General features: G+C 43.0%; 116 protein-coding genes and 1 CRISPR repeat array. Of the genes, 74 read left to right on the top strand and 42 right to left on the bottom strand.

The genetic code is table 11. The features are described 5' to 3' along the window. Positions 1–217 precede the first annotated feature (217 nt). Positions 218–421, top strand: a complete 204-nt coding sequence (locus tag DXX3274_RS00655; protein ID WP_152495210.1) for a hypothetical protein — start codon at positions 218–220, stop codon at positions 419–421. Between the two features lie 358 nt (positions 422–779). On the opposite strand, the gene DXX3274_RS00650 is transcribed toward DXX3274_RS00655, so the two are convergent. The 8 genes from DXX3274_RS00650 to DXX3274_RS23575 all read right to left on the bottom strand — a co-directional run bounded on the left by DXX3274_RS00650 (position 780) and on the right by DXX3274_RS23575 (position 4,247). Next, complete coding sequence (locus DXX3274_RS00650; protein ID WP_042857989.1) at positions 780–1,142, bottom strand: hypothetical protein; 363 nt, start codon at positions 1,140–1,142, stop codon at positions 780–782. Positions 1,143–1,382: 240 nt separating this feature from the next. Beyond that, positions 1,383–1,907 carry a single-stranded DNA-binding protein SSB1 gene (gene ssb1 / locus DXX3274_RS00645; RefSeq protein WP_042857987.1) on the bottom strand — a complete coding sequence of 175 codons (525 nt, stop codon included), beginning with the start codon at positions 1,905–1,907 and terminating at the stop codon, positions 1,383–1,385. Continuing rightward, positions 1,904–2,287: a hypothetical protein gene (locus DXX3274_RS23580; RefSeq protein WP_152495209.1), complete on the bottom strand. Its 384-nt coding sequence runs from the start codon at positions 2,285–2,287 to the stop codon at positions 1,904–1,906. Before DXX3274_RS23580 ends, ssb1 begins: the two co-directional genes overlap by 4 nt. Before the next feature lie 189 nt (positions 2,288–2,476). Further along, complete coding sequence (locus DXX3274_RS00640; RefSeq protein ID WP_042857986.1) at positions 2,477–2,800, bottom strand: hypothetical protein; 324 nt, start codon at positions 2,798–2,800, stop codon at positions 2,477–2,479. Positions 2,801–2,870: 70 nt separating this feature from the next. Next, positions 2,871–3,104 (bottom strand): hypothetical protein, encoded by a 234-nt coding sequence (locus tag DXX3274_RS00635; RefSeq protein ID WP_238556032.1) that lies wholly within the window; start codon positions 3,102–3,104, stop codon positions 2,871–2,873. A gap of 304 nt (positions 3,105–3,408) precedes the next feature. Continuing rightward, complete coding sequence (locus tag DXX3274_RS00630; RefSeq protein WP_050569774.1) at positions 3,409–3,777, bottom strand: hypothetical protein; 369 nt, start codon at positions 3,775–3,777, stop codon at positions 3,409–3,411. Further along, positions 3,774–3,938 (bottom strand): hypothetical protein, encoded by a 165-nt coding sequence (locus DXX3274_RS23915; protein WP_193747023.1) that lies wholly within the window; start codon positions 3,936–3,938, stop codon positions 3,774–3,776. The genes DXX3274_RS00630 and DXX3274_RS23915 overlap by 4 nt, the downstream gene beginning before the upstream one ends. 36 nt (positions 3,939–3,974) lie before the next feature. Next, positions 3,975–4,247: a hypothetical protein gene (locus tag DXX3274_RS23575; protein ID WP_152495208.1), complete on the bottom strand. Its 273-nt coding sequence runs from the start codon at positions 4,245–4,247 to the stop codon at positions 3,975–3,977. Positions 4,248–4,320: 73 nt separating this feature from the next. Here DXX3274_RS23575 and DXX3274_RS00620 point away from each other — a divergent pair, with 73 nt between their 5' ends. Continuing rightward, positions 4,321–4,515, top strand: a complete 195-nt coding sequence (locus tag DXX3274_RS00620; RefSeq protein ID WP_042857984.1) for a hypothetical protein — start codon at positions 4,321–4,323, stop codon at positions 4,513–4,515. A gap of 239 nt (positions 4,516–4,754) precedes the next feature. On the opposite strand, the gene DXX3274_RS23570 is transcribed toward DXX3274_RS00620, so the two are convergent. From DXX3274_RS23570 to DXX3274_RS00565, 12 genes are all read right to left on the bottom strand, one after another. Further along, on the bottom strand, positions 4,755–4,976 hold the full coding sequence (locus tag DXX3274_RS23570) for a hypothetical protein (protein ID WP_152495207.1): 222 nt from the start codon (positions 4,974–4,976) through the stop codon (positions 4,755–4,757). A gap of 803 nt (positions 4,977–5,779) precedes the next feature. Next, a complete protein-coding gene (locus tag DXX3274_RS00610) occupies positions 5,780–6,013 on the bottom strand; it encodes a hypothetical protein (protein WP_152495206.1) in 234 nt (77 codons plus the stop codon). Positions 6,014–6,043: 30 nt separating this feature from the next. Continuing rightward, the gene (locus DXX3274_RS00605; protein WP_042857981.1) at positions 6,044–6,862 is read right to left on the bottom strand and encodes a hypothetical protein; all 819 of its coding nucleotides are present in this window, start codon (positions 6,860–6,862) and stop codon (positions 6,044–6,046) included. Positions 6,863–7,197: 335 nt separating this feature from the next. After that, positions 7,198–7,638 (bottom strand): hypothetical protein, encoded by a 441-nt coding sequence (locus DXX3274_RS00600; protein ID WP_238556031.1) that lies wholly within the window; start codon positions 7,636–7,638, stop codon positions 7,198–7,200. Then, positions 7,604–7,807, bottom strand: coding sequence for a hypothetical protein (locus DXX3274_RS00595; RefSeq protein WP_152495205.1), 204 nt, complete (start codon positions 7,805–7,807; stop codon positions 7,604–7,606). The genes DXX3274_RS00600 and DXX3274_RS00595 overlap by 35 nt, the downstream gene beginning before the upstream one ends. A 53-nt stretch (positions 7,808–7,860) precedes the next feature. After that, entirely contained in the window at positions 7,861–8,148 is a 288-nt protein-coding gene (locus tag DXX3274_RS22525) for a hypothetical protein (RefSeq protein WP_071603887.1), read from the bottom strand. Positions 8,149–8,793: 645 nt separating this feature from the next. Next, positions 8,794–9,078 (bottom strand): TrfB-related DNA-binding protein, encoded by a 285-nt coding sequence (locus DXX3274_RS00590; protein ID WP_042857978.1) that lies wholly within the window; start codon positions 9,076–9,078, stop codon positions 8,794–8,796. 78 nt (positions 9,079–9,156) lie between these two features. Then, positions 9,157–9,570 (bottom strand): helix-turn-helix transcriptional regulator, encoded by a 414-nt coding sequence (locus DXX3274_RS23910; protein ID WP_050569773.1) that lies wholly within the window; start codon positions 9,568–9,570, stop codon positions 9,157–9,159. Then, complete coding sequence (locus tag DXX3274_RS00580; protein WP_042857976.1) at positions 9,567–9,836, bottom strand: hypothetical protein; 270 nt, start codon at positions 9,834–9,836, stop codon at positions 9,567–9,569. Before DXX3274_RS00580 ends, DXX3274_RS23910 begins: the two co-directional genes overlap by 4 nt. Positions 9,837–9,945: 109 nt before the next feature. Beyond that, positions 9,946–10,743, bottom strand: a complete 798-nt coding sequence (locus DXX3274_RS00575) for an LPD29 domain-containing protein (protein ID WP_042857975.1) — start codon at positions 10,741–10,743, stop codon at positions 9,946–9,948. A 166-nt stretch (positions 10,744–10,909) separates the two neighbouring features. Beyond that, entirely contained in the window at positions 10,910–11,980 is a 1,071-nt protein-coding gene (locus DXX3274_RS00570; protein WP_050569772.1) for a DUF3560 domain-containing protein, read from the bottom strand. A 141-nt stretch (positions 11,981–12,121) separates the two neighbouring features. Continuing rightward, positions 12,122–12,460, bottom strand: coding sequence for a hypothetical protein (locus tag DXX3274_RS00565; protein ID WP_042857973.1), 339 nt, complete (start codon positions 12,458–12,460; stop codon positions 12,122–12,124). Positions 12,461–12,657: 197 nt separating this feature from the next. Here DXX3274_RS00565 and DXX3274_RS00560 point away from each other — a divergent pair, with 197 nt between their 5' ends. The 5 genes from DXX3274_RS00560 to DXX3274_RS23250 all read left to right on the top strand — a co-directional run bounded on the left by DXX3274_RS00560 (position 12,658) and on the right by DXX3274_RS23250 (position 14,921). Then, on the top strand, positions 12,658–13,005 hold the full coding sequence (locus tag DXX3274_RS00560) for a hypothetical protein (protein ID WP_152495204.1): 348 nt from the start codon (positions 12,658–12,660) through the stop codon (positions 13,003–13,005). Then, positions 12,986–13,696, top strand: coding sequence for a StbB family protein (stbB, locus tag DXX3274_RS00555; protein WP_042857971.1), 711 nt, complete (start codon positions 12,986–12,988; stop codon positions 13,694–13,696). Before DXX3274_RS00560 ends, stbB begins: the two co-directional genes overlap by 20 nt. Continuing rightward, positions 13,689–13,856 carry a hypothetical protein gene (locus DXX3274_RS23905; protein ID WP_193747022.1) on the top strand — a complete coding sequence of 56 codons (168 nt, stop codon included), beginning with the start codon at positions 13,689–13,691 and terminating at the stop codon, positions 13,854–13,856. The genes stbB and DXX3274_RS23905 overlap by 8 nt, the downstream gene beginning before the upstream one ends. Before the next feature lie 184 nt (positions 13,857–14,040). Continuing rightward, complete coding sequence (locus tag DXX3274_RS23900; RefSeq protein ID WP_193747021.1) at positions 14,041–14,181, top strand: hypothetical protein; 141 nt, start codon at positions 14,041–14,043, stop codon at positions 14,179–14,181. A 245-nt stretch (positions 14,182–14,426) separates the two neighbouring features. Beyond that, positions 14,427–14,921 (top strand): hypothetical protein, encoded by a 495-nt coding sequence (locus tag DXX3274_RS23250; RefSeq protein ID WP_202960821.1) that lies wholly within the window; start codon positions 14,427–14,429, stop codon positions 14,919–14,921. 505 nt (positions 14,922–15,426) lie between these two features. Here the strand turns inward: DXX3274_RS23250 and DXX3274_RS00545 are convergent. From DXX3274_RS00545 to DXX3274_RS00525, 6 genes are all read right to left on the bottom strand, one after another. Then, entirely contained in the window at positions 15,427–15,954 is a 528-nt protein-coding gene (locus DXX3274_RS00545) for a hypothetical protein (protein ID WP_042857968.1), read from the bottom strand. A 330-nt stretch (positions 15,955–16,284) separates the two neighbouring features. Further along, positions 16,285–16,857 carry a hypothetical protein gene (locus DXX3274_RS23245; RefSeq protein WP_042857967.1) on the bottom strand — a complete coding sequence of 191 codons (573 nt, stop codon included), beginning with the start codon at positions 16,855–16,857 and terminating at the stop codon, positions 16,285–16,287. Between the two features lie 13 nt (positions 16,858–16,870). Beyond that, a complete protein-coding gene (locus DXX3274_RS22360; protein WP_050569770.1) occupies positions 16,871–18,544 on the bottom strand; it encodes a KorB domain-containing protein in 1,674 nt (557 codons plus the stop codon). Between the two features lies 1 nt (position 18,545). Continuing rightward, a complete protein-coding gene (locus DXX3274_RS00530; RefSeq protein ID WP_042857966.1) occupies positions 18,546–19,403 on the bottom strand; it encodes a ParA family protein in 858 nt (285 codons plus the stop codon). 263 nt (positions 19,404–19,666) lie between these two features. Further along, entirely contained in the window at positions 19,667–20,920 is a 1,254-nt protein-coding gene (locus DXX3274_RS23565) for a hypothetical protein (RefSeq protein ID WP_152495203.1), read from the bottom strand. Between the two features lie 331 nt (positions 20,921–21,251). Beyond that, positions 21,252–21,521 (bottom strand): hypothetical protein, encoded by a 270-nt coding sequence (locus tag DXX3274_RS00525; RefSeq protein WP_042857965.1) that lies wholly within the window; start codon positions 21,519–21,521, stop codon positions 21,252–21,254. A gap of 150 nt (positions 21,522–21,671) precedes the next feature. On the opposite strand from DXX3274_RS00525, the gene DXX3274_RS23560 reads away from it, so the two are divergent. The 31 genes from DXX3274_RS23560 (at position 21,672) to DXX3274_RS00380 (ending at position 50,403) form a co-directional block, all read left to right on the top strand. Then, complete coding sequence (locus DXX3274_RS23560; RefSeq protein WP_152495202.1) at positions 21,672–21,986, top strand: hypothetical protein; 315 nt, start codon at positions 21,672–21,674, stop codon at positions 21,984–21,986. Between the two features lie 68 nt (positions 21,987–22,054). Next, positions 22,055–22,387 carry a hypothetical protein gene (locus DXX3274_RS00520; RefSeq protein ID WP_042857964.1) on the top strand — a complete coding sequence of 111 codons (333 nt, stop codon included), beginning with the start codon at positions 22,055–22,057 and terminating at the stop codon, positions 22,385–22,387. Between the two features lie 1,012 nt (positions 22,388–23,399). Beyond that, a complete protein-coding gene (locus DXX3274_RS00510; protein ID WP_042857961.1) occupies positions 23,400–24,251 on the top strand; it encodes a DsbC family protein in 852 nt (283 codons plus the stop codon). Between the two features lie 9 nt (positions 24,252–24,260). Next, positions 24,261–24,623 carry a hypothetical protein gene (locus DXX3274_RS00505; protein WP_042857959.1) on the top strand — a complete coding sequence of 121 codons (363 nt, stop codon included), beginning with the start codon at positions 24,261–24,263 and terminating at the stop codon, positions 24,621–24,623. 16 nt (positions 24,624–24,639) lie between these two features. Beyond that, a complete protein-coding gene (locus DXX3274_RS00500) occupies positions 24,640–24,924 on the top strand; it encodes a hypothetical protein (protein WP_050569768.1) in 285 nt (94 codons plus the stop codon). A 12-nt stretch (positions 24,925–24,936) separates the two neighbouring features. Next, positions 24,937–25,554, top strand: coding sequence for a TraE/TraK family type IV conjugative transfer system protein (locus DXX3274_RS00495; RefSeq protein ID WP_042857958.1), 618 nt, complete (start codon positions 24,937–24,939; stop codon positions 25,552–25,554). Between the two features lie 11 nt (positions 25,555–25,565). Continuing rightward, a complete protein-coding gene (locus DXX3274_RS00490; protein WP_042857957.1) occupies positions 25,566–26,327 on the top strand; it encodes a type-F conjugative transfer system secretin TraK in 762 nt (253 codons plus the stop codon). Position 26,328: 1 nt separating this feature from the next. Then, positions 26,329–27,000: a hypothetical protein gene (locus DXX3274_RS24110; RefSeq protein WP_050569767.1), complete on the top strand. Its 672-nt coding sequence runs from the start codon at positions 26,329–26,331 to the stop codon at positions 26,998–27,000. Beyond that, positions 26,994–27,602: a TraB/VirB10 family protein gene (locus tag DXX3274_RS24105; RefSeq protein ID WP_050569766.1), complete on the top strand. Its 609-nt coding sequence runs from the start codon at positions 26,994–26,996 to the stop codon at positions 27,600–27,602. The genes DXX3274_RS24110 and DXX3274_RS24105 overlap by 7 nt, the downstream gene beginning before the upstream one ends. A 12-nt stretch (positions 27,603–27,614) precedes the next feature. Continuing rightward, positions 27,615–28,124, top strand: a complete 510-nt coding sequence (locus DXX3274_RS00480; RefSeq protein ID WP_042857956.1) for a TraV family lipoprotein — start codon at positions 27,615–27,617, stop codon at positions 28,122–28,124. After that, a complete protein-coding gene (locus DXX3274_RS00475) occupies positions 28,124–30,691 on the top strand; it encodes a TraC family protein (RefSeq protein ID WP_042857954.1) in 2,568 nt (855 codons plus the stop codon). The genes DXX3274_RS00480 and DXX3274_RS00475 overlap by 1 nt, the downstream gene beginning before the upstream one ends. Before the next feature lie 51 nt (positions 30,692–30,742). Next, positions 30,743–32,707, top strand: coding sequence for a conjugal transfer protein TraN (locus tag DXX3274_RS00470; RefSeq protein ID WP_152495201.1), 1,965 nt, complete (start codon positions 30,743–30,745; stop codon positions 32,705–32,707). A gap of 13 nt (positions 32,708–32,720) precedes the next feature. Continuing rightward, a complete protein-coding gene (traN, locus tag DXX3274_RS22515; RefSeq protein WP_193747020.1) occupies positions 32,721–34,322 on the top strand; it encodes a conjugal transfer protein TraN in 1,602 nt (533 codons plus the stop codon). Between the two features lie 114 nt (positions 34,323–34,436). Further along, on the top strand, positions 34,437–36,011 hold the full coding sequence (locus tag DXX3274_RS23235) for a TraU family protein (RefSeq protein WP_238556030.1): 1,575 nt from the start codon (positions 34,437–34,439) through the stop codon (positions 36,009–36,011). Next, a complete protein-coding gene (locus tag DXX3274_RS00455; RefSeq protein WP_238556029.1) occupies positions 35,966–36,733 on the top strand; it encodes a type-F conjugative transfer system pilin assembly protein TrbC in 768 nt (255 codons plus the stop codon). Before DXX3274_RS23235 ends, DXX3274_RS00455 begins: the two co-directional genes overlap by 46 nt. Before the next feature lie 2 nt (positions 36,734–36,735). Continuing rightward, positions 36,736–37,197, top strand: coding sequence for a S26 family signal peptidase (locus tag DXX3274_RS00450; RefSeq protein ID WP_050569762.1), 462 nt, complete (start codon positions 36,736–36,738; stop codon positions 37,195–37,197). 33 nt (positions 37,198–37,230) lie between these two features. Then, complete coding sequence (locus DXX3274_RS00445) at positions 37,231–37,614, top strand: hypothetical protein (protein WP_042857950.1); 384 nt, start codon at positions 37,231–37,233, stop codon at positions 37,612–37,614. A gap of 8 nt (positions 37,615–37,622) precedes the next feature. After that, entirely contained in the window at positions 37,623–38,468 is an 846-nt protein-coding gene (gene traF, locus DXX3274_RS00440) for a conjugal transfer protein TraF (protein ID WP_084478642.1), read from the top strand. A gap of 9 nt (positions 38,469–38,477) precedes the next feature. After that, on the top strand, positions 38,478–39,860 hold the full coding sequence (locus DXX3274_RS00435) for a conjugal transfer protein TraH (RefSeq protein ID WP_050569761.1): 1,383 nt from the start codon (positions 38,478–38,480) through the stop codon (positions 39,858–39,860). After that, positions 39,857–43,864 (top strand): conjugal transfer protein TraG N-terminal domain-containing protein, encoded by a 4,008-nt coding sequence (locus DXX3274_RS00430; protein ID WP_042857949.1) that lies wholly within the window; start codon positions 39,857–39,859, stop codon positions 43,862–43,864. The genes DXX3274_RS00435 and DXX3274_RS00430 overlap by 4 nt, the downstream gene beginning before the upstream one ends. A 612-nt stretch (positions 43,865–44,476) precedes the next feature. Next, entirely contained in the window at positions 44,477–44,773 is a 297-nt protein-coding gene (locus DXX3274_RS23555; protein WP_152495200.1) for a hypothetical protein, read from the top strand. A 10-nt stretch (positions 44,774–44,783) separates the two neighbouring features. Further along, positions 44,784–45,137, top strand: coding sequence for a hypothetical protein (locus DXX3274_RS00420; RefSeq protein WP_042857945.1), 354 nt, complete (start codon positions 44,784–44,786; stop codon positions 45,135–45,137). A 90-nt stretch (positions 45,138–45,227) separates the two neighbouring features. Further along, positions 45,228–45,995, top strand: a complete 768-nt coding sequence (locus DXX3274_RS00415) for a phosphoadenosine phosphosulfate reductase family protein (protein WP_042858007.1) — start codon at positions 45,228–45,230, stop codon at positions 45,993–45,995. A 10-nt stretch (positions 45,996–46,005) separates the two neighbouring features. Continuing rightward, positions 46,006–46,347: a hypothetical protein gene (locus DXX3274_RS22505; protein ID WP_071603884.1), complete on the top strand. Its 342-nt coding sequence runs from the start codon at positions 46,006–46,008 to the stop codon at positions 46,345–46,347. A 52-nt stretch (positions 46,348–46,399) separates the two neighbouring features. After that, positions 46,400–46,993, top strand: coding sequence for a hypothetical protein (locus DXX3274_RS24070; protein ID WP_202960820.1), 594 nt, complete (start codon positions 46,400–46,402; stop codon positions 46,991–46,993). Between the two features lie 29 nt (positions 46,994–47,022). Continuing rightward, on the top strand, positions 47,023–47,622 hold the full coding sequence (locus DXX3274_RS00400; protein ID WP_042857942.1) for a hypothetical protein: 600 nt from the start codon (positions 47,023–47,025) through the stop codon (positions 47,620–47,622). A gap of 76 nt (positions 47,623–47,698) precedes the next feature. Next, positions 47,699–48,133 (top strand): hypothetical protein, encoded by a 435-nt coding sequence (locus DXX3274_RS00395; RefSeq protein ID WP_152495199.1) that lies wholly within the window; start codon positions 47,699–47,701, stop codon positions 48,131–48,133. Then, positions 48,133–48,867 carry a hypothetical protein gene (locus tag DXX3274_RS00390; RefSeq protein ID WP_042857938.1) on the top strand — a complete coding sequence of 245 codons (735 nt, stop codon included), beginning with the start codon at positions 48,133–48,135 and terminating at the stop codon, positions 48,865–48,867. The genes DXX3274_RS00395 and DXX3274_RS00390 overlap by 1 nt, the downstream gene beginning before the upstream one ends. Positions 48,868–49,084: 217 nt before the next feature. Next, positions 49,085–49,609: an adenylosuccinate synthase gene (locus DXX3274_RS23230; RefSeq protein ID WP_152495198.1), complete on the top strand. Its 525-nt coding sequence runs from the start codon at positions 49,085–49,087 to the stop codon at positions 49,607–49,609. A 3-nt stretch (positions 49,610–49,612) separates the two neighbouring features. After that, complete coding sequence (locus tag DXX3274_RS22495) at positions 49,613–49,990, top strand: ASCH domain-containing protein (protein WP_071603882.1); 378 nt, start codon at positions 49,613–49,615, stop codon at positions 49,988–49,990. A gap of 47 nt (positions 49,991–50,037) precedes the next feature. Next, on the top strand, positions 50,038–50,403 hold the full coding sequence (locus tag DXX3274_RS00380; RefSeq protein WP_042857937.1) for a hypothetical protein: 366 nt from the start codon (positions 50,038–50,040) through the stop codon (positions 50,401–50,403). Between the two features lie 36 nt (positions 50,404–50,439). Here the strand turns inward: DXX3274_RS00380 and hha are convergent, their stop codons facing one another. Further along, positions 50,440–50,643, bottom strand: a complete 204-nt coding sequence (gene hha, locus DXX3274_RS00375; RefSeq protein ID WP_042857935.1) for a hemolysin expression modulator Hha — start codon at positions 50,641–50,643, stop codon at positions 50,440–50,442. Between the two features lie 89 nt (positions 50,644–50,732). Between hha and DXX3274_RS23895 the strand changes: the two genes are divergently transcribed. The 10 genes from DXX3274_RS23895 to DXX3274_RS00325 all read left to right on the top strand — a co-directional run bounded on the left by DXX3274_RS23895 (position 50,733) and on the right by DXX3274_RS00325 (position 60,866). Beyond that, positions 50,733–51,044 (top strand): phospholipase D-like domain-containing protein, encoded by a 312-nt coding sequence (locus tag DXX3274_RS23895; protein ID WP_071603881.1) that lies wholly within the window; start codon positions 50,733–50,735, stop codon positions 51,042–51,044. A 10-nt stretch (positions 51,045–51,054) separates the two neighbouring features. Then, complete coding sequence (locus DXX3274_RS00365) at positions 51,055–51,354, top strand: hypothetical protein (RefSeq protein WP_042857932.1); 300 nt, start codon at positions 51,055–51,057, stop codon at positions 51,352–51,354. Further along, the gene (locus DXX3274_RS00360) at positions 51,351–53,546 is read left to right on the top strand and encodes a DNA cytosine methyltransferase (protein ID WP_050569759.1); all 2,196 of its coding nucleotides are present in this window, start codon (positions 51,351–51,353) and stop codon (positions 53,544–53,546) included. Before DXX3274_RS00365 ends, DXX3274_RS00360 begins: the two co-directional genes overlap by 4 nt. 583 nt (positions 53,547–54,129) lie before the next feature. Then, entirely contained in the window at positions 54,130–54,354 is a 225-nt protein-coding gene (locus DXX3274_RS22485; protein ID WP_071603880.1) for a hypothetical protein, read from the top strand. A gap of 59 nt (positions 54,355–54,413) precedes the next feature. After that, positions 54,414–54,698, top strand: a complete 285-nt coding sequence (locus tag DXX3274_RS00345; protein WP_042857930.1) for a hypothetical protein — start codon at positions 54,414–54,416, stop codon at positions 54,696–54,698. A gap of 255 nt (positions 54,699–54,953) precedes the next feature. Then, entirely contained in the window at positions 54,954–56,018 is a 1,065-nt protein-coding gene (locus DXX3274_RS00340; RefSeq protein ID WP_042857929.1) for a DGQHR domain-containing protein, read from the top strand. 40 nt (positions 56,019–56,058) lie between these two features. Then, complete coding sequence (locus tag DXX3274_RS00335; RefSeq protein ID WP_050569758.1) at positions 56,059–58,011, top strand: phosphoadenosine phosphosulfate reductase family protein; 1,953 nt, start codon at positions 56,059–56,061, stop codon at positions 58,009–58,011. A 163-nt stretch (positions 58,012–58,174) separates the two neighbouring features. Beyond that, complete coding sequence (locus tag DXX3274_RS00330) at positions 58,175–58,417, top strand: hypothetical protein (RefSeq protein ID WP_042857927.1); 243 nt, start codon at positions 58,175–58,177, stop codon at positions 58,415–58,417. A gap of 112 nt (positions 58,418–58,529) precedes the next feature. Next, a complete protein-coding gene (locus DXX3274_RS23545) occupies positions 58,530–58,916 on the top strand; it encodes a hypothetical protein (protein WP_152495196.1) in 387 nt (128 codons plus the stop codon). Positions 58,917–59,081: 165 nt separating this feature from the next. After that, positions 59,082–60,866, top strand: a complete 1,785-nt coding sequence (locus tag DXX3274_RS00325) for a PcfJ domain-containing protein (protein ID WP_042857926.1) — start codon at positions 59,082–59,084, stop codon at positions 60,864–60,866. A 175-nt stretch (positions 60,867–61,041) separates the two neighbouring features. Here the strand turns inward: DXX3274_RS00325 and DXX3274_RS22330 are convergent, their stop codons facing one another. From DXX3274_RS22330 to DXX3274_RS22325, 7 genes are all read right to left on the bottom strand, one after another. After that, entirely contained in the window at positions 61,042–61,410 is a 369-nt protein-coding gene (locus DXX3274_RS22330; RefSeq protein ID WP_050569757.1) for a hypothetical protein, read from the bottom strand. A 395-nt stretch (positions 61,411–61,805) separates the two neighbouring features. Continuing rightward, positions 61,806–62,567: a CRISPR direct-repeat array (repeat unit 29 nt; unit sequence CCGATAACCCCCGCTCGCGGGGGAAACAC). Positions 62,568–62,624: 57 nt separating this feature from the next. Beyond that, on the bottom strand, positions 62,625–63,659 hold the full coding sequence (locus tag DXX3274_RS00315) for an RAMP superfamily CRISPR-associated protein (protein WP_152495195.1): 1,035 nt from the start codon (positions 63,657–63,659) through the stop codon (positions 62,625–62,627). A gap of 13 nt (positions 63,660–63,672) precedes the next feature. Then, positions 63,673–64,371: a hypothetical protein gene (locus DXX3274_RS22480; protein ID WP_071603879.1), complete on the bottom strand. Its 699-nt coding sequence runs from the start codon at positions 64,369–64,371 to the stop codon at positions 63,673–63,675. Next, positions 64,365–66,242, bottom strand: coding sequence for a helicase C-terminal domain-containing protein (locus tag DXX3274_RS00310; RefSeq protein WP_042857925.1), 1,878 nt, complete (start codon positions 66,240–66,242; stop codon positions 64,365–64,367). The genes DXX3274_RS22480 and DXX3274_RS00310 overlap by 7 nt, the downstream gene beginning before the upstream one ends. A 4-nt stretch (positions 66,243–66,246) precedes the next feature. Further along, a complete protein-coding gene (locus tag DXX3274_RS00305; protein WP_042857923.1) occupies positions 66,247–66,798 on the bottom strand; it encodes a type I-E CRISPR-associated protein Cas6/Cse3/CasE in 552 nt (183 codons plus the stop codon). A 1-nt stretch (position 66,799) separates the two neighbouring features. Further along, complete coding sequence (locus DXX3274_RS00300) at positions 66,800–67,591, bottom strand: hypothetical protein (protein WP_042857922.1); 792 nt, start codon at positions 67,589–67,591, stop codon at positions 66,800–66,802. Between the two features lie 12 nt (positions 67,592–67,603). Next, positions 67,604–68,137, bottom strand: coding sequence for a helix-turn-helix domain-containing protein (locus DXX3274_RS22325; RefSeq protein ID WP_050569756.1), 534 nt, complete (start codon positions 68,135–68,137; stop codon positions 67,604–67,606). Between the two features lie 431 nt (positions 68,138–68,568). Between DXX3274_RS22325 and DXX3274_RS00290 the strand changes: the two genes are divergently transcribed. The 14 genes from DXX3274_RS00290 to DXX3274_RS00235 all read left to right on the top strand — a co-directional run bounded on the left by DXX3274_RS00290 (position 68,569) and on the right by DXX3274_RS00235 (position 75,132). Beyond that, the gene (locus tag DXX3274_RS00290; protein ID WP_042857920.1) at positions 68,569–69,039 is read left to right on the top strand and encodes a hypothetical protein; all 471 of its coding nucleotides are present in this window, start codon (positions 68,569–68,571) and stop codon (positions 69,037–69,039) included. 18 nt (positions 69,040–69,057) lie between these two features. Next, positions 69,058–69,396, top strand: a complete 339-nt coding sequence (locus DXX3274_RS00285) for a hypothetical protein (protein WP_042857919.1) — start codon at positions 69,058–69,060, stop codon at positions 69,394–69,396. Next, positions 69,393–69,641: a hypothetical protein gene (locus tag DXX3274_RS00280; protein ID WP_042857917.1), complete on the top strand. Its 249-nt coding sequence runs from the start codon at positions 69,393–69,395 to the stop codon at positions 69,639–69,641. Before DXX3274_RS00285 ends, DXX3274_RS00280 begins: the two co-directional genes overlap by 4 nt. A 31-nt stretch (positions 69,642–69,672) precedes the next feature. Continuing rightward, the gene (locus DXX3274_RS00275) at positions 69,673–69,927 is read left to right on the top strand and encodes a hypothetical protein (protein ID WP_042857916.1); all 255 of its coding nucleotides are present in this window, start codon (positions 69,673–69,675) and stop codon (positions 69,925–69,927) included. Between the two features lie 34 nt (positions 69,928–69,961). Next, positions 69,962–70,216 (top strand): hypothetical protein, encoded by a 255-nt coding sequence (locus DXX3274_RS00270; protein ID WP_042857914.1) that lies wholly within the window; start codon positions 69,962–69,964, stop codon positions 70,214–70,216. A gap of 34 nt (positions 70,217–70,250) precedes the next feature. Then, positions 70,251–70,757: a hypothetical protein gene (locus DXX3274_RS22320; protein ID WP_050569755.1), complete on the top strand. Its 507-nt coding sequence runs from the start codon at positions 70,251–70,253 to the stop codon at positions 70,755–70,757. Positions 70,758–70,770: 13 nt separating this feature from the next. After that, positions 70,771–71,070 carry a hypothetical protein gene (locus DXX3274_RS00260; RefSeq protein ID WP_042857913.1) on the top strand — a complete coding sequence of 100 codons (300 nt, stop codon included), beginning with the start codon at positions 70,771–70,773 and terminating at the stop codon, positions 71,068–71,070. Between the two features lie 20 nt (positions 71,071–71,090). Continuing rightward, positions 71,091–71,345 carry a hypothetical protein gene (locus tag DXX3274_RS00255; protein ID WP_042857996.1) on the top strand — a complete coding sequence of 85 codons (255 nt, stop codon included), beginning with the start codon at positions 71,091–71,093 and terminating at the stop codon, positions 71,343–71,345. 80 nt (positions 71,346–71,425) lie between these two features. Beyond that, the gene (locus tag DXX3274_RS00250; RefSeq protein ID WP_042857912.1) at positions 71,426–71,725 is read left to right on the top strand and encodes a hypothetical protein; all 300 of its coding nucleotides are present in this window, start codon (positions 71,426–71,428) and stop codon (positions 71,723–71,725) included. 493 nt (positions 71,726–72,218) lie between these two features. Beyond that, positions 72,219–72,503 carry a hypothetical protein gene (locus DXX3274_RS22470; protein ID WP_238556028.1) on the top strand — a complete coding sequence of 95 codons (285 nt, stop codon included), beginning with the start codon at positions 72,219–72,221 and terminating at the stop codon, positions 72,501–72,503. A gap of 3 nt (positions 72,504–72,506) precedes the next feature. Then, on the top strand, positions 72,507–72,890 hold the full coding sequence (locus DXX3274_RS23540) for a hypothetical protein (protein WP_071603877.1): 384 nt from the start codon (positions 72,507–72,509) through the stop codon (positions 72,888–72,890). Then, positions 72,890–73,135, top strand: coding sequence for a hypothetical protein (locus DXX3274_RS00245; RefSeq protein ID WP_071603876.1), 246 nt, complete (start codon positions 72,890–72,892; stop codon positions 73,133–73,135). Before DXX3274_RS23540 ends, DXX3274_RS00245 begins: the two co-directional genes overlap by 1 nt. Positions 73,136–73,794: 659 nt before the next feature. After that, the gene (locus tag DXX3274_RS00240) at positions 73,795–73,992 is read left to right on the top strand and encodes a hypothetical protein (protein ID WP_042857909.1); all 198 of its coding nucleotides are present in this window, start codon (positions 73,795–73,797) and stop codon (positions 73,990–73,992) included. Positions 73,993–74,448: 456 nt separating this feature from the next. Beyond that, a complete protein-coding gene (locus DXX3274_RS00235; RefSeq protein ID WP_193747019.1) occupies positions 74,449–75,132 on the top strand; it encodes a tyrosine-type recombinase/integrase in 684 nt (227 codons plus the stop codon). A 58-nt stretch (positions 75,133–75,190) separates the two neighbouring features. Here the strand turns inward: DXX3274_RS00235 and DXX3274_RS00230 are convergent, their stop codons facing one another. Next, positions 75,191–75,592 (bottom strand): hypothetical protein, encoded by a 402-nt coding sequence (locus tag DXX3274_RS00230; protein WP_042857908.1) that lies wholly within the window; start codon positions 75,590–75,592, stop codon positions 75,191–75,193. Further along, positions 75,582–76,019 (bottom strand): hypothetical protein, encoded by a 438-nt coding sequence (locus DXX3274_RS00225; RefSeq protein WP_042857907.1) that lies wholly within the window; start codon positions 76,017–76,019, stop codon positions 75,582–75,584. Before DXX3274_RS00225 ends, DXX3274_RS00230 begins: the two co-directional genes overlap by 11 nt. A 109-nt stretch (positions 76,020–76,128) precedes the next feature. Between DXX3274_RS00225 and DXX3274_RS22315 the strand changes: the two genes are divergently transcribed. The 6 genes from DXX3274_RS22315 to DXX3274_RS23535 all read left to right on the top strand — a co-directional run bounded on the left by DXX3274_RS22315 (position 76,129) and on the right by DXX3274_RS23535 (position 78,751). Then, the gene (locus tag DXX3274_RS22315) at positions 76,129–76,833 is read left to right on the top strand and encodes a lytic transglycosylase domain-containing protein (protein ID WP_050569752.1); all 705 of its coding nucleotides are present in this window, start codon (positions 76,129–76,131) and stop codon (positions 76,831–76,833) included. Positions 76,834–76,835: 2 nt separating this feature from the next. Beyond that, on the top strand, positions 76,836–77,153 hold the full coding sequence (locus DXX3274_RS00215) for a hypothetical protein (protein ID WP_042857906.1): 318 nt from the start codon (positions 76,836–76,838) through the stop codon (positions 77,151–77,153). Then, positions 77,153–77,452, top strand: coding sequence for a hypothetical protein (locus DXX3274_RS00210; protein WP_042857905.1), 300 nt, complete (start codon positions 77,153–77,155; stop codon positions 77,450–77,452). Before DXX3274_RS00215 ends, DXX3274_RS00210 begins: the two co-directional genes overlap by 1 nt. Beyond that, positions 77,436–77,957 carry a restriction endonuclease gene (locus DXX3274_RS00205; protein ID WP_042857904.1) on the top strand — a complete coding sequence of 174 codons (522 nt, stop codon included), beginning with the start codon at positions 77,436–77,438 and terminating at the stop codon, positions 77,955–77,957. The genes DXX3274_RS00210 and DXX3274_RS00205 overlap by 17 nt, the downstream gene beginning before the upstream one ends. A gap of 174 nt (positions 77,958–78,131) precedes the next feature. Next, positions 78,132–78,491, top strand: coding sequence for a type II toxin-antitoxin system HigA family antitoxin (locus DXX3274_RS00200; RefSeq protein ID WP_042857903.1), 360 nt, complete (start codon positions 78,132–78,134; stop codon positions 78,489–78,491). Between the two features lie 5 nt (positions 78,492–78,496). Then, positions 78,497–78,751, top strand: a complete 255-nt coding sequence (locus DXX3274_RS23535; protein ID WP_152495194.1) for a hypothetical protein — start codon at positions 78,497–78,499, stop codon at positions 78,749–78,751. Positions 78,752–79,579: 828 nt separating this feature from the next. Here the strand turns inward: DXX3274_RS23535 and dinQ are convergent. Continuing rightward, positions 79,580–79,663 carry a damage-inducible type I toxin DinQ gene (gene dinQ, locus DXX3274_RS23220; protein ID WP_077911453.1) on the bottom strand — a complete coding sequence of 28 codons (84 nt, stop codon included), beginning with the start codon at positions 79,661–79,663 and terminating at the stop codon, positions 79,580–79,582. Positions 79,664–80,286: 623 nt separating this feature from the next. Between dinQ and DXX3274_RS00185 the strand changes: the two genes are divergently transcribed. The 4 genes from DXX3274_RS00185 to DXX3274_RS23890 all read left to right on the top strand — a co-directional run bounded on the left by DXX3274_RS00185 (position 80,287) and on the right by DXX3274_RS23890 (position 81,576). Further along, positions 80,287–80,514 (top strand): type II toxin-antitoxin system Phd/YefM family antitoxin, encoded by a 228-nt coding sequence (locus DXX3274_RS00185; protein ID WP_042857899.1) that lies wholly within the window; start codon positions 80,287–80,289, stop codon positions 80,512–80,514. Continuing rightward, positions 80,514–80,840 carry a type II toxin-antitoxin system RelE/ParE family toxin gene (locus DXX3274_RS00180; protein WP_042857897.1) on the top strand — a complete coding sequence of 109 codons (327 nt, stop codon included), beginning with the start codon at positions 80,514–80,516 and terminating at the stop codon, positions 80,838–80,840. Before DXX3274_RS00185 ends, DXX3274_RS00180 begins: the two co-directional genes overlap by 1 nt. Positions 80,841–81,082: 242 nt before the next feature. Continuing rightward, positions 81,083–81,364: a hypothetical protein gene (locus DXX3274_RS00175; RefSeq protein WP_042857895.1), complete on the top strand. Its 282-nt coding sequence runs from the start codon at positions 81,083–81,085 to the stop codon at positions 81,362–81,364. Between the two features lie 41 nt (positions 81,365–81,405). Continuing rightward, positions 81,406–81,576, top strand: coding sequence for a hypothetical protein (locus DXX3274_RS23890; protein ID WP_193747018.1), 171 nt, complete (start codon positions 81,406–81,408; stop codon positions 81,574–81,576). A gap of 448 nt (positions 81,577–82,024) precedes the next feature. On the opposite strand, the gene DXX3274_RS00170 is transcribed toward DXX3274_RS23890, so the two are convergent. Next, on the bottom strand, positions 82,025–82,900 hold the full coding sequence (locus tag DXX3274_RS00170; protein ID WP_042857893.1) for a hypothetical protein: 876 nt from the start codon (positions 82,898–82,900) through the stop codon (positions 82,025–82,027). 320 nt (positions 82,901–83,220) lie between these two features. On the opposite strand from DXX3274_RS00170, the gene DXX3274_RS23885 reads away from it, so the two are divergent. Together DXX3274_RS23885 and DXX3274_RS00160 are read left to right on the top strand one after the other, a co-directional pair. Further along, positions 83,221–83,322, top strand: coding sequence for a hypothetical protein (locus DXX3274_RS23885; protein ID WP_193747017.1), 102 nt, complete (start codon positions 83,221–83,223; stop codon positions 83,320–83,322). A gap of 465 nt (positions 83,323–83,787) precedes the next feature. Next, positions 83,788–84,021, top strand: a complete 234-nt coding sequence (locus DXX3274_RS00160; protein ID WP_152495191.1) for a hypothetical protein — start codon at positions 83,788–83,790, stop codon at positions 84,019–84,021. Positions 84,022–84,090: 69 nt separating this feature from the next. Here DXX3274_RS00160 and DXX3274_RS00155 read toward each other — a convergent pair whose 3' ends face one another. The 4 genes from DXX3274_RS00155 to DXX3274_RS00140 all read right to left on the bottom strand — a co-directional run bounded on the left by DXX3274_RS00155 (position 84,091) and on the right by DXX3274_RS00140 (position 92,112). After that, positions 84,091–84,537 (bottom strand): hypothetical protein, encoded by a 447-nt coding sequence (locus DXX3274_RS00155; protein ID WP_042857887.1) that lies wholly within the window; start codon positions 84,535–84,537, stop codon positions 84,091–84,093. A gap of 456 nt (positions 84,538–84,993) precedes the next feature. Then, the gene (mobF, locus tag DXX3274_RS00150) at positions 84,994–89,727 is read right to left on the bottom strand and encodes a MobF family relaxase (protein WP_042857885.1); all 4,734 of its coding nucleotides are present in this window, start codon (positions 89,725–89,727) and stop codon (positions 84,994–84,996) included. A gap of 2 nt (positions 89,728–89,729) precedes the next feature. After that, positions 89,730–91,754, bottom strand: a complete 2,025-nt coding sequence (locus DXX3274_RS00145; protein ID WP_050569751.1) for a type IV secretion system DNA-binding domain-containing protein — start codon at positions 91,752–91,754, stop codon at positions 89,730–89,732. Between the two features lie 10 nt (positions 91,755–91,764). Further along, on the bottom strand, positions 91,765–92,112 hold the full coding sequence (locus DXX3274_RS00140) for a hypothetical protein (protein WP_042857884.1): 348 nt from the start codon (positions 92,110–92,112) through the stop codon (positions 91,765–91,767). Between the last annotated feature and the right edge of the window lie 451 nt (positions 92,113–92,563).

Raw genomic sequence — 92,563 nt, 5'->3', positions numbered from 1 at the left:
TGTGTTGCAGACGAAACACGATACCCACGCGGTTACCCCCGTTTCCGCTGTCCGCCCACACCCTTCTTCCAGCAGGGGCAACCTGGCATAGCGCGGGCAGTGGTAAACGACGGGTAACCGCGACGCGCCGCAACCGGCATAGGCTAAGATTTACTGAATCGTCGCAATGCACTATCATAGTTATACAAATTACTATTACCTAGGGATCGCAATCACAGTGAAAATATCTAACGCAGGCGCGCAGTCGAGAGGCAAGATTAGCTTCTCAGTCTGCGTTGAAGTCAAAGCAGAATTTGATGAATTGAAAAAAAAATTGTGGGATAAGGGCATGAGGATAGATGTAAATGACGATGTGGAAAAAATACTAAAGGATGCAATATCTAAAATGAAAAAAACACTAACAGAATCAACTAGCATTTAGTGTTTTACTCATGCGCCTGCAATTGGCAGGCGCATATTTTTAGCTCAAAAGTCTACGGAGTGAGTCACACCAGCGGCTACGGATCACTTTATCGCTAACATCAACACCATCGTCTAAAGAATCATCAATTATTTCATTCATTATTACATCGACGCGGCGTGATATCATTGTAAATCCAGCGTTTCGCAGAGTCTTGACCAAATCATCATACTCAACTAACACATGTCCGAGGTTGTTAGATGCTATGTGGAATGATAGAACGGGCATTTTCATCAGCAATATAAAGCTCTTGTGCTGCTTCCGTATACATATAAGCCAATGTGTTTTCAGTGAGATGAGTCATTTCTATTATCCTTTTTTAACTCTCTAGCCAGTTCTTTATTTCTTTTTTCAGTTTTGAAATATCCCGTTCTTTAAAATAGAACCGAATTGTTCTGTCCACTTCGTATGGCAGATCTTTTTCTATAGTCCTATATAGTTTTATAATAGCGTTGTACTCCCTACCATCCTGATACCCCGTAAGGCAACTTAAAAAAAAAGTTACAATAAAAGATAAAAAGAACTCACCATTAAATTGCAACGGCTTCTGACACCACAAAAGAAACATCAATGTAAAAAAGATATAAGAAGCAAACATGATGAGAAGAAAAATATTCTTAACGACAGATATTTTCTTCACCACTTCCAGGAAGTGTTCGGTGTCAGTATTTAAATTTTTCATTTTCATATCCTTTAATTGATAACATGAATACAGTATAGACATGCTTCAACTTAAAGTCAACTGCAAGTAACCCAATGGTTTACTTTTCCTGTGCGCGTCAGCGCATAAAAATCAACAAGGATGGAGGAAGAGGATTTCAAGTGGCTAACTCAATAAGCGATTGCAATAGGTACTCAAGTAGCCTATTATTAACTCAATAAATCGAATTAACCACTTGATTTACAAAGAAAAACGCACCATTCAGAACGGAATGTCGTCGTCAAAATCCATCGGCGGTTCGTTGCCCGACATTGGGGCGTTTTGCTGCGGACGTGACTGGCCGCCACCGCTGAACTGGTTGGCTTGCTGCGGCTGTTGCGGTTGACCCCAACCACCCGTATTGCCGCCCATGTTGCCACCAGCAGGTGCACCGCCGCCGGTACGTCCGCCCAGCATTTGCATGCTGCCGGAGATATCGACCACCACTTCAGTGGTGTAGCGATCCTGGCCGCCCTGATCCTGCCATTTGCGGGTACGCAACTGACCTTCGATATACACCTGGGAACCTTTGCGCAGGTACTCACCGGCGATTTCCGCCAGTTTTCCGTAGAGGGCGACGCGGTGCCATTCTGTACGCTCTTTCTTCTCTCCAGTCTGCTTGTCGCGCCAACTATCCGACGTGGCCAGAGTCAGGTTAGCAACTGCACCGCCATTCGGCATATAACGGACTTCTGGGTCTTGTCCCAAATTACCGATAAGAATAACTTTGTTAACGCCTCTGCTCATGACTCACCTCTTAATGAATTTATAGTGAATAAAACACTTCTTGTACTAAAGAAATTTATATCCTTCAGTAAAAGAATTAATTTCGCGGCACTTCCGGTATATCTATCCAGTAGTGAAGTTAATTCTGGCGTATATTTAAGCCAGTTTTCAGCACGGGATATTGAAGCCTTCTCTCTCAGAGAGAAGATTTCTTTTAAAGTGGATTTATATAGTCCATTTGCATAATTTCTCTGACTATCTGTCCCAAGTAGTCTATTTTTTTCTTTATGCCAAGATACTTTTAAACAATAAGAAAAATATTGGCTTTTTTTACCGCCAAGAAATTTGGCTCGCATTGCCGCCAAACCCCATGCCCTTAGCATAATTTTTTTATTATTCATATCATGATATCCGTCATGAAGTGTTTTGATAAACTAAGTATATTCTCTTTCTTTAAATTAGTAAACACCGAGTAAACAAAAAAGATACTTTATTTTTATTGGTTAGATTGTTTATGGCATTGATTTTGTGCATGCATAAAACCAGTGGTTTCATTCATGCGCTCGACTGTGCAAGCGCAGGGTATGAGGTCACTGGCATTTCATCATCTGGATAAACTGCGCTGATGATGCTAGCCGCTTCATGCGATTACATGCTGCTGCCAGAGCCTCACCTTGTTCTATGCGATATTCCCCGAGTCCCCGGAGGTAAATCATCAGGCACTGCGAACCGTCCAGGCTGATTGATACATGCTCACCCCAGTATGAAGACCGGGTTTGGCGAGAAATGTCTGCAACGCACTGACCAATTGTGTTAGACATGTCGGTTAAACTGTCGGTTACTTCAAGCTCTCTGAAAATCATTTCAGATTGGTATTTCTGTGTGTCAGCAAGAAAATCGGTTATGTCTTTCATATACACCCCGTTAGTAGTTTCATTCGAGATAGTGCCTGCGCTTATATAAAATAAACGCAGGCTTTTGAATTTATATTTTCTTGGCATGAAAACCATTAATAATAAATTCACCAATCATAAGAGCTAACTCGCCATTAGAAATATCTGCATTAGTGCGGTGGTCCTCGTCACCGGCATCAATTATGCAAGTGGTTTCATTAACATATGAAACACTGGCAGCATAGCCCGCAATTCCTGCAATATCAGAGACAAGATGATGGTTATTAATATTAATATTGCTAATCTCGATAATGATTGATGCCATTTTTGAAACCTCCAATAAGGACTAATTTAATGAAAGTATTATGACATGTCATCGCATGTCAGCAGATGAATAGAGTATAGTCCGAATCCACTCAAAAGTAAATATCAGGTAAACCATTGACTTACTTTTTTATGCGCGTCAGCACATGACTGAAGGCAACCGCGATGGAAGGAAAATGCACATTTTCCGCCTTGCAAAGCCTTTCAGACGCTCAACGACGGAGGCACTTTACGGGTTGATAGCCGCAGTTAGGCGGCTATACAGGGCTATACGCAATGTCATCTTGAGCGATAGGAGATTTGCATCAACGGTTATTTATTTTCCTGTGCAGTGCGTTCAGCCGATCGCGCTCTTCACTGACGGCATTCATCGGCGCAACCCACAACGCGATCGGCTCGCCGTCGCTTGCCTCTTCGATGCACCACAGAAACCAGCCAGTGCCTTCTGGCGACCGCAACCCCCAGTCCGAAAAGTCGCCATTCGGTTGGCACTCAGACTCACACTTGTGCTCCGGCGGGTTCAACCAATTGATCTTGTATGTAAGCCCGTGGGCGCGGAACCAGTTTTCCAGCTCCCCAGGTTCATTCACGTCGGCGGGGTGTTGCGGGTGGAGGAATAGACCGCACTCGTCACGCTCAATTGGTGCGGGCTTGACTCTCATTAAGTCATTCATTGACCTAGCAACTCCCACATGAATGCGCTCGCCTCTTTCAATTCCGCCATTTCAGTGTAATGACGCGCAGCGAGTTCCAAATCTGTCGTCAGTGCTTTTTGCCGATAGTCTTTGGCTTCTTTACTTGCCTGTGCAGCATACATACGAGCCAACTCCTTCATACTCTTACCCTCCCTCATTCAGTGGTTTCATCTATCTTAGTGGTGCCGGTTACAGGCAATAATTACATTATCAGCTATTTCATCTAAGTTACTTCCTGAGTTTTCAATAAGATAACCAAATTCATCATCCCATTTATATAGACTCGCGGAAATTGTTTTGGAATTTATTAATTCAATTTTGATGTAGCCATTTTTTAACTTTATCGTCATCTCTTCTTTATTATCAGATATTCTTTCTGCCGAAACAGAACCGTATTCAACATGAGTTGATATTTTTTTAAAGAGTAATGAGAAAAAATGTTTTTCCACAAAAACTTGTTCCAAGTGGATTTATTTCTAACCGATGCATACAGTATAGTCGTGCTCGTTCAGGAGTCAACCAATGGTAGACTTGAAATTTACTTTTTTTTGCGCTCGTCAGCACATGGAAGGCAACAGCGATGAAAAAGAGGGGAACTGTGGGATGAAAATGATGAGACTTTATTTTCATCCCACAGGAACGCCGAGCGTAAGGGGAGAAATGTACATCTTCCGCCCTGCAAAGCCCGGCAGACTTTCAGCAACATTCACAGCCTGACTATTGCTCCCTGCACCGTATGACGGGCTGGGACGGTATTTTGTTTTACTGGGTGATAGCCACCGCAAGGCGGCTATACAGGGCAATACGCACCGTTATTGCAGTTAATGACCCCACTAAACGTACCAAGTACGTTTAGTGGGGTTGTGCATGCACAAAACGTCATGCGTAAGCCCCCTGCCCCAGACCCAGGTTGTAAGCCGTTACGATTTTTACATACATCGCTGTACTCACGGTGTTTACACCTCTTTGATTTTCTGGTCGGGTCTGAGGGAAATAACCCCATTTTTTCTGGAACCATCGCGATTTAGGTCAAAAGAGTGGTAACCTATTTTCAATAGACCATCTTTATCGGTATCAATTGTGTCAACAATCAATACTGAACCGCTGTAAAGCCTGAAAGGTTCACCAACTCGTAAAGTCGATGCTGGCCTATAAACATGGCTAATAAAAATAAGCATTTCCTACTCCCCTTCTCTGTTCTTACAATTCAAATATTAATGAATTTTGGGCTTAAGCGCAGGGTGACGTCACTGCACCAGATGTTCCAGGTCCGCGCGGAGTAGTTCATATACGAGTTCCGCTCCAAGTGCTCTATGCATACGTGACTCTACGTGCTCAATTCCCTCATCACCATAGATGTACAAGAAGTGGTGCGTGACAATACGCACTATCAGATTACGGATTACGTACCCGTGTTCAAAACCCCTGCCCTTTGGATAGAGGGGCACTAATCTGATAGCATACTCGTCCCACACATATCGCGGTCGAGTCTGTATCGACTCTATAGCAGATATCATCTCTTCGTAGTTGATTACACCGCCGGGGGCAGTCAGCCATTGCCACAGTCGCTCCACCTGTCGGCCCGGATATCCATCAAAAGCGGCGTTCGCTAGCGCTATAGACTCTATGCGTTTCCGCAGATGAGAAACTTTTGTATCCTGATGAAGATCTGAAAAATCGGAGTGACGAATAGTTTTCATAAACCAATCCTGTTTGTTGTTCAGTGGTTGTATCGCCGGGCGACACTCTACGGGGTTTTAGTTGGTAACTGTATTTATCAACCGATGAATGAAGTATAACCGATCCCCGTAAAAAGTAAATATCAGGTATCTCTTTTGGTTACTTTTATTGCTGGTGGTACTAAATGGATGGTGCTTTGTGCATGCACAAAGCGTCAGACGAATAGTTTCATTAATAATAGATATTTCAATTCCAGATTCTAAAAAAAACACTTTGAATTTGATTTTCCATTATATTTTCTCTATTTATCACTGTGGTCGGTAGTGAACAGATTCAATGTGTGCCTTGTTCTTTTCAAGTTCTCTTTAGCTTCAATGAGAACGTTTTCCCATGCTCTCTCAATGTGTTTTTCGATTGATTTTTTTGATAATTCTTTTTCGCATTTTTCTATCAACAGTATTTCACTGTCGATTATCAATTTAAGGTTTTCAACGTAGCTCATTATCTTATCACTCATGTCAGTGGTTTCATTCATGCGCCCGACCGTTGCAGGCGCAGGGTTAAGTCACTGGATGCTGGCTGGTTTGGGATAGCGCCCGCAAAATTCGGCAAACATGAGTTTAACATCATCGATGGTCAGATTTGGCATGAACGTCCATTCGCGGTCAGGTGCGTCGAAATATTGATTTGGAAGTTCAATCTCTTCGCTGCGAAACACACGCCCATCAGGAAGAACGGCATAGAGCTTCTCCACCGGCATGTCGCTTTTGAACTGCCGAACGCCCCGCACATAGCTGTATTTCATGCGAAAGCCACGGCAAAGGGTGTCAGCCTGAACCTCTTTCTCCTTTATGTTCAGGTCGAACGCCCGGTTCATTTCCAGCGCGGCGGCATGGCACTCATCGAGATTGATGACGTTACCCTGGCGATCCAGCGCGTATCCGTCAACATGACCACGGCTCATGTAGTAAAGGCTTCTTTTGCTGCCGAGGCGGGCCAGATTGAGCGTGTTGTATTCGAGGCCGCGAAACTTCAGCGCAGTCATGATGAATTTCAGCAACCCTTTAGCCGCCATGCTCTGGGCACGGTTGCCATCACAGAGCGCTTCGTAGTCATGGATAGCCACGCGCACTTTGAGGTCGGCGGAAATCTGGTGCAGCTTGGCAATCCAACTTTTACGTGTGGTGTCCTGACTCGCCACGCAGACGCCTTCATAAATCGCGTCAACTACGCTGACTATGCTGGTGAAACCAGCTTTGCGCAGCGTTTCCACCAACTCCTCGTGCTCACCAATTACGCCGCCAAAGCTGTTTGCGGCTACATGAGTAGCGCGAGCAATAACGGCGCGTACTGTTTCAACCTCTGCGTCTTTCATTGGTGTCATGATTATTTCCCCTTTGTGTATGGTGATTTCACTCTCAGTCGATGAATACAGTATATTCTTCCTCTCACCAAAAGTACACACAAGGTATCTTTTTAATTTACTTTTTTATACGTCGGAGCCATGACCTCACTACCCGACAGTCCTAACAAGGCGAAGAACACCAAGTCACTAAACGTACTGAATACGTTTAGTGACTTGGTGTTTTGTGCATGCACAAACGTGTATATCAATACTCAATAACTCGTGGGGCGTGGAGCTCTTCCAGGAACTTGCTGAGACGTTGATCATAGATAATTATCCCATGCTTATTTTAATTTCTATTGACGAACGAAAGATTATTCGTCGTCTACGATTGCAATAACAGGAATTATCTCTTGATATACTCTACCCGTTATAATCAAAAAACGACGCCATATTCCGTAAGGTATCGGCCTTTCACCGTTACGGAAAGATCGTATCCTGCGATCAGCATTACCCTTTAATCCAAGCAACTCACCTAACTTTTTGTCGGATTCGTACCCAGGAAATGTATTCTTAAAATGCTCGAACCAAGCATTTACAAGCTCTGGAGAAGGGGGCGTCCAGTCACTCTCCATTTTCAGATGACCATCGCCATACCGGCGGTGATCAAAACCTAAAAATTCAATATGGGGCGCGTCTAAGTTCTTTTTTAATTGTTCTATGGCTTTATTTGTGCTGTCCTGTCGCACAATATCTTTCTGTGTTTTTAAATCAGGCAAGTCAATAGTCATACCCGATGGTGATGATTTTTTCATCACTATCCTCCCCTTCACAAACTTTTTTACGGGTCGTCACTAGCAAGTCATCAAGCATAAGCTCTCCGCTCTCTACTATGCTACCAAACGCCTTTGTACAGAAGATATTTACATCTCCGTGTAGTTCTTTTTGTTTATTCAGATAACTCTGTAACTCTGAGATCTTCATTTGATACCTCTTATACCGCTGGAAATAGTGGGGGTTATCCCCCACTATCAACCTCAGCGCGGTTTCAGTACGATATTTTTTACGTCCGAAACCCTGATATTGACCAAGCTCAGTGTCCCAGTGGCCATCTGCTCCCACACTTTTGTGGAGTGGATGTATTCCATACAGTAATAAAGGTAATCAGGTAACAGAATATCCGTTCTGAAAACCTTCAACCCGATGTGTTCCGGGTTAAACTGCCGAACAGGTTGACCACAGGTATTTAAAGAACCTCGGCGCACCAACCAGAAATCAGCATCTGGAAAGTCCGTCCGAACGATCACTAAATCAGAAAGTTTCATCGTATCCTTATCGGCAGCATGGCCTTCTCGGACGAGTGACCTTCTATTGCCACCGCAAACACATTATAGGCGCATTGCGCCTATAATTCAATAAAAACCTCTCTTTTTGCATGCATAAAACACATCACTGATATGTTATTTTTTTGAAAAAATCTTTTTCGGAATTATCACCAATAATATATAACCTGACGCTATAATTGAAGCACCCAGACACCATTGAATAATGGTATGTATAAGTACATGGTTCTCATCCCCATTAAAATGAATAAGCCTACGCCCGCAAAAATAAGGTATAAATAGATAAACAAAAACAAATAAAGCCAAAAAGAGCTTATTGTTTTTCTTACTGAATAAATTTATTTTCATGTCACCCTCTCATAAGCATCACGATGTATTTCTTTTATTCTTCTCGTAGTAGAGTACAAGCTCTCTGGGGATTATTACTATCAGTATATATGCGAGTAATATAATTAGAAAACCAGTAGCCCATTGTATTAACCCACTTCTTAGATCAATCTCATCATATGAGATGACCTTACGCCCCAAAGATAAGGTATTAATATAATAAAAAACGAAATTATGAACGTTTTTTTAGACTGAGTATTTTTTTATATAGTGCTTTATCTTTAAAGCATTTTAATTTACTCATTTATATTTTAATGCCATTTTCTCCACCTTTTCCGCTTCTTCTCGCGGCAAGAATACACATACGAATTTCATATCCGAGCTGGGTGGAGGTATTACCTCCAGCACTTTTTTCAGTGCTTTGTTCACTGATTGTTTGCTTAGACCCAATTCATGAACTACGTCCACCTGCCTTTCCCCTTTAACTAGCACAGCATGAACAGCCTGAACGGTGCTCATTGAGAAACGTCTTAGTGACGGTACGATGTTATCCCACTCTTCTTGAGTATATCTTGGGTATTTCATGCCTTACTCCAGTAGACAAAGTAAACCTATAGTTGCGTTACAGTTTACATCATTCCGCGATTTTGTGCATGCACAAAATCAATCCGGCTTTTGGGGTAAAAGCCCCTCGACTGACCTGTTTACCTCAATTTTCCATTCCTCTGTAAACTCGTCCACACGCCGAATCAGCTCACTTTCAAGCAACTTAGCTTTCGTCGGCAACACGAGCCGACCAGCAAGATATGTGCCCAAATGGATTGCAGCTTCAGAGGCAAGCTGCGCTTTATTTTTCTCATCAGGTAATTTCGGAACGAGTGTCCAGTTCGGATGCGCGCCTATGAGCAATAGAAAAAGTTGATATTCTGCCACCGATACCCTGTTCTCCCCTTGCTCTTTTTTCTGCCAAGCTGGGAGTGTCATTCCCAGGAAATCAGCCATTTCTTTCTGGGTATACCCCATGTGTATTCTGACTGATTGTGCCAGTGCTCCCCGGTATTCGGGTTTTTGACTCATTTTCCACCCATTTTTTTTAAGAATTGTCTAGTTAGTTTAGGCAATGGAGTATCATTAGCATTTATCTCATCCAAGCCGTTCACTTCGTAAATTTCATTCAGTTCTTCAACTCGAACTTCTTTCTTTCCTGACCTGCGCTCAACACTACTCGGATTAGTTCTTGCTAATACGAGGTAATGCAAACGATATCGCTGACCGTCAGTAAAAACGGTCAACATCTTTCTGACCCGACCGCTCCCACGGGCGAAGAATATTTTTTCTTCCATACCCCCCCCTTTCAAATATGGGCGATGGGCGCGACTTCAGTTGGTGAGGGTTCGATACCCTCACCAACTGATGCCCGACGAAAAGAAAAGCGCCCGGGGGCGCTTCCGATCATTTATTGCTACATTTATCAATTTCGCTTAATTTTTTCCATAAACCTGATTGAAGGCCATGAGAAAAATATTCTAACCCCTGTGCGTATAATGCACCTTTACGAAACTGTTCTATAGTCACACTTAACGGTACTACTGTTTCGCCGCGTTCTTTACGCAGCGCCAAAATAGCCTCCCCAATCAGCTCGTCACTGTATGTACGTTCCGGGAAAAGGAACTTCACTCCACCATATACACGGTTAAAACTGGTTATAGTGGATTCATACATGTCCTGCATACCGTCAAAACTGCCCTCCTTAAAACGGGCCGTGATAGCTTCTACAGCGTCTTTTGTGGGGCCATCCATCCAGTTAATATTGATACAGTTGTAGTCTCGCATGCGGACCGAAAATTTGATCCCCGGAAAATGTTTTTTTAGCAGAATACGGCAATTTTTCGCCGCTAGTTTTGTTGTGTTTCTTTCAGTTTCCACTGTCAGAAGACCGGCGTTTTCGGGATCTATGCGCACACTGGCGTCGTCTGCTTCATGCTGTTTCTTTGCAGCCAGTTTTTCGGCCTCCTGCTCACGGATCAAGCGTTGTACTTCAGCGCGACGGGTGCGTAACTCATCAAGAGTTAACACCTTGGCTGAGCTACGATAAAAACGCATGGATTCAGCAGCAATCGCTTGGGAAATGGTCGGGTGACTCAGACCCAGCAGACTATAGCTGAGTTTGCCATTAATTAGAGAAACTTCATTGATGACATACTCAAGACCAACGGACACAACACACTGCCCAACTGATAACGATTCCATATATTACTCCTGGCCGACCGGCCCACAATGAAAGCACCATTGCTTTCATTGATTACAGTATACATATTATAATATGTATATGCAATGTTCTTACTAGCTGATTTGTCCTTTTTTTCTATCCAAGACTAGGAAAAGAAAAAGCCGCTTAAGCGGCTTTTTCTTTTAATCATTTTATATCAAGAAGTTTACGTTTAACCCATTGGGCGGTAGATAGGGCATTGGGTGTAATTTTTCTTACCCATACACTACTCGTTGCTGTACTCCGCGACGGACTCCATTTAAACGCATGAGCTTTTAAAACTGATCTAATTTCCTCGTCAGGCTTTCCGGGGAACGTAAACAAGATACGATTTTCCTCACTGTCAATTTCCATACTGAAAGTGCCAAACTCTTCTTTACTGTCTTTTTTCTTCTGACTAACCGCTTCGAGAGTTTTAATGCGATGTTTCAGTCGGTTAATTTCTGCATTGTTATTTTGCAAGGCATAGGACGCAAACCCGATCCGCCCACAAAAGTCACCCTTAATAAGTTCCTGGGCATTCTTTTCTGTCTGACCCAGTTTCATGAGTGCAGCTAACTGCGTATCTGGTGTCTTATTTTTGCGAATCGCAGCATTGCAGGCTTTCATAATGATCTGACTCTGAATGCAGCCTTGTAGCTTACGGCGTATTTTGCTCAAGGCTTCAGGGTCATCAGAGGAGATCCCACCATGTCCAACGGCTTTGGCTTTGCTTTCGTAGTGATCTGCTTTACCAGCACAATCAACAAACGCAAAGCGATGTAATTTATCTGCCTTCGCCAAAATGGCGCGGTGGCGGCGTTCGCTGTGATGCCCAATAAGGATAGGCTGACCAAAGGGAATAACATCGAGCATACTTCTGGCTCGGCTCAGTGCGGCATTGCCGGTTTCATGGGCTTTTTCGGCCCGACTTTCGTAACGCTCGCGGCGGGCTTCTTGCCGTTCTTCATAGTGATTCACGTAGTTTTCGCCACGATTCAGCGTAGCAATAAAATCTTGGCGTAATTGCTCAGTAAGATCAACTAGCTCAGCTGTTAACTTTCCAAGATGCGAGTTAACAATTCCGTCCTCAGAAATTGATCCATCATCACTGACGTTATATAACTGCCCACCTTCCGTACAAATTTCTCGACCCTCAATATGCCTGACCTTTACGCCTTTATCTGTAATCAGAATGCTATTATTCTCATCTGACCATACTTTATCTATAACTGCCATTTTATAATCTCCTGGCCGACCGGCCCATAATGAAAGCACTATTGCTTTAATAAAGTCACTATACATATTTTAATATGTAAAATCAAATTTAAAAACACATTTAAATAAAAAAAGCCCTGTAATATCGGGCTTTTTTATTTATCAATATAGAAACGATATTATCAATTCTCTTGCCATTTCTAATACTTCATCGTCTGATATGTATCTAACCTCTTTAATTGACTTTTCAGCCAATTTACTACCGAGAGTTTCTGATATGTCGTAGTGATAAACCCCGCTTGGGTTTGCTGTATTTTCAGCCGATTCTAAATTGTATATTTTATCTATTTCCGCTGATAAATCTAAGAGTCGATTGGTAAACTCAATGTTTCCCCTGTTGCCCTCTAATAAGGCAGTATCAATACTGCCATTATGTTTCGCTAAATAAACTTCCCATCCAGCCTTTATGTACATGGCTGTCATAGCTATTTCGTTTTCCATCTCATACCTCTCTATTTGATTTTACAACGCCATTTTACATACTATAGTATGCATTGGCAATTTTTTTTATTTCACTGATTTTCACTAAATGCCTTGACAATTCCACTAATTTTCATTAAATTTCACTAAACGCCGATTGATTGCACTGTTTTTCACTAAGTTGTATTATGTGGTCGGTTGGCTAAAAATGTGAGGTCATGATGTCTGACTGGAGAAAATCACCGCGTCGAGGTAAAAGCTCGTTCATGCCGTTCTTGCAGGAAATAAAAGAGAGACTTGCAAGAGGGGAAACAAAGAGAATGATCTTCGATAATTACGCTGATGCACTGAGTATCAGTTATACGCAATTTACGCGATATGTAAAAACGTATTGCGAGGAAAAAAAAGGAAATGACTCAATAGAAAAGACAAAAGAAATCAATAGAAAAGTAGAGAGTGTAGAGAAAATCAGGATATCTAATCCTGCTGACCTGAAGGCATTCAGGTCAAAAATTATTAATCTGGAAGAGTTAACTGGAGATAGTGATGAAAGTCGTAATCCTTAACTACTGCGGCACTGTCGGTAAAACGACACTGGCCGCCCATGTCTTTGCTCCTCGAATGATGGCTCCAGTGTACGCTATCGAATCAATTAATGAAACTGCCCAAGGCTTGGGCATCGATGTTGAAAAGATGACTTCGGATAAATTCCGTGGACTACTTCGGAAAATAATGATCGATGATGATGCTATCATCGATGTGGGAGCATCGAATATAGAGATGTTCATGTCTAATATGGTTAAGTTTTCAGACTCCCATGAGGAGTTTGATCTGTTTGTTATCCCTGTTACACCGGGAACGAAAGAACAGAAAGAGTCAATTATCATGCTGGGGACATTATCCAGTATGGGTATACCTCCAGAAAAGATTAAGGTTGTATTTAATCGAGTTAACAGTGATGTTAGCGAAGAATTTGCATACATATTAGGTATGCATAAAAAGGATAAGAGCTTTACCCTTAACACCCAATGCGCCGTATTTGAGAATGAAATATTCGACGCGTTAACGGTTAAGGGGCTGACCGTTGATGCTATTTTGTCCGACTCAACGGACTATAAAGCCTTACTTAAAAATAAGGACGCCCCCAAAAAAGACCGGGAGTATTGGGCTGATATGTATGGCCTAAAATCCCTTGCGAAAGGGGTCAAGAAGAATCTTGATGTTGTTTTTGAAAACCTCGGGGTATCTCATGGATGATATCCCGAGAACGGCAAGGGATGCATTGATAGCTGAGTTACTAGGTGACGTAGGTAAAATTGATGAGCTGATAAAACAGCTCCCAAATGAAATAAATAAATCAACAAAGGAGGTGACTGACTTTTTAGAGAAGGAAAAAAAATCAGAAAAAATTTTTTAAAACTATTGGTTGGGTTGACAATATTGTCAACCATTCTAATGGTTGGAACTTGGATTGGTGTCTACTCAGCAATGAAGGGGATTTTTTTCCCTTCATAAAAGAAGGGGGGGGGTCGCCCCCCCCTCGTTCACATCGATAGCGCTGCCACGTTATCAATGTCCGCACATACCATGAGGAAAATAGCATGAAGCAAGATATTGTCTCATTTGCTAGGCATGTAGTAAAGCGCGTCCGTAAGGGGAAGCGAGTGAAGATCCCTTGTATGAATGGTGCTGAATTAAAAAATTTTTTGATAACTCTTGAAAGAGTTCATGGCTATCAATAACAATTAATCTTACCCTGGTTAATCAGGGTAAGATATTTTGGATGACACAAATTAATGAAATATAAGATACTTGACGTTGACAATAATAAATACTGGAGTCATAAGGAAAACAATAAAATAGAACTTACCGATGATGAGAATTCAGCCTCGGAATTTTTATTCATTGAATTCTGTAATATTTTTTATAATGAAAAAATGGATGGAAGATATTTAAAATTAATTCCGATAAAATAGAGAAACTTCAAATGCCTAAGTTTTACTATCAAATAAAAGGTAATGCAAGATCAGCCTTTACTGATGCGGTAGAATGGGTTTGGCCTCCGATATATAGTGGGTTAGTGGTAGCTCCAGACAGAAAAAGCGCCAAAGTTAATATAGAGGAGGAATATGGTCGTCAATTCCCAACTCGTGTACTAAAGAAAGATATTGAGCAACATCATTATTTGCTACATATCAGAGAAGTTGAATCAGATAACGATTTTATTCTTCGGCGATTCAATAAGACAGTCTGTAAGGAGTGTGGTGGTGTATTTACTCTTATTGATAAATACAATGACCCACATGCAGACTACAAAGGTGGTGACTACTGTTCGGCCAGATGTGCCCAAAATGGCAGGCAGCGAGATATAGTGGAATCCTCAGTCATTACAAAAGGACAGTTGCCAGCCGTCATTTATCAGATAAAACAGAAGTCTCGGTTCTTGAAATTATTACAGTGCCAGATAACATTTCCAGTATAGATAGGACTGCTTACATCACTTGTAGAGAGCATTACTGGATAATGGAGTTAAACTCAGTTACTGACGGATTTAATACAGTAACACCTTCCGGTTTTTAGCATGCTGTTACAGGAAGTAGCTTTACGCGCCTCATAGCCCCTCCCCGCTCCGTTTCTGACATTACGGCAGTAACCACCAAGAGGTCGCATAGCGACCTTTTCTGCATCTGATTTAGATGCCATTTCCCTTATGGTCCTTCTTGTGGCTAGAGGGGCAACCCCTCTGATTAATTTCAAATGTGTCAACCGTTGAAGGCCGACACAAAAATGAAGAGGGTATGTTGTTAATTATTACTTCTATTACTGAAATATCACGCCGTTATAATTAAGCCATTCTAATTTAAACTGGGTGACGAGAAGATCTTTCCCTGGTGAAGCCTATAAAATATAAAGAAAATAATTTAAACTCGAATTTTTTTCATAAGTATTGTTTAGCTTTTTGCCATTGATTTTGTGCATGCACAAAATTACTTTTCTACTGAAATTGTTAGAGTTCTGTCCCGCATGTTTGTGCAACACTTGATAGATAGGTCACCAAATTGGTAACAAGTTATATATAGCCCCTGTCCCCGCTTTATTGATCTCATATTCCCTTTTTTATAACTGATAGGTGTTTCACTATCATCCATTACTCTATGTCGAGTAATGATTAAATCGACATAGATATTCTTCTTATCATCTAAAAAATGATCTACAACATCCTCAGTTATATCAATTAACTCAACATCTAATAGTGTATGCGGTTGCGTCGCCGCCTTCTGTATCCTTTCCGTACCTATTTTTTTTTCGACCTCAATCATCATCTCATCTAGCGCTTCGCAAGGTATGGCTCTTGCCGGTTGAAACGCTGACGTCAATGTGTGTAAAAACACACTGGATGATCTGTCAAAAAGATCAGATATTTGATCAACCACTTGGCCCAGGTAAACCGTTCGGAACTTGCCTTTGAACGAGTTTATCGAGTAAACTTGCTTTCTCCATTTATCACTACTCATGTATAACTCCATTGAATTGATTACGAACAGGCTCTAAAATAATTGGAACCTAATTTTATTTTATTAATTAATAATGAATGAAACAAGATTATGAATAAAAAAAAGAAAGAATAGAAAAATTAAAATACGTTCCATTGCCAGTCATGTGCCATATTGATGATCGACTTTTTATTGCTGAGTTGTTATATGAAATAAATGAGAGATATAGACAAGAGGTAGCTTGGTTATACTCCCACAATTTTATACATCATATGTATAAAGAATCTGATGTAGCCAAGTTACAGAGAATAGGCGTAGCCCGCCGCAAGAGCAACACTTGGCTACGTTCCGTTATTGACGGTATAAAAAGGAATTGTCCTGATTAACTAGTACAACGTTGTTAAGTACCATTTTTGATAAAGATTCTACAACAGGCTCTTTTTTTATTTTTAATATCTTACAAAGATCATTAATGTTGAAATCTCTCTGATATGTTTTCATCAGTGTGAGAATTTTTCCATAGACATCTTTCCCTTTAAATTCAGATAAAAAGCATCGATATGTGTTGGCCTCTCTTAACCAGTCAGGGCCACTGACCCTATATTCACCAGTTAATGGGTAATCGCCACCATATGTATAGGCCCACCATGCCCATCCTTTTTCACTATCCGGGGTATAACCCGAATTGGCAAGGAAGGTCCACATCGTTCTCATTGCCCAGAAGGGGAGCGGGTGTTTCTTCTTACCCCATGCCATTAATGTATTGCCGTAAACAGTATTTTTTGTACTCCTATAGCCGTAACTAAAAGCCAACTCCGCCAATAAATAAGCGGCCTCTTTCCTTTTTACTGCCGAAACATCATTTAAATAGTCAAGAAAAATAAAGACCGTGTTGCCACGGTCTTTAATGAAGATTGGATACATATGTATATATGCTCTAATAATCTAAGGAAATATAACCAGTGGGCTTAAACTCACTAGCCAGCACCTCGTTGACAGACTTCATATCAGCAGGATCAGCTACACACAGAAACCCCTCTTTTGAAGGCTGTTTTAACAAAACAACCAGTTTTTTCCCTTGTGCATCGCCCACAATATATAATTTTCTTTTTTGTGTTTTCACTGTCCTCAGACGATCCAAGTCAAGATCGACTGCGATACGTAAAAACTCAGCAGTTTTTAACTCGTCCTTATCTAAGCTGTCAGCATTGCTATCTATTAGCCCTACCAGCCTATCTAGCCGTTCTAGTGCTGCGATTTGAGCAGCAGCCTCACTTTCATATACATCCTCGTTAGAGAGGATGGCCTCTTCATTTATTCCATGTTCAAATGTGGTCTCGGCTGCTGAGATCCACTGTCCACTTTTTATCTGCATCCAATATATGTATGCAGCACCGTTCTTCAGAAGAACGACCTCTTTTTGTTGTGCATGCACAACATCGTAACGTATCGTGCCAGTGGCCTGTTCGTTACTGCCCGACGTCGTGCCGGTGCCAGTGGCCTGTTCGTTACTGCCCGACGTCGTGCCGGTGCCAGTGGCCTGTTCGTTACTGCCCGACGTCGTGCCGGTGCCAGTGGCCTGTTCGTTACTGCCCGACGTCGTGCCGGTGCCGGTGGCCTGTTCGTTGCTGCCAGGCGTCGTGCCGGTGGCCTGTTCGTTACTGCCCGGCGTCGTGCCGGTGGCCTGTTCGTTGCTGCCCGGCGTCGTGCCGGTGGTCTGTTCGTTGCTGCCCGGCGTCGTGCCGGTGGTCTGTTCGTTGCTGCCAGGCGTCGTGCCGGTGGCCTGTTCGTTACTGCCCGGCGTCGTGCCGGTGGCCTGTTCGTTGCTGCCCGACGTCGTGCCAGTGGCCTGTTCGTTGCTGCCCGACGTCGTGCCAGCTTCAGGAAGTCTCAGGTTATCTAATACCCATTTGGCGCTATGGCGTGTTATTACGCCAGTTTTAACGAATTGCTTACATAATTCAGGATCTTTCTTATCTATTTTCACCAGATAAGAAAGAGTCCAGGGATCAGTTGTTATTTCATTAATATAAACGTCTCTCAGATAATTTGGCATTTCTGCCAACTCAATCACTCTGGAAACCCAAGCGTTGGTTTTTCCAAGTGATTTAGCCAGCTGACTTTGAGTTAATTTTTCTCCTTCAAGTTCAGCTAAATGAATTGATTTTTTCATCCATGCCGCAGTATCTAACAGCGACATATTATCTCTAGCTATATTATTTTTGCCTTTCTCATAATATATTTGACTCATACTACGACGGGAGAACCCCTCATCGACCAGCGCTTTTAACTTAAACGCTGGATTTTCTTTTTTAGCAATGAGAGCTGCACGGAGTCGGCTCTCGCCATGCAGGATTGCATATTTACCATCTTGATTCCGGGGAGCAACCCAGATTGGTTCACGCTGCCCTACTGAATCATGGATGAACTCGTGAGCCCATTGCTCAATGAGTTCCTGATTAAAGGTCTTCCGTGGATTGTCTTCGGAATAGCAATCATCAGGGTCTACCAGTATGACCATACCTGCATTAGCAACACTATTAGCGCTGGCCGAGGCTGCTATCGTTGCCATACTGCCAACGTTAAGTTTTCTGAATTTATCACCAGCCATATTACGCCCCTACTTCCATTAATACATTTTCCAACACCGCCCTAATATTTTTGGCAGCGAGTCTGGAGTTACCATCGTCAAACGACCAGACAGGTTTTCCCATATCAATCGCTTGAGCCAATGGTTCTCTGTCTTGTATATGTGGAGACAATTTAATACCGGACCGCTTCAATTCATCCAGGTAGTATTGATTCCTACTCCTTCTTGAATTGAACTTGTTCGGTACAATTAAATACTTAGGAGTCAACATATTGACTCCTGGGTTTCTCTCATTAATATTAGAAATCAATGAATTACAGATGCCAATGGCATCACTAACAGCTTCAAGTGACAATGCACTCATTTCGGTTACCAAAACCACGTTAGAAGCAGCAAGAAGCCCTGCCTGCTGCCTGTTCCCCGTGACGGGAGGCGTATCGATGATACCTATATCAAACTGGTATTCCTCCATTATTTCCTGAAGGTTGTTTAGGGGATTGACAACAATCCCCGACTCCATTGGAATGGTGTCGATGTCCTTCATTCCATGATCAGCCGGAAGAATGTAAATATTTTTCCAACCAGGAACCTTATAAATAGGCTTCTCTATCCCTTCGTCACGGAAGAGATCTGTTGCCGATGCAAATCCTGGTAGTTCAGGCAAAAGATTACCGAACATCAACTTACTAAGGTGTTTCTCGAAATCGACAATCAACACCTTCAACCCCAGTAGATCGGCCATCCACGCTTCATGAGCGGCCAATGTTGTTTTTCCAACACCACCCTTATCATTGGTGTTGCAGATTATTGGTCTTTTCTTTTTGATAAGCTCGACAATAATTTGAGCTAGGTCGTTCTTCTTGGGTTTACCCATCATCATTCTCCGGTTATGGCATATCACCCTAAAGTGGCCTTCTGTGGCGTAAATGGATATTACACTTAACTGTAATGCATGACAACAAGGAAATACCAAATCTATGAAAATTTGTATAGGAAAACACAAGCACAGGATAAATTTATGCATGCACAAAAAAAACAGCTAACTAACTCAGATACCTCAAGCAAGCTACCAGGCACACTCATTACAACGTACCTCAGTACAACACCAATTTGTGCATGCATAAAATCAAGACTACAACACGACTAAATACCCTCCGGGGGGGCGGATATACAAGAGGAGCGATTGACGCCCTCCCGGCAAAAAAAACGCTGCACTGTTCGCTGAGAAACACGAGCGACGGATGCTACAGCCGCAGTTGTAATAGACATAGCCCGGCGCGTTAGGCTATTTATCGCATTGATTATGGACGCACGTGTTTCATTTCGCCGACGGGTAGCTGTTTCGAATGCCGCGTTTGCCTGGCGCTTCTTTATCTCATCGGATGACAACCCGAGTGACACATTCCATGTCACTGTTGCCCCGGTCAGAAAATCAGGAATAGGAATACCCGCGCTTTTGAAATAGTCGCGCAAAGTTGATTTTTTGTATTTGTATGTGGTTTTCGATGCTGTGGATAAATATCGACTGAGCTCTTTTTCAGTTAGCCCAATATATTCAGCATTTATAGACCGGATCATACTCCACGATTTTTCGATTGACGTGACCCTGCGTAGGGCGACAAACGTTATAAACGCAATACTGTCACGCTGACCGTTAGGAATTGATCCGGTAGACCTTATGTAATTTACAAGGTGGAAATAAATACGCCCCCACCAGGAATTTATTGTATGCCTGGAAGAGGGTGGGAGAGACTCATCAGATTTCGATACTTTATTATTTTCAGAATCATTTGACTTAAATGAAACGACATTAACATTGACGGGAACACTTAATTTCTCAGCTAAATCATAGAAGTCATATTTGACATCATGCAGCCATACTTTTACACGATTACAGCTTCCTGAGTGTTTGGAACCAGGTATACGCAAAAAACGAGATATATCATGTGATGCACCAAAATCTACATGCCATAGTTCATTTCCGATAAGAGCCTGACTCAGCGTTTCGGATATGAGTTTCCATATTCGCTGCTGGCTGGGATAGGCATCAACTACACCGTCATAAACCCAATATAGATGTAGCCCACCAGACCCTGATTCAATAACAGCGCTTGGTAATGGTAGATTTTTTTTTGATATTTGACTGAACACATCGCTAATAACCGATTGGCGTTCAGTGTCATTTAGTATTTTCTGCGTGTCTATCTCAATATAGTTTGCACACAACCCGGCAGTCATGCGGGCATTCCGCCAATCGAAAAACAGGTTGGGTGTATAATACAGATCGGTGTCTGTATTTGCGGCCAGATAGAATTCAGATAGCGTTGATACGGTCCGACGTGGTCGAGTTGGGGAACCTATGGCACTAAACAAGCCACTTCGGTCATCACTCGGCATTCGCCAGAGCCATCGACAGTAACGATCAGGATGCACCCCCCCCAGGGCGTCAAAAAATGCCCCTGGCGATGCCTGGTGATACAAATTACTATCACTTTTCAGTGGGTTAGCAGTGCTTACCATGATCCCGCATACGCAGAAAGTTTGAAAAATGGCATGCACCACTATTGGCTTTTCACCAAATTTGGCTATAATAAAACCGTAGCCCCTATTCTGTGCCGTCGCCAAACAGAGCAGAATTGGAGTTAGTTAAGTTTTATTGTGTCTTGCGCGGTGCAGCCCGCCTATTTCTAGCCCACCGGCGTCAACCGGTGGGCTTAGTTTTTCTATGTCATGCTAAATACTCCAGTCCTGATGGCAGCCGCTTGGCTATGTAAGTCTTAGCTGATTCTTTTGATGCGAATCGCCTGGTTCCGATCCGCGATTTATCGCTGTAGCCGTTAGTAAGCAATTTTGCTTCATCTCCCACTTTAGTGCGGAAATGAATCTCCCACGGCTTTGAGTCTTCTTTCTCTGCTGAAGGAACTATCCGCATTCCTACTACAAACCCTTCTTTCAGCAAAATATTTGCGGTTTGCAGTGACCAGCCAAAATGCTGCATATAGCCTCCAGCTATTATTGCCTGTTGATTTTATATTTTATGGCGTCACTATAACATAGTCAGTAAAAAATACATATTTAAGGATCGCGCTATCGAAAAGGGGGATCTATGACAAGATCGTCTGGTAAGCTCGGGGGTGGCGTTCGAACTATGAACCATGTAACTCTAGAGAATTTTAGCCCCTGCGTCGCTCGTAACATGCGGTTGCTGGCCCGCTCTCGTAATATGGCTCTATATGAGTTACAAAACAACGTCATAGGAGATTTTTTGGCTGAAAATTCAAGTGAAAAAATCGACTATGAAGTGTCATGCTCGACAGAGAAAAACCGTTATAATGCCTTTGTCGATGATCACGTTCTTACGATGATCAGACATCGTAGTAGCATGGATCGTCGAACAAATGCGGATGTTGTTCTGGCGGCTCTCGTGTCGTTCGCTCGGCGCCACGGTTTGGATTCAGATTAAATCTGAGTGAATCCGCTCTATGGAGTACAGATATACGGACATGGGTATGAGTATATGGAGCACATATTATGGGGACGGATAAAAACAAACATCTTAGATCTTTCAGAATTAAGATAGATGGGCCAATCCAGCAGCGTCTGCAACAAGAATTATCTGATGCAGATATGGGTAAGCAAGAGCTGATTGGTCTGGCTTGCGATTGGTTTGTGGAAAAAAGGGTCACAGGTGTGTTGCCTCCCCGTTATTTTGTTAGCCCACATGACAGTCAGTACGAATGTCTGTGGCTGAGAGAAGAAACAGCTAAGAGGCTACACGATATTGCCTCTAGCGACGGAACAAAAGCATCCCGAGTGCTTTACACCGCGCTGGCTCGTTATATAGAGAACCTAGATAAAAAATGATCCAGGATCTCTGATGATCAAAACCCGATCATGTGTATGATCGGGTTTTTTTTATCCCCTCTCGCTAGGTGATATTAAATACTCTAGATTTATAAATCAACATTTGCCATAAAATACTTTACCGGTATACCATTCCATTCATTCTAGTGATGAAAATTGCCATCACTAAAATGTTTCTTCATCTTCTGGCTGCTTCATTTCAATTAACAGCTTCGCTGCCGACACAATCATTCAATGACGGGGTAGTGAGTTCATTATTGTTGACAAGCAGACGGCCCAAAAAATCATTTCGATGAGATGAATAAATACTGACTCAACTGGAGCGCGAAAATGCAAACTAAACGACTGAGGTATTTGGCTCTTACCGCTGCTGCTGTATTCGTACAGTCTGGTTTTGTGCATGCACAAAATACCAGTTCTGATTGATGCGGCTATGCCGCAGGCCGTAGTACAGGCTAAATAGGATCGCTTGGATCTCAAATCGGTTATTACCATCGGGAATGCTAATGCTCCAGATCACTGACCCAGACTGCCCTTATTGCCGGGAATGGCATAAATAGATTAAGGAAGAGAGTTTGGAGCCGATGGAACTCCCAGCTTTATTTTCAAAAAACCAGACGGTTCGATTGATTTATCCCCTCGTTCACATGGTGATCTAAATTTATAAATCAGTATTTGCAATAAAATACTTACCCAGTGTACCATTCATTTCGGTAATACAAATTACTATAACCGGAATGTTTCGTCATGCGGATATTAATCCTTCTTCTTAGTAGCTTCATTTCAATTAACAGCTCCGCTGCCGACACAATCATTCAACGGCGGGGCGGTGAGTTCATTATTGTTGACCAGCAAACGGCCCAACAAATCTTTTCACTGAATAAAGTGGGGATGATTACTATCCCTGCTTTTTCAGATCAGATTCAACAACCCCCTCCCCATTCGATTAAACGGGTCACTACACGGAAATCAAAAGTGATTGACTCAATTTTTATTAGATTGGAGCGCGAAAATGCAAACTAACCTACTGAAGTCTTTGGCGCTTGCCGCTGCTGTATTCGTACAGTCTGGTTTTGTGCATGCACAAAATACCAGTTCTGATACAGCCGCAGTTAGCACAGCTGATGCTGCTGTGCAGCAGGCTCAGGATAAATTTAAGGCCACATTCACCAACATGAACGTGTCGGACTTTCGACCGTCGCCAGTGCCAGGCGTGTACGAGATACACACCAATGGCAACATATTATATTTTGCCCCGCCTTTCGGAGAGAATCCTAAAGGCGTAATCATCTTCGGGGAGATGTACGACGCAAACGGGAATAATTTGACCCAGGCGGCAAAGGTGTCTGCACTAAAAGCTAAGTGGGATCGTTTGGATCTCAAATCGGCTATTACTATCGGTAATGCTAATGCCCCGGAATTCTGGGAAGTTACGGACCCCGACTGCCCTTATTGCCGGGAATGGCATAAATGGATTAAGGAATACGCCAAGCAACACCAGGTTAAACGAAATCTGATCTTCATGCTAAATCCAGGACATCCTGATGCTCCGCCGAAAATTGAGCATATCATTTGCTCTAAAGATAAAGAGTCAGCAATCAATGATATGTATGAGGGGAAAGACGTTAAATTAGTCTCATGCCCCGAGGCAAAAAGCGTTATTGAATATCACCAAAAACTGGTGAGAGAGTTCGGGGCCAATGGAACCCCAAGTTTTATTTTCAAAAATTCAGATGGTGCTCCTGAATTGATCGTGGGTTTTTCCCGCGAGAAAGTAATTGAAAAAATTTCGCTGTTAACAGCAGCAAAGAATGGTTCTGACACCACCGAGTCAAAACCGAAAGAAAAAACCACCAAAAAATAGGATATAAACATGCAACAATCCGTTCAGAACAGAGCGTTTATTTTTCTTTCTGCTATGACAGAAAAAATTTCGCTCCACATTAAATTATTCGCCCTTGCATTATTATCCATGCCCATTGCCGCTATGGCATGGAAATCTCCAACCAGTGGTAGCCTCGGTTATTTCCTCTATAAAGTTGGGGTCGTTGATATGGCTCAGGGTGCTCCTGGTTTTACCGGGGCAGTGCTATTAGCTATTTTGGCTATCGCACGATTGAATACATCCTGGATGCAATCTGGATTGTCATTGCTGGGATCTGCTGGCCTTTTCAACATTGAGGATATCGTAACCTCACTGGGTGCCACTATTGACACGTTAGGTTCATCAATTTAATCACTGGGAGATAGCCGTGGATTATGGTACTGAGTCAGGGGAGTTGTACATATATGCACAACTGCCTATCCAGATATTCTGGTTCGACAGAGACGAATGGAGTTTACTTGCATTCGCCTATATATCTGCAATGAATGTTGGCGGTATCGCATCATTCATTTCAGCATTCGCCGCCGCATCTATGGCTATCTCCTGGAAGAGATCTAAACCTCGTGGTTTTTTCAGTCAGACCTTATATCAATTCGGTCTGAGTTCATTTGACCTATATCCGGTCAATACGACGGATCGGTTTGATGAATAATAAGGCCTTTCTATGACACTTTTTAAAAATAAAAAAACAACGATTGCTCTTAATGATCAGCAAAGGGCAATAGCCGAAAAGAAAAAGGATAGGATTATCCTTTATATCATATTAGGTCTATGCGCCGTGAATTACTATAACAATAGTAAAGCACTGCAAAATAGCAGAATAGTCGTATCTCCGTTCGGTGCGGTTGACAGCGGCGACTACTGGGTTACAGCTGTAACTGCATCGGATGCATATGTTGGGCGAATGGCTCAACTTGTTCTCTCGTATTACAACATTGTCTCTCCATCAACCGTGGAGCGGTCCTATACCTCGTTACTGAGTATGACTCACCCACTACGCGCTGAAGCAATGCGACAAAAACTAGAAGAGAGAAAAAATAAGGTTAAAAACTTTACGACAGTAAGTTTCACTTCTGAAATCGTACCTGATAAGAGTATTTCAATCACCACAAATACTCGGGTCGATTATGACCATGCACGATTACCTGTTTTCAGAGCTGTAATAAACGTTACCAATAAAAAAATAATAGGTTCGATAGTAGAACAGCCTGAATCTTCTGTTTTGGTGATTGATTACGTCATAGAAAATGGGCGATGGTGGCTCATGGATATTAACGGATAATAGGAGTGAGTATGCGTTTTAAAGCGCTGGCTGTAATTATATTCTCTGTATATGTTGGAAATTCATCGGCAGAATCCGTACAGCGGGTTTTACCGGAAACATCAACAACAGTAACCTTATCAAACCGCGATGCCAACCGACTTGTTTGTGAGTCGGGTGAAGCGGTATCTCCCGTCTGGAGCACAGAAAAGCCGGTAGACGTAAAGATTGGAGCCGATCACAAATCGTTCTATGTAAAATTCAAAATCCTCAGAGGGGACTCCGGTACGGTTTATTACTCAGAGCCAACCGAGTTATATTTGACATGCGGAAATTCCACGTTTGAGCTAGTAATAAACCCGAAATATGAGGACCGGAAAAAGGTTCTTCTCGGTTCAGCGACTGCAAATAACATAAAAGAAAACCAGAAAGTGTTTTCTGGTTTGGCCCTTGAAGAAGCGGCATTGCAATTAACAGTAACGGTCTTAAAAGATGCGACCGAATCAGGCCCAGGATTGCCAGACACGTTCGCTCAGAAAAAATTCTCTGACGGTTGGACTCGGTTATCCAGTGTTCCTGTCGAATTTTCGAAGGTGCGCGAAATCAGTGTGGAGGGGGTTGGATTACGCGCTACGCAGTATTCCATACGCGCATTACGCGCTGTAACTCTAGATGAAAAGATGTTCCTCTCAACTTATTTTGGCCGAAATATCTTCGCAATGACTCTGGAGTCTTTGGCCCTTGCCGCCGGAGAAACCTCGGCGTTAGTTGTTATAGAACGAGAAGGGATGTGATATGAAAATCAACGCTAGTATTGATGAATTAAAAAAGTGGTACTACACACGCTCATCCGAACAAAGACACCGAATAGTAAAGTTCGGCGTATTGGCCGCTGCCCTGTTGCTCATTAGTGGGTATTACCACTTTTCTGGACGAGCCGATAAAAAAGAGGCTCGACAACCAGAACCGGTAACAACGAAAGTACAGTCACCCATTGATGACCCGAAATTGTTAAAGGGCGATATCGTAACATCACTCCAGCAGGATCGTGAAAAAATACGCGAGGACGTTCTGACCGATTTATCGACCAGAATTAAAAACGGGGAGCTTTCGTTGACAGCTAAACCCCCAACAGATCTAAGTAATAACGAGGTAAATATTAATTCAAACGCTGGCTCAAACCCTGCGGCCTCAAGTCCTCAAACTATGGGGCTAAATGGGGCCGCTAATGCTAATACAGGATATCCCAAAGAGTTTTCATATCCTGCACCGCTGACATCATCTATTCCTGCTGATGACCGTCAGAGAAATGGAAATGAGAAAAAAGAACTACAACAACCTACGTGGGTTGGGGGCATAAATATGGATACATCAGCAGGTCAACCTAAGCTGGCTGATGATGATAACAAAAAAAAAACCAGCAACAGATCCAACTTCCTCCTGGTTTTACTAAAGCGTACTTGCTAGTCGGCATCAACGCCCTAACAGGGCAATACGGTGCTGACAATCCTCAAACCCTGATGTTTAGGGTTCAGGCCCCCGTACAGTTGCCGAACTTTATCAAAATGAACCTCGCCGGGTGTTTTACAGTGGCAAATGCCACCGGTAATTTATCGATGGAGCGTATTATAGTATTACCTATCTCCATTCACTGCATCACGCGGGATAAGCGATATCTGGTTGAAGGGAACGTAAAAGGATTTGTTTCTGATGCCGATGGTAAGCGGGATATGTCGGCGATGGTCGTTTCTCGTGCAGGCCAGTTACTCGCCTCTGCCGTTTTAGCAAAGACCCTGGAAGGCTTTGCGAATGTGGCGAGCAGCCAGGGCGTATCTCAGAATGTTTCTGCCCTCGGTTCTGTTAATACCATTCCGAACGACAAAATGGCACGGACCGCTACGTTGTCGGGCGTGGGCGGAGGATTGAATGAAGCGGGGAAATATCTACTCGATCTCGCCAAGCAGACCGCACCGGCTCTTGAAACCGGTTCAGGAAAAGAGGTGATGCTGTTCATCCAGGAAACAGCAACACTGACCATCAAAGAATTAAGAATGAATAACAATCAATAACGGGAATCAATCATGAAGAATATTTTTATTTTCGCTATGTGCTTATTTCTTTCCGGGTGCAAAATCCTGCCGTATAAAGACGATTTCTCCTGCAAATTGGAAGACGCATACGGGAAATGTATCAGCTCTGAAAAAGCGTATGAGGAAGCGGTTACAGGCAAAGATTTCGGTCATCAGATTACGACAGCAGGGGTCAAAGACGACCCAAAGGCATCTGCCGCTAAAACAGCGGCTAGTGTACCTTCTTCAGCTGTCGGTTCAGCCTCTTATGGCACATATCGAGAACGAGTATACAGCCAACTATCAAAGCTGATAGAGCAACCGAAAACCCCCGTGATTAAACCGGCTAAGGTTGTCCGTACACTCATACTGGCATATTCACCGTCTATGGACGGCACCACCTCGTATATGCCCCGCTATGCCTACTCAATTCTGGAGGGCAGTCAGTTTGTCCTCTCTGGCTATGAGTTGCGACAGGAAGCAATGACGCCCTCGTTCCTCAATGGCAATGGAGGCAAGTGATGATCACATCGATTACCAATCTTGCTGAAAAACTGCTCCTTCGGGGGCAGTTAACGTCTGATAAGGTGCTGAATATGAGTGACCGAGAGTCATTATCTACATATCTGCCCTATTTGTCTTACGCCGAGGAAACGAAAACAGAAACTGGTGAGTCAGTTAAATCTAAAACTTTTCTGAATATAGATAATACCCTTGGGTGGATCTGGGAATTCACTCCACCCGCCTTCATAGGGAATGACCAGCTAAATAAAATGCACAATATCATTAAGTCACGGTTCCCACGCGGAACCGTGGCGCAGTGGATATTGTTTCCCGACCACAATGTGGAACCATTTCTGAATGATTATGCTGCTTGCAGGAATTTAGGTGACCCGATAAATCGGGCCAACGTGAATAACATGGCGGCATTTTTACGTGATGCTGCTGAAAATGGCATATCCCCAAAAATGAGTGGGATACCGGTCAGAAATTTCCGTTGCTTTTACACACTAAAATGTGAAGAAATCATTAGTGAAGATATTCTTTCTTCACTGGAACAGATTTTTTATACAGCAGGTATGAATCCTCGCAGATGGTGTGCGAACGATCTGCTTCAGTGGTTAAAACCATTTTTAACAGGCACTGAATTTATTGGTGAATATGACCCTGAAAGGCCCATTGCACAACAGGTCATGACAAACACACCTGCATACGAGCGTTCCTGGGGCGGAAATCATCAGTCCCAGTTCGATTTTGATATCACACCCAATGTGCTCTCATATCGGTACGGTACATGTTTATTTCCCAACACGGTGCCGAAAAAAGGCAATAACCCTTTACGGACCAATCAGCTTTTTGGGGGGTATAAAGGGGGGCTTGACGATGCAGGCCAAATCAAACACCCCTTCCTTTACACATTGACCATTATTTACGATGACCTTAAGACCGAAATTGCAAATAAAGCCTCACAGACCATGTTTCAACGCGTGGGCGCTGGACTTGCGTTCAGACTGGCCGAACGTATTAAAGAATTTTCGTCAATGCAACGAGTATTGGCGACAAATGGAAATTTTGCCTATTACATCCCGCAACTGTGGATATTTGGCAAAACTCCGAAAGACGTTCGCGCCGGAGTCTCCGAAGCTCAGGGGCTTTGGAAGGATCATGAGTTTGAGTTAATGCCTGAAACGGTATTATCAAAAATCATGTTTTTAACAGCACTCCCGTTCGGATTTTACAATATCGGTAAAAACCTGACTAAATTAAATCGTTTTTTTTACGCTGACTATGAAAATCTGGCCCGTTTCCTCCCCGTACAAGGGGATTTCAGGGGCGGTGGGCGCCCTGTTCAGACTTATATAGGTCGCAAAGGGCAACTCATTGGAATGGACATGTTCGATCCAAGAGTGAATAGCCACAACTTCTATGTTATTGCTGAAACAGGAGGGGGAAAATCATTTTCACTTAATGACTTACTTGACTCTTATGCCTCTTGCGGGGCGAAAGTTAGAATTACTGATCTCGGTGCATCGTACCAAAAACTCACTTCCATCAGAAAAGGGAAGTACATTGAGTTTTCGTTGCACAATCCAATATGCATGAACCCCCTCGATTTCCATTCCCCGGACAAAGAGGATTTTGAGATGAATATTTCTGCGGCGGTCATTGTGTATTCCGCTGCGGCCTACTCATTTACGGGGAACAGTATCTCTGAGCTTGAGGCAAACTTGCTTGATCAGGCTTGCCATTACGCGCATCAGGTCGGTGATCAACTTCGTGGCACCGATGCTGTAATCGAGTATCTGAGATTAAATCGGTGGGCGATAGGCACTGATATTGGAGCCAAAACCCGTGAGGAAATTGAACTAACTGCCCATAGGCTGGCGTTTTTGCTGAACAACTTCAGTTCTGCTGGTCAGTTTAAAGACTTCTTCGTCGGAAAATCGGAATTTAATATTTCAGACGAAGATTTTGTATGTACCGACCTCGAAAAACTCAAAAGTCAAAAGCAGCTTTTTTTCCCCATGATAATGCAGGTAATGAATTCGGTTACTCAAGACCTGTATCTGAGCGACCGAAGCACTCCCCGCTTTATTCTGTTTGAAGAGGTGGCCTCTATGGTCAAAAAACAGGGGAACATCAGCATGGATGGATTCTCGTCTATGGCAGAAGAAGGGTATCGTCGAGCTCGAAAATATCGAGGTTCCTTTGGAATTGTTTTGCAAAGTCCGCTTGATTTTGAGTTGTTGCCTGGTTTGGGACAAGTCGCCCAGGGTAATGCCCCATTCAAATACTATTTAGAGTCCCCAATGTATGGTGAGGCTGCTACAAAAGGGCTTTTGCCCGGAATCAAGCCTGATACGTTCCCGCTGGAATTATTGTCAACGGTAAAAAATCATAGGCCAAATTATGGGGAGATTTTTATTGATTCCCCTCTCGGAATGGGGGTTGCCCGTCTCTGTGTTGATAAGTGGCGTTACTGGATCAACACGTCTGATGGTAAAGACGTGGCCGCTTACAACCGGCTCGTTGAGTCTGGTGTTGAACCAGTTGACGCGCTTCGCCAATTGTCCGGCGTAGATTTTTGATTACCAGAGGTAGCCATGCATATACGAATAACGATACTAACAGCCGTTTTTATGTCGAGTTTTGTGCATGCACAAACTGACGTTAATCAAGTCGCTAATAGTATTGGTAACTCAGTCTCTGCACAAACGCATGACTCCGGTAACCTGAATGAATCACAGATACGTCCGGCATCGGGCAAACAAGACATGAAGACGTTTGACGGCGCTAAGTCCTTTGACGGGAAAGTCGTTTGTAAAGGATCAAGCGAGTACTTGCGCTTGTTAGTCCAGCCAACTGCTGGGGGTAATGTTACGTTACTCAATATTCAGCAGGACGCCAATCTTGATGGCAAATTGGACATATCTATGTCTCCTGGCTGGACTGTTTCAGCGGTATGTTCAAATGGGTTCATGACGTGTAGTGACCCCAACAACTCAAGCACGTGTCAGTCTTATGCCTGGGTCGCAGATAAAACATCATTTCAGTTGGGGCGGCAGCGTGTTGCCCTCACCGACCTGGGTGGATGTTACTGTATCAATGACCAGTGTGGTAATAATCTTGCCTGGTCAAATATGAATCAAATACTTCAGGACCTGGGCAGCGGTGCATCATCAGCATTGGCCGTTGCAAACCCGTGGTATGTCATGTCTGAAGTCAAGGTTGATGGTGTCATGGCGTCAGTTGTTGGTGGCGAGGGTTCTTCATGTACGGTTGGTGACTCAACCGGTTTTTTGAATACCCCTACAGGCCAGTCAATATCGAATTACGCTCAAGATCCTAACAGTATGGTCGAATCAGGCAAAAGCTACTCGTCATCATCCAGTGCATATCAGGCGATAACAACCGGCAGCTTGAATGCTAAAGAAACGTCCCAGACGCGCTCATGTACCGTTACCAGAAATATCGGTATCGATGAACCAACACTGAGCGACATCATCGCGTTCGATGGCGGCGAAGGGCAGGTCACCCAATGCGGAAGTGATTGTCTGGAGCTGATCCTCGGCAAGCTGGGTGATGACTACTGGCCTGGGTGGAATGGTTGTACCTACTATGAGGTTAACAGTAATTTCATCATTAAACGTCCTGAACGCATTGTCAATGCGACCTTATCTCAAATCGTATTTGATGACTGGCTTCAGCTGTGGGTCGGGCAGAATGTTATCTGGAATGGGCCATATGGCAACTGGACTACTGCTGGAGGAGTGCCTGGGCGCTGTGAATTGTCCACTCAATGGAACTATTCTCCTAACCTGGATTTCAAGCAATTTTTACAGAACCCAGGTGCATTAAGTATAAAGATCAGAGTTGCGGTTGAGGGTGCCGGTGAAGGCTATGGGCGAGTCAGGATCAAGACAGATATGTCTTGCAAGCTGGGCCAAGAGTATATTTCTGATGGCTGTTCGGCTTACGAAAGTGATTCTTCGTGTCATCTTGTTGATGAAGAAATTGACGGTGTGAAGTCGTTTAATAGTGGTATTAATACCGGACTAAAGCCACTAGCTCAGACTCATAGTATAAGTGGTAATTTCTGTTCAATTACTGCAACCCGCGACTGGTTCACCAAAAAAAGAACATATCGCTGTAATACCACGACTGATTTCGATACAAAAAATATTATTGATCGTAAGGCTTATATTGACCAGAACGTTAAACCTGATCATTACAAAGACAAAATGTTTAGCACTGATGGAAAAGTCAGTTATGGAGAAGGTGATCTTTTCTGGCCTGCCATGCCAACAGTCAGCGAATGCGTGAACGTCTGTAAAACCAGAAAGCCTAAAACCACACCGGATATGTCCGCATCTGGTCAGGTTGATAAGGTGAAAAATACCGGTCAGGTTTCCTATAACTATTACTACCATGAGTGTGGTACGTCAAATACGTGTACCCCTGGTGATGGAGAGGAAGTGGTTAAAGCCTGCCAGTGCATTAACGAATTTGCTGAAGCAGCCGCAATAATGCAAATCATGCGGCAGGCGGGGAAAGATCTCATTTGCAGCTCAGGGACTGAACGAAACCCTGATGGTTCTAATTAAAAGGGCATTCATAATGTTAGATATATTACGAAAGTTGACCTCGGTTCTTTTGATTGTCGTTCAGTTTTTTTCTATATTATCAGTAAGTTATTCGCCACCCGCATTATCTGCGGAAAATCTTGTTTGCGGCCAAGATTTAAATAATAACGGTTATGTGGGGGATGAAGGAGAATATAAATCATGTACAGGTAATTCACCGGGACTTTGTCCTATCGGTCGAACTTCCTGCAATACAGTAAATAACGTCTCAGAGATGGACCCACAACTATCTTGCCCAGCCGGTTTTTATTTCCGAAATGGTGCATGTGTGACTGATGCTACATGGGCAGAAGTCTATATTACATATTATGGATTTTGTGACGTCAACTCCTCATGTATGACCGTTAGCAATTATACTGGGGGAAAATATGCATTCTGGACGTCACCTAACGGTGGTCGATATTATGGTGAGTATGGATCTGGCATGTTCAATCCCGGTGAAGAATATAGAGTCTATCGCTTATTAGCCCCTGACAGTGATTCCAAAGCTGTTGACTATAATGATAGTGTCGTTGTGAGGGTAGGACGAAAGGTTATCGATGGGGATCAGAATAATTGTATGATCTGTGAAAGTAATGTGTGGGCTATCGTTGTTCAGACCGGTCCAGCTCAGAGCACAGACACAATAAAAACCTGTTTTGGTGAGTATGTTTTTAATTACTCGATCAACAAGTGCATTAAGCAGACTGTCTCTTATGTCTGCCCTCTGGGAAATGGAAATGCTTGTGTTAATGACGGTGCTGGTTATGCTTGCTCACCGAATAAATGCGTTGATTTGTCGGTAAATCAACCCGTTGATGATGGGAGTATTGACGGTAAAACGCTTGTCAATGACGGAAAGAAGGATGAGAGCGGCGTCTGTCTTGACCAGGTTTATATTTTTTCTGGGAGAGCACAAACTTGCTTACCATCAGGCGTTTCTACAGGATTTCAGAACTGTTGTGCTAATAAAGGATCTACTCTTCAAGACTCTGCCGGTACGTTAACCAGCATGGGCAGTACGATCAGCACGATATCAGACGTGTACTCTGCTGCTAAAAAAGCGTATGACACATATCAATTTTTCTCAACTGCGGGTGCTACTGTAGCCCAGTCGTCAGCTTTCGCTGCCTCCGCTTTTACTGATGCAATGTTAGCCGCATTCAACCCTGCAACAATTGCAATTGCCGTTGCCCTTAAACTCGTCATGGATTACCTCACTCAAGCGTGCCCTCAAGAATCCATCGAAACGGCCATGTTCAGGGATTCAGGGTACTGTCATGCAGTCGGTTCTTATTGCCAAAAGCGCATTCCCTTGATCGGATGTGTCCAGAAAGCCAATTCCTATTGCTGTTTTAATAGTAAGTTGGCCCGAATAATTCACGAACAGGGACGACCCCAATTAAACACATTCAATTCATGGGGCGAACCCACGAATCCTGTTTGTCGTGGATTTACCCCAGAGGAATTTCAGTCAGTTGATTTCTCAAAAATCGACCTAACCGAATATATTGAGGATCTGACAAAAACCGTATCTCAGACTATCAATACGCAGATAAACGACACGATAAACGACTTTTATAATAAAACCAACTAAATCATAGTGATAGTTGATTAGAAGGGGGCCGACTGGCCCCCTTTTTTATTTTCTGTTTAACGTTCTCTCACTTTAATTTATTATACAAATATGTATCACCAAAGGAATGAAATCGTGTTGAGACGTATTGTTCTTAGTATCATGCTCAGTTACGGTGCGGCAGCATTCGCTGCATCTGAGACCATAGGTCAGACATATCAGATAGACGAACCCGATGCACTATCCGAAATCGAAAGCAGGGTTTCAGGCGTTGACTGGGAAAATGAACTGAACAGGGATAGAGACTCCTGGAGCGCCTTTAAAGGCGTTCGTTTACCTGTCAGTAATACGAATATCACGAGGCAGTTCGTACCATTCTATTCAGCTGAATTTGATGTGACGGATGGTAAGGGGAAAATACTCTATCCGAAGGGATACACATTTAATCCATTGTCTCATATCAAACTGCCCCAACGGATTGTTGTTATTTCGCCAGGTCAGGAAGCCTGGGCAAAACATGTCATGAGAGATTCTGACATCGTCATTTACACACATGGCGATGTGATAAAGAAGAGTCAAAAGCTAGGCAGACAAGCGTTTATTTTGGATGCAAAGACGAAAGACCGGTTAGGTCTTCGCTACTCACCATCTATTGTAGAGCAGAAAGGTCAGTCTCTAGAAATAACAGAAATCTCAAGGGATTCTGTCGATAAGTTTTCAGACGAACAGACGTTACTGGACCTGAAACAACTCAGCAAACGGGCATTAAGCAACACATTGGATTTTATTATCCCTCCCGCTTATGCCACTTGCAAATCATCGTTTATCAATCCGATCACGGATATCTCATGGCGCTGTATTTTCCCCATGCGGATCGCTGGCGTTCAGGTCGTTGGTGGTGAAGAAGATGCTTCAAACATAAAATCGCCAATATGCACATGCAAAGCAGCAAGTGGATTTCCCATCATTGGATTAAAAACCTCGTTCTGGGAACCGAAACGTATCATTGATACTGTTTCGGATGCTTATTGCATGATGCCGCTGGGGACGCAATTAACAAAACCAACGCCAGGAACGCTAAACGGTGGCGATACCGAGCATGACACGACCAGACGGGTATTTCAGCAATCCCATTACTACATCTTCCCTGCGTGGAAGATCCTTAACATGTTTTACGACATTCCATGCCTGACCGATGAAGGGTTTGACGTGGCAATGATGAGCGAAATATTGCCCCAATGGAATAACGATGTTCTTTCGTTATTGATTAACCCGGAGGCGATCCTATTCGCCAATCCCATTACGATTGTTGCGTGTTCAGCGGACTCTGTTGCCGCGACCTTCGGGATGCCTCTCAACGCAATGTTTTGGTGCATGGGGAGCTGGGGCAATGTTTACCCACTGTCGGGCAGTATAACCGCCACAGATATCGTCGAGGCTAACGCGGGGATAGCAGCCCGCAGCATCTTTTTTATGGGGAGGATGGGGTTGCTATGGAACACATCCGAAGACGGCTGTTACACACAGCTGGCCCCTATCTGGCGGAAAAACCGCTACAAACTCCAGATGATGCGCCCCTCACGTGACAATGCCTGCATTCCGCTGGGGCGTGAAGGGCTGATGTGGACTGGTGGGAAACACGACCCGCTGAAGGACAACTTCATGTGGATGATGTTCGAGAAAAAAGATTGCTGCATCAGGGCTATATGACTATGAAAAAATTGTATTTTGCGTTCACTTTTTTCTCTTGTTTTGTGCATGCACAAAACATCACGATTTCACCAGAAATGGAGGCTGCGGCGACCGCTGCCGCAAAACAGGCAGAACTCAGTGCCCATTCAGGTGAGGCACAAGCAAAAGCTAACTCTATTTTCCAGATATCAAACTCCAGCGAATTTAAGTCACGCCAAAACGAGTTACGATCTCAAGTATTGCAAACTGCCGGACTCCCTCAGTCTAAAGAGGACGCTGATGATGGTCCAAGGCTCGCCAGTACACAACTGGTCATGTTTGTAAGTAGTAGCATGCCGTTACAAACGTTGCGAGCTTATGCGCGAGATCTGGGGAAAGTGGGGGGAGTTATGGTCTTACGAGGGCCGGTAGGTGGCATTAGTAAGATCGGGGATACTATTTCCCTCACCCGAAAAATTTTATTTGTAAACCCCGAATGCAATAATACCAATTGTAAATCATATGGAGCACAAGTATTAATTGACCCCGTCCTATTCCGTGAATATGGGATTAATAAGGTCCCAGCGCTGATATATCAGCCGGACGTTAATATTAATAGCTATTGTGATGGTACGGAAAAGATGAATAAGGCCACCGATGTTATTTATGGTGACAGTTCCGTAGCTAACATGTTAGACGCCATGAATCGGTTGAATGCGAATCCTATTTATGACTCGCTGATAAAATCAATCCGGGGTTAACTATGCTAGACGATACCAAAAAATACGTTTATTTATCTCTGGCATTGATTTTTTTAGGGCTAACGCCTTTTGTTAGCAAGCAAATAAACATTCCATTAACAGGGAGTGTTGCTCCCTATGTTCTGTGGAAAACAGGTGAGCATAATGTCAGACAAAATGACTATGTACTGTTTATGTTTAGCCATAAATTACTGCCTCGCCCAATGATGTTAACAAAACGCATTGGGTGTATGCCCGGACAACATCTGGTCCGGCGTAATCAACACTTTTTTTGCGATGACGAGCTGATCGCTATTGTCTTTGAATTTGATTCAACCGGTAAAAAATTACCGGTTTTTCAGTACGACGGCATAATTCCTGCCGGAAAAGCCTTTGTTGTCGGTGACAACGAGCAGTCATTTGACAGCCGGTATTGGGGGTTTATCCCCCTTGATAGAGTAGAACGGCTAAGACCTCTTTTTTAATTTTAATTGTGCATGCACAAAAGGATGTTAGACATGAATACATCAACTATTAAAGTTATTCTGTTTTTTGCAGTGATCAATTTAGGTGGCTGTGCAACAGTGTTCTCTGACAACCATTCGGATGTCGTGATCAATAGTATTCCTCCAGGTGCTGAAGTCTTTAGTTATCCTGAAAACAAGCGCCTCGGGGTCACGCCTGTGACCGTAAGAGCATCACCAGACAACCGTTTTTTTATATTGAAGAAAGATCAATATAAAAAAACACCTGTTGCTTTAGGGATTGGCACGAATAAGGTCAGTTACCTGAATGGCGTGTCGATGGTTTTTTTTCCTATCGCAAATACGGTCGATACCCTTACCGACAACAAATACAAGATTAAAGAGACGAGTATCACTGTCACTATGGAAAAACAGTAGGTGAAATCATGAAATATTTAAAGTATGTCCCATTTTTTTTGCTTGGTATAAATATTGCGAATGCCGCCCAACCTACAACAGCATTCCTCTCTAATTCTGTAGAAAAAAAAGATAAGTTCGGATTGTTCTGGTATGACGCCCCGAAAAAAGAGGCGGAAAGCAAAGAAGAAGAAAAATGGGAGAAACCCATTATCCCTGAAGAGAATATTATGTTCTCTATGCATCCCAAAGATCTGGAAAAATTACTGGATCAGACACGAGATTATGCAATATACAAACTCACGCCTGAAGCGACGCTCGACTACTACAAGGTGTTGGACGTCTCGCGCCGGAAAGCGGCGGCGTTCACTTCGCTGACCGGCTATGTCATGCTGGAGAAGCCTGAATTAAATGCGGCACAACAGTTCCCTATCACGAACCCAGGGAACGCAGAACGACTGCGTATATCCGAAAACCTCGTTGTTAAACAATTGCAGGAGCAACGTGAAAATTTTGCCCTGCTATTCTTCACCCAGCCTGGTTGTGGTTACTGTGTTCAACAGAGCCAGATTTTAGAAAATTTCCAGAGGGAAACTGGCTGGTATATCAAAAATGTCAATATCATCGAGCAACCGCAAGCACGGGCAAAATTTAATATTACCGGCACACCTGTAACGGTGATCATTAATAAGAACTCGGCCAATGACCAATGGATGCCGGTCAGTGTCGGTGTAGATAGCTTATCCAACCTTAAATCTAACGTGTACAGAGTGACCCGCTTGTTCAACGGGGAGATCGATGCTCGGCAGTTCTATACGAACGCTGCACAGTCCGGTGGATTTTTCGACCCAATCAGATCCCCACAACAGCAATAAGGCGCAATCATGAAAACCCGTTTATCTCTCCTTCTGGCCGTAGCCTTCTCATCTTTTTCTGCCTATTCCGCTAACTGGGCTGACCGCTGGTTTGACAATGCTGTATATGACACCCCCTCCAGTTTTGACTCCCAAAAGCGGGGATATTACACAATGGGTGGATTTTCCGCCCGTAACAATACGAGCACGGATTACCCGATCACCATATCCCCCCCCAGGCTGAATGTGGGGTGTGGTGGCATTGATGCCTTTCTGGGGGGGTTTTCTTTTCTGGACCCTGATTATTTAGTCGAGAAGGCACAGAGGGCCATGCAAGCAGCGCCTTATGTTGCTTTCGACATGGCCCTTAAAACAATGTGTAAAGAGTGTGCCGACACTCTAGGAAAAATCGAACAAATTACAAATTTCCTGAATGGCATTCAGCTGAACGAATGCGCAATGGCTAAACCTATTGCCACCGCAGCCCTAACGCAAAATGCAGAGGCGTTAAAAGGTCTCTGGACCGAAATGACCGGCACGAAATCGCTGGATGAGGCTAAGGATCGACTTTGGACTGAATCCACCGGGAAAATAAAATCTAATAATGGGAATTTAACGGAAGATCTCAAGAGTCTTATCGACGGATGCCCACAGGAATTTCGGCAACTTATGCAGCACGGTTCTGTTGTCGCCCGAGCTGCCGAAAAAATCGGCATGTCAGAATTTGCTGACACTATTCGTGGATATATGGGCGATGTCTGGATAGAAATGAAAAGCAGCGATAAGGTTCCCGTTGCTGTGTCTATTTCAGCCTGCCCCCAAAACTCCAAGTATTCCTTGGATGATATGCTGAACGGGCGTTCATTCGTGAAAACCATTGATAAACAGTGTATCCCGGCACAGAGCAAGCCTGTTCGGGATATCGTTTATTCTAAAATGGAGAAAATACTGAATAAGATGAAAGCGGCTCAGGAATTGGGCACTGATGAAGTGAAATTTATCAACAGTACCAACATTCCCGTTTACGCTATTTTGAGACAAGCGATTGTCTCTCATCAAGACGTGGTTTACCTGAATGTATTGGCTGAGTTAGTGGGATTAAATTACAGCTATTACATTTTCTCCGACCTGTATCGGAATACTCAGTCATCATTCGACGCGATTAACGAAATGATGACTACGCCGATGAATGACGCAAACAGCGGTGCTAAAAAATGCCGTATGGATTTGTTTGCCCCTGCGATTGATAAATTCACTGACCTGATACATCAATCGCGTGATAACAGCCTGAAAGTTGAAGCGACGTATAACTCTCGACTCCAGTCGTATATGAACAACAGCAACTTCATCGACACCTTCCGACAGGAAGACTTGCGAGATCAGCGGACCAGGGCGGGGAACATTGTTAAATGAAGCGACAGCACATTGTCTGGGCTGCGATCCTCTTATTTTCCCCATTCTATGCATCTGCATACGATGGGGAGTATGTAGTCAGTGGCGGATTCCAGACCATCGTAAATGCATTTACGCGGATAAAATTCGTTTTCAACGACAGTCAGTATGCCACGCTATTAGCTGGCATGGTTTTCATGGGGATGGTGATTGCCGCCCTCCAGAGAATAGGGAGGGCTTTTGTTGACTTTTCAGACTCCGGGCGTGGGCAGATGGGATTCTCATGGATGGTCTATACGGTAATGGGGTCTGTTATGTGGTTTGCATTGATGGTGCCGAAAGGCACCATTCATGTTTATGATAAATCACGTAATCAATATCAACCTGTATCTAATATCCCAGATCTCATCATCCTGACAGCAACAATAACCAACAGTGTCTATCAGGGGTTATATGATGTCGCTTTCACAAACACCGCATCTACAACACGATTTGCTGATGAAGGCATGCCGATAAAGGTTTTGATGGAGGTTATGACTGGATCAGGGGTAGGCGTAGATCCGTATGTCTCTAAGTCTATTTCGGAGATGTGGAAACAGTGTGTTCCGGTTGCAGAAACGAGGGGGTTTGATGTTAACGAACTGAGATATGGTTCAACAACTTTTAATATCCTCTCTACACTGAGTGCGCTACGAAATCCGGCAATATTCACCACCTGGTATGATTCATCTGCACCCTCTGGTAATACCGTTAGTTGCACATCGGCTTATGCAAATCTACAAGCCGCTCTCGGTTCACCAAGCACTTATGATACCCGACTGAAAACTATTTGTAACAAGCTGGGCTATGAATCTTCTAACGGTACATCGTATGCATACTGCAAGGAGAGAATGGAAGAATCCTTACAGTACGTCTATGGCAATACAGCAATATCGTTAACAGATGCGATGACTGGCATTGTGGTGTCTCAAGCGATTGCTGATGCATTGATACAACAGAACCCTGAAGTGGCCGCAACGATGATTTCAAACCGGTCTATCGTTGTTTCCGGGCTGGCTGATGCAAACACCAACCCGGAGTGGCTATCAACCATCATGGCGGGTGTTATAGCCATAATCCTGTCCGTTACGCCTCTTCTTGTCCTGATCATGGTCACGCCCCTAGTATGGAGTTCGTTCAAGTTACTTATGGGGATGTGGATATTCATCACTGCATGGCAAACTGCCGATGCCTTTCTTGTCCAGGCATCAACCGATGAAATTCTTACCGTACTCGGTGAGATAAAGATCATGGGGTTTGGCCTGGATGCGATGCAATTGGCCCCCTCCGCAGCACAGAAAGCGATGAGCGTACTAGCATCTGCCCGAACACAGGCAATCTACGTTGCAACACTCATCTCAGGGCTGTTTGGCGTCACCGCTTATGGCCTGAATTCGTTTGCGTCCCGCTCTATTCAGCAGATGGACGATGCAACTCGCCGCGCTGAAAACGCATATACGCCTGAAGGCCGGGGACAAATGCTGGAACAAATGAAGACCGGGTTAGCGGCACAGAAAACCTACTCTAACGTTGGAGATATTGATCTAATGTCGAGAGGTGCTGCACTTCCTGAATTAACCAGCATTGAATCATCGAATGCTCAAATCAATGGATTCGGTGGAGATCTCGGTCAAACGGCGTCCCGCTCCGCCAGTGTTGCTGCTGGTAATGCGATGGGGGGCGTCATTGGGACAGAAATGGCAGCAGGCGCTGGTCAAACATCTTTTCAAACAGCCGCTGCTCACTCAGCTGTAGAAGCTCAATCAGGTATCGGCCAAAGCCGGGGTATTGCTGCCGGTGCTCAGGGGATGGGCATGAATATTTCTGCACAAGCGGAACTGACCTCTTCTGTTCGAACGGCGGCAGATACTGGCGATGCGAAAGGTATCTTCTCTGCCGGTAGCCACGATTTACACACAGTTGGTCAGCGTCAGGAGAGTATGGCTGAAGTCAGAAATGCTGAAGGCGTGGGTGAGACACAGGGTAAGCGCGACGCATTTGGTGGGTTGCACGGTGTCGAAGCGTCAACTCGCTTTGTGTCTGCAACAGAATCGGAATCTGGTCTTGGCCGAAGTCAGGGAACCAGAGAGGCCGCCGCAACTAACGGTCTTTCAGTTGGGCAACAATCCCGTATTAATACCAGTATCGGCACTCAAGCTGAGTTTGGCCATAACCAGGGTTTGAAAGACTCGGCGGCAACTGCCGGTATGTCGATCAGCGGCGAGGCCAGATACAATACCGATATTGGCACCCAGTCCGAACTGGGACGTAATCGCGGGGTACAGGATGCAGCTGATACTTCGGGTTTGTCCATTATACAGCAATCCCGGACTATCAGTGATGTCGATACTCAATCGGCATTGGGCCGCAGCCAGGGCGAGCAGGACGCTGCACTGGGTAGCGGAATGCTAATCGGTCAACAAGCAAGACTAAACACGGGTGTACAGACAGCAAGTAGTACCGGTGAAAGTAAAGGATTACTCGCTGCTGGTAACAACAGCTTGCAAGACATTGAGGATCGGCAGAATACAATATCAGGCGTCAGAAATTCTGAAGTGCATGGTGAAGCTGTGGGTACGAAAGATGCATTCGGAAGTCATAATAATATACAGGCGGCCTCTCAGACCACAACTCATGAGTCTAAAGCACAGCATCTTGCTGATATGTACCGCCAACGAGATGTAATCAATACGATACAGAACGAAACCGGAAGCACAGAAAACCAGGCCAGAAGCCACCTTTCTGATGCTGAAAGCGCGTCTGTTCAGGCTCAATTGGCTGCTAATGGATATAATGGTGATCGGGTTGTTGATACTGCAACTTATGATGCTAAGCAGCACGTTGCTTCACAAGCTGGAGAAAAACAGGCGTTCAGCGACTTGGGTGTTAATCCGACTGATGTAGCACGATACAGCGGGTTGCGATCCGCTCATGATACCCAGGCATCTAATGAGATATCCCAAAAACTGGCGTCTGAGCTGGGCGGAGAGCGGGCACGAGCCTCAGCAGAAAGTGGAGCTAATCATCATCTCGCAATCACACAGGAAGACGCGACTCGTCTGTCTGAAAGTGGTCTGTTATCACCAGAACAAGCGGCTACCGTCAAGGGCGTATCGCGGGTTGATATGTCTCTCCGGTCTGGCGAGAATGGTCTGTCTGGTACATCTGCCGTCCATTCTGGTCATAGTGCGTCTATCGATAATAGCCGTACAGAAACCAGTCAGAGCACTATTCAAACCGGCGTTGATGCCGGTGATGCAATCAGTCAGCGGAATCAATTGCAAACAGCTGCTGGTGTTCGCCATCTGATTGACCAGAGTGAAATCAGGTCACCGGGTGCATATGTTGACGATTTGGCGATGATGAGTGCTCAATCGCTAACGCCGTTCATGTCCGCAGATCATGGTGCATCAACAAGAACCAATACGTCTATCACTGGTGATGCTGGTATTGGCCTGAAAATTCCGGGCACGACGATTGGTGGAGGCATTACCACTGTTGCCTCGCACGGTTCCGAGTCATCGGATAACGTGAATATCAATGCCAAAGCCGGACAATTCAAAAAAGAGCTGGACCGCTTAACGCGGGAAGGCCGCGTTGAGGCTAGGGGCCGTGGGCTGGAAGGAACTCAGCGGGACGAGTTTGTCAAAGATTACGTTTCGGAGAATTACTCGCGCTTCTATCAAACAGAGTATCGAAACGCCACCCAACAGGCCACTGAAACGGCTCCTACGTCAGTTCGTGAACAGCACGATACGCCTTTGCATGGCAGCACTGTGAGCGGTGGTCGGAAGCCTCTTGAGAACGTTATTAATCGTCATCGAGCGAAAGCTGGCTATGAAGACACGCCTGCCCCCACAAACATGGATAGTGGTATCAATAATACGATGCCTCCGGCCAGTGGGGAGGGGCATTCTACGTCATCAGTACCACCGAGTGGTAAAGTTGAACATCAATCAACATTGCCGCCATCTCATAAGCGTTAATGTAGAATAAAAAAACCGGGTAACCGGTTTTTATTTGCTCGATTACACATAAGTGTTATACTGAAAGCATAACAGGAGGTCGCATATGTTTAAATTCCTAAAAGAAATGGTAAAAGAGACAAAGACCGCTCCAACTCAATCTGTGGGCCGTGACATGACTGATCCCTCCAGGGTCAATGCCTTTAGTCTTGGTAACCCTTTTAGCGCATACAACCACCATAACGGTGGTCATCGCCGCTAAGTAACGAAAAAACGAAAAATACGTGCCAAGTGGTGCGTATTTTTTTTACCACTGGGTGCTAGTAATTTGTATAATTGTGCATGCACAAAAAGAGGTGATATCGGCCATATGGACTTGTATCTTGCACATTTGAAGGAAGAGTGTATACGGAAGAAGGAAGTAATCATTCCTTCGAATACCCTCTTGACATACATCCGAATGATCGAAGCAATGGAGGCAAGAAAACCAGAGAGTATATTTGGGTGGGTTGACCGGGCAACAATAAACAAAAATAATCCGGCATTTTTCCTAGAATCAGGTAATGGAGTAATTTTCTCTGCTGATGCATATATACCTGTCGTGAAATTTATGTCACCAAGATAATATTAAAAATGAAAAGAACTATATTCCTGCTGATTTTATCAGTATCAGCGTATGCTGATAATTCAGTTAAGACATTGAGCAATTTTGGTGGTCTAGACCTTTACTCAAAGGGAGCTATGAATTTATCATCAATGATATTTTCTCAAGATTGCAAAAGACAATTAACAGAGTCGGACATAAGAAAAATAAGTAACACTGAAGGCTTTAATAACCTGAGACTGCAACTAGAAAGCGGTCATTCAGTTGGGTTTAGAGAAGCCCGCTCTCTTTTGGGTGATGATATAAAGAACATATGTGGAAAATGAGGTGTTAGCTATGAGCGAAGATATTGTTAATAAACTGGATAAGTTTACCCAGCAGGCTATTGTTAGCCAGGTTGTTTTTTTTATGGAAAAGGATGTGTTTTATGTGACAGAGTTTGATGTGTTATCAAACGCTATTAATGGATTAAGGAAAAGTTTGGGTATCATTGACCCGGCAATTTCGTCCACACCTCATTACGCAGCATTAAGAGCGCTTAGCGCCCGTAAATACAGCGACATGCCTGACTATGTAAAAAAAGAGATTCCATCTGTCATATGTTCCCTTCTGGGGTTCGATGACAAAGAATTTACATCACTGTTTGATGATGAATATATTGAAAAAATAAAAAACCTCACTAAATCATAATTTACTTTCGCCAACTCCAGGGCAATAACAATAAGAAAGTAATTATCACCAGGGAAAATTAATTCGCTTATTGTGATGAGAGTAATAACCATGACAAATAATCGAGATGACGATATATCATCATTAATCCAGGCTGGAGCACTATTTGTTTCTAATCACTCCGGTGGGAAAGACAGTCAAGCGATGCTGATAAAATTACTGGAGGTTATTCCCGTCAGGCAATTGATTGTCGTGCATGCTGCGCTTGGAGCGATAGCCTGGCCTGGAGCAATGACATTAGCACAGCAACAAGCAACTGATGCAGAACTCCCCTTTATTGTAGCGAGAGCGGCTAAGACGTTGTTTGACATGGTTGAACGGCGTTTTGAGAATCGCCCAGATGTACCAAGCTGGCCGTCGGTTCGTACAAGGCAATGTACCAGTGATCTGAAACGTGGTCCCATTCAGCGTGAGGTTCGGGCATATGCAAAAGCTAATGGTTTCAAAATCATCGTAAACTGCCTTGGGCTGCGAGCACAAGAATCGTCAAGTCGAGCAAAGCGTCAAGTATTCAAACGCAACGATACCGATTCAAACTCAGTTCTGACTTGGTATGAGTGGCTCCCCATTCATGACATGTTGACAGACGAGGTTTTCACAACAATCAGCGATGCGGGTCAACAGCCGCACTACGCCTACAAACTGGGTAACGAAAGGCTGAGTTGTGTTTTTTGCATCATGGCAAGCAAGAATGATCTGATCAATGGTGGCAAACATCACCCCGAATTATTACGTCAGTATGCGGATTTGGAGTTGAAGACTGGCTACACGATGCACATGAACCGCATTCCGATAATGCAGCTGGTTTCAGATAAATGAGGTAAATAATATGTCAGCGTTACAAATAAACGTAGAAGACGAAGATCTGAAATTAATTAAACCGACAAAGAAACATAAAAATGATGGTGTTGTTGAATATCTAACATCAGATGATTGCCGATTTCTCGTTATGCGTGGTGATTACACCGAGGCCGATATCATCCAAGTGGCTGTAAATCAGAATGTTATTGATTCTGATGATGCAAAATATTGGGCAGAAAGTACCAGGTATTACCAGTCTTGGTACAAAACCAGCCCTTTCGGTGGTCAGGAAGGGTATGTAAGTTGGCATCATCCGAGAGATACTCCATGCAGAGGTGCTTATTTCGCATCAACTCTCTGCTGGGATTAAGTGTTGATACATCAAGAAAATCTAACCGTTCTGAACTATTGGGACTAATGCCGTGACTGAATATAGCAAAGAAAAACTGGAAGAATTATTGAGGTGTGCAGAAGGCAACAAACACGTAGATGCAAGTGACGTCGCTACTGTATTGCGCGAACTCATTAAGTATTGTGAGACAGCGGGATGCAAGCCCAAGCCATACGCATATGAGTTTGTAACGAAGAAGGATCAGCGGGTTTTCTTGAGGAGAACTCTGCCACCCGTTGATGTGGTTAAAGTAACCCCCCTATGGCAACAGCCCCCTCTCAACAGCGAGGAAAAGAGTCTGCTGGTATCGCAAAAGGCTCGTATTGAGGAACTGGAGATGCAGCTATTAGCACTGCGTCACGATCCATGTGCCACTGATGTTACTGTTTCACCGCCTACCGCTGAAGCGGAAGCCACGGTGTCTGATGAAATTAGCGTGACGAAGGAGTTGCCAGAGCCGCGTGTCGTAACCGAAATGAACACCACTGAAGTAACCGTCAACTGCCCATATTGTGGAGAGGAAAATGACGGCTTTTGGGGGAATCCGGCTGGTGGATCATTTGAGTGTGATTATTGCTCTAAGACCTATGTTGTTCATAATGACGCAGATATTGAATTTTTTTAAATTTTTACTGAGATTATCAAGGGAATATTATGTCAATATTCAAACTGTCACACCATTATTCATCTTTGAGTTCTTTTTATGGTGTTAAAACTGACTTTGATTTTCATCAGTTGAATTTAGCTTGCGCTTACATTCAACTCATTAGAGATGAATTACCAGATCTGCAAGGAGTTGATGATGTTGTAGGTGAGGATAATGGTTCCGCGTTACTGGAATCAATATATAATATGGAGATAATAAAAGAAGAATGCAACTTTAATGGCGAAGTGGATTTTTATGAAAATTGGAATGAATATTGTGTGGTGAAATTGAAATCACTTGCACTAAATATGCTTGAATATGCGAAGCCAGATGTTTTTAAAATTGTGATTATGAATATGATTGATGAGTGTCATGATTCAATAACAAGATTTAATAAAGATGATTTAGACAATGAAGATCGGGATGTATGGATTCCAGTGATTCAGCAGAATATTATTAGATTAAGTCAAATTGCTGATGGAGAGGCTGTATGTAAATCATGGGGGTGGCAGACGTTAAGTGGAAGCTCGCTTAATGGTCGCGTTTTCGTGAAAGGAAATGGAGAAAAAGATATACCATATAAATTGAGTCACTACTTAGGACGATAAAAATGTAAGATGAATGAAAATAGTAAATAATCTAACCATCATAAAATAAAATTAAGTGTTACTTTGGGATAAAATAATGGATATATATGAAATGATAGAAAATCAAGATAAGATAAGTGACAAGAGTAAAAAAGGACTTGTAATTCATCTTTGCTTGTCTTTGTTTTTCTTCATTCCTGCCATTTATGTTTTTATTACATCTGAAAGCGACATTGTTACGTTCGCAGCCCTCTTGACGTCTCTTGTTATTATTTTATCTTTCTCGATGCGAGGTGATATTTATCCATCTTCGGAGGAGATAATTGGTGTTATAGAAAAAACCGATGATATCGTTATTATTGAGTATATTAAAAAATTGCTCATGAGAGAAGGGATGATATCATATGAAGACCTAAGAAGAATAAATATAATAATGGATAAACGAGAATCCATAGAAAAAGAAAGAATACGAAAAGAGAAAATAATTTCCAAGCTAAATTCTACCCCCGTTAAAATGAGGAATGATGACTAATGAGCATTAGACAGGCCATTATTCAGAATGTTCGGCAGTTTCGTACCGTGCCACAAGGCAGCCTTTTGTGGCTGGACATTCCGGGATCTGACGACTTGATTGAGTGTCGAGAAGTTCGTTGCCTTGATGCCCTGCTGGAAAAACACGGTAAGCCACAGGAGCTGTTGGTTCATCTTGACTCACCACTCGGTGACTTTGAAGACAGTTTTGTTATCGATGTTAGCGACCTAAAAAATCCACCTAATGTAACCCGTAAGAGCAACCTAGCCGCAAAAGCACGAGAGGATGTCATTACACGATTTGGTGCGAAACAAATTAAAAATGTTGAGGCGCTGATAGTGTTTTATGCCGGATATCTGCTGGATAAATTCCGTGTGAGCCATTGCTTTACCGGCCCTACACCATTAGTTAAAACAAGGTGGCATACAAAAAATTCGTGGGGTGGACCTAAAGGTATAACAATTTCACCAGGCTATTTGTATAAATCAGATTTTTTTAGTTTTCGTTTTCGGGAATACCAGCATATCAGTGAATCGCCGGTGATCGGAGATTTTACATCTATGAATAGATTGAATCATGTTAAGGCGCTGGTCGCGCACGAGCTGGCTCACTTCCTGCAACGTCATACGAGTTATGCATCTATTCCGAATTTAGACTATCGTCGCAGCCACGGTGAGGGATGGCAATATCTTTATTCTGTCACCCGCGCTGAACTTAACCGATACGTCAATTAACTAAGGATAAAGAAAAAGGACAAATAACAGTATGAGCTTTAGTCACTCAGAGCTTAATTCTATTGCCCTCAAATGGCTACTCAGATCCCCCAGCGCTAAAGGGCCAAACTGCCAGGTGGCATTTAAGGAGGTATCTGATACTCGCGGGCATGAGCGCTGTGATGCGTGGGGGTGGTCATGGGGTCATCCTCCATGTTCAGTGCTGGTAGAAGTTAAAGTGAGCCGTTCTGACTTTCTTGCCGACCGAAAAAAGCCCCACCGACAGGAAGGCTGCGGTGTCGGCACTTATCGCTATTTCATGTGCCCGGAAGGGTTGATCACTATTGATGATCTTCCTGACCGTTGGGGGCTGTTGTGGGTGAACAGTCGTGGGCACGTAACCGTTATGGCCGGGCATGTAACATGTTGCATGAGCGATGGATATCGTGGGCATGAGTGGGAAACAGTATGGGCATTTGATGCTGACCGTATTACTGAACTAAACATGCTGGCTTGTATGTTTAAATTAACAGGGGATCATGATGCGTTCTTGCAGGAACGCCGTTCTCTTAATCGCATCCTTAAGAAAAGGGAGGAAACAGTATCCAAACTGGAAAAAGAACTCAAGAGCCTTAATATTGAACACATCAATATGTACTGGGAGTTAGAACGATATAGAGAACACTTTGGCATTATCCCTGCGAATGCTAATGACTCATTTCGTTGGGAAAGATTCAAAAGATTAATTCAAGAAGAGGAATGATACTTGAAAGCCATCTCGACTCGTCAGCCCTGGGCTTGGTTAATAGTACATGGATATAAGGATATAGACAACAGAACTTGGCCCACAAAATATCGCGGCTGTGTTTTTATCCATGCATCTAAACGAAAAATATCAGATACAGACTGGAACGTGGCAAGTAAAATAGCAAAAGCTAATAACATACCTCTTCCTGAAAGGGATAGTCCTGAGTATAAATATGGTGGAATCATTGGTGCTGTAAATATGACAGGATGTTGTGAGTCATCTGATTCCCCCTGGTTCTGGGGGCCAATTGGTTTCCAACTGAGTAATGCAAAAGAAATTTCATTCATTCCATTTAAGGGGAGACTAAATTTTTTTGAAACGAATCTTGATCTGTAATAAATTTGTGCATGCACAAAATTCCTCACAACATTAAAGGATGTACCATGAAAGATGAAACCACCCAGTTGAGCGTAACAGATGACCGCATCACTAAAACTCAGTCTTTGATTGATGTTTTAACAATCAACAGTATTAGTAAAGCATTGGTTCTGTTTTTTATTATATGCTTTTTTGTGCCGTTCATGATCATTGGTGGATTCGTATATGCATCTATCATGATGCCAGAACAATCCCCAATGGCATATGATACCATCAGGGTTTTTTTCTCTATGAACGGTCCTGTAGAAGTCCAAAAAATACTGATGGGGTACTGGAGGAGTAGTGTCTTTGCCTCTTTGTTTGTATTTGTTTTGATTCATATTCTTTTACGCATAAGGCTTAAAGCCTATCGTGTAGCGAATAACCTCTGATGAGCTATTAATGAAAAACGGGCAAACGCCCGTTTTTTATCTGATATATGTCCATACTTCCGCAGGAACTTTATCATATAGTCTTTTCATCTTGATTTCTGCTCGCCGATGATCCGCAGCGGAATAAAATGTTTCCAGAGCATCATCGCTTAGTTCGTACTTATTCTTTTCGATCACTTTCTCCAGGGTATCTTCTGTTTGACATTTTCTTAGCCGACGAATCCATTCCTGTTTTGTCATATTTTCACCTAGTGTTTTCTTTTAAAATTGGTAGAATAATTACTATCATTAGTATAGTAACACCAACCATAAACAGAAGAGTAGCAATAATGAAAAAAAATATATTTCTCTCCATTTTATTTGTACCATTACTCTCTATCGCTGAGCCTAAGATATATACAGGGTTCTCTCCTGAAGGGAGCGCTCGCTCACTGGTATTGAGTGTTTTATATTCATCGAACACAAGCATTCAGCTTATGGGATATTCATTCACTGCGCCGGATATAACAAAGGCACTTATCGATGCACATAAGCGCGGCGTCAATGTAAAAGTCGTCCTTGACGATAAAGAAAGCAGCAGCAAATATAGTAGGGCAGCAATAAACACCCTTAGTGCTACGCCATATAAAATGGCTTATTAAGGATAATAATATGTCAGATCTCATATCTGAACTTATGCCCATCCTGAAAAAGCACGGCTATACGGAAGACATAGATCTTGTTTTCTGGTTGGACGTTAAATTAGGTAACGATGAAAGTATATCCGAGGTAAAATGGAGTTCTGAAGTCTTCTTTATTTTCAATCGTGTTTTTTCAGCCAGAAATCTTTCTTCGTTACTTCAAAACAAAATTAAGTCACACATCAATAGGTTGCTTTTACACCATTACCCAATGCCTCAGATTATTGAAATAGTTGAAGGATTGGTTAACTCAATGGAAAACAAGAAATGAGAGAGATAATAGTTGATAATTTTTGCGGTGGGGGCGGAGCTTCTACCGGAATCGAAATGGCAACAGGAAGATGTGTTGATATCGCTATCAATCATTCTCCAGATGCTATTGCCATGCATATGACTAACCACCCAGATACACAACACTATTGTGAATCTGTATTTGATATTGATCCAATGAATGCAACAGCTGGCCGCCAGGTAGGGTTAGCCTGGTTTAGCCCTGATTGTCGCCATTTTTCCAAGGCGAAGGGCAGCAAGCCGGTGAAAAAAGAGATTCGCGGGTTAGCGTGGATTGTCTTGCGCTGGGCACTTGCTGTTCGCCCGCGTGTGATGATGTTAGAGAATGTCGAAGAGTTCAAAACATGGGGGCCGCTGATTACAGGTGCCGATGGCTCGCAGCGGCCAGACCCCGACCGCTCAGGGGAAACGTTCAAAGCGTTTTGCGGTATGTTGTCCGGTGGTGTTCCTGCTGACCATCCAGCATTAACCGAAGTCTGTGAATTTCTGGGCATCGCGCAAGGCAGTGAGCAGGGGCAGAAACTGGTACATGGGCTGGGCTACAACGTTGATTATCGTGAGTTACGGGCTTGTGATTATGGTGCCCCAACGATTCGTAAACGGTTTTTCATGGTGATGCGCTGCGATGGTCTGCAAGTGACATGGCCGGAGGCTACGCACGGCGATCCAAAATCACCAGCGGTACAGGCTGGGAAACTGAAACCGTGGCGCACAGCTGCCGAATGCATAGACTGGTCTATTCCGTGCCCCAGCATCTTCGAGCGTTCCCGCCCGCTGGCAGAAAACACGCTGAAACGTATTGCACGTGGTATTCAGCGGTTTGTGCTGGATAACCCGACGCCATTTATCGTTAAGTGCAACCACACCAGCAACCAGTCGAAATATGACTGTTTCCGGGGGCAGGCGCTTGATGAGCCATTGCAGACGATTACACGTACCCACGGGTTTGCTGTCGTTACTCCACACCTGACAAAATTCCGCACTGGTGCGACAGGACAGGAAGTTACCGAACCTATGCCAACAGTTACCGCTGGAACGTCAGCACGTCCTGGCGGTAATGGTCATGCACTCGGTATGGTCGAAGCAACATTGGCACCGTTTATCGTTGGCGCTGGTGGGCCCAAATATTCAGCGAAACCTCGCAGTGCCGAGCAACCCATGCATACGCTGGTAAATACAAACCATGCTTGTGTTGTTGCCCCCGTCATTGCCCGCATCGGTCAAACCGGTTTTGGCGGTGACCGCATGGCATATGACATTCAAGATCCGCTAACGACGGTAATGAGTAAAGCAGAACACCTGCTGGTGGCCCCTACGTTGATCCAGATGGGGTATGGAGAAAGAGCGGGTCAATCTCCTCGATGCCTCAATATCAAAAAGCCATTAGGCACTGTCACAGCTGGAGGCAACAAATTTGCTGTGGTTGCTCCGATCATCGCCCGACAGTTTGGAGCTAGCGTGGGGCATCGTGCCGATGAACCCAGTGGTACGATCACAGCGGGTGGTGGCGGTAAAAGTCAGCTCGTTGCGGCTTTTCTTGCTAAACATTACGGTGGCAGTTACACAGGTCCAGGAACCGCGATGGGCGAACCTGCTCATACCATAACATCGGTTGACCATCATGCAGCTGTCGCTGCGCATTTGATGGTGAACAATACAGGGCACGCAGGTGGTGCAGCTGATGCACCGGCGCATACAATTACGACAGGCAATCATCACGCCTTGGTGACATCAAACCTGATCAAGTTGCGCGGAAAAAATACGGGGCAGGCAACTGACACACCGCTGCAAACTGTAACCGCCGGTGGCAACCACTTCGGTGAAGTAAGAGCATTCTTGTTGAAATACTACGGCAATGAGAAAGAGGGACTGAACATTCAGGAACCACTGCACACAGTCACCAGTCGTGATCGGTTCGGCTTAGTAACTGTCGAAGGTATTGATTATCAAATAGTCGATATCGGCATGAGGATGTTGCAACCGCACGAACTCTACCCAGCGCAGGGATTCCCCGACTGGTACATCATCGATCAGGATTATCGAGGAGTGAAATACGCGAAGGATAAACAAGTGGCGAGATGTGGCAATGCTGTTCCCCCCCAATTTGCTGAGGCATTAGTTACGGCTAACTGCCCTGAGTTATGTATTAGCAAAGAGCAAATTGTAGCATAACGAAGGGGGGTTACCCCCCCCTTGTATTCAGAAGGAAAAAACGGTTAAGCCCAACTATAGAGAAAAAAATGGGGATCACATAGAAGAATAAAAAGAGCCAAGCCTGAACAATATCGCTGGGGTAGTTTAGTTTTCCTTGAATAAGGAAGAAAATCACAACGGGGATAATGAAACATCTAACATATATGTATGTTAGCGTATTTTTCACTTCTGCTTTCATTCCTTTCAGGTAAGCAATAAGTATAAGCAACCCTATTGAACAACTAAACACGAAGGGGAAGTTTAATATCGCCCCTCCTTTATATAAAAAACCGATCAAATAGTAAGGGATGAATATTAAAGTTATAAAAACCAAAAAGTTTAATGTTTTTCTTCTTAGATCATAACAAATAGTTATTATTACAAATGCCACGGATAACCACTCAAGTATTGGATTTAGATAACTTGTTATGTATTTCATTATCATAATATGCATATTCTTCTCTTTGTGCATGCACAAAACCGATGATACAAAAGTGTATCATCGGTTTTGCGTTGATGATAGAATTCACCTTATCTCTCACCCTAACTAATTGGATTATATATGAAAGATGATTTTGACTATGTAGAGCCAGGTTCTATTGAATGGGAAACCATGTGGAAGGAACTATCACTATTTGAAATAAATGCAGGTGATACTGAATGTGAAGATAAGGATACTGGGGAACGATGGCAATACATGGGAACCAAAGACGATGTACATGTATTCAGACATCGTTTTCACCCTAGGACCAAGAACAGAGAACACATAAAGATAAAAAGAAAATAGTGAAAAACATATCGTAATAAAGTATCCTTAAACGTACCAGATACGATTAAGGATTTCGTATGCGACTATCCAAAAACCAAAGAAACACATTACTCATTCTTTATAGTATTGAGAAGAAAACAAATAAACACCAAGTAATTCCGGTTGTCGATCTGCTTAAAATCATTAATAAGGTTAGAAATAAAGATGTATCCGCTAACCATTTTAGACAATCATGCTTGGTGTTAAGCCAAAATGGATACTTGCACCAACATAGGAATGAAAAATTTAGAATTTCTTACTCCCTGACGCAGAAAGGAAGAGAGAAAGCCAATCTTATATATGAAGAAGCTACACTCGATTGATTTTTTTTCTTCTATAGAATATATTCGCCATGCCACATGATGGCGTGGCGGGGCGATTACGGTGACAGTTATCGACCCCGCCAAACATATTTTTCGCAGCTAATATTTATATCATCATCATATAACATTGTGATAAGTTAAATACAAATCACATTTTCTCTTTATTCATCAAAGAATGTGAAATATCGATTAAAAATGTATTAATTCCATTTTTCCACCGTAATTATAACATCCTTTATTTATTGGAATAACACAATGTCTGACTTTAAACATTTCACCTATCCTTGCTTGCTTGGAAAGCAAGGAAATAGGAGAGTGATAACGATTAGCGTCTCCTTTGACTCACTATCTCGTGTTCTCGCAATGGATCACACTATCCATACGCTTGACCGCTCACAACGAGAACTGAACAAGCGACGAGCCAGTGCTTTTGCTGATTACGTCGTTAATGCGCTATCTGATAATAAAGACTTCATCATCCCTCCGTTAATTGGGAATATCGAAGGGCCCATAAAGGTTACAGAATCAGAAATATACTCCGGTTTTGGCACAGTCGATATTCCAATGAATGCCCGGATTGTGTTGTTTGACGGCCAACATAGAGAGGTCGGCCTGGGTGAAGTTTGTCAGAGGTTATATAACCTAGGATACCAGACAATAACGTTAGAGTTATCTGAAAATCTGCCCCTTGAAATAAGACAGCAGTTTTTCTCTGACATCAATGGTAATGCATCCAAACCCAATCCAGCTATTAATCTGGCTTATGACAGAAGTAATGTTCTCAGCCAACTGGTACGCGATGTAGTAATGAATGACGCTACGCTGAAAAGTAAAACTGATTTTGAGCGAACTAATATCACAGGTAAAAACAGTCCGTTTTGGGTCTCGTTTAAGGCACTGTGTGACGCTTCCGGGAGGTTTATAACGGTCACTGGTGACGAAAATGAACGGGATAAAAAACTCAGTGATCTGAAAAAAATTTGGAGTGCCTGGACCCGGTTCACCGGATTATCCGATGCCGGGGAGCAAAAATATTCCGAGTACGTTCAGGAGTGGCTCACATTCACTGCCGTACTTGTCAATGCATTTGGGTTTGCAGTCCAGGAGCTGTTGGAGTCGATGACGGTATACCAGATCTGCGAGCGAATGGATGAAATGATCAACAGTTCAAGTCGCCGTGAGAGGGATGATTTTTTCTTGTATGAGCACTTTGCTGGACTCTGTGTGAGCCGGGAAACAGGAAAAATAATAGCCAACATTCGAAGTCAGCGAACCGCTGCCACACGGATTGTAGCGGCAATTAAAGCCGGTTCTTACTAAAGATACTCTTTCATGTCTCTTGGTTAATTCTGGATAACAAATGAAGGCGTCAGAGCATATCCACACTGATGACAAATGGAATAATGTACTTGCTGCTTTGGGCGATTTAGAACAGAGTGGTTTGTCTGAGAAGGTTGCATCTTCGCTGGAAGCGATCTATCGAGCGCTTACAACAGGATGGACACTAATGTTGGGGTATTCAAGCGGTAAAGACAGCGAAACGGTGCTGCATCTGTTTCTTATGGCACTAATGCGTGTGATGCGGACTGGTAAAATTACTAGTCGTCACCATTTTATTCTGCATACAAACACACTGATTGAAAACCCTGAAATTCATGCGTTGGCGCGTAAGAAACTTAATGCTCTCCAGGAATTCATTGATCGGCATGGTTTGCCTCTGACCATTGTGATTGCTGAACCGGCGATCACGTCATCCTGGACAGGGCGAATACTCACCGGGCGAGGGCTTCCAACTTTCACCAATAGTAGTGCCCGTCAATGTACGCATGAACTAAAAATAAATGCAGCACACCGGGCAAAAGCCACATTTATGGAAGGGAAACGCCTCAAGGGCCGCATTTGCCTTCTCCTGGGGAGCCGTGACGCAGAAAGCACTACACGGGCGCGCAATATTGCTAAAAAACAAGGAAGTTCCAGTAACGTGATCAAAACGCGTGAAGGGGGCGAACTCTACGCGATCAAAAACTGGAGAGCTGAAGATGTCTGGGAATTCTTGCTCTCCTGTGGCAATAGGGTTGACTACCCATTACCCAGTTACCTGCCGGATAATACAGAAACAGCAGAGATGTACCGGTCTGCAACTGGTGAATGTGTCTGGACCACTCATGACAAAAAACAAAGTGATGCCTGTGGTGCTCGTTTTGGCTGTTGGGCATGTCAGGCTGTTGGTCTGGATAAGTCCATGCAGACAATGCTGAGTTCTGACCCAGAACGATATGGCTATATGGAATATCTGAGTCGCATACAGCGATTTTTGGCAAAGCGCCGATATGCATGGGAAGACCGACATCCTGTAGGCAGGACAATCTATGGCACTGGTTACATCAAGATCCAGCCTGATGTTTACTCCCCCTTGTTTCTTGAACGACTGCTGCATATCTGTTGTAGCGTCGATTTCGTTGAACAGCTACGGGCCGATGTAGTTAAAGACGAATTGTTGAGTGGAAATTTGGAGGATACCGAATACAACCGTCGTATGTCAGAGCCTCAGTTCCGTATTGTGTCGGAGTCCGCACTGATCCACATTGATTTTCTCTGGGCATTCCATCACTTCAACGCCAAACCATTCCGAGCACTGGAGATATTCCATCAAGTGTGGACGCATCACCAACTGGATCTATTAAACGATGAGCTGGGTATGACACCCGTGGCACGAACCCCCATACCTGCGCCTATATGGGTGAAGGTGGGGAAACGGTGGGATAATGGTTCAGGCATCGATGGACTATCCGATCCGTTGGCCGAAATGGTTTATTTTGATGGTAGTGATGACCCACGAGCCGCCAGGCAGATAATGACGCCTGAAGGCGCGAAGCGTGTAGTCAGCTACTGTGAAGATGATGAGCTGACTGTCGATCAGGAGGCTGCGGAATTCATCGTATGGTGTGATTATCCGGTTCTGAGAGACCGGGCCGCGACACAGCTTCTCAAGCCAGGAGGGGCTGCACAGTATTATCTCCGCTTTGGCGTGGTTCAAATTGCTGCGGGGAAAGCGGCAATGTATGACCGGATGATGCAACGGGGACAGCGACTCTATGAGTTGGGTTTATCCGGTAAACAAACTATGGATGAGATAGCCAGGCGTAGAGATTTGCGCGTTATCTCTGATGATAAATTTCGAATGAAAACGAGGAAAACAATACAAGCCAGAATGACGCAAATGCGGTTTTGGTGCGCATTGTATCTAATTCTTTCACAGTACCAAGACACAAGAGGTGATTTTAGGCCAATTCTTGTTACCTCTGCTGCATAGTAACAGGAGGGATGAGCTCAACATTTTTCGATCATTTTGTGCATGCACAAATATCAAATTTATACACATTTGTATAATTGAATGATAAAATCATTGCTCAGAAATATATCTGGACATTATTCTGTTAATTTACAATTAGCATAATTTGATAAGGCGAAATTAAATGAAAGAGCTGGATGTAACAAGTGAAAGGCTTGAGTGTGACATTAAAAAATTAAATGATTTAAAAAACGCCTACCATGAAAAAATAGAAGAGATTAGATCTCTATTTGATAAAGACTTAAGAGAGGCTCATTTTGACGTTATTAAATCAAAAGGAAAATACGAATTAGCATGTATTAAATCTTGGGGGGGGGAGTTTCGACGACACAAGAGAGAACGAATACTGGAGAGAACGCCATCTTAAATGGAAAAATAATACACACCCAAACTTATCTATGCTATTGAAACCACCGTATGAGGATTTTTGCAGTTATTTAATAATCGACTTTGCCCGTGATAATGGACTAACATGTCAGTTGAGCGAGTGGGATGGTAATCAATATCACTTGAAATCTGTATCTCTGCGCTATCCACCGTCAAAGATTTACTTACCAATTGTTTTAAAAGGTATTTCAGTATTTTCAGCAGTGATGAGTGTTGACGATAATGGTTATGCTTGTTTTAACTTGGACTTGGACTTGGCTAGATACATATCACCGGAAATATTTTTAAACAAAACGAATTTTTATGTTAAAAATGTTTCACTGTTAGTTTCCCCTGCAACAGGGAAAAGTAATATTACTATGAATATAGGAGATAAAAATATAACATTAAATTTTACCGATGTGCGCTCTGCATATATTTATGCAATCTCAATAAAGTATCGCACAATTAATTTTTACAAGAGATTATACGCCGCATAATAATATTAATACAAAAACAGATAGTGGGTAGGGGGGTAACGCAGTTTTCTGTGAGAGTCAATCCAATGACTCTTATAAAATAAAAGGGATGTTGTGGAATGAAAACGATGGTCTCATTGCTGAAAATAACGAGTGGAAAACGGATAAACGTTAGCAGGCCATTCTATGAAAAAACTGCACGAGGAACTCAACCCAGCAATGGGGGTGGCCATCATCGACCACCTCCAAGCATTAGGTACGTTGCCCGATTCTGGCTACCTGGCTGGTCAAGCCGTCAGTAGTGCGTTGTTCGACCTCTATGCAGATGACGGTGAGGGATTGGTTATCTACAACGACCTAGATGTGTTTTATCAAGCCTCAATTGCAGATATCGAAGAAGCCAGGGGGGCCAACCGGACTCTTGATACTGTTGGTTTCCAGGACTGTCGAATCCATCAGGACTATGCTCATTTACAATTCTCAGTAACCAAGTCCTACGACATAGTTCGCAGTTACCGTGAGGATCTAGTAAACAAAGTTGCGTATGAACACCTCTATTGCCTCGGCTTCGACTCCCCTCTACAAACCTTGCTCAAAGGATTTGACATCAACTGCACCCAGGTTGGCGTTGACCTAGCCACGGGGCAACTGGGGTGGATACCAGCATTTGCCGATTTTGTTCGCTCGCGTCAGTTGCTGATCAGCAATGTGCAAACTCCACACCATACAGCCCTACGTTGGTTCAAGAAGCGCCATGAGTTGCCGGGAGCTTACGGCCATAACGAGGCCGCGATGGAATTGGTATCGTTGATGAGCTATGCCAAAGGTCTTGACGGCGTTCAACGCCGGATCGAGCGCAGTAATATCCGTTGGCGATTCGGCGAGAAGAATGCTGAGTTGTATTTGAAGTTCCAGCATGAGCTGGCTGGTTATTTCGACCTGGTAAGAGAAGACTCAGGCTTCTATTTCCTTGATGCCAAGCATCAACCCGACCAAGTGCTTATTAACCAGGCCAAGCGCTATCCTACGCGGGCTATTCCTCAGATGTTCAACGAGTTGCGGGCCTATCGCAAAGCCGCGAAAACGGCCAGGGTAACACAGATTTACATGCAAAACAGTCCTGGCGAGAAAGGTTCGGTAGGTCTGCAACTAGCCAGCTTGTACCACTTGAGTGATGCCTACCTTACAGGCAACGTCGATATGGGTAAGCTGGCTGAGGCGCAAAGTTTTGTACGGGGGCACCCGCTGTTAGTCCCTAGCTTTTGGGGGCTGTCAGCCGAATCGCACATTGAAGAAACTGCTGCATGGAAAGCACTTGAACGCCGTTACGGTCGTTGGATTCATGGTTATGTTGAACTAAAAATTATGCGCTCTCGTGGCTATGAAAACATGAGTGCATATGAATGGGAAGTCTATATCAAGGAAGAGCATCTGAAGCATATTCACCCAGAGGCTCTGCTGATTGATCGGACGCGCATTGAACTGACCAGTGGCAATTACCATTGCCGTGAACTGTTGACGCGGGCTGAGTTATTCGAAGAAGGTGAAACCCTGCACCACTGTGTTGGTGGCTATGCCGGAGAGGTACAAGACGGACGATCCCGGATATTTTCGATCCGACACCCTAACAAGCAACTTTGGTCCACGCTGGAGGCTTATCGCTATAGTGATGAAGTTGGCAGCGAGTGGTTCATCAAACAACATTTCAGCTTTTGCAATGGGTCACCACATGAAGACACTAAGCAGATGGAGGACCGGCTGGTGAAACTGTTGAACGCACCGGTGACCATGTCGAACCAGACTAATGCTCCACTTGCACATTGCACTGTAGATATGCGAATACCTACAGCAGCACATCATACGTTTGCGCATCTAAAGTATATTGAACAGCGGCGAATTGGCCCGATGCGCAAGTTGTGGCTTACACTCACAACGCAGCTACTCACGTGGACACGATTTTCCGGGGAATAGTAGTTATCCCCATTTTCCATCATGAGCCGAGCCTGTCGTACTGGCCCCCTCTTAACTAAAGGGGGCCAGTAGACATGGCGGCCTACGGCGGCGATTGTGGTAAACGGGGGTAACTACGGCCAGCCACTATAAATTGATTATCCACAGAAACGGGGGATAAGTGTGTGGATATTGTTTAGAGTCGGGAACCGAAGTGTTGCTCCATAAACGTAGCCACCGACTTCTCGATCATAAGCAAAATATCTTCACTAACACACAGATTAGGATACTGGTTTTTGGGCTTAACCGTGAAAAGCAGCTTTTGACCACGAATCGCAACTTCAGCAAATGGCTTAACCACAGTAGTATCTTCAGCGCGTTTGATATCGCTTAACAGCGTCACTATAAAGTGTTGAGATTCTTTGTGGGTACGGCTAAGCATCCTGCGCACTTCAATAGTGTCAGGAAAAAGTGAGCGATGCTCAAGACTATCGATCACACTCGTGTTATCAAGTATGGTCTGGATAGAGCGCTGACTTTTAGCTTTTGCTTGGCTGTGTAACATATTCCCACCTTAGCCCGGACACCATGTGTCACCTGGCATTGCCCCACCCATGTGAGACCCTTCAAATCAGTTGACGACATCGCCAACTGTTCAATAAAAGTACGCTTTTAATCAAAAAAGGACAACTAAAAGCAAACGCAATAAAGCTGTATTTATGGTTCCCGTGTGTTCCCCAATAGGGGAATGACGGCAAACCATCACAACTTATGCCATGCATATTCCTCAGTATCCTTCTCACCGACAACCCCCACTCACAGGGGAAACATTTGACCGTTCCCGTCGTTTAGAGACAGCAAGAGATGTTTTCCAATAACCCCCTAAATGGGGGAGTTGCCATCCCAATACCCCGCTCAGGGGGAAACACCAACCTAGATACGGTTGATTGATACACTGCCCCCGAAAACCCCATTCGCGGGGGAAACTCGAGATCGAGACCCATTACAAGGCGCACCATCTCCGATAACCCCCGCTCGCGGGGGAAACACCGGACGATGAGAACGCTCTATCGCGCTATCTGTCGATAACCCCGCTCGCGGGGGAAACACCAGACTGCGAGCTGATAGACTGTTGCACGACGCCGATAACCCCCGCTCGCGGGGGAAACACTTAACGCAGAGACGCGAAAGTATTGCATATTCCCGATAACCCCCAACTCGCAGGGGAAAAACTATTCGCCGTCACCCACCGGAAAATAGATCTGCCGATAACCCCCCGCCCGCGGGGGAAACACTGGTGTACTCGCCCTATGTGTTGTGTCGCAGCCCGATAACCCCCTCTAGCGGGGTAAACACTTCTGGGGATGTTGAGCCGTTATGCCGTTGTCCCGATAACCCCCTCTCGCGGGGGAAATACTTGCGGTCGCTGACTCTGGCTAACTCCCACTGCCGATAACCCCCGCTCGCGGGGGAAACACGCCATCGTTCAACGTTGTTCTGTGTCACTGTGCCGATAACCCCCGCTCGCGGGGGAAACACTGGAAACGGGAGGTAACCCCGGCAGCCTTCAACCGATAACCCCCGCTCGCGGGGGAAACACTCATCAGAGTTTTTGCCAAATTTATTTTCTATCCGATAACCCCCGCTCGCGGGGGAAACACATCGTTGTCTGGGATTATATCAGAGCGTTGCACCGATAACCCCCGCTCGCGGGGGAAACACTCTAAATGTAACCTATTGATTTTAAAAAGCCATTCTTGACTGTATTTTTTCACCGACTTAATAGCGCTGGAAATCCAGGTTTTCGGCCCCTTTGAAGCTACTCACCATTTCCGTTAACTCTGCTCCGCTGATACTAACACCTTCAGGGGTGATTGATATCTCTCCAAGGGATATTGGTTCCATATCACCTGGATTCCAGGTTGTTATCTGCCAGTTTGCCTTAACTAATCCGCAGTTATGATTAGCATGCCCTCCCAATCGAGGATTGGATGCAAATCTTATCAGGGTTGCCAGAAATAACCCGACTTCGATATTTGTAGCGCTTTTTATTACCATTCTGTGACTTAATTCTGCGCCTGCCACAAATGCTTCATAGGGGTCTATTGGCCTACGAATACTCTCTCTAGCTTCACTTTTTTCCTCTTTGCGCATTTTTATCTTCGCATCGAGTTCATTTATTTCCTTGCGAATTAATTCACCTCTTTCCTTATCTGCCTCTCTTAATAGTTTCTTCAGTGAAGACTGCTCAGCTTTTATAGCCTGTATATCTATCGATGCCTCCGATTGTTCTTTAATGATATTATCCAACCGTTCGACCTGCTCTGGTTCTAAAATATCAATTAACGATTCATTTCGTTCAAACATAATTGTCCGGGCACCTCCGCCAAACATTCCCCACTGTTCTCCGCTTGTAGGTACTGCATTGCCGATCCCCACCTTACCACTGAGTCCCCAGCGACCAAAGAGGCTAACCATTGGGTTAACCTCTCTGATTTTATACCCAGCATCAATCTCTCCTGATGCGATCTCCTCAACATCTCCGGTAATGTCAACTCCTTGGGCCAGCATAAAGTGATCGGCAAGGTCAAATGGAATATTGCCATTTTTAGCCGTCATGTAATCAACCACAACGAGGTGGGCTGCGTGGCGTAACGCACCACGGATGCTCGTGCCAGGGAAATACGGTTCAGCATTAAAACCACCATTGCGTGGCAATCGATGCCCCATGCTTGTAACTGCACCTTTCATCGTCACTGTTAATGGTTCTAACGTAGTTATTGTTCCATTAAAATTGATAGTTCTAGTTTTCATTTCTTCTCAGCCCTTATAGTAAATCGGTGATTAATTGTGCCCTAACTGGTTCTGGATGAACCACGTTAGTTTTATTTCCATAGTATGGGGGTGTTAATGGTGACTCGCCTTTTAATCCTTTAAACCCTGATAATTCAGGTACTGGGCGATTAGCGAACCCATTATTACTTATACTTAAATCTTCTTTTAGTGGAATTATACTCACATCGGTAAACTGCCCGTTTGCCGCAGTGAAAAAATCATACCCAACACCAACGTGGGTCATTGTTACTAGTTTTAAAACGGCATTTTTATCCCCCATAAAATCAAAGACAAAAAAAGGTGCCGAATACGCTGGTCTTGAGGTTAATCTTTTCTTTGTAGGACCACCAGTTAATAAAACTCGGCTAAACCGCCCTCCTCTGCTATTTGGAATAAACATAGACGAGTTTAATTTTTCATCGTTTAAATTATCACACCTGACACTCGTTGATGCACTAATGCCAACTTCAGCTGTAAAGCCGAAGATTAGTGATGATGCATGAAATACGTTCAACTCCTGGTTGAACGACAGTATCATTTTTAACTTTGATATAATCTCTTCATGTTTAGACGTACTCAAGACTTGAGATAATGATTCGTATAATATCCCGTCAAGAGACGGGGCAAGTCCGCTTATCACAACGGGTGATATTCCTTTCATTATCACTCGGTAAGGATGGAAGTTTAACATACTATATCCTCTATTATTTCTTGCGGTGCAATTATATTACACTCTCTATAAGCGTTCTCGAATCTGACAGGGATTATGTTCACCAAAGCACGATACTTTGATGATATATCTTTTGGCTCGGGGAATCGAGGGTCAAAAATAAAAACTCTTACAAAATCTTTTTCACTTCTAATCCCCCTGCCAATAGCCTGTTTTCCTGTTCTTATTACCTTCTGTAATTGTATTACATATCTTTTTCTCAGGATTGACTGTATGCTTGAATTAATCCCCTGTTGCTTCAGATATTGATGATAACCATTGGCTGCCTCCTGGTTCGGCGGTGCAAATTTCATTCTTGTTATCACCAAATCATGGAAAATCTGTTCCCCATTTGAATTCCGCAGGCTTAATCCAACCGATGCAGTTGCTGAGATTAATACCCCAGGATTCGACTGAAATAAATGGACAACTTCAGAAAGCGGCTGTCCTGTTTTTTGGACATAAACAGGCTTGTCAACATCTATAAGCCTCTTACCTATTTCACGACTTTCATTATGGCTTGCAGTAAGCACAACCACAGGCCCGTCGATTTTTTTAACCTGCTCTTCAACACCACTTAACCATTCACCCGAAATTATTTGTTCCTGGGGATTTTTGAAAATAGCAGGGAATTTTGAACCTGCTATAGTCAGCTTCATTTCACCATAAATTTCCGGGCTAAATATATCTTTTATAGAAATAGCATCATCGTCAAGCCCTAAAGATTTTGTTATCCACTCCATCCCTTTAGCTGGATCATTAGTTACATGAAGTGTGGCTGATGTCATCAGCACGCTTTCCCATGTTGTTATATATTCACCAACATTTCTTCCCACAAATGGGTTGATGTTTATTAAAGCAGCTTCACGCCTGATTTTTGATACACCGATACCAATATTTCCCTGGAATGCTGGGGATGTAATCCAGCTAAACAATGATGACATGAAAGATTCTTTGATCTCTTTATCTTTTATCAGTGAACCTGTTTTTATTAATTCTTGTATAGCATCGTTGTATATTTCAATGGCTTCCCGGCCAGATAAGAAATGAAGATCGCCAGCCACCTTTTTGATTCTTTCTGAAATAATAGATAGACCATTGGTGCCCAGCACACCTATATTTTCACTCAGATAATTAATTACCTCCCTTATGTTTAGTCTTCTATGTTGCCATAATTCCAACATATCAACAAACATATCGGCTTCATCAACAATGAGAAATAGATTTTTTTTGTTATCAAAAACCCCCCCCTTACAAAAATGATCAATAATCACCATAGCATGGGTTGTTATAATAAATCTGGATTGGAGGGCGGTAGCCTGCTTCTCCTTGATACTATCTACTTTATCCCACAATGAATATGTTACCATTTCAGGCTTAACGCCGGTAGGAAGCTCTCCATATTCTTCTTCAAATTCAATGAGCGAACCTTTCCAATGCTCCAGTTTTTTCAAAATAGTCATTTCGTCTAAAAGACTATCAGGATAATTTTGGATAACATCCCTAACCTTTGATGGATCTATATAGTTTGTTTTTCCCATCAGCCGACTGAAGGTGACGTTATTTAATCCCATCAGTTCGCCTAATCTCTCGATGATTGCCCTATCACTTGACATAATCTGGTTCATTAGAGCATGAGTGCTTGTTGCTACTACGAACTTAGCATTAGGATTTTTTTCTACTATTCTTAATGCAGATAATAGATATCCTACTGTTTTGCCCACACCTGTATCTGCACCCAGCAACGCAATCTTGTTCTTTACTCCCAGCCCAATATATACAGCACTGATATAGTCTTGCTGCACCGGGCGTATTGTTAGGTTCAAACTTTTGAAAAGATCATTTATATTCATAAAATTAGTCCATAACACTTAAAAAACCAAATCCAAAAACTCTTTTACGCCCGATACCATAGACTATTGAATTTTCAGCCAACTCTACCGAATTGACCTTGCATCTGCTTTTTACGATTGAGGCCGGGATTAAAATTTTTGTCCCCGGTTTTTTTATTGAATAAATTTCAGATTTAGATACATTCAAAAAATGAACGGAAAATCCAGATCTCTCTATTCTTCCCTGAACGTAATGATCAAGCTCTTCAGGTGTGGGCTGCACTTCCCTTTTTCGTTCACCCTGATTTTCTCGTTTTACCACTGCCATTGTGGAAATAAATTCAAGCTCATCGCCTTCAGATATATTTATACTTTTTTTTACTTCACCGGGTAAAGACAGACTCTGAGCCGTCCTTATCAAAATCAGGGTGTCGTTAGCCGTTCCAGGTGTAGACTTAAATGAATAAGGTGTTTTTATATTTAATTTTTCCTGGATAAAGAAATCTAAGTTTTGGTGAATTCGATATATCTCATTATGCGGCAATCGCAAACGAAGAGCATTATCGTAATAAATCATATCAGACCTTTCTCAATAAATTAAGTAAATTAATCCGTTGGTGAGGATCAGCGGGTAACAATTTCACCAGTGATGTCACGTTGTGTTTTTTAAATTCTGTTGACGCCTCCAGTGGAGTTATTTTACCCGATGCGAGGAGCGATACTGTTCGAATGAAAGCGTCTGTTTCCTTTTTCCCAAACGCTTTCATTTCTTCATGTAGCGCTTTTGCCTTTCCCAAATCTATAACGAATGAAACCTCGTTCTGTGGGGTCATCAATACGTCTTGACAGGCGTATATTGCATTTTCACTATGACTGATACGAATGGATCGAACCAGCTCATAGGTCTTCCTTCCAAAATCTCTGATGTAGATTATTGGATATTCCAGATCTGCTTTAAAAAGATACTCAAGATGCTGGCCGCTTGTTGCGGTAACAACCTTTATCATATCAAAAAATTCTGATGGCAATTTTTCGACAACGCCGGGAGGTGCTAACAAGACTGAACTACATTCATTCACATTGATTAATGCACCAACACCTGACCACATGCCGAATTTCTGTCCGGTATTTGGTTTTTTAGGATTCTCCACCCCCATAATTTCAGGTGCTGAGACAAAGAAACTTTCACAAGCAGTACAGTGCATTACATCCTGTCTGTAGCTATTTTTCGACTCATATCCTAAAAAAGAAAAATCACGTGCTGGTCTTCCACAGCTCGAACATTTCCCTTTTACAGTTTTCGCCGGGGTCATATAGGGTGAAAGTATTTTTGTTAAAGATTTATATACAATATCTACAGGGTGAGACATATTTATTTCCTTCTACGGCCAGAATGGATTAACTAGCCAGCTGGCAATTAATTGACGATCTTTTCTATCTAGCGTTGCCGCTGCGGTAATATCAAACTCCTTATTACTCCCATCCCATACACTATAAAAAAAACGCGCTAAGGTGGCATCACCACTGCTCATATAGGAAAGAGAATTTTCATATCTTTCTTTATTTATTTCTCGTATTGACCAATCCCACAGTTTAAATATTTGTGGGTAATTCGATACTAATAAATAAAATCTGTACTGAGATTCACTCAAGTTCTCAGTTTCCGAGCTTCTCAAGTCAGTGGATTCACGTAATTTATCGTCAAATAAAGGTTCTTCTCCACTCAGCCATGAATAACGCACCCCCAGTGCGTCTGCGAGCTTTTTTACAGCCTGGAACTTAGGAATAACCTTTCCTGTTTCATAGCGTGATAACTGAGTTTTAGCTATCGATGCTTCCTTTGCCAGTTGAGTCTGGCTGAAGCCTTTATTTATTCTGGCCTGAATAAGCCTTTCTTTGAATGATACCTTTTTCATCACACCCCCGTATACTTTGGTGTACTCTAGTGCATTCCTCGTGTTGTGTCCAGCACTTTTCCATAGGTGGGAAAATTACCTTATGGCTTTATGTTTCTGCTATTTAACTCAAACACTTTTTGTGCATGCACAAATTTTTATTACATATACTTCATGCTTCTACAAACCACCCCGGTCTTGTAAACTAGACATATTTGACAGGGTAACCACGGAGTGTATACTAGACAAATATGACTAGTAAAAATAAACCTATCACGCAATTACAAGCTATTGCTAATAGTAAAGGTTGGTCTTTCGAAGAACTAGCTCAACGCTGGGGGGTTTCTCTCCGGCAAATGTCTCGTATAGCTGCGGCGGGAAAACCGCGAGATATAGACGCAGCTAACGGTCTTCCAATGAAATCTAAATATTAGAGCAGGAATAAATGCGATATGAAAAAACTACCAGAGATACTATTGACTGCAAGCGCCATTTTGCTTTTCTTTTTTCTTTTGCCGGGTCTGGCTGCTGGCACTGGGTCAGCACTTGTTATTTATATTGACGGCCTTCGTGAATTGCCACCTTTAGCCCTTAAAGTTGCCAGTGCAGATATAGGAATGCTTTTTTTTTCTTACTTACTCTGCCTGGGCTTAAAGTTTGATAAAGAATTTATTCGAGACCCTCTCAAATTAACAATTATTGGTATTGTTCTTATCCCCTTACAAATAGGAGCTGTTTCTCTTTTTAGTGAACCGTCTGAATTTAGGCCAGCTGACTTAATCAGCCATTTAAAGTTATATATGGAATCAATGATAAAGCTATTTATAGAGGTCGTACCACTTTTGCTTTGTTCACTCTCGGTCATCATCCTGGCATGGAATTTAACGATATTAATAAAAAAAACACTGCTAAAATCAGCATAATCCAATGAGGAAAAGCAAATGAACAATCATCATACCATAATTAAACATTTTAAAATGCATCACTCAAAATTAGGTGATGCACTCTTCCCGGAAGAGACTTTTTTTGAAGTGGAAGCAAGGCATTTCGTTTCAGAATTATTATCAAAACACGATGGTAATATCGAGTCAGCCCAGCAGTTCCTTTTATTGCTGGAGACATTTACACCGGAAATAGTACAAGATTCGATTGATAACCCCTCGTGGTCAACTGAAAAGACGGTCAGCCGTTGGGAAAACATGACAAAAGGTATGATAAAACAGCGTGTGATGCAGTTCTTCTCAACTGAGTTTAAGGATATCGACGGTAAAATAAAATGAAAAAACCAAATAAAAAAGCAGTAAAGAAAACCATGCTGGATTTATTTAAGATTCTCATTTTTCTTTTCATTACTTTTGTCCTTTTCCTTGTTTCTTATCTGTACAAGGATACTAATTTATATAAAATCCTTCCTATAGCAATACCCGGTTATATATTTATTTTTATTATATTCTTCATGTATGATCGCAACCCTGATAAAGTAGAAAAAGAAGAAGAAAAATCAAAAAAAAACACTTCTAACTGAATTCGTCAATGCATATTAGAGGAAGGAAAAAATGCAAAAACCAAACAAAAAAGCAGTAAAGAAAACCATGCTGGATTTATTTTATATTCTTATTATCATTTTCACTTTTTTTGCTATTGCGCTTGTTTGTTTTATGTACGGTGATATTATTTTATATAAAATAGCTCCTATAGTAATTCCTATTTTTGTCTTTGTTGTTTTTATAAATTTTCTGTATGAGCGCAACCTTAAGGAAGTAAAAGAAGAAGAAGCAGAAGAAGAAATCAAAAACAAAAAACGCTTCTAACCGAATTCGACAATGCATATCAGAGGAAGAAAAAATGCAAAAACTAAATAAAAACGCAGTAAAGAAAACAATGCTGGATTTATTTAAGATTCTCATTTTTCTTTTCATCACTCTTGTTCTTTTGCTTGTTTCTTATATATACAGAGATACTATTTTATATACTATATACCCTATAGCAATCCCTATTATTATCTTGGTCATAATTACAATGTTTCTGTATAAGAATAACCTTGAGAAAATAATAAAAGAAGAAAAAACAAAAGAAATCAAAAACAAAAAACGCTTCTAACCGAATTCGCCAATGCATATTAGAGGAAGAAAAAATGCAAAAACCAAACACCGAAGCGGTAAAAAAAACACGGGCAGGTTTATTTACGACCATCATAAATTTTTTGATTATTTTGGGTGCGGTTTCAGTTATAAATGGTGTTGTTCGTATTGTCTGGCATGATAGCTTAATCAGCATCATGCTTACCACCTTTATCCCTACTTTTATCGCTATTTATATCGCTGTTTACATGTATAAGGAAAACCTTAGAAATATAATGAAAGAAGGAAAAATTGAAGATAAAAAAACCTCTCCCCCACCTCCAACCAATGAATCTCAAAAGGTAAATGCTGAGTGGGTAAAGAATGCTTACCCTTTACAACAAATTGAGATCAGGCTTCAGGGAACACGTCATAGTTCTCGTGATGCTATTATTGCTCAGCTTGAAGCGGTAACTATGCGCCTTAAAAATGGAGAGACTAACGGTATGGTGGAGGATGACGACTTCGGCTATTCATTCACCGTCACCAATTCTCCTAATGGGCCGTCTTTTTTCGAATAATAGAGAGGTAACTATGTTAACTGAAGATGAATGTTGTGAACTGGCGTGGAATGAAGTAAAGCGACGTATAGGGGAATCTCGCTGGACTGATCTAGGTCCAGGTGAAGAGTTGAAGTTACTCGGCTTTTTCTGCTGGGGGTGGGAGATGTTCCGTCAGTACAACGAACCGGTTACTATGCAGAAAGTTGATGAAATATCGTTGAGTGTCCCCCATGCATTGTCTATTATTGCCAAGTGGAGCAGTGAAGAATGGCAAGAGGCATTCAATGTATTTCCAGAACTGAAGAATAGTATTTCAAATGCAATTAATTGACTATCGATGAAGAGATAAAAATGAATTTTGACTCTCTCTCTCCTGATGAGAAAAATGTGATTCTTAAGATCAGGAAAAACAAAAAAGAAATTGAAGAACAGGAAGCATTTCAATTAAAATCTATTGAAACTGCACTTTCTTTCCTTATTTGGTCTAGAGAAACAAATGAGGGGATTACTTTCTCTACATTTGTTAATACTTTTGGCTATCAAGATGATGATGGTTACAAGATGTTTAATGTAGTTTCAAAAATCCTCGATGCTGCCGCCCCATAAATGGCGTTTCTCTCTTTCAGGAATTTATCGATGAATCAAGTAATTACCTTCCATTTTTGTGATTTTAACGTGGAGAGAATATGAAGAACAAAAATTCGAAATCCAATAACAACAGATGGGTTCTGTTTATGATGATCTTTGGACCTCCTGCAATCTATGCGTTCTATGGGGTGATTGAGTATTACACATCAAAAGTATCGGAGAAAGGACAATATGAGGCGACACTATCGTGGGATATCTGCATTAATAGTTACGCTTATAATTATGACAAGGATGGGATACTTAGACCAGTAGAAATTTTTCATGAAGATAAGTTAAATGATGTTGATGGTTACAAACATCCGGTACGAACGGAAGCAGCTCATTGTGATATTAGGTAAATAAAATGAAAGACCGTGGAGCGCAGTGAAAAACACCCAAACGAGTCGAGTCAGTGTTACTGAAACGCCCGGATAACTCATATGAAACGTTGTGGGGAAATAAACTCTGATGAAAGTGTTATCAGCCACGCTTTCGGTGTTCATCCTTACGAAGGAGAATGGCAAGAGGCATTCGATGTATTTCCAGAACTGAAGAATAGTATTTCAAATACAATTAACGATAGGTTATCAAAATGAAAATAAGTCTTTTCTTTTTTGGGTTGTTAAGTTTAGTTGCTTCATCATGTGTACTCCACTTCCTTTTAAGAGGGAAAGAGGGAACGCTTGCTGATGCAATTGGATCAATAAACCTCAATGATCCGACAGAAATTTTATTATCTTGTTTTGTATTAATATTCTTTACGGCAGCGATATTTGGTGTGCTCGCCGCATTTTCAGGGAAAAGATAATTTTATTTATTGTGGTGAATACCAGAAAAAAATAGGTATTATTGATGAACATCATGACTTTTGATATTGGTGATGCTGTTTTTTGGGAGAGTCAGGCCAATGGCTCTTATAAAAGAAAAGAAGGAACCATCGTGGCAGTTATTCCTGCCGGTATCGCCCCGGTTCTTACTTCTCATGCCTCTCTACTTCCTCCCGGAGCCGGAAGTCTTCCGAGGAAGGAGCAATCATACATTGTTTCTGTTCCTGGAAAAACGGATAAGGCAAAACCCAAACATTACTGGCCGCGAACGTCAGCACTTAACTTAACTGAAACACAGTTAGAGAGGTAATAATTGAAAGAGTATCTTTTTCTCCTGACGGCAGGATTTATTCTCACGGGTTGTGACCAGGTCAAAACAACCATGACAGACACCATGAATAATTCCAATTATAAGCCGCCCACTATCGTAATATCGCCCCGGTTAGAAATAAACGACCACGGGCAGTTAGGCTTAGTCAGCGGATTCAATGATTGTCCAGGATCTGTCCCTAATGCATCGGGATGCATCATCATTGAACCGAACGATAAGACCATACCAGTCATTATTGTCTCCCGCGATGCGGCCATAAAGTCAGAACACTGGACCGTGGAGCGCAGTGAAAAACACCCAAACGAGTCAGCGTTACTGAAGCGCCCGGATAACTCATATGTAACGTTGTGGGGAAACAAACTCTGATGAAAGAAACGAACGTTATGACCGTGCTCTGCCTCATTCACATAGCGATGTTTGCATTCGCGGGAATGTTATCAGCCGCGCTTTCGGTGTTTGGACTCGCAATGTTCGGTGTTCTTCTTTACGAAGGAAGCACATGGCATGAATGGGGAGCAATGTTGACTCTCGGCATCGTGTTCTCTGTGCTGTTTTACCTTTGCTATAACAACTTGCAGTTTGCTGTCAATGAATTGCGTCGGCCTGCATAGTTTCGCCACCGGCCGAAAAACAGCCCCAAAAGGGGCTTTCCTTTATCGGCTTCGCCTTGGCCTTCATGGGGCGGTAAAAACGGTACTCACCCGCACCGCTGAAAATATGCGTCACGATTGTAGAAAAGCCAGATTTTGGAGATGTTTTTAACTCCTTCGACTGGGAACCCTGGCCGGACCATTATGGTAGTCATTCAGCTACATGGTTTCTGCTTAGTGAGCTATTAAACTATAACTATAACATTGCGTTTGAAAATAGAAGGAGTGATTCAATTTACGGTGATACCGTTCCAGAAGGGGCCGGAGAATTAATTACCATTAAAGACTATATAGGGTCAAAATTCTTCGATGATTTGGATATTCTAAAACAATTGGGTGATCCAACCAAAATAAGAGTGGTTATCTCATTCCATAGTTAGTGACTGTCATTACAATGTGCGGTTTTGATAATACGTGATTAAGCCCTGTGCGGAAACACCCTGCCAGTTCTCCAGTTGATCCAGCATGGCTTAACACGTATGCTGTAGACGTTAAGAAACAATTCATATTCCCCTCATAAAATTCATTATCGGCATTCTGTGCTTTTACACAGACCTCCGAATTCAAACAGCTATACCTCATCTTCTTTCCATCCGTGTGTTAAACATGAGGAGTTCCCTATGCGAACACCGATTCTCAGCGAGCAAGATCATGCGCTGATGCCATCTTTTAACCGGCGCTTTATTGAAGCCATCGTTAAAGGGACACTGTCTCACCAACAGGCATCCGGTATGCTGTCAGAAATGTTTGCCTCTATCGACAACGGCAACTATGCCACTCCCTATGTGTGGTTTCGTGATCCCACCCTGTTCGGGTAAGTGTTACGCCGCTTCCTGGCCGCAAGCGGCCAGTTCTCCAGCCAGGTTATCTCATTTCACGTTTTTGCGGCAAAACAGGAAAAGCCCCGCACCCCCGCCCTGCCCCCCGAAACCCTATATGTAGTGCCCTCTTCAGCGGACAGAGCTACTAAATGTAGTGTTTTCTGCCCTGCCGGTGCGCCGGGTGTCCATCCCTGTGGCCGTTTTCGTGTGCGGTAAAACCCTCTATACTGAGGAAACTTCCGCACAAGCGATGATCGGTCATTATTTTTTGACCACGACGTTTGTGGCCCGTACCGGTAAACTGTTGTGCATGCACAAAACCAGAATGAACGTGCTACGTGAAATCTGAGGAACGATCAGGGGGACAATGTGCCAGATTTGCCCAAAATGAGTCCGCCCCTGCCAACGCTGATCAGCGGCGGACATTACCCCACGTTGCCGGTGGATTTTTCGGTGGCCGTGGCGATGCGCAGAAAAGCGCTGCTCCTCGGCGTTTATCCGGCGTACCTGCTGGCTCCCGAAGTCACCGTTCTCCTGGGCTATATTGACGATTTGCGGCAACTGACCTTCTTTGAGTTGCTGTGGAACACCGGAGCGCGCCCGAATGAGGCGCTGGCCCTCACACCGGAAAATATCGTCATCACAGATGAAGACGGCGCACCGGCGACTCACCCGTTCATCGTCCTTCGCACATTAAAACAGCGGCACCGGGGCCGGGGCAGACCGAAAGCCAGTGAACCGGTTAATCGCCTGCTGCCCCTCATGGATCAGGATTTTGTCACACGGTTACGCCAGTTTGTGGCGACATTTGCGGCGGGGAAAAGCAAACGGCTGTGGCCGGAGTCAGATGATACGATCGGCCGCTGGCTTCAGCGGGCAATGCAGCGGGCCAGACGTGACGGCGTCACCTTTACAATACCGGTGACGCCGAAAACCTTTCGTCACTCGTTCGCCATGCACCTGCTGTTCAACGGGGTCCACCCAAAATTTTTGCAGGGGTATATGGGGCACCGGTGCCCGGCAAGCACGGAGGTGTATACCAAGATCCTGATGCTCGATGTCGGGCTTCATGCCACGGTAACGTTTTCGGCGTCGGGTGAAGGGCGGGATGCTGCCCGTCGTCTTCTTCTGGAGTAGGACAATCCGGGTCATCAACGTGACCCGGACATAAACTTATTCACCAGCCTGGAGGGATTTACTTGATGCGGTATTTCTCTAGCGAATCTGGCCCTTGGGTTTCCACAATCCGCCGTAATTCTTTGTTCATACGCCCTGCACCGGCATACGATATGATTTTGTCACCGATCTGATACTGACGTGGTTCAATCGTCGGTGACTTTCTTGGCGTCATTTCACGTTTTAAGTCGTCAACCGTCAGCCCTTCCTGGACCAATACACTTGCTGTTTCTTTTATTATCTTCATTCGTCGTTGCTTGTCTTCCTCTTGTTTTTTCTCCCTCTCTCTGACGTCATCCAGGATTTTTACTGCTTCATTTATTATTGATTCTATTAGTTCAGAACTTAGTGAGTTAAACCATTGTTTTCTATTTTTCGATTTCCCCATGAAATCGAATATTTCTTCCGTGTTAATTTTCACCAACACCTCCGAATATATCTATCTTCTTATACCCCGATTCATCAAGTATATAGAACTCATGGGAACGAAACCCTACAGACTCCCCCGTTATGCAATCCATGAATATATATCCCGCAATAATATTCTCGTTATTAGAAGATATTATTACTGGATTAGGGGCTTTATCTTTATGCTCGCCATTCTCTTTAGCATATAGCCCAGTAAAGAAAGGAAGGATTCTTTTTATAGATTTCTCTATTTTATCTATCCTTCTTCTACTCCTGAATATCTGTACGTTCAACGTCGGGTCATCCTTATTGGGCCGACTCCCAACAAGTGCGTCCGCTGTTTTATAAGCTACTTCCTCCCGTGACCTGGAGAAAAGAAGCAGCAAATTCAATATTTTTTCCTTTTCTCTCTTTTGAACGAAATTTTGATTATTTCCCATACCTAATCACCTTATGAAAGCATCATAATAGCATGACACATTATAATGGTGTCTTCAAACCCTACCTGTGTTATCGTTATGCTAGTCTTTTGTATAGGATCAAAAAATCATGAGAAAGATCAACTTGATTTTGTTGATGGGACTGGCATTGCCTTTGGCGTCACAATCGGCACAGGTGGATATGCAGGAAGTCCTTGGCTGCATATTACAATCAGCAAATAAATATAAGGTAGACCCCCTTTTAATTGAGGCTCTTGCATCTACCGAGTCCGAATTAGATAATTCGGCAGTTAACTATAAAAGTGCAGACGGGTTCCCTGCATATACCATGATGCAAATTAGTGGCTGGTGGTTTAGCCACCCTCATTTCGTCCAGAATGGAATTACACTGGAACGAATAAAATCTTCTGCATGTTCATCTATAGATGCTGGTTCCTGGATACTTGCCACAAATTTTGCGGACTACGGTGTCAATTGGAATTCCGTAGGGATTTATAACACTGGCACGAAGCCGGGATTATTTATGGCTAGGAAGATATATATAGAAAAAGTAAAAGCAAGATACGGCTATCTAAAAAAGACACGCCCGGAATATAAGTTGGAACCGGACTGGGCGGCGTTGCCTGTTGATATAACTGACATAGACACATCGGTTCCTTTCCCCAGAAAGAAACGACCGCAGACACAAATGTTGGCTCTGAATACAGGTTCTTCAGAATCTTCTTCAATGAGAGATGAAGCAGTGCGAGCTGTCACCAAATCCCTATTTAAAGTCAAAGGTTACGAATCAATGGAGCTGGTCGGGGGGCTGTAATAATGTGGAGCATCATTCCTTTCTTATACTCAGTCAATCTATCTTTATCAATTATTACGCTACCCTCTAAAGCGCTTTTTGATTTGGTGGTGTTAGCTATATTTCACTTCTCACTGCGAAAGCTAAATGTTCAAGATCGCTTCCACGTTTTTGTCATCTTCCTTTTCGCGCTGGGTATCACGTCTGACTGGACCTTATCATCAGGTCCGTTGGATGCATTTATGAAGGTGATTTTGCTACTCATAACTGGGCTGGTTGCGTTGCCTTCTATCTACAACACACTGTTTGATTTTGTGCATGCACAAAAAAAGGATGACTAATGACGGTAAACATGTGGTTAGGCTTGGCTTTGATCTTAATCGGTGGTTTTCTTTTTTCAATTATATGCCTCTTTGTCTACAGCAAGGATGACACAAAGGGTGAGATGCGGTCTCACTCGTTCAGATTAGATGATGACGATGAAGTTCGCTGGCTGAAAGAAAAAGTACAAATAACGGATATGAAAAGCATTCCTGCGCATAAGATCACGGGGGAGAACAATGAAGATATGCCCCCTCCTCAGTTGCTGAAAGGCAATAACAATGAAGGAGGTGATGATATATATGCTACCGCAAAATGAGTTGTTGATTATAATTTTTATGATCTGCTCTATTCTATTCATTTTCAAATACAAACCTAGTAAACATGGGCGGTACATAGATACGGCTAAAAAAATAATCATTAAAATAGAGTCAATGAATGATGCTCAGAAGATGAATTATCTAAAAAAAATCAATCCCTATGTGTTTGAAGAAACAATATTATGTTGTTTCGAAATTAAAGGATATAAAATAGAGAGGAACTCTCGATATAGCGGGGATGGAGGGATTGATGGTAAAGTTTGGTTTGATGGTAACCTGCATCTTATCCAGGCCAAACGATATAGAGGGAAGATAAAAAAAGAGCACGTATTGGATTTCATTAGATTAGTCAATAAAAATAAATGTCGTGGGTTTTTCATTCACACAGGACAGACAACAGATGAGATCAGAAAAATTATATCATCTTCACCCCACGTTAATTTGATATCAGGAAAGAAACTTATTGATCTGGTCACAATAAAAAAAAACAATAAGGCCGCATAGCGGCCTTTCTCTGCCTTTGTTTAAATTTTTGGCATTACCATTCCATTCCCTGACAACCATTCATCTTTTCTTAAAGTCCCAATACGGGATAAAAAACTTGCATCAGTCCCAAAATGGGACTATACATTCAATGTATGAAGATAATTCCTATCAAAGCACTAAGGGATTTTTGATATGCAAATTAAACCCATTAAAACAGAACAGGACTATGAAGCAGCATTACGCGCTGTAGAACCTATGTTTGATAACAAGCCTCCTGCTGATACCCCAGAGGGGGATTTTTTTGAAATCATGTGTGTACTGATTAACGATTACGAGAACAAACACTATCCTATTGAAGCCCCTGATCCAATTGAAGCTATTAAGTTCAGAATGGAACAACGGGGATTGACAATAAAAGACCTTGAACCAGCTATTGGAAAATCCAACCGTGTCTATGAAGTGCTTAATCGTAGACGTAAGTTGACACTACCGATGATTAAGAAACTACATGAGATGTTCGGTATTCCGTTAAAAAGCCTTGTTGGGGAGTAAACAATATGAATAGATTTTTCATAGCTATCATTGCATTATCTCTTTCTTTCAGTGCTTTCTCTGCTGATTCGTATAGAGGTAAATCTGAAAATGAACAAGTAGTCGAATATTTAAAATCGGTGAACACTATTAAGGATGCAGTGGTAATGGGAAACCTAACTACTAATATTGAAAACGGGAAGGTTGACTTTAATTTCATTCGTATATCATCTTTTAAAACAAACGTTCGCCCATCTGCTAAAATTAGTAAAAAAGGATAAGTTGAAAAATAAACATTTGGTTATTATAGGAGCTTTCTATGGATATCGTCATATTTTTTATAAACGCAGTCTTAAAACCACCCTCTTTTAATGACTATCAGGCAATGAACAGCATAGATATGATAGTGACGACCATAGCCTTTCTTTTTCGTGAGGTATCGATAGGATCACTAGGTATTGCAGCACTACTCCTGATCTACTGCATCATCTACTGTATCGTGAAAGACGTCAGGTCTAAATTGACACTCAAGTAATTTAACTCGATGATTCTCGTTATCCGCCGGGCAGCATAGGAGATAAAATGTTCCCCTCAAAACCGCTTATAGACTTAGCAACAGCGATCGCACCGTATGACAGCAATGACACCACTACTCTACCTATTATTTTAGGCTTGTGGTGTTTGGGCTGGATGATTTTCTACTTTGAAAGAGGCAGCTGGCATGATGAACTGAATTACTTAGCATTTATGGCAGTCCTCACCCCAACTCTCATGATATCCTTTTCTAGTGGTTTTTTCTTCTGGTCGCTAGTAATAATGACTGTAATCAATATTTCGATCTGGATCTATACTATATAGGGTGATTGAATCATGCCGTCAAAGCCGCGAAGCTGTCCAGTTCTGCATATATCAACCACGTTGCGGACGTTATTCAATATAGCTGACATATAAAAAGCGTGGTCGATATGCCCGGCCAGAAACGAGCATAGTCATACCACCTAGTTCTTTTGACAAGAAGTGCTCTCACCTGGACAGAGCGGTTATTCTGCCCACCAAATATTAAAGGGCGAAGAGTGGTTAGCCCTTCGCCCTTAGTTACGTTTCCGTTATCAGTTCATGAGCTGAAGCAGGTAACGGATCAGTTCCAGCAGCGCGATTAACGCCCCAAGAACGATGATTGCTTTATCAATCATCCGTTTACTCCATGAAATGGAGTGAGAACACCGCCGCTTACTCTTACACTGCCTGTCACGGCGGCTTTATCTCCAGTGTTAGTTAAAGACAGTTCCACTCCCGCCAGAGCGCCGGAACCGGCACCACCCGTAATTCAGGCCAGGACTTGAAAGCGTTCATACCGCGTATGTTCGCAGAAGCGGAACTGTCAGCAGAGCTAACGGGCTGATTATACCTATTATCAGGGAACATTGCATTTAGGTACTGGACAGCGTACTATTTAACCGTTAGTTAAAGACAGTTCTATTCAGGTAAGGGCCAAGCGTCTTAAGCCAGAACAGTAAAAAAGCCGACCTCACCAGTCGGTTTTTTTACGTCCCTCGTTTAATTTCCCGCGTCGTTAGACAGTCAGGTAATTCTGTCCAGCGCCCACAAAAAAGCCGCTTTCGCGGCTTTTTCTGAAGTTTCGCTATTAATCTGCCCGTCACGCTCCATTCTTCACTCTGACCGTTCAGCGTCCTTTTATATACCACCCTTTAATCCCCGCGTCAGTCTGGACGTTCCGGTAATTCTGTCCAGTCGAGCATTGCAAAAAGACTAAATAAAGACTACATTTAAACCTCTGCGTTTATGTGAGGTTCCTATGAAAGTTGAAACTATCAGCTATGTGAAAAAAAACGCTGCATCACTCGATCTGGCTGAGCCGATTCTGGTCACTCAGAACGGGGTTCCGGCCTATGTGATCGAGTCCTATGACGCGCAACAGGAGCGCCAGAACGCGATCGCGCTGCTGAAGTTGCTGACAATTTCAGAGAAAGACAAGGCAGACGGTAACCTCTTCAGTAAAGAACAACTACTGGCAGGTCTGTAATGACGGTGATGATCCAGTACACACGTACTGTAAAAGTTTGCCTTGAAGATATTACCAACCACTTACGCCGTATCGAGGCCGAACCAAAGGAGGTGATCAGCGGCATCATTGAACACTTCGAAAACCGGGTCAGTGATTTTCCGCTTGGATGTCAGGTATGTCCAGAATTACTCAAGATTGGCTGTGCGAAATACCGTGAGTGCAATACCCCGGACGGTTACAGGGTACTGTATTCAGTAGAGGATGATGTAATTACAGCGCACGCAATTCTGGCTCACAAGCAGGACATCCAGAATCTATTATTTAAGCGACTGATAAGCATTTAAACAGAAGGGATTTGAATGAAATACTGGAGGGAAGTGAACCATATCGATATCACCGAAGGTGAACGGGGTGGCCGGGTGTGGGCGCTGACGCTATCTTGTGGTCATATGGCGTTTCGACGCATCCCCCGCGTCCGCCTGCATAATCTGACGGCGTTCTCCCGGACTGAGGCCCCAGAAAAATGCCACTGCCCCCTCTGCGCTGACGCGTCGGATCAATGATTATTAGCCAATGAGGGTAAGTCATGAATTATGATGAAATAACAGAAATTACCACTGAGCGTATAAAAGACTATATGAAAGAGGCTGTTAATGCAGATCGTGAAGAAATTGCGGGAATGTATCATAATGCGGCATGGGGGGTGCATACATTGTGGTTTGCTCTATGCAGCAAAATACATTTAGATATGTGCAAAAAAGACAGGTTTGCGGCCTATAAATTAAGAGACGATTTTTATAAACAGGATGAAGAATTTAAACAAATGACAGATCGCGAGCGCGTCCCACTATTGAAGTCGCCCGAATAATATTTATTTAACGCTATTACAGCGATAACTTTGAGGTTTTTATGGCTAGAGAAATTGCTGACGATGAAGTAGACGCGGATGTTATGTTTATTCTTGCAAAGGAATTTAATGTTGATACTGATCTTTTGCCCGGAATTGCACAATATCTTAGTCAAGTCCTTGTATGTGATTGTCAGTGGGGAATTGAAGACGAATCCAGCAATGCCGGATGAATTCCGGGAGTAGCAGGCCGAACTAGCGGCCTTTTTTTTAATTCCCCGCCCACCTGGACAGAGCGGTAATTCTGTCCAGCCCTGCTGGTAGTGCATGATCTAGCTTGGTATTATTGATATGTGTTCGTTAATTGAGCGGTGCAAATATTACATGACTACAACTACAGTTTTCAGGCTGATGGTTGCTTACCAGCAAGAAGAGAATTCCCGTAAAGAGCGTTACCTTTCGGCCTCTTCCCTTCCGTGGCCGGAACGGTATCAACATAAACCATCAATGCGTCGTTCACCCCGTGACCGGACGTTATTCAGGATAGCTGACACGGATCTCCGCTATAAAAAGCGTGGCAGATATGCCAGACCAGAAACAAGCATGGTCATACCGTCCAATAGTAGTCGCATAATCGCGCACCTGGACAGTCCGGTCATTCTGTCCGGCGTCCCGCCTTTATTATCCTTCCCCGTACAGAATGATTAACTGTGCAAAGGTAGCTGACCATGTGCCACTTACCAGTTCGCCAATTTCTGAGGCCAGCGCGTCCAGTGTTTTACGACCCACGCGCAACTGTAGTTTCCCTAGCAATAGCCACCACTCATCCTGTGTACCCCCGTTCCTGATTAATCGCGCTGCCGCACCGCTGCGGCTTTCACTCGCCTCCCCTTTCTTGAATACGTCCAGTAACCGAACCAGCGCGGTAAACACGTCCCAATCCAGCGTAGCCTCAAAGTTATTCCCTTTACATTGCATGCTGAATAATGGAGGGCGTCGCTCGTCAGTGCTGGCAAATCGGTTAAACTCAGTACCTGTTACGTTAATGGTAAAGACCAGATCTCCGACTTTGATATGTAGGTTTGATGAAGTGATGTTATCCGGGCATTGCGTCTTTGCAAACTGCATACGTTCGTTCATATCAGCAATATAATGGCGAATACAGAATGCCAGCAGAGAACGATAATCGTCTTCCCCGGTAATGGTTTTGGGGCTTATTGCCAACTGGTGAATGTTATTGTAATAGCTGCCAGCCAGCGGGATATTATCCATATGCTCTCGCGTGCCGTCTGCCAGAAATTTAATTTCAGCTTCTGACAAAGGTGATGTATTTCCGTTACCCCACAGATCACACAGCTTACGATGAATATTCGCCAGGGCAACAGTGGGTTCTGCTTTCAGTCTCCCGTATTCGGCGCTTACCCCGCCGTCATTCAACCCAGTTTCAATCATTGAAGCAACGAGCGAGTTGACAGAAAGGCTTTCTTCTTTAGCTCTGACTTTCAGGCGGGTGATCAGTGTCGGCAAAATTCGAACGGATAGCTGTGATAATTCCATATGGCCTCTTTATGGTGTGATAGATATTAAAGCTATCATATCATTTGAACAATGTTCACCAGTCGTTTTTTTACACCTGAATACTGCCCCTCGTTTAATTCCCCCGCGTACCTGGACACAAAGGTAATTCTGTCCAGGCTGGTGGCAGTGTAAGTACGCCGCGGCGACCAAAAAAACGCGTTTTTTCTGACAACCCCCACGAAGATCGTCCCCGTGTATTAATGGCATCCTCTAACCGTTTTCGTTACCGCCCGTCGCGTCGTGACAGAACAATATCCCCTGTAGCCGGGTGCATGCCCTTTAAAAACGGAGGTATTAAAATGGTTCCATTATTAGAGACGTTCCTGACAGCCACGCCAGTTTCACAGGGGGCGACGATTCTGTTCGTTGCCCTGCTGATATACTGGCAAAAAAAACAATAATGAATCGAGCTGGCTACTGCCAGCTTCTCATTTCCCCTGTCACCTGGACAGTCAGGTGATTCTGTCCAGCCCTGCTGGCAGTGCATGATCTGGCTTGGTATTATTGGTGTGTGTTCGTTAATTGAGCGGTGCAAATATTACATGACTACAACTACAGTTTTCAGGCTGATGGTTGCTTACCAGCAAGAAGAGAATTCCCGTAAAGAGCGTTACCTTTCGGCCTCTTCCCTTCCGTGGCCGGAACGGTACCAACATAAACCATCAATGCGTCGGTCACCCCGTGACCGGACGTTATTCAGGATAGCTGACACGGATCTCCGCTATAAAAAGCGGGGCAGATATGCCAGACCAAAAACAAGCATGGTCATACCGTCCAATAGTAAGGTCGCATAATCGCTCACCTGGACAGAGCGGTGATTATGATGAATAAATCCACACGGATTGATAAAAATAAGGATGAAGATCGTGACTCTCTACACAGTAGTAGATGATGGTTATGACGTGGATGTGTATCGCAGCCTGAAAGCGGTCTGTGCCGCGATGGCAAACCAATACTGCCTTGAACCGGCAGATGATTCTGATGAAGAGCCAAGGCCAGCCTCTGTGCGTGATATTGCCAGAGCAATCAAGGCAGATCCTATTGTCCGTCTATACCCTATTGAAGGTGGCGACTGGACATATCGCATCCAAAAACACTGATTGGACATTCAGGTGACTCTGTCCAGTACCCACAAAAAAGCCGCTTTCGCGGCTGTTTGAACATTCAGCTTATCTATCCAGCCACGCCGCCCCTATCCAGATGCTGTGGCCGATTGAATACGTATGTTCCACAATATCCGTTTCACCATACGGATCATTACTTACCTGACAGTCTGCACCGCCGATGGAGCTATCCAGTGACACAACAACGTCATATTCTGGATACGCCGCCTTTATCGCTTCACGGATGGCGGTTGCATACCGCTGGCGTTCCTGCCCGGTAAGCATTTCTGACACGGATTTCAAGCCCACAGTGTAAGTGATAAGGGGTAATTGCGGCACATCGCAAACCCTGCTTCCACCGGGTAACACTGCCTGGTACGCGCGGTAATCTTCCTCGGTCATGTTTTCCGCATCGTGCTCACGCTGGCAGCGCGTACAGCGGGTTTTCCCGGCATGCATATCTTCGCCGCAGTCCGGGCAGTTATCCAGATTATCTTCTTTATTGATTTTCATTTCCGGCCTCCTTCTTTTCCAGTGGTGCTGGATTTAGCGTCATAAACTCGCCAGAACTGCACGCTGTGCAGTCAGCGCTTTCGTCTCAGAGCGTCAAAATCTTCCCGACGCTGAACGGCCATACCATGATGTTTCTCAATCGCCAGAATAGTCTGGTGTAGCAATGATGCTACACATCCAATCCTTTTCAGGAACTCTTTTTGTCGGCCTGGACATTCAGGTGATTCTGTCCCCCCCCGCCCGATACTACATCTTGTGTGCTGTCCAGCTGAGAATGCTACTACATCTAGTGACAGGAGGATGGCCACCACGCCATTTTTACGTCCCCGCACCGGGCCACCTGCTGGACCAAACCACACTATCGGAAAAAATGTCCACTGCCAGGCTCTCCCGGATCGGATTTATTATAGTTGACAAAATAGCGCCATAAGTCGCTATTCCCATATAACTATATTATCAAAGTGATTTCTGCCTTGAATACATTTTTTCTTTAGCTTTTTCAATATCATTTCTCCTATTTTCTTTAAATTTGTTTATAACTTTTTGCGTCACCAATTCCAGTTTTGTTGCTATCTTTTCTGCTGGTGTGAGTGCTTTACCAAAAAGAGAGTCGAAACTCTCTTTCTCATCTTTTGTTAATGCTATTTTCTTCATTCCAATAGCTGTTTTCTGAAAGTCATCGTTGTTCCTCAGCGTTTCTATCAGTTTTACTTTATCATCAGTTATAATGGATAAGTCACTCGCATGAGAAAGCGCATTATGCAGTACACCTTGTGTTGAAAAATTATTATTCCACGACTCCATTAGTGTTATGATTTTATTGTATAAATTATCCTTAACATGGTAGTTATGCATAGAATATGCCCACTCAGTGTGTTTCCATTCTTTTGAATTAAATGTCACTTCATTCCCATTCTTTAATCTTACCGTTACATCCCCTGTTTTTTTGTTGATATCTAATATTTTAGCTAGTGTGTTTCTGGCACAATATCGGTTCCCGGACCCTTTACCTTTCGGTAAGGCCCTAGTAAATCTTATTGCATCACCTTTTACATACTCTCTATTCTCTTGAGAATAAATAATGATCCCATTACCTTTTGTAGAGCTTATTTTGGAAACATCAAAATCCTTCTTGATAGATTTATCTTTTGTCGATGATATGATTATCTTATTTGTTATCTCATTTATCGATTCAACTACAAAGGTGTCACCTTTTAAATAATCAGATTTATCCGACTCCATCTCTACAACCCATCCTTCCTTGTAAAACCTAGCCTCCCTTTTTTCAAAGGGATCAAGGTGAATTTCTCGAAAAACAGTTGTATCTATACCTTCTTTTTCTATACTACCCTCCACTTTTAGTCCATCACGAATGAGTTGATTGACATCATATCTCTTGTAGTGATCAGGTAGCAGAACACCGGCTGATTCTCTTTCTTCTTTAGATAAATTTAGGTATATATTTGCTATGGCGTTCAGCCTGGCTTTTATACCTTCTTGCTTTGTCTTTCCATCGATAGAATGGATCATATGGTCTAGTGCTTTCAGCGCTTCATCCACATCCCCTTTATAAAGTTCTGTCGTTGCTTTATTGGTAGAGGCTACTCTTGCACTTCCTTGTCCATCCATAGAGACAAAATGAAGCCCCTGTTGCTGTATTAAATCAGGGATAGCGCCCCACGATAGTGAGTTTTCTTTTTTGTCGGCAGATAAAATTAATCTTGCCCCACTGTATCTTGCTAACTTCATCAATTTGAGTGTTTCTTCTGCACCAAGGAGTGATACGTTTTCTACATACCAAATTTCCCTTCTTCCGCTTACTCTCGTATTCTCTTTTATTGACTGCTCAATTTTATTTATGTGATAAAATATATTTTTCGCTGGTAAACCAGATTTGTATAAGGCGGTAACCCCGTCGTTATTTGTTGAAAACGCTCGGAATTTATATTTATTTTGTTCGGCTATGTGTCTTCCAACTTTTCTGATAAGCTCCTTATGACCGCTATTTTCATAGCCAGCAATCATGACTGTTTCATCAGTAGATCCCATTACATTAAGTAATACTTGATGTTCTTTTTCTGAAATATTTCCTCCATCTCTTAAATTTTGAGCTTCTACAAATTTATTTATTGCACTTGAAGGGGATATTTTTGAAAACCTCTTTACGCCTTGCTTAAGATGCACGACAATATTTTTCTCTACCTTTATATTCTCTTTTGTTGTGTAAAGGGCATCGTATGAATTCCCTTTTTGTTTTATGGTTGATAAACTTAACCGTCCATTCCCTCTCATTTTTTCTATTACATCTTCAATATCCTGAACATCATAGTTACCTAAAGTCCATTTCATGGACTCTCTTATTAATTCTATATGACTAAACACGGATTTTTTTGCAGATAGTTTATCTACCGTTATTTCAATTTCCTTGTATACCTGCTCACTTATTGCTTTTTTTCTCTCAATATCATCTTTTCCGGCAATGATTGCGTCATTTTTTATTTTTGACAGTGTTACACCATCTAGAGATGTTGTTTTTTCAGCCAATCTCTCATTTATAGCTCCCAGCAAATCTTTTTTATTTTCAGTGAAAATCTCTGCAATATTTCTTGCCCTGGAAAGAGCGACATAGAATGATTTTCTGTTTACAAGGTTTTTTCTCCACGATTCCATTAACACCATTACTCTATTAACAGTTTTTCCTTGTGCTTTATATGATGTCAATGCCCATCCATGTTCAATGTTAGTCCATTCGTTACCTTTGAAAGAAAACTCGTTTCCATCTTCTTTTTTTAGAATATAAGAACCATCTTTTTTATTTATAGATTTGACAGATAGTGATTCCCCGTTTTTTATACCAACATCATTCCGTGTTTTGTTCCAAATGATTTTATCACCAACAGATATGCTCATGTTCTCTTTCTTGAAAACTGACATATTGAAATCATTTCTTGTTGACATATCTTTTAAATTTATTTTTATTTCTTTTTCGTCATTCTTTGGAGTTATCGTTAGCTCATTTCTTTTGTTATCTATGCTTTTTATCGTGTAAAACCCCGCTTTTATTTCACCTATGTCCTTTTGAACCTCAATAGCCAGCCCATTTTCATAGTACCTTGAATCATGCATTTTAGCGTTATTTGTACTATAAGGGGTCAACACATTAACCTCTATTTCATCTTTAGATATGACGCCTGACTCTTGTAGCCATTTTCTTGCTGCATTATTGAATTCAGCCCTGTCTTCATTTGCGGGAATTATTACCAGTGATGAATCTCGCCCATCTTTATCTAGAGATTTCCATTTTGAAAACAACGTCACCATTGGGTCCTTACTTTCAATAATGTTATCCCCCATAAAACCAAAGGCTGATGAAATATCACCAGCAATCGTTGATTTTACAGCATTGAGTAAATCTTCGTTTTTTTGTCTTTGAATTGTTGTTACTCCTGAAACTCTCATTCCGAAAGTTGCTAAAAACCCAAATGGTTTTCCTGCTTCAACAGCCCCATGTTGATCTTCATCACCAAGCATTAATATTTTTGTGTTGGTTTTTTTTGCTAATTTGAGAAGATCTAAGATTTGACTGGTGTTTGACATACTACTTTCATCAACGATGAGAAGGCTTTTTTCATTTATATTTTCCGGCCTGAATTTATAAAGATAGCTATCAATCGTAGCTGCTTTTATATTTGCCTCATTTTGCAGTGTATCACTGGCTGATCCAGTTGGAGCCACCCCTTCTACGTCATACCCCATTTTCTTTGCAGCATCTATTATTCCCCGGACTAACGTTGTTTTCCCAACCCCCGCATGACCTTTAATCCCTGTCACCAAGTCAGGAGAGGTTAGTGCTCCGATAATGCTATCTCGTTGGTCATCAGAAAATATTATCCCTTCCGACTTCTGAAACTTAGTTACATGATCTGATGCGTCAGTCTTGTCCATTATTATGGGATGCTTGTTTTTCCCGGTCAGCATTATTTGGACAATTTCTGTCTCTTTTTTTAAGATTTCAGGGGTCGTATAGGATGATTTAACCCTTGGAATTAACTCACCATTGTCTATTAAGTAATCAATCCCCTCGTTAATGTCGTCAATGCCATGCTTTGACAGACCTATCCTTAACGCTTCATTTAGGATTTCATCGTGCCCTATTACCGATTCATTTTCTGATAATACTTTGTATGCCAACCTGACGTCTGAGATTAACTCACTCTCAAGCCCATTATGGTCTGTCGCTTCTACAGTTACGCCATGTTGGTCTGAGTGGTTCTCATAGCTCTTATGGACCTCTTTTGCTCTCTGAATAACTTCCGCCATATTGAAGCCTAGGCTCTCTATCGTGTCAGTCCAGATTGCATCCCTTTCTATCTGTTCAATCGGTCGTTTGCTATCTCGGGTATACAAGGTGGCCCGCTCAATCGAGCGTTGATCGCTTAGTCCTCTTTGTTTAATCGCTTGCTCAATTATCTTTCTCCTTTTTGATAGAGCATCCTTGACGTTGTCTGGAACTCCTGAAATATCCCAGAACCCCTTTTGCCTGTCGGTAACATCAATCTCATACCCAATATCCTTGGTCCTCTTTGCCATTTCAGATCTATAGGCCAGGCCCGTTATCATTTTTGCCTGATACATTTCTATCGGTTCTAGGCTCTTCCACTTCCCTTCAGAGTCTTTCACTGCATTCATGATTACATTGTGAGAGTGTAGTGCTGGATCATGTGCTCTTGACTCTGTGTGTACAAACGATGCATAAAGCAAGTTATCCACACGTTCCCGGACATAAACGCCATCCTTGAATGTTCTGGTTCTGGCATAGTTTTTTTCTAAAAATGTCATGGCAGCCTTCACGCTCTCTATATGAGCGGCTACCAGGCGGCTATCTCCGCCCGCTAATGCTAGTATGGATACCCCTTTGGGAGCGCTAAAGGTGAAGTCCCATGCAGGTACATGGTCTTTTGACCCATCAACATTAGTCCTTCCTAATTCAATTCCTTCCTCTATGTGTCCCATTAAGAGTTCCGTGAATTGTTTTTTATCAATAGATAACCCTTCTATGCCTAGCTCTTTCGCCCCTTTTCCTCCCCACTCACAGATTACTTCCCCTGTGTCTTTGCTGTAGTAGTTATCATTACTAATATAGTAACTACCAGCCTGTCTAATATTGGCAACTTTCGTAATGCTTAACATCGTTAGTCTCCTGAACCAATATCAATATCTAGTGGTTTTACTAACTGTGGCGGTTTTTTTTCTTTCTCTTCTTGCTGTTCTTTGACATGTTCAATATTCCCCATTGGGACACCGTCACCTTCTGGTTTTTTCTTATCTTCCTCGCTATTTTTCCTTTGGGATTCCCAGCTCAACAGGCTTTCGATATTGTTCGCTTTTGCATCGTTAAAAATGCCTTTCAAGACACTATCTGGATTTAACGCATTATCGTACTCTAGTTTGCTTGGTAGGTTCCCGTTCACCATCTCATCTATGTCTATAAAGGCAGGGGCAATAGTAGGCATTGTCTTAAATTCATATTCAAGTTTTACAACTGGCAACCCTCTCCCCAGCTTCAAAATGCACTCTCTGTTATCCAGGTTCTGGATCTGGCTGTATAACATCAGAGTCCTTTCTCTTGGCGTTTTGTGAACGTTTGTTGCATCTCGGGTATCTGATGCAGATACAGTGTAATTCTCCGCTGCTTCTTCTACCTCATTGTTTCCTAGTTGTTCTGCTACCCATTTAGCTCCATCTTTCCCATTAATTCGGAAGCCCATAAATACCCCCATGCTATCAGCGAGGGCTTTGCTTCTTTCATTGCCATATCTATCTCTTAATTGAGAGTCTGACTGTGCCCCAATGATAGGAACAACACCTTGTTTACGGCCTAAATCAACAACATCCAATAGCGACTTTATTGGGTACAAATTGGGTAACTCATCAAGCCCAAGAATTATCCGTCTGAAGATTTCCGGGTCAAGAGACAGAATCGTTGAACATGCTGTTTCAATCCACATTGTATGGATTTCTTTTAGTGTTTTTTTCATGTCATCCCTTGTCGGGATAAAAACCCACCGCCGATCTTCATCGTCATGTAACCATTGCTTGAATGAAAAATCTGGCCCTTTCATTAGAGAAAGATATTTCAATCCGCGAGTATAAGTAGTGATGACAGATCGAAGTGAACCAGCCATTTTTTCAACATCTATGTTGAATATAGTTCTGGCGTCGCTGTGGGCCAAAACGCTTGCAAGTTTTTTATCATCCATTCGAAGGATGATGTTCATCAAATGTTCAACCTTGGGTTCCCTATATCGCTGACCTAATTCATCCAAAAGGGATGATAGGATAATTTGCGGCCCCATTGTCCAGAATGGATCGCCTTTATCTGAAAGAGGAATGGCTGACTCAGCTATTCTGTTATACGTTATCTCGTTTTTCCCTTCCCCCCACAGCGACCATGAGTAACTTCGCTCGTCGAATGGACTTAGAATGACATCATGTCCGTGGCGGTAGAATCTCTTTATGAACTCACCACCGACATCATAGATCATCGCCTTGTGATTCTGTTCTCTGGCCTGGTTGTATATATCTCTGTGGGCATTGGATTTACCAACTGACGGCGATCCTATTGTCATAATCCCTGTGCATTCCTGTTCTGGCAATAATGGAATACCACAGATATTATACAAGCTAGGCTCTCTCTCTGCTTTCAACTTCTCACCCACTAATTTCTTCAATATCTCCTTTTCTTCTATCTGGGCACCGCGCCTATGCTCATCTCCCGCGTCTTTTCTCCCCCTTCTTTTTAAGTAAATGAAAAGAGCATAGGCAACCAGTGTTGCAAGTAAAGCTGATATCTTTGCTGACCAAATAAATCCATCAATGAGAGTTTCATAATGCTGCTTAATGGCCTGGCTGCTGGCTATTTGTCTGTGCGACACTTGGACTTTCTCACCGGTTGGTAAATCCAGTGATATTGCACGGTCAGCCCCGAAATTATAATAGACTCGAACGCTCGATATCGCGTACTTCCCCCCGTAATAAACATCGCTATCCGATGTTAGGTTTAGTGTCATAATTACGGTAGATGTGATGTAAACAACCATCACAATCTTCGTATATTTTGTCACTATCTGAAACAGCATTCTCAAAAAATGAGAGAGGGTTTGCCCCCCCCTTGTCACATCAACAATGGTTCCATTTTCTTTCTTTTTATTTAGCATATAAACTCTCTTAATCCTCTATACCTAAGCTCTTTAGTAATTGTGCAGCATCATCCCTTGCTCCAGACAAGACTTGTTCATTTACCATATTAATGGCTTCATCATGTGATATGTCTTGCCTTACTGATTGGATCAACAGAATCAGTCCGTTTCGTAGGATGTAAAATGTATTTGCATCAATTCTCAGGTTCGCATTAATTTTCTTATCATGAGTTATCGTTAGGTCTTGCAGACCTTTTCTCGTAAAAAATTTTGCCAGAGCATGCTTTGATATCCCGCGCTTTTTGGCCTCCTCTCGTAATAGTCCGTCTAGTTCACTATCGGCATAGAAACTTATCACACCTGATTTTTCCCCCATTCGCCCCCCTTAACGGTGCTAGTAATTTGTATAACTTTAATATAAACAGTTACTGAAATCATCTGTGATGCGCATATATGTGCTTATCTGATGATTTTTATGATTTTTTTTTCCTTTTATTTATTAGCTTAAATTTGAGGCATATATGTCATATGAGCACTAATGGCGGGGCTTGCTGGTTTGCATATTTATATGCGTTGGGTGTGACCAATGCTAATCACCTGCGTAACCAGCCTCGACGAGAGATGTTTTTGGTTTTCGGTCTTCGTCTTTTGCTACAGCGGGGATCTGTTGCATCGGAACCTGTATTGCAGACGAAACACGATACTTATGCAGTTATCCCCGTTTTCCACGGTCCGCGAGCATCCAGGAGCGAAGCCCCCCACCAAAGGGGGCGCAGCGATGGATGCGGCCTTTGGCGCGGGCGGTGGTAAACGGGGGTAACTGCGAT

Source organism: Dickeya sp. NCPPB 3274, from assembly GCF_000406205.1.
GTDB classification, from domain to species: Bacteria; Pseudomonadota; Gammaproteobacteria; order Enterobacterales; family Enterobacteriaceae; genus Dickeya; species Dickeya fangzhongdai.
Note: the sequence above shows the minus strand (reverse complement) of the source record. Positions and strands in the feature narration are given on the sequence as shown.

Coding starts and splice junctions, on each gene's coding strand:
- DXX3274_RS00205 (WP_042857904.1), top strand. CDS start 77,436: ATGCTACCGCAAAATGAGTTGTTGATTATAATTTTTATGATCTGCTCT.
- DXX3274_RS00390 (WP_042857938.1), top strand. CDS start 48,133: ATGAGCATTAGACAGGCCATTATTCAGAATGTTCGGCAGTTTCGTACC.
- DXX3274_RS22525 (WP_071603887.1), bottom strand. CDS start 8,148: ATGAAACTTTCTGATTTAGTGATCGTTCGGACGGACTTTCCAGATGCT.
- DXX3274_RS00570 (WP_050569772.1), bottom strand. CDS start 11,980: ATGGCAGTTATAGATAAAGTATGGTCAGATGAGAATAATAGCATTCTG.
- DXX3274_RS00140 (WP_042857884.1), bottom strand. CDS start 92,112: ATGGGGGAAAAATCAGGTGTGATAAGTTTCTATGCCGATAGTGAACTA.
- DXX3274_RS00285 (WP_042857919.1), top strand. CDS start 69,058: ATGAACAATCATCATACCATAATTAAACATTTTAAAATGCATCACTCA.
- DXX3274_RS00525 (WP_042857965.1), bottom strand. CDS start 21,521: ATGCAGCATTTTGGCTGGTCACTGCAAACCGCAAATATTTTGCTGAAA.
- DXX3274_RS00600 (WP_238556031.1), bottom strand. CDS start 7,638: ATGAAAAAATCATCACCATCGGGTATGACTATTGACTTGCCTGATTTA.
- DXX3274_RS00575 (WP_042857975.1), bottom strand. CDS start 10,743: ATGGAATCGTTATCAGTTGGGCAGTGTGTTGTGTCCGTTGGTCTTGAG.
- DXX3274_RS22470 (WP_238556028.1), top strand. CDS start 72,219: ATGAACATCATGACTTTTGATATTGGTGATGCTGTTTTTTGGGAGAGT.
- mobF (WP_042857885.1), bottom strand. CDS start 89,727: ATGTTAAGCATTACGAAAGTTGCCAATATTAGACAGGCTGGTAGTTAC.
- DXX3274_RS00300 (WP_042857922.1), bottom strand. CDS start 67,591: ATGTCTCACCCTGTAGATATTGTATATAAATCTTTAACAAAAATACTT.
- traF (WP_084478642.1), top strand. CDS start 37,623: ATGAAATATTTAAAGTATGTCCCATTTTTTTTGCTTGGTATAAATATT.
- DXX3274_RS22480 (WP_071603879.1), bottom strand. CDS start 64,371: ATGTTAAACTTCCATCCTTACCGAGTGATAATGAAAGGAATATCACCC.
- DXX3274_RS00545 (WP_042857968.1), bottom strand. CDS start 15,954: ATGAGTAGTGATAAATGGAGAAAGCAAGTTTACTCGATAAACTCGTTC.
- DXX3274_RS00605 (WP_042857981.1), bottom strand. CDS start 6,862: ATGACACCAATGAAAGACGCAGAGGTTGAAACAGTACGCGCCGTTATT.
- dinQ (WP_077911453.1), bottom strand. CDS start 79,663: ATGATTGATAAAGCAATCATCGTTCTTGGGGCGTTAATCGCGCTGCTG.
- DXX3274_RS22360 (WP_050569770.1), bottom strand. CDS start 18,544: ATGGCTGGTGATAAATTCAGAAAACTTAACGTTGGCAGTATGGCAACG.
- DXX3274_RS23910 (WP_050569773.1), bottom strand. CDS start 9,570: ATGAGTCAAAAACCCGAATACCGGGGAGCACTGGCACAATCAGTCAGA.
- DXX3274_RS23915 (WP_193747023.1), bottom strand. CDS start 3,938: ATGAAGGAGTTGGCTCGTATGTATGCTGCACAGGCAAGTAAAGAAGCC.
- DXX3274_RS00560 (WP_152495204.1), top strand. CDS start 12,658: ATGATGTCTGACTGGAGAAAATCACCGCGTCGAGGTAAAAGCTCGTTC.
- DXX3274_RS23570 (WP_152495207.1), bottom strand. CDS start 4,976: ATGCTTATTTTTATTAGCCATGTTTATAGGCCAGCATCGACTTTACGA.
- DXX3274_RS00310 (WP_042857925.1), bottom strand. CDS start 66,242: ATGAATATAAATGATCTTTTCAAAAGTTTGAACCTAACAATACGCCCG.
- DXX3274_RS00240 (WP_042857909.1), top strand. CDS start 73,795: ATGCGAACACCGATTCTCAGCGAGCAAGATCATGCGCTGATGCCATCT.
- DXX3274_RS00580 (WP_042857976.1), bottom strand. CDS start 9,836: ATGGAAGAAAAAATATTCTTCGCCCGTGGGAGCGGTCGGGTCAGAAAG.
- DXX3274_RS23890 (WP_193747018.1), top strand. CDS start 81,406: ATGGCTAGAGAAATTGCTGACGATGAAGTAGACGCGGATGTTATGTTT.
- DXX3274_RS00470 (WP_152495201.1), top strand. CDS start 30,743: ATGTCGAGTTTTGTGCATGCACAAACTGACGTTAATCAAGTCGCTAAT.
- DXX3274_RS00480 (WP_042857956.1), top strand. CDS start 27,615: ATGAAGAATATTTTTATTTTCGCTATGTGCTTATTTCTTTCCGGGTGC.
- DXX3274_RS23245 (WP_042857967.1), bottom strand. CDS start 16,857: ATGTATCCAATCTTCATTAAAGACCGTGGCAACACGGTCTTTATTTTT.
- DXX3274_RS00565 (WP_042857973.1), bottom strand. CDS start 12,460: ATGGAAAACGAAATAGCTATGACAGCCATGTACATAAAGGCTGGATGG.
- DXX3274_RS00520 (WP_042857964.1), top strand. CDS start 22,055: ATGGGGACGGATAAAAACAAACATCTTAGATCTTTCAGAATTAAGATA.
- DXX3274_RS23565 (WP_152495203.1), bottom strand. CDS start 20,920: ATGCCGAGTGATGACCGAAGTGGCTTGTTTAGTGCCATAGGTTCCCCA.
- DXX3274_RS00215 (WP_042857906.1), top strand. CDS start 76,836: ATGTGGAGCATCATTCCTTTCTTATACTCAGTCAATCTATCTTTATCA.
- DXX3274_RS23885 (WP_193747017.1), top strand. CDS start 83,221: ATGGTTCCATTATTAGAGACGTTCCTGACAGCCACGCCAGTTTCACAG.
- DXX3274_RS00590 (WP_042857978.1), bottom strand. CDS start 9,078: ATGAAATACCCAAGATATACTCAAGAAGAGTGGGATAACATCGTACCG.
- ssb1 (WP_042857987.1), bottom strand. CDS start 1,907: ATGAGCAGAGGCGTTAACAAAGTTATTCTTATCGGTAATTTGGGACAA.
- DXX3274_RS00175 (WP_042857895.1), top strand. CDS start 81,083: ATGAATTATGATGAAATAACAGAAATTACCACTGAGCGTATAAAAGAC.
- DXX3274_RS00255 (WP_042857996.1), top strand. CDS start 71,091: ATGAATTTTGACTCTCTCTCTCCTGATGAGAAAAATGTGATTCTTAAG.
- DXX3274_RS23250 (WP_202960821.1), top strand. CDS start 14,427: ATGCCTAAGTTTTACTATCAAATAAAAGGTAATGCAAGATCAGCCTTT.
- DXX3274_RS00185 (WP_042857899.1), top strand. CDS start 80,287: ATGAAAGTTGAAACTATCAGCTATGTGAAAAAAAACGCTGCATCACTC.
- DXX3274_RS00180 (WP_042857897.1), top strand. CDS start 80,514: ATGACGGTGATGATCCAGTACACACGTACTGTAAAAGTTTGCCTTGAA.
- DXX3274_RS00510 (WP_042857961.1), top strand. CDS start 23,400: ATGCAAACTAACCTACTGAAGTCTTTGGCGCTTGCCGCTGCTGTATTC.
- DXX3274_RS00345 (WP_042857930.1), top strand. CDS start 54,414: ATGCGACTATCCAAAAACCAAAGAAACACATTACTCATTCTTTATAGT.
- DXX3274_RS00650 (WP_042857989.1), bottom strand. CDS start 1,142: ATGAAAAATTTAAATACTGACACCGAACACTTCCTGGAAGTGGTGAAG.
- DXX3274_RS00225 (WP_042857907.1), bottom strand. CDS start 76,019: ATGGGAAATAATCAAAATTTCGTTCAAAAGAGAGAAAAGGAAAAAATA.
- DXX3274_RS00260 (WP_042857913.1), top strand. CDS start 70,771: ATGTTAACTGAAGATGAATGTTGTGAACTGGCGTGGAATGAAGTAAAG.
- traN (WP_193747020.1), top strand. CDS start 32,721: ATGTTAGATATATTACGAAAGTTGACCTCGGTTCTTTTGATTGTCGTT.
- DXX3274_RS00270 (WP_042857914.1), top strand. CDS start 69,962: ATGCAAAAACTAAATAAAAACGCAGTAAAGAAAACAATGCTGGATTTA.
- DXX3274_RS23905 (WP_193747022.1), top strand. CDS start 13,689: ATGGATGATATCCCGAGAACGGCAAGGGATGCATTGATAGCTGAGTTA.
- DXX3274_RS00445 (WP_042857950.1), top strand. CDS start 37,231: ATGAATACATCAACTATTAAAGTTATTCTGTTTTTTGCAGTGATCAAT.
- DXX3274_RS22505 (WP_071603884.1), top strand. CDS start 46,006: ATGTCAGCGTTACAAATAAACGTAGAAGACGAAGATCTGAAATTAATT.
- DXX3274_RS00315 (WP_152495195.1), bottom strand. CDS start 63,659: ATGAAAACTAGAACTATCAATTTTAATGGAACAATAACTACGTTAGAA.
- DXX3274_RS00435 (WP_050569761.1), top strand. CDS start 38,478: ATGAAAACCCGTTTATCTCTCCTTCTGGCCGTAGCCTTCTCATCTTTT.
- DXX3274_RS00640 (WP_042857986.1), bottom strand. CDS start 2,800: ATGAAAGACATAACCGATTTTCTTGCTGACACACAGAAATACCAATCT.
- DXX3274_RS00430 (WP_042857949.1), top strand. CDS start 39,857: ATGAAGCGACAGCACATTGTCTGGGCTGCGATCCTCTTATTTTCCCCA.
- DXX3274_RS00395 (WP_152495199.1), top strand. CDS start 47,699: ATGGATATATATGAAATGATAGAAAATCAAGATAAGATAAGTGACAAG.
- DXX3274_RS23900 (WP_193747021.1), top strand. CDS start 14,041: ATGAAGCAAGATATTGTCTCATTTGCTAGGCATGTAGTAAAGCGCGTC.
- DXX3274_RS00290 (WP_042857920.1), top strand. CDS start 68,569: ATGAAAAAACTACCAGAGATACTATTGACTGCAAGCGCCATTTTGCTT.
- DXX3274_RS23580 (WP_152495209.1), bottom strand. CDS start 2,287: ATGAATAATAAAAAAATTATGCTAAGGGCATGGGGTTTGGCGGCAATG.
- stbB (WP_042857971.1), top strand. CDS start 12,986: ATGAAAGTCGTAATCCTTAACTACTGCGGCACTGTCGGTAAAACGACA.
- DXX3274_RS00170 (WP_042857893.1), bottom strand. CDS start 82,900: ATGGAATTATCACAGCTATCCGTTCGAATTTTGCCGACACTGATCACC.
- DXX3274_RS00630 (WP_050569774.1), bottom strand. CDS start 3,777: ATGAATGACTTAATGAGAGTCAAGCCCGCACCAATTGAGCGTGACGAG.
- DXX3274_RS00275 (WP_042857916.1), top strand. CDS start 69,673: ATGCAAAAACCAAACAAAAAAGCAGTAAAGAAAACCATGCTGGATTTA.
- DXX3274_RS00325 (WP_042857926.1), top strand. CDS start 59,082: ATGAAAAAACTGCACGAGGAACTCAACCCAGCAATGGGGGTGGCCATC.
- DXX3274_RS00200 (WP_042857903.1), top strand. CDS start 78,132: ATGCAAATTAAACCCATTAAAACAGAACAGGACTATGAAGCAGCATTA.
- DXX3274_RS00340 (WP_042857929.1), top strand. CDS start 54,954: ATGTCTGACTTTAAACATTTCACCTATCCTTGCTTGCTTGGAAAGCAA.
- DXX3274_RS22330 (WP_050569757.1), bottom strand. CDS start 61,410: ATGTTACACAGCCAAGCAAAAGCTAAAAGTCAGCGCTCTATCCAGACC.
- DXX3274_RS22320 (WP_050569755.1), top strand. CDS start 70,251: ATGCAAAAACCAAACACCGAAGCGGTAAAAAAAACACGGGCAGGTTTA.
- DXX3274_RS00495 (WP_042857958.1), top strand. CDS start 24,937: ATGACACTTTTTAAAAATAAAAAAACAACGATTGCTCTTAATGATCAG.
- DXX3274_RS00415 (WP_042858007.1), top strand. CDS start 45,228: ATGACAAATAATCGAGATGACGATATATCATCATTAATCCAGGCTGGA.
- DXX3274_RS00475 (WP_042857954.1), top strand. CDS start 28,124: ATGATCACATCGATTACCAATCTTGCTGAAAAACTGCTCCTTCGGGGG.
- DXX3274_RS00595 (WP_152495205.1), bottom strand. CDS start 7,807: ATGAAGATCTCAGAGTTACAGAGTTATCTGAATAAACAAAAAGAACTA.
- DXX3274_RS00635 (WP_238556032.1), bottom strand. CDS start 3,104: ATGGCATCAATCATTATCGAGATTAGCAATATTAATATTAATAACCAT.
- DXX3274_RS22315 (WP_050569752.1), top strand. CDS start 76,129: ATGAGAAAGATCAACTTGATTTTGTTGATGGGACTGGCATTGCCTTTG.
- DXX3274_RS00450 (WP_050569762.1), top strand. CDS start 36,736: ATGCTAGACGATACCAAAAAATACGTTTATTTATCTCTGGCATTGATT.
- DXX3274_RS00335 (WP_050569758.1), top strand. CDS start 56,059: ATGAAGGCGTCAGAGCATATCCACACTGATGACAAATGGAATAATGTA.
- DXX3274_RS00490 (WP_042857957.1), top strand. CDS start 25,566: ATGCGTTTTAAAGCGCTGGCTGTAATTATATTCTCTGTATATGTTGGA.
- DXX3274_RS00505 (WP_042857959.1), top strand. CDS start 24,261: ATGCAACAATCCGTTCAGAACAGAGCGTTTATTTTTCTTTCTGCTATG.
- DXX3274_RS00210 (WP_042857905.1), top strand. CDS start 77,153: ATGACGGTAAACATGTGGTTAGGCTTGGCTTTGATCTTAATCGGTGGT.
- DXX3274_RS00620 (WP_042857984.1), top strand. CDS start 4,321: ATGGTAGACTTGAAATTTACTTTTTTTTGCGCTCGTCAGCACATGGAA.
- DXX3274_RS22325 (WP_050569756.1), bottom strand. CDS start 68,137: ATGAAAAAGGTATCATTCAAAGAAAGGCTTATTCAGGCCAGAATAAAT.
- DXX3274_RS00400 (WP_042857942.1), top strand. CDS start 47,023: ATGTCAATATTCAAACTGTCACACCATTATTCATCTTTGAGTTCTTTT.
- DXX3274_RS23560 (WP_152495202.1), top strand. CDS start 21,672: ATGAACCATGTAACTCTAGAGAATTTTAGCCCCTGCGTCGCTCGTAAC.
- DXX3274_RS00365 (WP_042857932.1), top strand. CDS start 51,055: ATGTCAGATCTCATATCTGAACTTATGCCCATCCTGAAAAAGCACGGC.
- DXX3274_RS24110 (WP_050569767.1), top strand. CDS start 26,329: ATGAAAATCAACGCTAGTATTGATGAATTAAAAAAGTGGTACTACACA.
- DXX3274_RS00610 (WP_152495206.1), bottom strand. CDS start 6,013: ATGAATGAAACCACTGACATGAGTGATAAGATAATGAGCTACGTTGAA.
- DXX3274_RS00245 (WP_071603876.1), top strand. CDS start 72,890: ATGAAAGAAACGAACGTTATGACCGTGCTCTGCCTCATTCACATAGCG.
- DXX3274_RS00145 (WP_050569751.1), bottom strand. CDS start 91,754: ATGCTAAATAAAAAGAAAGAAAATGGAACCATTGTTGATGTGACAAGG.
- DXX3274_RS00380 (WP_042857937.1), top strand. CDS start 50,038: ATGAAAGATGAAACCACCCAGTTGAGCGTAACAGATGACCGCATCACT.
- DXX3274_RS00250 (WP_042857912.1), top strand. CDS start 71,426: ATGAAGAACAAAAATTCGAAATCCAATAACAACAGATGGGTTCTGTTT.
- DXX3274_RS23895 (WP_071603881.1), top strand. CDS start 50,733: ATGAAAAAAAATATATTTCTCTCCATTTTATTTGTACCATTACTCTCT.
- DXX3274_RS22485 (WP_071603880.1), top strand. CDS start 54,130: ATGAAAGATGATTTTGACTATGTAGAGCCAGGTTCTATTGAATGGGAA.
- DXX3274_RS00530 (WP_042857966.1), bottom strand. CDS start 19,403: ATGATGATGGGTAAACCCAAGAAGAACGACCTAGCTCAAATTATTGTC.
- DXX3274_RS00420 (WP_042857945.1), top strand. CDS start 44,784: ATGAGCGAAGATATTGTTAATAAACTGGATAAGTTTACCCAGCAGGCT.
- DXX3274_RS00305 (WP_042857923.1), bottom strand. CDS start 66,798: ATGATTTATTACGATAATGCTCTTCGTTTGCGATTGCCGCATAATGAG.
- DXX3274_RS00330 (WP_042857927.1), top strand. CDS start 58,175: ATGAAAGAGCTGGATGTAACAAGTGAAAGGCTTGAGTGTGACATTAAA.
- DXX3274_RS23555 (WP_152495200.1), top strand. CDS start 44,477: ATGAAAAGAACTATATTCCTGCTGATTTTATCAGTATCAGCGTATGCT.
- DXX3274_RS00280 (WP_042857917.1), top strand. CDS start 69,393: ATGAAAAAACCAAATAAAAAAGCAGTAAAGAAAACCATGCTGGATTTA.
- hha (WP_042857935.1), bottom strand. CDS start 50,643: ATGACAAAACAGGAATGGATTCGTCGGCTAAGAAAATGTCAAACAGAA.
- DXX3274_RS23535 (WP_152495194.1), top strand. CDS start 78,497: ATGAATAGATTTTTCATAGCTATCATTGCATTATCTCTTTCTTTCAGT.
- DXX3274_RS00360 (WP_050569759.1), top strand. CDS start 51,351: ATGAGAGAGATAATAGTTGATAATTTTTGCGGTGGGGGCGGAGCTTCT.
- DXX3274_RS00155 (WP_042857887.1), bottom strand. CDS start 84,537: ATGAAAATCAATAAAGAAGATAATCTGGATAACTGCCCGGACTGCGGC.